105 protein-coding genes, 2 tRNA genes and 1 riboswitch (2 of these 108 cut by a window edge) are annotated in these 112,223 nt (G+C 64.8%); of the genes, 30 read left to right on the top strand and 77 right to left on the bottom strand.

What is annotated here, in order from left to right; all coding sequences use genetic code 11:
* From RDV64_RS18925 to RDV64_RS18910, 4 genes are all read right to left on the bottom strand, one after another.
* Positions 1-1,536 carry the 5' portion of a VWA domain-containing protein gene (locus tag RDV64_RS18925; RefSeq protein WP_309196519.1) on the bottom strand. The gene continues 153 nt to the left of window position 1, outside the view, so 1,536 of the gene's 1,689 nt are visible here — the first part of the coding sequence; it begins with the start codon at positions 1,534-1,536; the stop codon falls past the left edge of the window.
* Positions 1,523-2,548: a magnesium chelatase ATPase subunit I gene (bchI, locus tag RDV64_RS18920; protein ID WP_309196518.1), complete on the bottom strand. Its 1,026-nt coding sequence runs from the start codon at positions 2,546-2,548 to the stop codon at positions 1,523-1,525. The genes RDV64_RS18925 and bchI overlap by 14 nt, the downstream gene beginning before the upstream one ends.
* A gap of 42 nt (positions 2,549-2,590) precedes the next feature.
* Positions 2,591-4,399 carry an iron ABC transporter permease gene (locus RDV64_RS18915; RefSeq protein ID WP_309196517.1) on the bottom strand — a complete coding sequence of 603 codons (1,809 nt, stop codon included), beginning with the start codon at positions 4,397-4,399 and terminating at the stop codon, positions 2,591-2,593.
* A 63-nt stretch (positions 4,400-4,462) separates the two neighbouring features.
* The gene (locus RDV64_RS18910; protein ID WP_309196516.1) at positions 4,463-5,269 is read right to left on the bottom strand and encodes a sulfite exporter TauE/SafE family protein; all 807 of its coding nucleotides are present in this window, start codon (positions 5,267-5,269) and stop codon (positions 4,463-4,465) included.
* An 89-nt stretch (positions 5,270-5,358) separates the two neighbouring features.
* On the opposite strand from RDV64_RS18910, the gene RDV64_RS18905 reads away from it, so the two are divergent.
* The gene (locus RDV64_RS18905; protein WP_309196515.1) at positions 5,359-6,084 is read left to right on the top strand and encodes a metallophosphoesterase family protein; all 726 of its coding nucleotides are present in this window, start codon (positions 5,359-5,361) and stop codon (positions 6,082-6,084) included.
* A gap of 7 nt (positions 6,085-6,091) precedes the next feature.
* Here RDV64_RS18905 and RDV64_RS18900 read toward each other — a convergent pair whose 3' ends face one another.
* Positions 6,092-10,279, bottom strand: a complete 4,188-nt coding sequence (locus tag RDV64_RS18900) for a hypothetical protein (protein WP_309196514.1) — start codon at positions 10,277-10,279, stop codon at positions 6,092-6,094.
* A gap of 439 nt (positions 10,280-10,718) precedes the next feature.
* On the opposite strand from RDV64_RS18900, the gene RDV64_RS18895 reads away from it, so the two are divergent.
* A complete protein-coding gene (locus RDV64_RS18895) occupies positions 10,719-12,032 on the top strand; it encodes a hypothetical protein (protein ID WP_309196513.1) in 1,314 nt (437 codons plus the stop codon).
* A gap of 56 nt (positions 12,033-12,088) precedes the next feature.
* On the opposite strand, the gene purQ is transcribed toward RDV64_RS18895, so the two are convergent.
* The 3 genes from purQ to purC are packed head-to-tail and all read right to left on the bottom strand — an operon-like array spanning position 12,089 to position 13,755.
* Positions 12,089-12,745, bottom strand: a complete 657-nt coding sequence (gene purQ / locus RDV64_RS18890; RefSeq protein WP_309196512.1) for a phosphoribosylformylglycinamidine synthase subunit PurQ — start codon at positions 12,743-12,745, stop codon at positions 12,089-12,091.
* Positions 12,745-12,987, bottom strand: coding sequence for a phosphoribosylformylglycinamidine synthase subunit PurS (purS, locus tag RDV64_RS18885; protein ID WP_309196511.1), 243 nt, complete (start codon positions 12,985-12,987; stop codon positions 12,745-12,747). Before purS ends, purQ begins: the two co-directional genes overlap by 1 nt.
* 3 nt (positions 12,988-12,990) lie before the next feature.
* Positions 12,991-13,755 (bottom strand): phosphoribosylaminoimidazolesuccinocarboxamide synthase, encoded by a 765-nt coding sequence (gene purC / locus RDV64_RS18880; protein WP_309196510.1) that lies wholly within the window; start codon positions 13,753-13,755, stop codon positions 12,991-12,993.
* 235 nt (positions 13,756-13,990) lie between these two features.
* Between purC and RDV64_RS18875 the strand changes: the two genes are divergently transcribed.
* Positions 13,991-14,305, top strand: coding sequence for a DUF1476 domain-containing protein (locus RDV64_RS18875; RefSeq protein WP_309196509.1), 315 nt, complete (start codon positions 13,991-13,993; stop codon positions 14,303-14,305).
* A gap of 53 nt (positions 14,306-14,358) precedes the next feature.
* Here RDV64_RS18875 and RDV64_RS18870 read toward each other — a convergent pair whose 3' ends face one another.
* On the bottom strand, positions 14,359-14,574 hold the full coding sequence (locus tag RDV64_RS18870) for a hypothetical protein (RefSeq protein WP_309196508.1): 216 nt from the start codon (positions 14,572-14,574) through the stop codon (positions 14,359-14,361).
* A 243-nt stretch (positions 14,575-14,817) separates the two neighbouring features.
* Between RDV64_RS18870 and RDV64_RS18865 the strand changes: the two genes are divergently transcribed.
* On the top strand, positions 14,818-15,612 hold the full coding sequence (locus tag RDV64_RS18865) for a MipA/OmpV family protein (protein ID WP_309196507.1): 795 nt from the start codon (positions 14,818-14,820) through the stop codon (positions 15,610-15,612).
* A 458-nt stretch (positions 15,613-16,070) separates the two neighbouring features.
* Here RDV64_RS18865 and RDV64_RS18860 read toward each other — a convergent pair whose 3' ends face one another.
* Positions 16,071-17,231 (bottom strand): NAD-dependent epimerase/dehydratase family protein, encoded by a 1,161-nt coding sequence (locus RDV64_RS18860; protein WP_309196506.1) that lies wholly within the window; start codon positions 17,229-17,231, stop codon positions 16,071-16,073.
* A gap of 214 nt (positions 17,232-17,445) precedes the next feature.
* On the opposite strand from RDV64_RS18860, the gene RDV64_RS18855 reads away from it, so the two are divergent.
* A complete protein-coding gene (locus tag RDV64_RS18855) occupies positions 17,446-18,855 on the top strand; it encodes a mannose-1-phosphate guanylyltransferase/mannose-6-phosphate isomerase (protein ID WP_309196505.1) in 1,410 nt (469 codons plus the stop codon).
* Positions 18,856-18,900: 45 nt separating this feature from the next.
* Here RDV64_RS18855 and RDV64_RS18850 read toward each other — a convergent pair whose 3' ends face one another.
* Complete coding sequence (locus tag RDV64_RS18850; RefSeq protein ID WP_309196504.1) at positions 18,901-19,818, bottom strand: SMP-30/gluconolactonase/LRE family protein; 918 nt, start codon at positions 19,816-19,818, stop codon at positions 18,901-18,903.
* A 170-nt stretch (positions 19,819-19,988) separates the two neighbouring features.
* Between RDV64_RS18850 and RDV64_RS18845 the strand changes: the two genes are divergently transcribed.
* Positions 19,989-20,222 carry a hypothetical protein gene (locus tag RDV64_RS18845; RefSeq protein ID WP_309196503.1) on the top strand — a complete coding sequence of 78 codons (234 nt, stop codon included), beginning with the start codon at positions 19,989-19,991 and terminating at the stop codon, positions 20,220-20,222.
* A gap of 118 nt (positions 20,223-20,340) precedes the next feature.
* Here RDV64_RS18845 and RDV64_RS18840 read toward each other — a convergent pair whose 3' ends face one another.
* From RDV64_RS18840 to RDV64_RS18820, 5 genes are read right to left on the bottom strand one after another with little or no spacing between them, the layout of a single operon-like run.
* Positions 20,341-21,003, bottom strand: a complete 663-nt coding sequence (locus tag RDV64_RS18840) for an isochorismatase family cysteine hydrolase (RefSeq protein ID WP_309196502.1) — start codon at positions 21,001-21,003, stop codon at positions 20,341-20,343.
* Between the two features lie 21 nt (positions 21,004-21,024).
* A complete protein-coding gene (locus RDV64_RS18835) occupies positions 21,025-21,912 on the bottom strand; it encodes a branched-chain amino acid ABC transporter permease (protein ID WP_309196501.1) in 888 nt (295 codons plus the stop codon).
* 3 nt (positions 21,913-21,915) lie between these two features.
* Positions 21,916-22,620, bottom strand: coding sequence for an ABC transporter ATP-binding protein (locus tag RDV64_RS18830; protein ID WP_309196500.1), 705 nt, complete (start codon positions 22,618-22,620; stop codon positions 21,916-21,918).
* A 6-nt stretch (positions 22,621-22,626) separates the two neighbouring features.
* Positions 22,627-23,781 (bottom strand): ABC transporter substrate-binding protein, encoded by a 1,155-nt coding sequence (locus tag RDV64_RS18825; RefSeq protein ID WP_309196499.1) that lies wholly within the window; start codon positions 23,779-23,781, stop codon positions 22,627-22,629.
* Positions 23,778-25,628 (bottom strand): branched-chain amino acid ABC transporter ATP-binding protein/permease, encoded by a 1,851-nt coding sequence (locus RDV64_RS18820; RefSeq protein ID WP_309196498.1) that lies wholly within the window; start codon positions 25,626-25,628, stop codon positions 23,778-23,780. Before RDV64_RS18820 ends, RDV64_RS18825 begins: the two co-directional genes overlap by 4 nt.
* 104 nt (positions 25,629-25,732) lie before the next feature.
* On the opposite strand from RDV64_RS18820, the gene RDV64_RS18815 reads away from it, so the two are divergent.
* The 3 genes from RDV64_RS18815 to RDV64_RS18805 all read left to right on the top strand — a co-directional run bounded on the left by RDV64_RS18815 (position 25,733) and on the right by RDV64_RS18805 (position 29,325).
* Positions 25,733-26,533, top strand: coding sequence for an N-formylglutamate amidohydrolase (locus tag RDV64_RS18815; protein ID WP_309196497.1), 801 nt, complete (start codon positions 25,733-25,735; stop codon positions 26,531-26,533).
* On the top strand, positions 26,530-27,834 hold the full coding sequence (locus tag RDV64_RS18810) for a glutamine synthetase family protein (protein ID WP_309196496.1): 1,305 nt from the start codon (positions 26,530-26,532) through the stop codon (positions 27,832-27,834). Before RDV64_RS18815 ends, RDV64_RS18810 begins: the two co-directional genes overlap by 4 nt.
* Positions 27,835-27,951: 117 nt before the next feature.
* Positions 27,952-29,325 (top strand): aminotransferase class III-fold pyridoxal phosphate-dependent enzyme, encoded by a 1,374-nt coding sequence (locus RDV64_RS18805; protein WP_309196495.1) that lies wholly within the window; start codon positions 27,952-27,954, stop codon positions 29,323-29,325.
* A gap of 97 nt (positions 29,326-29,422) precedes the next feature.
* On the opposite strand, the gene RDV64_RS18800 is transcribed toward RDV64_RS18805, so the two are convergent.
* From RDV64_RS18800 to RDV64_RS18770, 7 genes are all read right to left on the bottom strand, one after another.
* A complete protein-coding gene (locus RDV64_RS18800; RefSeq protein WP_309196494.1) occupies positions 29,423-29,659 on the bottom strand; it encodes a hypothetical protein in 237 nt (78 codons plus the stop codon).
* A gap of 489 nt (positions 29,660-30,148) precedes the next feature.
* Complete coding sequence (locus RDV64_RS18795; protein WP_309196493.1) at positions 30,149-31,627, bottom strand: hypothetical protein; 1,479 nt, start codon at positions 31,625-31,627, stop codon at positions 30,149-30,151.
* A 397-nt stretch (positions 31,628-32,024) separates the two neighbouring features.
* Positions 32,025-33,095 carry a BMP family ABC transporter substrate-binding protein gene (locus RDV64_RS18790; RefSeq protein WP_309196492.1) on the bottom strand — a complete coding sequence of 357 codons (1,071 nt, stop codon included), beginning with the start codon at positions 33,093-33,095 and terminating at the stop codon, positions 32,025-32,027.
* A gap of 71 nt (positions 33,096-33,166) precedes the next feature.
* Positions 33,167-34,084: an ABC transporter permease gene (locus RDV64_RS18785; protein ID WP_309196491.1), complete on the bottom strand. Its 918-nt coding sequence runs from the start codon at positions 34,082-34,084 to the stop codon at positions 33,167-33,169.
* The gene (locus RDV64_RS18780) at positions 34,081-35,193 is read right to left on the bottom strand and encodes an ABC transporter permease (RefSeq protein ID WP_375143767.1); all 1,113 of its coding nucleotides are present in this window, start codon (positions 35,191-35,193) and stop codon (positions 34,081-34,083) included. Before RDV64_RS18780 ends, RDV64_RS18785 begins: the two co-directional genes overlap by 4 nt.
* Complete coding sequence (locus RDV64_RS18775) at positions 35,183-36,712, bottom strand: ABC transporter ATP-binding protein (protein WP_309196490.1); 1,530 nt, start codon at positions 36,710-36,712, stop codon at positions 35,183-35,185. The genes RDV64_RS18780 and RDV64_RS18775 overlap by 11 nt, the downstream gene beginning before the upstream one ends.
* A 169-nt stretch (positions 36,713-36,881) precedes the next feature.
* Positions 36,882-37,403 (bottom strand): hypothetical protein, encoded by a 522-nt coding sequence (locus tag RDV64_RS18770; RefSeq protein WP_309196489.1) that lies wholly within the window; start codon positions 37,401-37,403, stop codon positions 36,882-36,884.
* Between the two features lie 265 nt (positions 37,404-37,668).
* Between RDV64_RS18770 and RDV64_RS18765 the strand changes: the two genes are divergently transcribed.
* The gene (locus tag RDV64_RS18765) at positions 37,669-39,030 is read left to right on the top strand and encodes a deoxyribodipyrimidine photo-lyase (protein WP_309196488.1); all 1,362 of its coding nucleotides are present in this window, start codon (positions 37,669-37,671) and stop codon (positions 39,028-39,030) included.
* 388 nt (positions 39,031-39,418) lie between these two features.
* Here RDV64_RS18765 and RDV64_RS18760 read toward each other — a convergent pair whose 3' ends face one another.
* Positions 39,419-40,195, bottom strand: coding sequence for a response regulator (locus RDV64_RS18760; protein WP_309196487.1), 777 nt, complete (start codon positions 40,193-40,195; stop codon positions 39,419-39,421).
* Positions 40,196-40,428: 233 nt separating this feature from the next.
* Between RDV64_RS18760 and RDV64_RS18755 the strand changes: the two genes are divergently transcribed.
* A complete protein-coding gene (locus RDV64_RS18755) occupies positions 40,429-40,626 on the top strand; it encodes a NepR family anti-sigma factor (protein WP_309196486.1) in 198 nt (65 codons plus the stop codon).
* Positions 40,623-41,159: a sigma-70 family RNA polymerase sigma factor gene (locus RDV64_RS18750; protein ID WP_309196485.1), complete on the top strand. Its 537-nt coding sequence runs from the start codon at positions 40,623-40,625 to the stop codon at positions 41,157-41,159. The genes RDV64_RS18755 and RDV64_RS18750 overlap by 4 nt, the downstream gene beginning before the upstream one ends.
* A gap of 102 nt (positions 41,160-41,261) precedes the next feature.
* On the opposite strand, the gene RDV64_RS18745 is transcribed toward RDV64_RS18750, so the two are convergent.
* The 3 genes from RDV64_RS18745 to RDV64_RS18735 all read right to left on the bottom strand — a co-directional run bounded on the left by RDV64_RS18745 (position 41,262) and on the right by RDV64_RS18735 (position 45,063).
* Positions 41,262-41,729, bottom strand: a complete 468-nt coding sequence (locus RDV64_RS18745; RefSeq protein ID WP_309196484.1) for a hypothetical protein — start codon at positions 41,727-41,729, stop codon at positions 41,262-41,264.
* Positions 41,730-41,878: 149 nt separating this feature from the next.
* On the bottom strand, positions 41,879-43,666 hold the full coding sequence (locus RDV64_RS18740; protein ID WP_309196483.1) for an HWE histidine kinase domain-containing protein: 1,788 nt from the start codon (positions 43,664-43,666) through the stop codon (positions 41,879-41,881).
* 362 nt (positions 43,667-44,028) lie between these two features.
* Complete coding sequence (locus tag RDV64_RS18735; RefSeq protein WP_309196482.1) at positions 44,029-45,063, bottom strand: YihY/virulence factor BrkB family protein; 1,035 nt, start codon at positions 45,061-45,063, stop codon at positions 44,029-44,031.
* Between the two features lie 105 nt (positions 45,064-45,168).
* On the opposite strand from RDV64_RS18735, the gene RDV64_RS18730 reads away from it, so the two are divergent.
* Positions 45,169-46,374 (top strand): AI-2E family transporter, encoded by a 1,206-nt coding sequence (locus RDV64_RS18730; protein ID WP_309196481.1) that lies wholly within the window; start codon positions 45,169-45,171, stop codon positions 46,372-46,374.
* 123 nt (positions 46,375-46,497) lie between these two features.
* Here the strand turns inward: RDV64_RS18730 and RDV64_RS18725 are convergent, their stop codons facing one another.
* The 5 genes from RDV64_RS18725 to tig all read right to left on the bottom strand — a co-directional run bounded on the left by RDV64_RS18725 (position 46,498) and on the right by tig (position 53,670).
* Complete coding sequence (locus RDV64_RS18725) at positions 46,498-46,773, bottom strand: HU family DNA-binding protein (protein ID WP_375143839.1); 276 nt, start codon at positions 46,771-46,773, stop codon at positions 46,498-46,500.
* A 370-nt stretch (positions 46,774-47,143) separates the two neighbouring features.
* Positions 47,144-49,588, bottom strand: a complete 2,445-nt coding sequence (gene lon, locus RDV64_RS18720; RefSeq protein WP_309196479.1) for an endopeptidase La — start codon at positions 49,586-49,588, stop codon at positions 47,144-47,146.
* Between the two features lie 467 nt (positions 49,589-50,055).
* Positions 50,056-51,336 carry an ATP-dependent Clp protease ATP-binding subunit ClpX gene (clpX, locus tag RDV64_RS18715; protein ID WP_309196478.1) on the bottom strand — a complete coding sequence of 427 codons (1,281 nt, stop codon included), beginning with the start codon at positions 51,334-51,336 and terminating at the stop codon, positions 50,056-50,058.
* Positions 51,337-51,621: 285 nt separating this feature from the next.
* A complete protein-coding gene (locus tag RDV64_RS18710; protein WP_309196477.1) occupies positions 51,622-52,254 on the bottom strand; it encodes an ATP-dependent Clp protease proteolytic subunit in 633 nt (210 codons plus the stop codon).
* A 9-nt stretch (positions 52,255-52,263) separates the two neighbouring features.
* The gene (gene tig / locus RDV64_RS18705; protein WP_309196476.1) at positions 52,264-53,670 is read right to left on the bottom strand and encodes a trigger factor; all 1,407 of its coding nucleotides are present in this window, start codon (positions 53,668-53,670) and stop codon (positions 52,264-52,266) included.
* Between the two features lie 402 nt (positions 53,671-54,072).
* On the opposite strand from tig, the gene RDV64_RS18700 reads away from it, so the two are divergent.
* The gene (locus RDV64_RS18700) at positions 54,073-54,687 is read left to right on the top strand and encodes a response regulator transcription factor (RefSeq protein ID WP_309196475.1); all 615 of its coding nucleotides are present in this window, start codon (positions 54,073-54,075) and stop codon (positions 54,685-54,687) included.
* 114 nt (positions 54,688-54,801) lie between these two features.
* Positions 54,802-55,317: a molybdopterin-dependent oxidoreductase gene (locus RDV64_RS18695; protein ID WP_309196474.1), complete on the top strand. Its 516-nt coding sequence runs from the start codon at positions 54,802-54,804 to the stop codon at positions 55,315-55,317.
* A 59-nt stretch (positions 55,318-55,376) separates the two neighbouring features.
* Here the strand turns inward: RDV64_RS18695 and RDV64_RS18690 are convergent.
* Positions 55,377-55,461 (bottom strand) — tRNA-Leu (locus RDV64_RS18690).
* 21 nt (positions 55,462-55,482) lie between these two features.
* Positions 55,483-57,024, bottom strand: a complete 1,542-nt coding sequence (locus RDV64_RS18685; RefSeq protein ID WP_309196473.1) for an NAD(P)H-hydrate dehydratase — start codon at positions 57,022-57,024, stop codon at positions 55,483-55,485.
* Between the two features lie 144 nt (positions 57,025-57,168).
* Between RDV64_RS18685 and RDV64_RS18680 the strand changes: the two genes are divergently transcribed.
* From RDV64_RS18680 to RDV64_RS18670, 3 genes are all read left to right on the top strand, one after another.
* Positions 57,169-57,507: a P-II family nitrogen regulator gene (locus RDV64_RS18680; protein WP_309196472.1), complete on the top strand. Its 339-nt coding sequence runs from the start codon at positions 57,169-57,171 to the stop codon at positions 57,505-57,507.
* A gap of 218 nt (positions 57,508-57,725) precedes the next feature.
* Positions 57,726-59,135, top strand: a complete 1,410-nt coding sequence (gene glnA / locus RDV64_RS18675; protein WP_309196471.1) for a type I glutamate--ammonia ligase — start codon at positions 57,726-57,728, stop codon at positions 59,133-59,135.
* Between the two features lie 321 nt (positions 59,136-59,456).
* Positions 59,457-59,723, top strand: coding sequence for a hypothetical protein (locus tag RDV64_RS18670; RefSeq protein ID WP_309196470.1), 267 nt, complete (start codon positions 59,457-59,459; stop codon positions 59,721-59,723).
* A gap of 24 nt (positions 59,724-59,747) precedes the next feature.
* On the opposite strand, the gene cobO is transcribed toward RDV64_RS18670, so the two are convergent.
* On the bottom strand, positions 59,748-60,356 hold the full coding sequence (gene cobO, locus RDV64_RS18665; protein ID WP_309196469.1) for a cob(I)yrinic acid a,c-diamide adenosyltransferase: 609 nt from the start codon (positions 60,354-60,356) through the stop codon (positions 59,748-59,750).
* 154 nt (positions 60,357-60,510) lie between these two features.
* Between cobO and RDV64_RS18660 the strand changes: the two genes are divergently transcribed.
* Positions 60,511-60,585: transfer RNA gene (locus tag RDV64_RS18660), tRNA-Asn, on the top strand.
* Positions 60,586-60,768: 183 nt separating this feature from the next.
* Here the strand turns inward: RDV64_RS18660 and RDV64_RS18655 are convergent.
* The 7 genes from RDV64_RS18655 to RDV64_RS18625 form a co-directional block, all read right to left on the bottom strand.
* Entirely contained in the window at positions 60,769-62,514 is a 1,746-nt protein-coding gene (locus RDV64_RS18655) for a mechanosensitive ion channel domain-containing protein (RefSeq protein WP_309196468.1), read from the bottom strand.
* A 210-nt stretch (positions 62,515-62,724) separates the two neighbouring features.
* The gene (locus RDV64_RS18650) at positions 62,725-63,912 is read right to left on the bottom strand and encodes a DUF3618 domain-containing protein (RefSeq protein ID WP_309196467.1); all 1,188 of its coding nucleotides are present in this window, start codon (positions 63,910-63,912) and stop codon (positions 62,725-62,727) included.
* Positions 63,909-64,358 (bottom strand): phage holin family protein, encoded by a 450-nt coding sequence (locus RDV64_RS18645; protein ID WP_309196466.1) that lies wholly within the window; start codon positions 64,356-64,358, stop codon positions 63,909-63,911. The genes RDV64_RS18650 and RDV64_RS18645 overlap by 4 nt, the downstream gene beginning before the upstream one ends.
* Before the next feature lie 14 nt (positions 64,359-64,372).
* Complete coding sequence (locus RDV64_RS18640) at positions 64,373-64,945, bottom strand: hypothetical protein (RefSeq protein WP_309196465.1); 573 nt, start codon at positions 64,943-64,945, stop codon at positions 64,373-64,375.
* 234 nt (positions 64,946-65,179) lie between these two features.
* Entirely contained in the window at positions 65,180-65,971 is a 792-nt protein-coding gene (gene thiD / locus RDV64_RS18635; RefSeq protein ID WP_309196464.1) for a bifunctional hydroxymethylpyrimidine kinase/phosphomethylpyrimidine kinase, read from the bottom strand.
* Entirely contained in the window at positions 65,968-66,591 is a 624-nt protein-coding gene (gene thiE / locus RDV64_RS18630; protein ID WP_309196463.1) for a thiamine phosphate synthase, read from the bottom strand. Before thiE ends, thiD begins: the two co-directional genes overlap by 4 nt.
* A complete protein-coding gene (locus RDV64_RS18625; protein ID WP_309196462.1) occupies positions 66,591-67,337 on the bottom strand; it encodes a hydroxyethylthiazole kinase in 747 nt (248 codons plus the stop codon). Before RDV64_RS18625 ends, thiE begins: the two co-directional genes overlap by 1 nt.
* Positions 67,338-67,373: 36 nt before the next feature.
* Positions 67,374-67,471, bottom strand: a riboswitch (TPP riboswitch).
* Positions 67,472-67,605: 134 nt separating this feature from the next.
* On the opposite strand from RDV64_RS18625, the gene RDV64_RS18620 reads away from it, so the two are divergent.
* The gene (locus RDV64_RS18620; protein ID WP_309196461.1) at positions 67,606-67,842 is read left to right on the top strand and encodes an Lrp/AsnC ligand binding domain-containing protein; all 237 of its coding nucleotides are present in this window, start codon (positions 67,606-67,608) and stop codon (positions 67,840-67,842) included.
* 43 nt (positions 67,843-67,885) lie between these two features.
* On the opposite strand, the gene RDV64_RS18615 is transcribed toward RDV64_RS18620, so the two are convergent.
* The 18 genes from RDV64_RS18615 to RDV64_RS18530 form a co-directional block, all read right to left on the bottom strand.
* The gene (locus RDV64_RS18615; protein WP_309196460.1) at positions 67,886-68,515 is read right to left on the bottom strand and encodes a hypothetical protein; all 630 of its coding nucleotides are present in this window, start codon (positions 68,513-68,515) and stop codon (positions 67,886-67,888) included.
* 104 nt (positions 68,516-68,619) lie between these two features.
* Entirely contained in the window at positions 68,620-69,276 is a 657-nt protein-coding gene (locus tag RDV64_RS18610) for a uracil-DNA glycosylase family protein (protein WP_309196459.1), read from the bottom strand.
* On the bottom strand, positions 69,273-70,298 hold the full coding sequence (cobT, locus tag RDV64_RS18605) for a nicotinate-nucleotide--dimethylbenzimidazole phosphoribosyltransferase (protein WP_309196458.1): 1,026 nt from the start codon (positions 70,296-70,298) through the stop codon (positions 69,273-69,275). Before cobT ends, RDV64_RS18610 begins: the two co-directional genes overlap by 4 nt.
* Entirely contained in the window at positions 70,295-71,005 is a 711-nt protein-coding gene (locus tag RDV64_RS18600; RefSeq protein ID WP_309196457.1) for a TIGR02281 family clan AA aspartic protease, read from the bottom strand. The genes cobT and RDV64_RS18600 overlap by 4 nt, the downstream gene beginning before the upstream one ends.
* Positions 71,002-71,766 carry an adenosylcobinamide-GDP ribazoletransferase gene (locus RDV64_RS18595; RefSeq protein ID WP_309196456.1) on the bottom strand — a complete coding sequence of 255 codons (765 nt, stop codon included), beginning with the start codon at positions 71,764-71,766 and terminating at the stop codon, positions 71,002-71,004. The genes RDV64_RS18600 and RDV64_RS18595 overlap by 4 nt, the downstream gene beginning before the upstream one ends.
* Positions 71,763-72,827, bottom strand: a complete 1,065-nt coding sequence (dusA, locus tag RDV64_RS18590; protein WP_309196455.1) for a tRNA dihydrouridine(20/20a) synthase DusA — start codon at positions 72,825-72,827, stop codon at positions 71,763-71,765. The genes RDV64_RS18595 and dusA overlap by 4 nt, the downstream gene beginning before the upstream one ends.
* Positions 72,828-72,882: 55 nt before the next feature.
* The gene (locus RDV64_RS18585) at positions 72,883-73,761 is read right to left on the bottom strand and encodes an SMP-30/gluconolactonase/LRE family protein (RefSeq protein WP_309196454.1); all 879 of its coding nucleotides are present in this window, start codon (positions 73,759-73,761) and stop codon (positions 72,883-72,885) included.
* A 6-nt stretch (positions 73,762-73,767) separates the two neighbouring features.
* Positions 73,768-75,666, bottom strand: coding sequence for a 1-deoxy-D-xylulose-5-phosphate synthase (gene dxs / locus RDV64_RS18580; protein WP_309196453.1), 1,899 nt, complete (start codon positions 75,664-75,666; stop codon positions 73,768-73,770).
* Between the two features lie 178 nt (positions 75,667-75,844).
* Positions 75,845-76,339, bottom strand: coding sequence for a host attachment protein (locus RDV64_RS18575; RefSeq protein ID WP_375143766.1), 495 nt, complete (start codon positions 76,337-76,339; stop codon positions 75,845-75,847).
* A gap of 27 nt (positions 76,340-76,366) precedes the next feature.
* Positions 76,367-77,437 (bottom strand): dipeptidase, encoded by a 1,071-nt coding sequence (locus tag RDV64_RS18570; protein WP_309196452.1) that lies wholly within the window; start codon positions 77,435-77,437, stop codon positions 76,367-76,369.
* 69 nt (positions 77,438-77,506) lie between these two features.
* Positions 77,507-78,481, bottom strand: coding sequence for a TRAP transporter substrate-binding protein (locus tag RDV64_RS18565; RefSeq protein WP_309196451.1), 975 nt, complete (start codon positions 78,479-78,481; stop codon positions 77,507-77,509).
* A 19-nt stretch (positions 78,482-78,500) separates the two neighbouring features.
* Positions 78,501-80,225, bottom strand: coding sequence for a TRAP transporter large permease subunit (locus RDV64_RS18560; RefSeq protein WP_309196450.1), 1,725 nt, complete (start codon positions 80,223-80,225; stop codon positions 78,501-78,503).
* On the bottom strand, positions 80,222-80,920 hold the full coding sequence (gene rpiA, locus RDV64_RS18555) for a ribose-5-phosphate isomerase RpiA (protein WP_309196449.1): 699 nt from the start codon (positions 80,918-80,920) through the stop codon (positions 80,222-80,224). Before rpiA ends, RDV64_RS18560 begins: the two co-directional genes overlap by 4 nt.
* A 1,026-nt stretch (positions 80,921-81,946) precedes the next feature.
* Positions 81,947-84,541 (bottom strand): glycosyltransferase, encoded by a 2,595-nt coding sequence (locus RDV64_RS18550; RefSeq protein ID WP_309196448.1) that lies wholly within the window; start codon positions 84,539-84,541, stop codon positions 81,947-81,949.
* A 277-nt stretch (positions 84,542-84,818) separates the two neighbouring features.
* Complete coding sequence (locus RDV64_RS18545; RefSeq protein WP_309196447.1) at positions 84,819-85,802, bottom strand: LysR family transcriptional regulator; 984 nt, start codon at positions 85,800-85,802, stop codon at positions 84,819-84,821.
* A 290-nt stretch (positions 85,803-86,092) separates the two neighbouring features.
* Positions 86,093-87,100 carry an NADPH:quinone oxidoreductase family protein gene (locus RDV64_RS18540; RefSeq protein ID WP_309196446.1) on the bottom strand — a complete coding sequence of 336 codons (1,008 nt, stop codon included), beginning with the start codon at positions 87,098-87,100 and terminating at the stop codon, positions 86,093-86,095.
* Entirely contained in the window at positions 87,081-87,893 is an 813-nt protein-coding gene (locus RDV64_RS18535) for a S49 family peptidase (protein WP_309196445.1), read from the bottom strand. Before RDV64_RS18535 ends, RDV64_RS18540 begins: the two co-directional genes overlap by 20 nt.
* A 36-nt stretch (positions 87,894-87,929) precedes the next feature.
* Positions 87,930-88,772, bottom strand: a complete 843-nt coding sequence (locus RDV64_RS18530) for a uracil-DNA glycosylase (protein WP_309196444.1) — start codon at positions 88,770-88,772, stop codon at positions 87,930-87,932.
* A gap of 73 nt (positions 88,773-88,845) precedes the next feature.
* Here RDV64_RS18530 and RDV64_RS18525 point away from each other — a divergent pair, with 73 nt between their 5' ends.
* The 3 genes from RDV64_RS18525 to RDV64_RS18515 are packed head-to-tail and all read left to right on the top strand — an operon-like array spanning position 88,846 to position 91,913.
* Positions 88,846-90,504: an electron transfer flavoprotein-ubiquinone oxidoreductase gene (locus RDV64_RS18525; RefSeq protein ID WP_309196443.1), complete on the top strand. Its 1,659-nt coding sequence runs from the start codon at positions 88,846-88,848 to the stop codon at positions 90,502-90,504.
* A 26-nt stretch (positions 90,505-90,530) separates the two neighbouring features.
* The gene (locus tag RDV64_RS18520) at positions 90,531-90,791 is read left to right on the top strand and encodes a zinc-finger domain-containing protein (RefSeq protein ID WP_309196442.1); all 261 of its coding nucleotides are present in this window, start codon (positions 90,531-90,533) and stop codon (positions 90,789-90,791) included.
* Between the two features lie 42 nt (positions 90,792-90,833).
* The gene (locus RDV64_RS18515) at positions 90,834-91,913 is read left to right on the top strand and encodes an FAD-dependent monooxygenase (protein ID WP_309196441.1); all 1,080 of its coding nucleotides are present in this window, start codon (positions 90,834-90,836) and stop codon (positions 91,911-91,913) included.
* Between the two features lie 22 nt (positions 91,914-91,935).
* Here the strand turns inward: RDV64_RS18515 and RDV64_RS18510 are convergent, their stop codons facing one another.
* From RDV64_RS18510 to RDV64_RS18500, 3 genes are all read right to left on the bottom strand, one after another.
* Positions 91,936-92,346, bottom strand: a complete 411-nt coding sequence (locus RDV64_RS18510; RefSeq protein WP_309196440.1) for a SufE family protein — start codon at positions 92,344-92,346, stop codon at positions 91,936-91,938.
* 96 nt (positions 92,347-92,442) lie between these two features.
* Positions 92,443-93,231, bottom strand: a complete 789-nt coding sequence (locus RDV64_RS18505) for a DUF6456 domain-containing protein (protein ID WP_309196439.1) — start codon at positions 93,229-93,231, stop codon at positions 92,443-92,445.
* The gene (locus RDV64_RS18500) at positions 93,228-93,548 is read right to left on the bottom strand and encodes a helix-turn-helix domain-containing protein (protein ID WP_309196438.1); all 321 of its coding nucleotides are present in this window, start codon (positions 93,546-93,548) and stop codon (positions 93,228-93,230) included. Before RDV64_RS18500 ends, RDV64_RS18505 begins: the two co-directional genes overlap by 4 nt.
* A gap of 173 nt (positions 93,549-93,721) precedes the next feature.
* On the opposite strand from RDV64_RS18500, the gene RDV64_RS18495 reads away from it, so the two are divergent.
* Positions 93,722-94,204 carry a hypothetical protein gene (locus RDV64_RS18495; RefSeq protein WP_309196437.1) on the top strand — a complete coding sequence of 161 codons (483 nt, stop codon included), beginning with the start codon at positions 93,722-93,724 and terminating at the stop codon, positions 94,202-94,204.
* A gap of 101 nt (positions 94,205-94,305) precedes the next feature.
* Here RDV64_RS18495 and RDV64_RS18490 read toward each other — a convergent pair whose 3' ends face one another.
* The 8 genes from RDV64_RS18490 to RDV64_RS18455 form a co-directional block, all read right to left on the bottom strand.
* Positions 94,306-94,746 (bottom strand): MucR family transcriptional regulator, encoded by a 441-nt coding sequence (locus RDV64_RS18490; protein ID WP_309196436.1) that lies wholly within the window; start codon positions 94,744-94,746, stop codon positions 94,306-94,308.
* 329 nt (positions 94,747-95,075) lie between these two features.
* Complete coding sequence (mnhG, locus tag RDV64_RS18485; protein WP_309196435.1) at positions 95,076-95,447, bottom strand: monovalent cation/H(+) antiporter subunit G; 372 nt, start codon at positions 95,445-95,447, stop codon at positions 95,076-95,078.
* On the bottom strand, positions 95,434-95,757 hold the full coding sequence (locus RDV64_RS18480) for a cation:proton antiporter (protein WP_309196434.1): 324 nt from the start codon (positions 95,755-95,757) through the stop codon (positions 95,434-95,436). Before RDV64_RS18480 ends, mnhG begins: the two co-directional genes overlap by 14 nt.
* Positions 95,754-96,230, bottom strand: a complete 477-nt coding sequence (locus RDV64_RS18475; RefSeq protein WP_309196433.1) for a Na+/H+ antiporter subunit E — start codon at positions 96,228-96,230, stop codon at positions 95,754-95,756. The genes RDV64_RS18480 and RDV64_RS18475 overlap by 4 nt, the downstream gene beginning before the upstream one ends.
* Before the next feature lies 1 nt (position 96,231).
* A complete protein-coding gene (locus RDV64_RS18470; protein WP_309196432.1) occupies positions 96,232-97,842 on the bottom strand; it encodes a proton-conducting transporter membrane subunit in 1,611 nt (536 codons plus the stop codon).
* Positions 97,842-98,207, bottom strand: a complete 366-nt coding sequence (locus tag RDV64_RS18465) for a Na+/H+ antiporter subunit C (protein ID WP_309196431.1) — start codon at positions 98,205-98,207, stop codon at positions 97,842-97,844. The genes RDV64_RS18470 and RDV64_RS18465 overlap by 1 nt, the downstream gene beginning before the upstream one ends.
* Entirely contained in the window at positions 98,207-98,620 is a 414-nt protein-coding gene (locus RDV64_RS18460) for a Na+/H+ antiporter subunit B (protein ID WP_309196430.1), read from the bottom strand. The genes RDV64_RS18465 and RDV64_RS18460 overlap by 1 nt, the downstream gene beginning before the upstream one ends.
* Before the next feature lie 10 nt (positions 98,621-98,630).
* Positions 98,631-100,952, bottom strand: coding sequence for a putative monovalent cation/H+ antiporter subunit A (locus RDV64_RS18455; protein WP_309196429.1), 2,322 nt, complete (start codon positions 100,950-100,952; stop codon positions 98,631-98,633).
* A 125-nt stretch (positions 100,953-101,077) separates the two neighbouring features.
* On the opposite strand from RDV64_RS18455, the gene msrB reads away from it, so the two are divergent.
* The 3 genes from msrB (at position 101,078) to RDV64_RS18440 (ending at position 104,077) form a co-directional block, all read left to right on the top strand.
* Complete coding sequence (gene msrB, locus RDV64_RS18450) at positions 101,078-101,491, top strand: peptide-methionine (R)-S-oxide reductase MsrB (RefSeq protein WP_309196428.1); 414 nt, start codon at positions 101,078-101,080, stop codon at positions 101,489-101,491.
* Positions 101,488-103,593 carry a S9 family peptidase gene (locus RDV64_RS18445; protein WP_309196427.1) on the top strand — a complete coding sequence of 702 codons (2,106 nt, stop codon included), beginning with the start codon at positions 101,488-101,490 and terminating at the stop codon, positions 103,591-103,593. Before msrB ends, RDV64_RS18445 begins: the two co-directional genes overlap by 4 nt.
* Before the next feature lie 163 nt (positions 103,594-103,756).
* Positions 103,757-104,077, top strand: coding sequence for a hypothetical protein (locus RDV64_RS18440; protein WP_309196426.1), 321 nt, complete (start codon positions 103,757-103,759; stop codon positions 104,075-104,077).
* 139 nt (positions 104,078-104,216) lie between these two features.
* Here RDV64_RS18440 and RDV64_RS18435 read toward each other — a convergent pair whose 3' ends face one another.
* Together RDV64_RS18435 and RDV64_RS18430 are read right to left on the bottom strand one after the other, a co-directional pair.
* Positions 104,217-104,813, bottom strand: a complete 597-nt coding sequence (locus tag RDV64_RS18435) for a superoxide dismutase (RefSeq protein WP_309196425.1) — start codon at positions 104,811-104,813, stop codon at positions 104,217-104,219.
* Between the two features lie 150 nt (positions 104,814-104,963).
* Entirely contained in the window at positions 104,964-105,827 is an 864-nt protein-coding gene (locus tag RDV64_RS18430; RefSeq protein ID WP_309196424.1) for a branched-chain amino acid aminotransferase, read from the bottom strand.
* Between the two features lie 62 nt (positions 105,828-105,889).
* Between RDV64_RS18430 and RDV64_RS18425 the strand changes: the two genes are divergently transcribed.
* On the top strand, positions 105,890-106,561 hold the full coding sequence (locus RDV64_RS18425) for a haloacid dehalogenase type II (RefSeq protein WP_309196423.1): 672 nt from the start codon (positions 105,890-105,892) through the stop codon (positions 106,559-106,561).
* 76 nt (positions 106,562-106,637) lie between these two features.
* On the opposite strand, the gene RDV64_RS18420 is transcribed toward RDV64_RS18425, so the two are convergent.
* On the bottom strand, positions 106,638-107,297 hold the full coding sequence (locus RDV64_RS18420; RefSeq protein WP_309196422.1) for a DUF308 domain-containing protein: 660 nt from the start codon (positions 107,295-107,297) through the stop codon (positions 106,638-106,640).
* A gap of 229 nt (positions 107,298-107,526) precedes the next feature.
* Between RDV64_RS18420 and RDV64_RS18415 the strand changes: the two genes are divergently transcribed.
* Both RDV64_RS18415 and RDV64_RS18410 read left to right on the top strand, forming a co-directional pair.
* Positions 107,527-108,231, top strand: coding sequence for an SDR family oxidoreductase (locus RDV64_RS18415; RefSeq protein WP_309196421.1), 705 nt, complete (start codon positions 107,527-107,529; stop codon positions 108,229-108,231).
* A gap of 195 nt (positions 108,232-108,426) precedes the next feature.
* A complete protein-coding gene (locus tag RDV64_RS18410; protein ID WP_309196420.1) occupies positions 108,427-110,397 on the top strand; it encodes a PAS domain S-box protein in 1,971 nt (656 codons plus the stop codon).
* A 27-nt stretch (positions 110,398-110,424) separates the two neighbouring features.
* On the opposite strand, the gene RDV64_RS18405 is transcribed toward RDV64_RS18410, so the two are convergent.
* The 3 genes from RDV64_RS18405 to RDV64_RS18395 all read right to left on the bottom strand — a co-directional run.
* Positions 110,425-110,826, bottom strand: a complete 402-nt coding sequence (locus RDV64_RS18405; protein ID WP_309196419.1) for a cupin domain-containing protein — start codon at positions 110,824-110,826, stop codon at positions 110,425-110,427.
* Between the two features lie 208 nt (positions 110,827-111,034).
* Complete coding sequence (locus RDV64_RS18400; RefSeq protein ID WP_309196418.1) at positions 111,035-111,451, bottom strand: NADH:ubiquinone oxidoreductase subunit NDUFA12; 417 nt, start codon at positions 111,449-111,451, stop codon at positions 111,035-111,037.
* A gap of 55 nt (positions 111,452-111,506) precedes the next feature.
* Positions 111,507-112,223, bottom strand: the 3' portion of a protein-coding gene (locus RDV64_RS18395) for a cation diffusion facilitator family transporter (protein WP_309196417.1). The gene runs 231 nt beyond the window's last position; only the last 717 of its 948 coding nucleotides appear in the window; its start codon lies beyond the right edge, outside the window; its stop codon occupies positions 111,507-111,509.

Here is a 112,223-nt window from a genome sequence, read left to right as displayed (position 1 = left end):
CGCTGCCCGGATGGCACGGGCCAGCGTCCGGGCATCTTCGCCCGCCTGCGCGCGTCCGCCTTCGCCGGAGAGGGTGACGTTGGCGCGCGCGTCGGTGAGGCAGACGAGCGTCGGCTCGCGGCCGTCGCGCTGGGCGCTGGCGGCAATGCGGTAGGCGGCCTCCAGCCCGGCCGCAAGCGGGGTGCCGCCGCCCCCCGGCAGCGCCGCCAGCGCCCGCTTGGTGCGCGTCAGCGAAGATGTGGGCGGCAGGAGAACGTCCGCCCCCGTGCCGCGAAAGGCAATGAGGGCAACCGTGTCACGCCGCACATAGGCCCGTGCCAGCAGCGTCTCCACCGCACCCTTGGCCTCGGCCATCCGGGCAAAGGCCTGGCTGCCGGACGCATCGACGCAAAAGATGGTCAACGTACCCGCCTTGGCGATGGTGCGGCGGATCCTGAGATCCTCCATCCGCACCGAAAGGCGTCCTTCGTTGGCGCCGCGAACGCGCTGCCAGGGCGCAGCCGCCGTCAAGGTCTCCACCAGGGCAAGGCGACCGTTGCGGCCGGGCGCGCCCTGACGCACGCTGCTGGGCCGGCCGCGCATGCCCGCCGTCTTCTGGCCCATGCGGCCCTGCAACCCGCCGCGGCGCGCAGTGGTCCGCAGCCCAGCCAACGCGGCAGCGTCGATCACGGTCGCAACCGCATCCACCACCTTGTCTTCGGTGGAGCCGCCGGTCTTGTCCTCGTCGCCATCGGGTTTGTCGCCGGGTTCTGGCGGCGCGTCTGTGTCGTCGCCGGTATCCGGCGTTTCGGCATCGTCCGGCGGGTCGGCGGGGGTTTGCTCGTCGGGTTCGGGCGGCGGTGGCGGCGGGGCCAGCTGGCCGATCACCAGCGCAATTGCGGTGCCGGCGTCCACGTCGTCGATGGCGTCTCGCCCGTGCAGCGCGGCGATGGCCTTGGCCGCCGCCACCAGATGGACCGCTGCGCGCATGGAGGTCCGGCCAGCGGCCAGCGCAAGGGAGGACAGCGCGCCGACAAGTTCGTCGCTGGCGTCGACATCGCGCCAGCCAGCCGGCAACGGATGCGGTGGCGCGAGGTCGATGTCTGACGGGAGGGTGAAGGCGAGACGTTCCGAAAGGCGCGGGTCGAGCAGCGGGTCGTCGCCCTCCCCTTCGTCCAGCGCCAGGATGGGCTGCGGCGCTGCCGGGCCGTCCCCGTCCAGAAATTGCGCAAGGATGCTGGCGGTGCCCGGCTCCATCCGCTCGGCAGACGGGACGATCAGCGGCCCGCCGAGCCGCTCCAGCAGACCGCTGGCGTGGGTGGGCGTACCGGCCCGCAGCGTTGCGGCAAGGTCGATGCCGCCCAGAAGAGCCGTCCGGTCCGCGCCGAAGGGCATGCGCACCGCGCCCTGAAGCTCGGCAAGCCCGGCATCGCGGACGGGCGAGAACGGCCCGCGCAGCACAATGCCGCCGAAGGTGCCCGGCGCGCCGAACGCCAGCGCGGTTGCCAGCCCCACAAGGTCCAGCCCGGCGGTGGCCGCCGGATCAGGCCGCAGCATCGGCCTCGAAGACCGACTGAAGCGCCCGCGCGACGCGCACCCCCGAGCCGGTTTCGTCCAGGGGGTCACGGCGCAGGCGGTGGGTGAGCGCCAGCGGTGCGGCGCTCTGCACATCGGCCTGGGTGACGCACTGCCGGCCCTCCAGCGCCGCGAACGCCCGTGCCGTCCGCATGAGGGTCAGCTCACCGCGCGCGCCGTCCGTCCCGAGTGTCATGCCGATGTGGGCCACGAGAGACAGGATGTCCTCCGGCACGTCCACGTCCGGCAGGAGCTTGCGGGCCGCGACAATCCGGCGGCGGTTGCGCTCGCCGTCTTTCTTCCACGCGTCCACAAAGCCGTCCCGGTCGCGCTCATAGGCGTCGCGCCGTTTCAGGATTTCCACGCGGTCGGCAAGGTTGTCCGGCGTCTTCACGTCGACGGCGAGGCCGAAGCGGTCCAGGAGCTGGGGCCGCAGCTCCCCCTCTTCCGGATTGCCGCTGCCGACGATGACGAAGCGCGCCGGGTGCCGCACCGAAAGGCCCTCGCGCTCCACCACGTTCACGCCGGAAGCGGCCACATCGAGCAGGATGTCGACGATGTGGTCTTCGAGGAGGTTCACCTCGTCGATGTAGAGAAAGCCGCGATGGGCCTTGGCCAGAAGGCCCGGCTCGAACACCTTTTCGCCGGTGGCAAGGGCGCGCTCCAGATCGAGCGCGCCGACCACACGGTCCTCGGTGACGCCAAGCGGCAGGTCGACCACGGGCACGGTCTGCCGGCTCTTCTTGCCGGCGCGGCCGCGGTCCGCGCACGCGCCCGCCTCGGCGGGATCGGCAGGGTTGCAGTTGTACCGGCAGCCCTCATACGCGTCGATGGGTGGAAGGCTTGCCGCCAGGGCACGCACAGCGGTGGATTTGCCGGTGCCACGATCGCCGAAGATCAGGACGCCGCCGATGGTGGGATCGATGGCCACCGCCGTCAGCGCGCGCTTCATGTCATCTTGGCCGACGATCGCCGAAAAAGGGAAAACTGCCATGCACCAAGAAGTGGCAGAGCTTTGCGGTGCCGGCAACCGCGATTAATGCGGCGTGAGCGGACTTTGCTCCGTCGGTGCCGCCTGGTGTTCGGGCGGAGGCGACCATGCGTCCGGATCGGGTGCGATCGCGGGCGCGATTTCGGTCTCGGTGCGGTGCTCGGTGCTGTCGCGCCGTTCGCTCCGCGTGATCTGGCGGGAAAGGACGATCACCGGCACCAGACCCACCGCGACAATCATCAGGGACGGGACGGAGGCGAGCGCCAGACGTTCGTCCGAGGCGAGGCGGAAGGCGCGGATCGCAAGCGTATCGAAGTTGAATGGCCGCAGGATCAAGGTTGCCGGCAATTCCTTCATGATGTCGACGAATGTCATCAGGAAGGCGGTCAGGAGCCCGCCGGACAGAAGCGGCGCGTGGACGCGGAAGAAGGTGCGCAGCGGACCGGACCCCAGCGTCCGCGAGGCGCCGTCCAGCGATGGCGAGATCCGCGCAAGGCCTGCCTCGACGCCATTCAGCGATACCGCCAGAAACCGCACAAGATAGGCAAACACCACCGCAGCGAAGGTGCCGGTGAGGAGGAGCCCTGTGCGAATATCGAACGCGGCGACCATCACGCCGTTCAGCCATCGGTCGAACGCGCCGAAGGGAATGAGGAGCCCCACCGCAATGACGGCACCCGGCACGGCGTAGCCGAAGCTGGCGAGCTGGCCGAACACCCTGGTGGTCCGCCGGGTCGACAGGCGCCGCGCATAGGCGATGATCACCGACACGCACACGGTGATGGCAGCGCCAATGGCGGCCAGCGTGAGGGTGTTGGTGATCAGCGTTGCGGTTCGCGCATCGAACCAGTCGGCATGCTGGGAGATGCCGAGGAGCAGGAGCGTGAGCGCCGGGATGACGAACCCGCAGGCCACCGGCAGGACGCAGGCGAAGATGGCAGCGGCTGCCCGCCAGCCTGAGAGCTTCATGCGGGACATCGGCCGCCCGGCCCGGCTTTCCGAGTAGCGTTTCTCGCGCCGGCCGATCCGCTCCAGCGCAATCACGATGAGAACGAACGACACGAGGATGAGCGAGAATTGCACTGCGGCCACCCGGTCGCCCATGGAAAACCATGTGCGGTAGATGGCGGTGGTGAAGGTGGAGACGCCGAAGTGGAAGACCGTGCCGTAGTCGGCCAGCGTTTCCATCACGGCGAGCGCGACGCCGGCGACAATGGCCGGGCGCGCCAGCGGCACCGCCACCTCCAGAAATGCCTGCAACGCGCTGCGGCCCAGGGTGCGCGCCGCTTCGAATCCGGCGGCGGACTGCTGGATAAACGCTGCCCGCGCCAGAAGATAGACGTAGGGATAAAGCACCATGGTGAGGACGAAGATCGCCCCGCCGGTGCTGCGAATGTTGGGGAACCAGTAGTCGTGCGGGCCAAGGGCGAAGGTGTCGCGCAGCGCCGTCTGGACCGGACCCGGGTGTTGCAGAAGATACGTGTAGGCGTAGGCGCTCACATAGCCCGGCATCGCGATGGGCAGGACGAGAAGCCACGAGAACACAGCCCGCCCCGGAAAGCGGCACATGGTGACAAGCCAGGCCGCGCTCACCCCAGTGACCGCAACGCCGATCCCCACGGCAACAGCGAGGATGACCGTCGTGCCGATGTAGCCCGGCAGCACCGTCTGCGCGTAGTGGGCAAATGCGTCGCCGGTGGACTGGAAGGCGGTGACGATGAGCGAAATCAGCGGCAGCAGCGTGGCAAGGGTCAGCACGCCCGCCAGAAGGACGAGCCACCGCGCCCCGCCGCGGGTGCCGTTCCGGCGGGGGCGCCGCCGGTTCGAGCCGGAATTGAGCGTGTCAGCCGTCATGGCGCAGCCATATTGAGACGAACCCGCGTTTGGAAGAGCGCGATTGCGCGCATCTTCGGCCTGCTAAAGCGACGTAAGCATCTTGATGCTGGTGGCAACAAGAAACAGAGCGAACACGCGCGACAGCCACACCTGCGGAATGGTGTGGGCAAGCTTTGCGCCCAGCGGGGCAAAGAGCATGGAGAGCGGGGCAATCAGCGCAAAGCCGATGAGGCTCACATAGCCGACACTGCCCTGCGGCAAGCCGGGTTCGCCCCAGCCGGTGATGGCAAACCCGATGGTGCCCGGCAGCGCGATCAACAGGCCGATGGCAGCGGCCGTGCCCACGGCCCGGCGCATTTCCATGCCGCTGAGGCTGAAGATCGGGACCGACAGCGTTCCCCCGCCAATGCCCATGACAACGGAGATGCCGCCGATGATCAGCCCGATCAACGAGCGAACGGGCTGCCCGGGCACGCCGCCCGTGCCGATCTGGCGCCCCTTGAAAAACGCCATGTGGACGGACACGATCAGTGCGATGACAGCAAAGATGAGCGTGAGCGTTGATCCGCTTGCCTTCCCGCCCAAGATGACACCTATGACCGCACCAAGGACGATCGCCGGCGCCAGCCCCTTCAGCAGCGCCACATCCACGCCGCCGCGCTTATAATGGGACCTTGCCGAAATGATCGACGTGGTGACGATGGTGGCAAGCGACGTGGCCACAGCCATGTGCATGCAAAGATCCTCGGGAACACCTGCAGCAGGCAGCAGATAAAACAGCACCGGCACGATGACGATTCCGCCGCCGACCCCCAGAAGGCCGGCTATGAGCCCGGCAAGCGCGCCCGCAACCGCGAGCACGGCAGCAAAAAGAACAAGATCTGGCATTGGAGGGCTCCTTCGATGGCCGCGTTTTCCGCCAAGGCGCCCGCGCTTGCAAGTGTCGCCGTGTTATCCACCGCCGATAAGGACCGCCCATGAGACCGAACCTGCCACCCGGACAGCGGGTTTACGCCATCGGGGATATCCACGGCATGAAGTCGATGCTGGATTCGATGCTCGACATGATCGACGCGCATCTTGCCGAAAACCCGTGTCCGGGTCCCGTCACCGAAATTTTCCTGGGCGACTATATCGACCGCGGGCCGGACAGTTATGGCGTGATCGAGCGGCTGATGGAGCCTGCATGCGATGGGCGCACGCGTCACTGCCTCCTGGGCAACCATGAGGACGCCATGCTGTCGGCCCTCAGCGACGGGAGCATGCTGCCGCGCTGGCTGAGCTTCGGCGGCGAGGCCACGTGCCGGTCCTATGGCGTTGACCCGGCCGAGCACCCGCAAAATCCCCACGCGGTGCAAACCCTGTTGCAGGCTGCCTTGCCGCCGACACACAGGGCGTTCCTGTCCAACCTGTCGCGCTCGGAGACCATCGGGGACACGCTCTTCGTCCACGCGGGCATCCGGCCGGACGTGCCGCTCGACCGGCAGGACATTCAGGACCTCATCTGGATCCGCGACGACTTTCTCGAATATACCGGCCCGCTGCCGGCCCATGTGGTCCATGGCCACACACCGGTGCGCGAAGCGGACCTGCGCGAATATCGCACCAACGTCGACACTGCGGCCGTTTATGGCGGTGCGCTGTCTGCCGCAGTCATCGAAGGCAACAGCGTTTCGGTGCTGCGCCTGCCGACTCCGAAGTAGGCGCGGCCTATTCGCCGAGGCGTTCGGCCCGCACGCGCACCGGCGCATCGAACTGGGCGGTCAGAACTTCCTGTTTCTCACGAATCTCGTGGTTCTGGGCGATGATGGTGGTCAGCGCGTCGCGCAGCGCGTCCACCTCAGACCGGACCGTGGAGGGTGCGGTGCCGGCAGACGGCGCCGGCATCCCCTCGCCAATTGCCTCGACCTTTTTCAGGATCTTCTGAAACTCGCCCTCCATCTGCGCAATCTGCCGGGAGAGGCCGGACAGATCCGCGCGGACGGTATCGACCCCGCTGACGGCCTCGCTGATTCGCGCCTCGACGCGCGCCTCCACCTTGCCGATGGCCTCATCCATGGCGCCATGCGGGTCAGACGCTGACCCTGCTGCTGCCTGCGCGCGCTTCATGTCGTCGACCGCCGTATTCAGCGTTGCCCAGTCGCGCTGCAGCGCCTCGACGGCCCTGTGCAGGGTGGCGCTTCCCTCGGAGCTTTCGGCGGTGATCCGGTTGGCAAGCTTGGCCGCAGATTCGGCCGTGTCCCGGACCTCTCCGACGGCGGCCTCAAGGGACTGCCGCATTCCTTCCATTTCGCCGCGCAGTGTGCCTTCGGCAGCCGACAATGCTGCTGTCTGCTCCGGTCCCGCAGCACCGGCCTGCGCGGCGGGTGTGGGTGTGCCGCCAAGGGCTCCGACCTTCTCGCGCAATGCACCGGGCTCAAACGCTTCGGCGATCTTGTTGTCGATCAGCGCTGTGATCCGGCCCAGCACCTTCTGGTTCATCACATCGTTGAACGCATTGATGGTCAGGAACTGGCTCAGCCGCTCGTTGAGCGCGTCCGTGCTCTCCGTGCCCTGGGGCGCGCTTTCTGCGCCGGGCGTCTCGGCATCGGCGCCACGGAGCCGCGCTTCGATCTGGGCCAGCTGGGCGCCGCGTTCGGCCTTTTCGCGGTTGATGAGCGCTTCAAGGCTCTTCAACTGTGTGGAGAGCGTGGCGATGTCGGGCGCATGCGCCGCATCCGGCACCGGCGCGCGCTCCCGCGCCTCGGCCGCGGGCGGCGCTGCGTCGACCATGGGAGGATCGCTCGCGGGTGCCTCGGCGGGTTCCGGCCTCTCCGGCGCGGCGGCCGTCGATGCTGGCGCCGCGACGGACGCCTCCTGGCGCCGCATCCGCGCGTTGCGGGGCATCAGGTCGGCTGTCTCTTTTGCGGGGGCGTCCGCTGGTTCGGTGGTTTCGTCGGGGATGGCGGAGCGGCGTTTGGCCGGCGCGGTCTCTTCGGCCGTCTCGCCCGGCGCTTCGGTGACCCGTTCGCGCGACCTGACGCCGAACAGGGACAGGGCCAGCAACAGGACGCCAAGTCCCACGAATGCTGTCTTGAGGTCGGGCTCGGTCGCCATCCAGGCCATGTAGAACAGCCAGACGGCGGTCAGCAAAAACAGTGCGGTCCCCGGCCAGGGCCAGAACGCGCGGAAGGGATTTTGCCGTTTTTTCTTGTCCGCCATGGCGTTGCCTTCGATCTCCGTCATTGGGCTGTCGATCCAGCGGGCCGTTACGGCCTGCAACGGACCGGACCGCTGATCAGCTGCCGGCTCGGGCCGACTGGTTTCGTCCAACACCGGAACGGGGCTGGCCGACGCAACCACGGCGCTGGCCTCTTTATCCGCCGGTTTGCGCCTTGTCGGAAATGATTTCTCCGGCGCGGTGTCTTCGGCAAGCTGCGGAACCTGCGCAACCGTCATCGTCGAGGCCGCCTCTATGGCTGCAACCAGTGACAGGCGCATGCCATCGAGCGCCGCGGACGAGGGAAGCGTCGCATCAGCACGCGGCAGCTCCGGCAAATCGAGACTGGCGCGGCCGGTCCATGCCCCCTCACCCAGCGCAATCATCGGCACATGCACGTTGATCGGCGGGGGCACCCGGCCCTCGCACAGCATCACCGCCGGGTTGTGGCGGGCGATGGCATCCGCGATGGCCGGATCGCCGGGCACGAAGGCCGGCCGTGGCAGCCCCGGCCCTTTCAGGAAATAATCGCCGTCGGCGGCAATGATCCGGCCGTCCCGCGGCACCAGCGTCAGGAGCCGGTCGCCAAGGCCGGTGAACAGCGGCACCAGCGCATCCTCCGAGGTGCCTTCGGCCAGCACCAGAAGTACGCGCGGCGCGTCGTCCCAGTCCGCCCGGCGCACGAAACTGTGGAAAGCCTCGGCCTGCCCCGCAGGATCGTCCACCGCGCCGAGCGCAGTCACATCCCCCCCGACGGGCACCGCCTGCGACGACACGAGAATCAGCGGCCGCGCGCGAAGCCCCTGCAACAGCCCCACCGCGATGGCGGTGGCTGACAATGTTCCGTCCGCGCCGCGCGCTGCAAAGGCATGGCCGTCGAAGATCACGTCGTCGGCTTCGGCGCGGTGGGCGGCGGTGAGCACCGTCGCCATCACGGTGTTGCCTTCGGTGGCAATGTCCTTGTTGGCGGTCCGCGCCGTGGGTGTGGTCGACAGGTGGATCAGAACATCCGCCTTTTCGCGCAGAACCTCCGGCAAATCCTGGTGCGGCGTGTCGATCACCAGAACGATATCGTCGGTAAGGCGCCCGGCGTTGTAGGCGGACCAGTCGGTTTCGGGGCCGAACACGAAAACACGGTCCTGCAGCCGCCACGACAGGGTGTTCATTCGGGGCGCATGCACCCGGTCGAGGTCGCGCGTTGCGAGGCGGTGGACGAGACGGATTGCCTCCATCTCTTCGTTTTCGTCCGCAAACGGGCCCTGGGGCCGGCTCGTGTCGTTCAGGAGCTTGCGCAGCTCTGCCACCGAAAGGCCGGGCCGCTCCGGCTGGTCGCTCCTGCCCGGCGAGCGTGTGAGAACAAGGTCGCTGTCCCTGTCCAGCGCGGTCAGCAGAAGCTGGATCTGTGCACCCGGCTCGTCTGGCCAGAGCGCCAGCCCTTCGTCCTTCGCCACCCCGCCTTCGCCGAACCTTGCAATCTCGTGTGCGGTATCCACCTCGCCCTTTTCGTAGATCCGCGACAGGGTGAGGATGGTTCCGCGGCCGCCAAGGTCAGCAGACAGTTCGGCCCGGCTGATGCCGTCGGCCGGAAAGTGGTAAGCCCTCAGTTTCTCGTCGAGACGAACGCCATCGAGGTCGAGCCTTGTCGGCGCGCGGCCGCGATCGCGCGCGGCAAGACCCGGATGGAGGGTCCTGCCAAGGCCGCTCACGCGGACGCCCGCAATGTCGGCCTTTGCCAGAATGTCGGAAACATCTGCCGGCATTTTGTCCGATCCGGCATAGGCCGGGTGCTGGGCGATCTGGTCATCCGGCAGCGGCCTTGCAATGCCGGAGAAGCCGATGACATCGACCGTGTCGCAAACGGTGATGGCGGCTGCCATGAGCGTGGCAGGGCCGGGATCCATCCGCGCAGCGCAGTCGGCGGCGACAAGGCGGTTGTGCAGCGTTCCGGAGATCCGCGAGCGCATCAGCCCCAGCGCCTCGCGCGGGACGCAGATGTAGGCGTTGCGCAGCCGCTCCACCCGTTCGATCACCACATCGCGCAGCGATGCAGCGGAGCGGGACGGGCCGAGATGACGCACCGGATCGTCCAGCGCCACCACGATGACGGCATCATCGTCCACATCCTGCAGCCGCGTGAACAGCTCCGGCGCGACAAAGCGGCACTCGGGCGCGATCTGCGCCGAATCATCCCGCGCGATATCGGCCCCGGCGACCACCGCGCGCTTGGTGTCCCGCGTGGCGCGGCGCAGCCCGGCCCACCCTTCGCCCGGCGATTCGGCGGGGGACAACGCATCGGCAGCAACCAGAAAGGAAAGCGACGCACCGGGATGGAGGCGTTCGTCGCACAGGAAGACGCGGTCCGGCCCGAACGCATCCTCAGCCCCCGTGGGCGTGCGACCACGCAGACTGACGATGTGGGAATCCGGCTTGTCGGCACCGTCGATGACAAGGCGGGCAAACGCTTCGGAAGACGCTGCGCTTTCAAGCCTGAGGTTCATCTTGGCAAGGCGAAGGCCGATGCGCTCGTCCATCCCGTCCGGCAGCGGCGCGCGCACCAGCGACAGGTCCGGCCGGGTTCGCGACAGGGTCACGGCGGGGCCGAGGGCATCCCGGTTGGCACCGAACCACCAGGCGCACAGCGCGGCTGCCTCGCCAAGGTCGCTCGCAGTGCCAAACGGTGGCCAGACAAAGTGGGTCATAGGGGGAAACCGTTGCGCCAGACGTAGGGGTTGCGGTCAGCGTGCTGCATGGAACGTCAGTCTATCAGAGTCGTTAAGGATGCAAGAAATTGTCTGTGCGGTTGCATAAACGCGTTTGGGCTGCGGACGAGCGATCGCAACAGCCGAACGAAAACCTGTTATTGTTCTGACGCCACGCCTGCCACCTACTGCATTGTGACATAGCACAGTTTAAAATTTGGGCTGCCACCACTGTGCGGCATCGGGGAACACTTGGGCCGATTGATCCACTCGTCTTGCCGTGTCAAAAATTGTTTGGTCAAGGCGCACACAGCCTGATATGATTGAACCATCTGCTCACCGAACGAGCACACAACCGATAGGCTCGCCCGAGTTGCAAAGCCCACATGCCTCTGCTCTCAAGTCGCTCACGACCGACCAGGTCAAGGGCCGTCTTGTCATGGGTTCGAAGAACCTGTGGCACGACGCGACATGGTCGCGTCCGGCCGTCCAGGACATTGAGATGGCCTTGCTGCGCGCCGCGACCTTCCCGGATTTCAGCAAGCAGAGCGGCCTCAGTCACGAATTTGTCGTGCTCGATCCCTGTACCAGTGAGCTTTCGCCTGCCCACGAGGACGTCATCGAGCGGATCGCCTATACCGCCGAGCGGATGAAGATCTCCACGACGCTCATCGGAAATCAGACCAGCGCACGGTTCGGCGGCGGCGGGTTTCCCGAGTCGAGCTACGCGCTGGCAGATATGGCGCCGCAAGCCTTCTCGGCCGCCCTTGCCAACTTGCGCGAGCGAATCGGCTGGGTCATCTCCGGGTCGCGCTTCACCCAGAACCGCCACATCTTCCTCCCCCAGTTCGACTTTGCGACCCTCGCCATCATCATCGATCTGATGTCCGGGCTCGACGCGGACGCACGGCCCTTCGTCCACCTGGCTTCCCGCTTTGACGGAACCCAGCTTGCCCATGCCGGCAAGTTCGGCTCGCTGGAGCGGCTCGGGCAGGCCATCTACCATCTCAACGGTGAGAAGCCGCGCATCTTCATGTACGGGTGGTCGTCGCGGGTGGCCCAGCGCCTCACGCTGCAAAGCGGCATCGGCGTGCAGCCGCTCGACCTGCCGGCCGAGCCCATGCTCTCCAACGATGCGCCGGAGCAGACCGACAAGCTGACCGTCGGTTTCTTCTCCGCCTCGAACCGTGAGAGCGGCTTCGATTGTGTGGATGCAATCATTCGCGCGGCCAACGGCTCCGGCAACGTCGCGCGGCGGTTGCGCTTTGTGGTGCAGGTCAAGCCGGGTCTCGGCACAGAGGACGAGCGCACCGTCGCGACAGCGCAGAAGGCGCGGCTCCTTTCGGTCCCCGAGCGCAACGTGACGGTGATTGACGAATACTTGCCCCGCCAGCAGTACATGAACGCCATCAGCCACTGCGATGCAATCATGGTGCTCCATCCGGCCAATGAGGGCCCGAAGGAGCGCGTTTCGCTCACCGCGCAGAACGCGATGGCCGCGGGCAAGCTGGTGCTTTCGTTCGAGGATGTGGACCTGGCCGGGACCATCAAGTCCCGTGTCGTCAAGGCGCGCAACACCCAGATGATGGGTGAGATCATCGCAGACCTCGCCTCCGACCTTTCGTCGGTGCGCACGGCATCGCACGTATCGCGTGCTGCGTTCGCTGCAATGCAGCGGCCTTCCCGGCTGTTCGCACAGCTCCTCTACGGACCGCTGATCCTCTCCAACGCCGCCGGGCACGACAGCATCTAGCGCCTGCTTCCCGCCAACTGGCGGAACGCTCGGCTGACGCCCGGCAGGGCCATTTCTCAGAGCGAGTCGACGAGGCTCCTGAACAGCATCAGCCCGTCCTGGCTGGTGTGGATGTCCTCCACCGCGTTTTCCGGGTGCGGCATCAGCCCCAGAACATTGCCTTTTGCGTTGGCAACGCCGGCAATATCGGACACGGACCCGTTAGGGTTCGTCTCGTAGCGGAACACCACGCGCCCCTCGCCTTCAAGGCGTTTCAGCGTCTCGGGATCCGCGCGGTAGTTCCCGTCGTGGTGGGCGGCGGGGAATGTGGCATGGGCGCCGCGCTTGTAATTGTCGGTGAAAAGACCGGGCCGCTCCACCTTCACAATGACCGGCTTGCACAGGAATTTGAGCGCAGCGTTGCGCATGAGAGCACCCGGCAGCAAACGCGCCTCGGTCAGCACCTGAAAGCCGTTGCACACGCCCAGCACCGCACGGCCGCGGGCCGCGTGGTCCGCCACGGCACGCATGATCGGCGACCGGGCCGCAATGGCACCGGCACGCAGATAATCGCCATGGGCAAAGCCGCCGGGCAGCATGACGAGGTCGACGTCCGGAAGGTCGGTGTCACCGTGCCAGACGAAGGCGGGCGTCTTGCCGCCGGCAAGGGTGATTGCCCGCGCTGCATCGCGCTCGCGATTGGAGCCGGGAAAGACGACGATGGCCGAGCGCATCAGCCTTCGATCGCGATATCGTAGCGCTCCACCACCGTATTGGCGAGCAGCGCTTCACACATCTTCGCAACCTCGGCCTCGGCAGCGACGGGGTCGCTTGCGCTAAGCTCGAGGTCGATCACCTTGCCCTGACGGGCGCTTTCGACCCCGGCAAAGCCGAGGCCGGAGAGCGCGCCTTCAATGGCCTTGCCCTGGGGGTCGAGCACGCCGGATTTCAGCGTAATGGTCACTCTTGCGCGCATGGCCTACTGTACCAGCGTCGGGCCAGTGACGGCCGGACGTTCCTGCTCGGGCATGATTCCGAGCCGCTTCGCCACTTCCTGGTAGGCCTCCAGCAGGCCGCCCATGTCGTTGCGGAAGCGGTCCTTGTCCATCTTGTTGTTGGTCTTGGTGTCCCACAGGCGGGCGCTGTCCGGGCTGATCTCGTCAGCCACCACAACGCGCATCATGTCGTTTTCCCAAAGCCGGCCGCACTCGATCTTGAAGTCGACCAGACGGATCCCGACACCGAGGAAGAGCCCGGCGAGAAAATCGTTCACCCGCACCGCGAGCGCCATGATGTCGTCCAGCTCCTGGGGCGTTGCCCAGCCGAACGCGGTGATGTGCTCTTCGGTGACCAGCGGATCCGCCAGCTCATCGTTCTTGTAATAGAATTCGATGATGGAGCGCGGGAGCTGCGTGCCTTCTTCCAGCCCGAGCCGTTTGGCAAGGGAGCCGGCGGCAACGTTGCGGACCACCACTTCGAGCGGGATGATCTCCACCTCGCGGATCAACTGCTCGCGCATGTTGAGCCGGCGAATGAAATGGGTCGGAATGCCCATGTCGTTCAGGTGGTTGAAGATATGCTCGGAGATGCGGTTGTTCAGCACGCCCTTCCCGTCGATCACCTGATGCATCCGCGCATTGTGCGCGGTGGTGTCGTCCTTGAAGTGCTGGACCAGCGTTCCTGGCTCAGGCCCCTCGTAGAGGATCTTGGCTTTGCCTTCGTAGATGCGGCGGCGGCGGCTCATGGGGATGATCCGAATCGGGTCTTTGTGTTTCATGGCCTGCGGTTGAAAGTCTCAAGTGAGGTGCGCTCCGGTCTGACCATAAGAGACAGGCCTTGCGCCGACGATTGGGCCGCAGACACCCGCACGCAAGCGACAGCTACCCCATCCGGCGCTTTTGAACAATCCTCCCTGCCGAACGCGTTGCTTTCACAGCCTGCACCGATAGATTGGCGCCAACGACCAAGAGGATGCTGAAATGGCTACATTCGACGAACGCGAAAATGCCTTCGAATCGCGGTTCGCCCACGACGAAGAGCTCCGCTTCAAGGCAACGGCGCGGCGCAACAAGCTGCTGGGCGCCTGGGCTGCGGAACGTCTGGGCCACACCGGCGAGGCGGCGGACGCCTATGCCCGCTCCGTCGTCCGTGCAGATTTCGAGGAGCCCGGTGAGGAGGATGTCTACCGGAAGATTCGCGCCGATTTCGATGCGGCCGATGTTCCTGTGGACGACCAGGCGCTGCGGCTGAAGATGCGTGAACTTCTGATCCAGGCCGCCGAGCAGCTGTCCTGAATCCAACATAAAAAAGCCGGCTGAAATTCAGCCGGCTTTTTTCGTGGTGTCGGTCAGTTGGCCGTGCCGCTTGTCGTTGCGGGTGTCTGTTCCACCGTGCCGGCTGAGGGCGCCGGGCCGTCCAGCATCTCGTCTTCGGTGTTGAAGACGTAGAGATATGCGCCGACCGCAAGGGCCGCTGCCACAATGGTGCTGATCAGGAGCACGCGGAGCATCGACTTGCCCCGTTCCCCTTGCCTGGCATCGGTTGGTGTGGGTTCAGGCGACATGGTTCACTCCTCGATGGTGGCGCTTGGGCGCCAAGATTGTCCTTGGCGCCCACAAAGGCACGCCGTTGTCTCTCGCAATGCTACATATCCACATCGGGCCGTCTCTCAAGGGGAGTGGCGTTGTGGCCGCCATGTCACGAGCCAGCCAAGAACAAGCTCAGGGGGCCGTCAAGCGGCTGCAATTGCTTCCGGAACGCCCGTTTTGAGCGCATGGTCGTCGGCGTTGAACCGGAGTGTCCGCCTGTGCGTATTATTCTTGCAGCCGCCCTGTCGCTGTGCCTCGCTGCCCCCGCAATTGCGGCGGATATCGGCACGGTCGAGGAGTATGAAGTGCCGGCCGCGGTCGAAATGCGGGACATCGTGTTCGACCTTGGTGGCGGCGTGCTGCTGCAGCCGGCGTTTCCGTCGTCCAAGGAATACCGCTTTGCCCCGCTGCCGTTCTTCGGGTTGAAATTCCTGCGGCTTCCGGTCATCGGCGAAGTGGTGAGCGGCCGTGTGACGCAGTTCACGCTCTACCCCGCATTCAACACCGTGGGTGAGCGCAACAGCTCCGACGCGTCGTACCTCGCCGGCATTCCCGACAGGGACTTCTCCGTCGAAGTCGGCCCCGGCGCCGCGTTCCGCCATGGCCCGTTCCGCGCCTTTGCCGAACTGCGTTATGGCATTATCGGCCACAACGGCTTCGTCGGTCAGGTGGGCGCGGACTTTATCGCCAAGCCGGTCGCACCGCTGGAAGTCTCGTTCGGCCCGCGGATGGGCTTTGCCGACGGCGAATACATGGACACCTATTTCGGCGTCCCCGCCTCCGCCACACGGCTCCCCACCTACGACGCGGACGGCGGCATCAAGGATATCGGCCTTGGGCTCGAAGCGACCTGGTCCTTCAACGAAAAGATCCGCCTCACCGGCGGCGTCGAGTACCGCAAATACGTGTTCGATGCGGCCGACAGCCCCATCGTGAAGGCTGGCAACGACCAGGAACTCACCTTCGGGATCGGCCTCACCTACCGCTTCGGCTTCGATCTCTTCAAGAACTGAGCGGCTGCGCTCCAGGCGCAGCCTTCAAGCCAGATTTCGCAATGGTCGTTCGGTGCGCATTCGCCCCGGACGCGGCGCATGAGCCAGCGCAGGCGCTCGGCGCGACCATCGCCCTCTTCCGCCAGCGTGAGTCGTCACGGCGCGATCGTCACCGACAGGAAATTGGCGGCCGAGAGGTCTGGCACAGGGCGACCACAGGCTGTGTGGTAGAAGCCAGCCCTCTGGCCCCCCGCCCCATCTCGACGGTCGCCAGCCAGATCACCGCTCTGACAACGCGCATTTCCAGCCCGCCCGGTCCGACGACTGCCGCAATCGGCCAGTCCGCATCGGCTGCCAACCGCTTGGTCTCGCGCAAGACTTGGACGGTGCCGAGCGCGCCAAGAGCCAGCGCCGACACCGCCACAAGCTGCATGAGTGCAATCAGCGCACCGAAAACAACCCGCAGGATCGGCGCTCGGTCAGCGCCACTTGGAAACGCACGGGATCTTCGAACGGTCGCAGCGGTCGGCGAAACGCTTGGCGATTTCGGTGACCTCCTCCATCAGCCCGTCGGCCAGCGTGATCGGCTGGAGGCCGAGGTTGAGAAAGCGGTCGTGCGACACGTGCAGCTCGTTTTCCGGCGCCTCGTGCCGCGGATTGTCGAGGTAGGCGATCTCGGCGCCGGTGCGGTCGGAAATCATCTGCGCGAGGTCGCGCACGCGGTGGGTCTCGGTCATCTGGTTGAGGATGTTGACGCGCTCGCCGGCCTGGGGCGGGTTCGCGATGGCAAGCTCGACGCAGCGGCAGGTGTCGCGGATGTTGATGAAGGCGCGGGTCTGGCCGCCGGTGCCATGCACGGTGAGCGGATAGTCGATCGCAGCCTGCATCAGGAAGCGATTCAACACCGTTCCGTAGTCACCGTCATAGTCGAACCGGTTGATGAGGCGCTCGTCCTTCATGGTCTGGTCGGTCTGCGTGCCCCAGACGATGCCCTGGTGCAGGTCGGTGATTTTTACGCCGTCATTCTTGTTGTAGTAGAAGAAGAACAGCTGATCCTGGGTCTTGGTCATGTGGTAGATCGACCCCGGATTGGCAGGATAAAGGATCTCCTGATCTTCAAGCCCATGATCGGTCGGCACCTTGATGTGCAGGTAGCCTTCCGGAATCTTCATCCCCGCTGTGCCGTAGCCGTAAACGCCCATGGTGCCGAGGTGGACCAGATGAACGTCGATTCCCGAATCGACGATGGCGCACAGGACGTCGTGCGTTGCCGTCAGGTTGTTGCGCACGGTGTACCGCTTGCGGTCCGGCGACTTCATCGAATAGGGGGCGGCGCGCTGCTCGGCGAAATGAACGATGGAGTCCGGCTTCTCCTCGACAATCAGCGAAAGAAGGCGGTGGTAGTGTTCGCCGACGGAGAAATTCACATGGCGGATCGTATTGCCCGACACTTCCTTCCAGGCTTGCAGCCGTTCGCCCAGCGGCCTGATCGGGGTGAGCGATTCGACTTCGAGCTCGATGTCGATCTTCCGGCGGGACAAATTATCCACGATAATGACATCGTGACCCTTGTCGGACAGATGCAGGGCCGTTGGCCACCCGCAAAATCCGTCACCGCCGAGAACGATAATTTTCGCCATGAAGTCCGCTCCAATAGGTCGCCCGCGCGTGGGGCCTTCGTGTACACCAGCCCCATCCCGGTCGCGGTTGCAGCCGGGAAGCCGGAATTACACGCAATTCCTCCGCTGATGGAAGGGTCTGTCACATTCTCCCTTCGGTTTGCTGCAATGCACGTGGATCTGGCTCAGCGGAAGTGGCGATGATAACAGGCGCAGCTGCATTGGAGAGCGTTAGATGAGCATCTACCCCGTCATTCTTGCCGGAGGTCGCGGAACGCGTCTGTGGCCGCTGTCTCGGGCGGACAAGCCCAAGCAGTTCCTGCCGATGCATGGCGAGCGCAGCCTGTTTCAGCGCACCGTCCTGCGCCACGCCTCGCTCGACGTTGCGCCGGCGTGGATCGTGTGCGGCGAGCAGGACCGTTTTCAGGTGGATGACGGGCTGATGGCGATAGGTGTGGACGACGCCACCGTGGTGCTGGAGCCGGTGGCCCGCAACACTGCACCGGCCATTGCAACCGTCGCCGCGCTGCTGGTGCGCTCGGACCCGGACGCGCTGATGCTGGTGCTCCCGTCAGACCACCTCATCACCACCGATTCTGCCTATTTCGACACGCTGGCCGCAGCATTCGACGCAGCGCGGGCGGGCGAAATGGTCACCTTCGGCATTGCGCCGACGTACCCGGAGAGCGGCTACGGCTACATCAAGGCGGCCAACGGCGACGCGCTGGTGCGCAAGGTCGAGCGTTTTGTGGAAAAGCCCCCGGTGGAAGAAGCCGGCCGCATGGTGGCTGACGGCAACTATTATTGGAATGCCGGGTTCTTCGCCTTCTCCGCCCGCGCCCTGCTCGACGAGCTCGGCCGCCTTGCGCCGGACGTTGCGGCCGCCGCCGAAGCTGCCGCAGACGAGGCGGTGCGCACCGGCAACCTCCTCCGCCTGCCGGAAGCGCAGTTCAGCACCGCGCCGGATATTTCCATCGATTACGCCCTCTTCGAGCGCACCGAGAAGGCATCCGTCGCGCCGATCTCGTGCCGCTGGTCGGACGTCGGTTCGTGGCGCGCCTACTGGGACACGCTCGACAAGGACGACGCAGGCAATGCCGTGCGCGGCAAGGGTGTCGCGGTCGAATCGCACAATTCGCTGATCGTGTCCGAACAGACAGACGTGATTGCGCTCGGCGTCAACGATCTGGCCATTGTCGCGGCCACCGATGCGATCCTGATCTGTCCGCTCGACCGCGCGCAGGACGTGAAGACGGTCGTCGCCCACCTGAAGAAGGCCGGCCGCAACGACCTTCTCGACGTATCGCCGACGGTGAACCGCCCGTGGGGCGGCTACACGTCAATCATGAACGGGGAGCGTTTTCAGGTGAAGCACCTGTTCGTTTCGCCGGGCAAGCGGTTGTCGCTGCAAAAGCACCACCACCGCTCCGAGCACTGGGTGGTTGTGCGCGGCACCGCCGAAGTCACCATCGACGGCGAGGTGAAGACGTTGTCGGAGAACCAGTCCACCTACATTCCGCTGGGGGCCGTCCACCGGCTCGCCAACCCGGGCCGCATCCGCCTGGAAGTGATCGAGGTGCAGACCGGCAGCTATCTGGGCGAGGACGACATCGAGCGCCTGCAGGACGAATGGGGCCGCGCCTGAGCGCGGCCTGACAAGGGCGGCCGTCCGGGCCGCCCTCACCTGCACCTAGCGGGCGTAGGGCATCCCGGTGGTGCGCACGAAGGTCGCATAGAGGCTGGACGTGCCGCAGATGTAGAGGCGGTGGCGCTTCCAGTCGCCCCAGCACACGTTGGCCACCACCTCCGGAATGCGGATCTTGCCGATCAGCTCGCCCGTTGGCGTGAGACAGTGGACGCCATCGGCGGCGCTGGTCCAGATGTAGCCGTCCTCGTCGAAGCGGAAACCGTCGAACAGACCTTCGGTGCAGGTGGCGAGAAGCTCGCCGCCGGTGAGCCGCTTGCCGTCCACCACGTTGAAGGTGCGCATGTGGCGCGGGCCGTCCTCCACGTGCGTGGCGCCGGTGTCGACCACCACCAGCTTTGAATAGTCCGGCGTGAAGGCGAGGCCGTTGGGCTTCACGAAGTCGGTGGCGACGGCGTGGGTTTCTCCCGTCTGCGGGTCGATCCGGTAGACGTGGGAGGCGCCGATCTCGCTGTCGGCCTTGATGCCCTCGTAGTTCTGGTCGATCCCGTAGGTGGGGTCGGTGAACCAGATGCCGCCGTCGGGGTGGACGATCACGTCGTTGGGCGAGTTGAAGCGCTTGCCCTCGTGGGTGTCGGCCAGCACCGTGAGGGTGCCGTCATGCTCGGTGCGGGTGACGCGGCGGCCGAGGTGCTCGCAGGTGACGAGCCGGCCCTCGCGGTCCACCGTGTTGCCGTTGGAGTTGTTGGACGGCGCACGAAACACCGAGGTGGAATCGTCCGTCTCGTCGTAGCGGATCATCCGGTTGTTCGGAATATCGGAGAACACCAGATAGCGGCCGCCGCCGAAATAGGCCGGCCCTTCGGCCCACCGCCCCCCGGTCCACAGCGTGTCCAGGTAGGCCGTGCCCAGCACGAACTTTTGGAATTCCTTGTCCAGAACCTCGAAATGAGATGTCGGCATGGGCGCGTCTCCTGCTGCTTATTGTTCTTTCCGCGGCACTCAGCCGCAATCTTTCAGTGGCTTAACTCAGCCGTGGCTGCAAGCACGGGAAATTGCCATCGGTCTCGATCGTGCCCCGTCACCGCATGAAAGGGCTGGAACATATCAGGAACATCGACTAATCTCGGGACATGAGCAAACGCCCCCTTCCCCCAATCAACGTTCCCGCGGTCATGGACCGCCTTGGCGCCTGCCGGATTGCCATGATCGAACTTGCCGCAGGTTCGCCGCCGCGCTCGCTGAGCCGCGCTGCGGCGGACCAGATGATCCGCAACATCGACGAACTGGCGTGGGTACTGGCCGGTGATCGCGATCATTTCGTTCTCAAGGGCCACGGCAGAGAATTGTATGGGGGGCCGAAATGATCTTTCCCCGCCATCCTGCCGTCACCGTGGCCGAAGCGGTGGCAGCGGCGCTGCTCACCGCCCTTCTCAGTGTGCCGACGCTGGCCGGGCCGTCCGCGGCACCGCCAGCGCCGGGCGATCAGGCTTCGAGTTCTGCGATCAGCTCATCGGTGGTGCGCGTGCGGGCGTAATGACCGTCGAGCGCATCCATGGCGCGGTCGTGGCGGCCCTTGTCGTGGGTGGCGCAGCAGTCCGGCAGGAGCGTCACCAGGAAGCCGCGGTCGCAGGCATCGCGGACCGATGTTTCGACGCACTGGTCCGAACACACGCCATAGATGACGAGCTGCTCGACGCCGAGATTGCGCAGCACATATTCCACGTTGGTGGAGTTGAAGATGCCGGACGCGGTCTTCGGGATGACGATTTCGTCGCCCTCCGGCCCCACCTCCTCGATCACCTTTGCCTCATAGGATCCCTTGGGCACGAAGATGCCGGAGATCTTGTGGTCGAGGCTGATGTCGCGGCCATCGGCGGTCAGCGCCTCGATCACGGTGAACATCACCTCCACGCCGGCGGCGCGGGCGGCGGCCTGCAGGCGCTGCTGGTTGGGAATGACCACATCGCTGAGGCGGTTGAGGTAGGCGTGCTTCGAGGTGTCGCCGGTGCCGGCCTTGGCGGCGGCTGCCGTCTCGGGCGTCCACTCGGTGTACTGCATGTCGATGGACAAAAGCGCCGTCTTGCCTTTGACGATGGGCTTCTCGCGGTCTGCAACGGACGCGTTCTCGACGCTGGGGTGGGCCAAGGGTCTCTCCTGAAAACTGGGTTAGCTGCGGTCGACCTTGGCGGCGGGGATCAGCCCGTCCGGCCGCACAAGAAGAACCGCGATGACTGCCGATAGCACAATCGCATCGCGGTAAGGCGACAGGCTGGCGGGCAAAAACGCCTGGCTGAACACCTCGAAGATGCCCACCAGAAAACCGCCGAGCACCGCGCCTGAAAGGCTGCCGAGACCGCCCAGCACCGTTGCGATGAATGCCTTCAGCACGGGGTAGAAGCCCATCAGCGGGTCGACCGAGCCGCGCTGCGCCGTCCACACCACCGCCGCGATGCCGGCGAGCAGCCCCGACAGCGCAAACGCTGCCGCCACAACGCGGTTGGCGCGCACGCCAAGGAGGCGCAGCATCTCGAAGTCTTCGGCTGCAGCGCGCATCGCCATCCCGGTCTCGGTGCGGCGCAGGAACAGCGTGAGGCCGGTCAGCGCACAAAGGGTCGTGAGGATCGAGATTGTGGGGATGACGCCGATGGTGAGGCCGGCAAGCTCGTAGCTGCCGGACAGGCTGGCGGGGAGCTGGATGGGTTTGGGGCGCGCAGAAATGCCGTTCTGGAACAGCACCTTCAAAATCTCGCTGATGGCAAAGCTGGTAATCAGCAGCGAAACGACGCTGGCGCCGCGCATGGCGCGGAAGGCAACGCGCTCCATCAGCATCGCCGTGGCGACGGAGGCGACAATGCCGACGATGATCGCAACCGGGATCGGCAGGCCGAACAGGAGGCAGACGAAGACGCCGTAGCCCCCCACGGTCATGATCTCGCCATGGGCAAAGTTGATGAGGCGGACGATGGAGAACACGATGGCAAGGCCGAGCGCCAGAAGCGCGTAGATCCCGCCCAGCGACAGCGCGTTGACGAATTGCTGGATGACGACGTCCATCGCTCAGGCTGCCATATAGGCGGAGCGGACAAGGTCGCTATCCGCAAGCTCGGCAGCGGTGCCGGCGATGGAGACGCGGCCGTTGGCAAGCACCACGGCCTCGTCGGCAATTTCGAGCGAAAGCGGCACGTTCTGCTCCACAAGAAGGATCGCAAGCCCCTCCGCCTTGAGGCCTTCGATAAGGTCGAACACATGGTCCACCATCTGCGGCGCGAGGCCGAGCGACGGCTCGTCCAGAAGCAACAGCCGCGGCGCTGACATCAGGGCGCGGGCGACCGCCAGCATCTGCTGTTCGCCGCCGGACAGAAGCCCGGCCTTCTGGTGGCGGCGTTCGGCGAGAATGGGAAAGCGGCTCATCATCTCGTCGCGCCTTGTGCGGGAAAGCGCGGCGTCCCCGGCGATGGAGCCGGAGACGACGAGGTTTTCCAGAACGCTGAGGGAGGCAAACACCCGCCGCCCCTCCGGCACCACCGCGACGCCGGCGCGGATGATGTCCTCCGGCGCCGTGCCGACGATGGACGTGCCGTCCAGGTTAATGTCACCGCCGGACACCTTGCGGGCACCGGCGACGGCCATCAGCGTTGTGGTCTTGCCGGCGCCGTTGGCGCCCAGCAGCGCCGTCACGGAGCCCGCGCGTACGGTGAGGTCCACGCCGCGAACGGCGTGGACGGGGCCGTAATGGACGGAAAGATCCGTGACGGTCAGCATGTCAGCTCAGGGCTTCGGCAGCTTGTCGGGATCGGCGGTGCCGCGAGACACGAAGTCCTTGGAACCGTCGGCATTGATCTTGGCGATCACCACGGGGCGGAGCGGCATCCGGTCCGTGCCCTTGAAGGTGAAGTTGGACATGATGCCCTCGCCGTCCTCGATGTTGGCAAGCGCGTCGCGCACGGCCACGGGGTCGGTGGTGCCGGCCGCTTCCACGGCCTGCTCGATCATGTGGGCAATGTCGCAGCCGTTCACATAGTAGTTGTTGTCGGGCTCGGTGCCGGTGGCCGCTTCATATTCCTTCATGAAGTCGCCATAGGCGCTGCCCTCTTCGGGGAAGCCGCCGGAGGTGTGGTAGGTGCCGGCCACAACGTCGCCAAGGCCGCGCACGGTGGGGGTGTCGAGCACGTCGCCGCCCATCACCTGGGTGTCCACGCCCGCGCCGCGCAGCGCCTTGATGAAGGCCGGGAAGTCAGGCTCCCATGCCCACGTGACAATCACGTCCGGCGCCGGCTCGGTGTTCTTGATGGTGGTGACGATGGCCGAAAAGTCCGGTTGGTTGAGCGAATAAAGGCTCTCGCCGACCACTTCGCCGCCGTTGGCCTCGAACACTTCGGCAAAATACTCGGGGCCGCCCATGGTGTAGGCCGCATCCGGCGACTTCAGGATATAGACCTTGGAAAGGCCCTGCTCGGAGGCAAAGTCGGCGAGCACGGTGCCCTGCTGGTTATCCGCCGGGTAAGAGCCGAAGATGTATTCGCCCACCTGCGTCATCACCGGCGCGGTGCCGGCAAACGTCATGGTCGGGATCTGTGCGGGCTCGGAGATCTGGCCGGCGGCGATGGTGGGGTCGGCATCGGCGGACGACACGATGAACTGCGCGCCGTTGTCGATCATCTCCTGCGTGACCTTCACGCTTTCGGCCATGTCGGAGCGGGTGTCGCGCACGTCGAGGACGACATTGTATTTGCCGGCCATGCCGCCAGCTTCGTTCATCTTGTCGATGCAGTACTTGAAGCCGGCGTAGGACGGCTGGTCATACGGCGTCAGGTAGCCGGACTGCGCGCTCATCACGCCGATCTTGTAGTCCTCGGCGAACGCGGGGCCTGCGAGGCCGACAGTGGCCAGCAGGGTCAGCGCCGTTGCAGTGCGAAGGGTCATGCCATTGCTCCTTTGGTTTCCGTTTTGCGGCCGCGGCCGATGTAGGCTTCGATCACCGCATCATCGTGCCGGATTTCCTCCGGCGTGCCGCGTGCAATCACCGCGCCGCGGTTGATGACGACGATGGAGGACGAAAGTCGGTTCACGAACTCGAGGTCGTGGTCGATGAGGAGAAGCCCGATGCCGCGCGCTTCGGTGAGTGCCACCAGCCGGTCGGCCAGATCGGACGTTTCCTCGGGGTTCATGCCGGCGGCGGGCTCGTCGAGCAGGATCATCGCCGGCTCCATGGCAAGGCAGCGGGCAATTTCGAGCCGCTTGCGGGCGCCATAGGGTAGCGCATCGGCAAAGGTGCCGGCTTCGGCCCCAAGGTTGAGCGCTTCGATCTCGCGCAGCGCGCGCGCTCTGGCGGCCGCCCGGTTCGGCGCGTGCGGGAGGGCGGCCACCAGCACGTTCTCGAACACGGTGAGATTGGCGAACAGGCGCAGGTTCTGGAATGTGCGCGACAGGCCAAGCTTGGCGATCGCGTGCGGCGACAGCGCGGTGATGTCGGTCTCGCCGAAGCGCGCGCGGCCCTCGTCGGCCCGGAACTGGCCGGTGAGAAGGTTGACCAAAGTGGACTTGCCGGCACCGTTCGGCCCGATGAGGCCGGTCACGGTTGCAGGCGGCACGTCGAACGTTGCGCTGTCCACCGCTTTCAGCCCGGCAAAGCTGCGCGAGATGCCTGCAACGTCGAGCGGGACGGCTTCGCGCACCGCAACCGGCGGCGCAGGTGCCGCCTTCGGGCCGAACGCGGCAAACAGGCCCCCAAGCCCCGGCACGCGAAGTTCGCGCCGGCCGAGCAACCCCTCGGGCCGCAGCCAGATGACGAGCAGGATCGCAACGCTGAGCGCCACCGTGGTGAGGCCGAACACAGCCGGCATCTGGAACCCGCCAACGGCGAACCCGCCCTCGAACTGGCGCACCGTGTCCTGCAGGATGGTGACGACCACCACGCCGACCACAGCGCCCGAAACGGTCGCCATGCCGCCGACGATCAGCATCGCCACCATCGCGAACATCAGCCCGAAATAAAATGTGTGCGGCGAGAATGCGCCCAGCATGTGCCCGTACAGAGCGCCCGCAACGGCGGCCAGTGCGCCCGACACGGTCCATCCCACAAGCCGCGCCCGCTGCGCGTTGATGCCCAGTGCCTCGGCGGCGGACTCGTTGTCGCGCACCGCGCGCAGCTCAAGCCCCCAGCGGCTTTCGCGAAAGAGCCGCGCCAGAATCGCAAATACGATCGCCGCCGCCAGCGCCACCCAGAAACCGGTCACGCGTGGCACGCCGTAAAATGTCTGGCTCCCGCGGGTTATTTCACGCGCGCCGATGAGAACGCTGTGGACGATGATCAGAAGCCCCAGCGTCGCGATGGTGGCGGAGGCGCCATTCAGCCGCGCAATCGGCAGGCCGCTGGCGAAGGCAACCGCCAGCCCGACAATCACCACCCCCACGAGCGCCAGCGCAAAGGAAAGCTCATGGCCCGCCATGAAGGCCGGCAACAGGGGCACGGCCATTTTCTGAAGGGTCGCCGGCATGGTCAGAAGCCCGGCCGTATAGGCGCCGATGGCCATGAAGGCCGAATGGCCGAACGAAACGATCCCCGAATTGCCGGTGAACACGGAAAGCGCCACCACCGCTGCAATGTTGACGCACATCTGCGTGGCGATCCGCTCGCCGGTGCGGCCGAGAATCAGCCACATCCCGAGCGAGACCGCGGCAATCAGCGCGACAAGAAGCACCGTCTCGCCGATCTGGGCACCGGCGCGGTGTTTGGACAGTTTGGTGAGGTCGACCGACGATCCCGACATGGGGCTCCGGGAGTTTGAGAAGCGAGCAACAAAAAGAAGCAGTGCCCAATTGTCAATCAACCCAAAGCGTTGAACAGCGGCCGCGTTGGCCCTATTGGGAGCCGATGCGCCAACTCCCTCTGCCCACTTTTCCCTTCGGCCTCCTGGGGCCTGACGATCCCGCCCCGGTTGAGCGGACCGGCCCGCCGCTGAGCCCGTGGTTTCTCACCTGCGACCATGGGGGCAACCATGTCCCGGCAGCGCTGGACCTTGGCGTCGGCGACGCGGACCTTGCCCGTCACATCGGCTACGATATCGGCGCTGCGGCCGTGGCGCGGATCATGGCCACGCGCCTTGCTGCCGAACTTGTGATCCAGATTTATTCGCGCCTGGTGATCGACTGCAACCGCCCGCCCAGCGAGCCGAGCGCCTTTCCGGAGCGTTCCGACGGCACCGAAATCTTGGGCAATATCGATCTCACGGGCCGCGACGGCGCGTCGCGCACTGCCGAGATCTTTCACCCCTATCACGCCGCGATCGAGGCGGCGCTCGACCGGCGGGCGGATGCGGGCGTCGCGACCCATCTGGTGGCAGTCCACTCCTACACCCCTGCCCACGGCGAACATCCGGAGCCGCGCCCCTGGCCGGTGTGCGTGCTGTTCGACAAGGATCCGTCACTGTCGCTGGCGCTGTCCAGGGTTCTGGCGGAGGACGGTGTTCTGGTGGGCGAGAACGTGCCCTACCAGGTCGGCGCGCTGGGCGACTATACCGTCCCCGTGCACGGGGAGCGGCGCAAAATTCCCCACACTCTCATCGAGGTCCGGCAGGATCTCATCGGCGACGAGGCCGGACAGCGCGAATGGGCCGAGCGGCTCAGCCTGGCGCTGCCGAGGGCCATGGCTGCGTGCGAAAGGAAACTCCCATGACCATCCGTTTCGAGGACCCCCGCGCGGCAATGGTGGGCAACGTGGAGCTTTCGGCGGTGCTGCGCGGCCGCTCCTTCCCCATCGAGCGGCTGGACGACATCCTGTCCGCCGGCCTCCCGTGGGTGCCGACCAACAGCTGCATCTCCGCATCCAACAGCATTCCGCCGGACAACCCGTTCGGCCCCATCGGCGAAACCAAACTCGTCGCCATCCCCGAAACGCGGATGCTCCTGCCGTCCCGCGACGACCGCCCCACCATGGCGCTGTACCTGTCCGAAATCACGCACCACGACGGTGCATTCTGGGAGGTCTGCGCCCGCTCGCAGCTCCGCCGTGCGCTGGATGAGCTGAAGACCAGGCACGGCCTCACCATGAAGATCGGCTTCGAGCAGGAGCTCTACATCTCCGGGCTGGAAAACGTTCACACCCCCGCCTACTCCCTGGCAGGCTCCCGCCGCGTTTCGGGCTTTGCGGCAGAGGTGCAGCAGATCCTCGGCACCGCCAACACGCGGGTGGACCAGTTTGCCGCCGAATATGGCGAGCACCAGTTCGAGATCTCGCACCCCGTGCGCGATGCACTGCGCGGCTGCGACGACGTGGTGCTGGCGCGCGAGGCCATCCGCGACACCGCCAGAGGCCACGGCGCCCACGCCACCTTTGCGCCCAAGCCCGACATGGCGCAGGCCGGCAGCGGCATCCACATCCACTTCAGCCTGTGGGATGAAGATGGCCCGCGCACCGCGCACAGCGGCGCGCTGACCGCAACCTCAGGCGCGTTTGCGGCCGGCATCCTCAAAAACATCGAGGCGGTGATGGCGTTTGCGACGCCCTCCCCCAACTCCTTCCAGCGCATTTCCGAATCAAGCTGGGTCGGCGTGTTCGCCTGCCTGGGCGTGCGCAACCGCGAGGCTGCCATCCGCCTATGCCCGCGCAGCCCGAAGGCGGACGGCTCCCACCCCGGCGCATCGCTTGAATACCGGCTTTGCGATGGCGCCGCGAACCCCTACCTGGCGCTGGCCGCCATCGTCCGCGCCGGCATGATGGGCCTCGACGAAGCGCTGGACCCGCCCGTCAGCGCTGATATGGACCCGGCCAAGATGACGCCCGAGGCGCGGGCGGAACGGGGCTATCGGCGGGTGCCGCACGAGCTGCAGCCTTGCCTCACCGCTGCCGCGCCAATTGCCACCGCATGGTTTGGCGAAACCTTCTGGCAGGCGTACGATTCCGTTCGCCGTAACGAAGTCAACGATGCCGAGAAAGCGGGCGCGCACTATCCGGCGCAGCTCGCCCGTGCCATCTAGGAGCAACTCTGGCGCACTCGTCCCGCGCCTGTACAACCATTGAAGACAGGCTCCGACGGCCGCACCGTGAGGACGGCGTGCGCCGCTGTCCGGGCCGTGCGACCAAAGGAGGCCGTGATGCTGACCAACGACCAGCTCGCCGCGTGGGACCGCGACAATTTCTTCCATCCAAGCACCGCCCTTGGCGAATTCGCCCGCGGCGACGCCACCAGCCGGATCATCGAAGGCGGTGAAGGCTGTGTGATCCGCGACCGCGACGGCCGCGAGATGCTCGACGGATTTGCCGGCCTCTACTGCGTCAATGTCGGCTACGGCCGGCAGGAGATTGCAGACGCCATCGCCGCGCAGGCCAAGACCCTCGCCTACTACCACGCTTACGCAGGGCACGGCACGGAAGCGTCCATCACCCTGTCGAAAATGGTGATGGACCGTGCGCCCGAGCACATGTCGAAGGTGTATTTCGGCCTGTCAGGTTCGGACGCCAACGAGACCAACATCAAGCTGCTGTGGTCCTACCACAACCTCATCGGCAAGCCCGAGAAGAAGAAGATCATCTCGCGCTGGCGCGGCTATCACGGCTCCGGCCTGATGACCGGATCGCTGACCGGCCTGCCGCTGTTCCACAAGACCTACGACCTGCCGCTCGACCGCGTGCACCACACGGTGGCCCCGTCCTACCTGCACCGCCCGGACGCGGATATGAGCGAGGCGGACTTCGTCGCCTACTGCGCCCGTGAGCTGGAAGCGATGATCGAGCGCGAGGGTGCGGACACCATCGCCGGCTTCATCGGCGAGCCGATGCTGGGCACCGGCGGCATCGTCCCCCCGCCCGCCGGTTACTGGGAGGCAATCCAGCCTATCCTCAAAAAGCATGACATCCTGTTGATTGCGGACGAAGTCGTCTGCGGCTTCGGGCGCCTCGGCTCGATGTTCGGCTCGATCCACTACGGCATGGAACCGGACTTCATGACCATCGCGAAGGGGCTCACCTCGGCCTACGCACCAATGTCGGGCACGATCGTGTCGGACAAGGTGTTCAAGGTGCTGGCCAAGGGAACGGACGATTCCGGCGGTGCGATCGGCCACGGCTGGACCTACTCGGCGCACCCGCTCGGCGCTGCCGCAGGTGTGGCCAACCTCAAGCTGGTCGACGAGATGGGCCTTCTGGAAAATACCCGCAAGGTCGGCCCCGAGCTCCTCGGTGCGCTGTCTGATGCTGTCGGCGCCCACAACCACGTTGCCGAAGTGCGCGGCGAGGGCCTCCTGGCCGCTGTCGAGTTCCACGAGGACGTGGCCGCGCGCAAGGCATTCGATCCGGCCAGAAAGATCGGCCCCAAGCTTGCTGCTGCGATGGCGGCACGCGGCGTCATCGCCCGCGCGATGCCGGGCGGGGACATCCTCGGGTTTGCACCGCCGCTCTGCCTCACCACGGCCGAAGCGCACCAGATCGCAGACGCCGTGAAGGGCGCGGTGGCTGACGTTCTCGACTGAACGCGATAACCTCTTGCCCCGGTCGCCGATCAAGCTGCTGGGGTGCCATCATCATGGGGCGCGCCGGCTATGGGCCTGTGCGCCTTTTCCTGATGGGTCAGGCGTCTTCGCCGGCCACGGCAAGCCTTGGATCAGACGCCCGGATGCCGGGGGCTTCGGCTCTCTCGGCCTTCTGGATTGCGCAATCGCCTTCACCGCCGATGGCGTTGCCGCAGGCCGGACAGGTGTTCAGATCGTCAAGAAGCTCCAGCCCGCAGGCGTTTGCCGCGGACGGGAGGAAAATGAGGTTGCCGAAATCGTCGTAACCCGTCAGCAATTCCAGACGCACGTTCATCGTTTTTCTCCGACCTCACACCATGTGGCGTGGTTCTCGATCCAGCCGCAGCGCATTTGTGCTGGCGGACGGATGCCACAAAGTCTTCACACCTTCGCACCGGACAGAGCGACCCGAGATACGCCTGTCAGCCGATGCTTGAACAGGCGAGGCGCTGGACCGCGACCGGTGGTGGTTAAACGAAACGTTTAGCTATCGAACGACAGTTATTCGCGCTTTTTGTTCAATCCACATGAAAACAATAGCGCATCGACAATCACGTTGATGCAACACCACCGTAACGCGACCGTGAAATGTGCGTGAAACACGAACCACCTCAATGGATTCAGTGACTTTACCGAAAAAGTAGTCGCAAACGGTGTGAATTCACGCTGTCACGGATGGTTCACCTCACGCTCTCGCACGCCCCCATGACCAGGGATCTCGACAAGCAAAAAAGGCCCGCACCGCGAAGGTGCGAGCCTTTCAAAGTTGCTGCCGGCTTCGGCCTCAGGCGTTGAGCGGAACGCCTGCACCGTGAAGCACTTCGCCCCACTGACGGCCGGTGTCGTAGGTGGCAGCGGGGTGGCTTGCCCGATATTTCGCAATGGAGAAGCCGGGGTCGGCGCGCATCAGATCGGCAGCGCATGCCTCCGCCTCCCGCTCGCGGCCCAGCATCGCCAGGGAGTAGGTGCGCACGCGCAAGGTTGAGGGATAGCGCCGGTTTGCCTGCAGCGAGAGATCCGCAAGCTCCAGCGCATTCTCGAAGTCGCCGTTGACCGCGGCCGCACCAGCGGCCATCGAATCGTAGAAGTATTGGTACGGGTCCATCGGCGACAGCTTGCGCGCCCGCTGGGTGTGCAGCACGGCCTGTTCGCCTTCACCGATGAAGGTGTGCAGGACACCGGTGAGAAGCCACGCCAGCGAGTTGTTGGGATCGTGGGCCAGCGCTTCCTCGTGGAAGGCGAATGCCCTGTCGAAACTTGCGGTGTGGTGGCGCACGAAACCGTTCACGGCCAGCGAGAACGGGCACGACGGGTTGCAGTCCAGCGCGCGGGCCGCGGTGTCCTTGGCCACGGCGATGTCTGCCGTCTCGTTGGTGCTCCACCCCTGCTTGATGTGCTGCACATACCATTTGGCGAGCCAGGCGCGCGGCAGGCTGTGCCGCGGTGCCCGGCCGACAACCTCTTCCAGACACTCCCGTGCCTGTTTGAAGCTGGAGGGCGCCTGCCGGTGCATCAGCGTGATGCCGGCGCTGAGGAGGCGATGCGTCTCGATGTCGGGCAGGCGCATGGTGGTGAGCGGCCCGATGGCCTCGCTCAGCACCGCGCGGGTGATGGCGTCGGCGACGGTGTGGACCACCTCGTCGCTGCCCTCGAAGAAGTGTTTCACCTTGCCCGTGAAATCCTCGGTCCAGCACAGGCGGCCGGTGGCGGCGTCGACAAAATCCACGTCGAGACGGAAACGGTCGTCGCCGAGGCGCACCTGACCGTAGATCACGTAATCGGCGTTGAGGAGGTCTTTCAGCTCACTGAGCTGCGCGCTGCGCAGGCGCTCGTTGCGGCTGGACAGGTGCGAGATGACGGCAATGAAGGGCGAGCGCGACAGGCTGCGCGTGATGTCCTGGGCGACGGCATCGCCGAAATGGGAGCCAAGCCCCTGCCCGTCCACGCCCGCGAAGGGGATGACAGCCACGACAGGCAGCAGCCGCTCACGAAGGACCTCGGCCTTGACCGCGCCATTGCGCCACGCACCGGCCGTCTCGTCCGCCCCGATGGGGGATGCCGGAAGGCGTGCCGTATCGGGCGTTGCAGCGCGCTGCTCGCCGACCCATTCGTTGAATTCCTTCGACGTCACGTCGAGACCTTCGAGGAAAACACCGTCCTTCGGCCCGCCAACCATCACGAAACACTCCGGCCGAAGGCGGATCGTATCGTTGGAGACGAGGAAGATCGTGCTGAAGGCGTCTGTGCCCAGCAGGCGTTTCATTGAGCTCAGCGCCTGCCGCAGACTGGCGCGCCGATGATCCGGCCCCGAAAGTTGCCAGAGAATATCCTGAATGAAGGTACGGGTCCGCTTTCCTTCAGGCGCAGTTGCAAGCAACGCCAGGATCGCCTTCGCCTTGTTGCTGCGAAGGTCGATTTCTTCGCCGTCGTCCCAGCACAGGGTAAACGGTCCGTACAAACGGATCCGCAGTCGGTTCGTTCTTGCCATTATCGCCCTCGAAGTCGCTCTCGAACGGCCGCATGAAAGCGTAGCGCACGCAATTACTGTGGCGCAAAATTGTTTCCAATGAAAGGAAATTAGATCCAATTACGAACAATTTTGACGAATAACACATGGTTGAAGCAGAACGGACCGTTTCGATCCGCTCTGCTGCGTCTTATTAGTTCGGAATGGAACCGTCTACGCCTTCAACATAGAAATTGAGGCCGAGCAGTTCTCCGATGTCGGCGGTGGCTCCGTCGGCCAGCCACTCGCTGCCGTCCTGCTTGTTTATCGGTCCGGTGAAAGGCTCGAGGGCGCCGGACTTGATGGCCTCCTCGGTTTCCTTGGCCTTTGCCGCAACTTCATCGCTCATGTTGGTGTAGGGCGCCATGGCGACGTTGCCCTCGGCGAGGCCGTGCCAGGTGTCGGACTGCTCCCACGTTCCGTCCATAACCGCCTGAATACGCTCGATATAATAAGGACCCCAGTCGTCGATGATGGAGGTCAGCTGCGTTTCCGGGCCGAACTTGATCTGGTCGGACGCCTGACCGAAGGCGTGGACGCCCTCCTCCGCCGCCACCTGCATGGGGGCTGTGGAATCGGTGTGCTGGGTCAGAATATCGGCGCCCTGGCTGATCAGCGCTTTGGCAGCGTCGGCCTCGCGGCCCGGGTCGAACCAGGAGTTCACCCACACGATCTTGAGCGCGAAGTCCGGATCGACCGATTGTGCGCCGAGCAGGAAGGCGTCAATGCCGCGAATGACTTCCGGGATCGGAAAGGACGCGATGTAGCCTGCAGTGCCGGTTTCCGAAACCGATGCGGCAATTTGTCCGATAATATAGCGACCCTGGTAGAACTTGGAATTGTAGGTCGAGACGTTGGGGTGCTCGCGCTTGTAGCCGGTGGCGTGCTCGAACTTGATGCCGGGGAAACGGCCGGCAACCTTGTTGGTCGCGTCCATGTAACCGAACGATGTCGTGAAGATGATGTCGCAGCCGGAACGGGCGAAACGCTCGATGGCGCGTTCCGCATCGGCGCCCTCGGGCACTGATTCGAGGTAGGCGGTCTCCAGCTTGTCGCCGAACTTCTCTTCGGCATCGAGCCGGGCCTGATCGTGCTGGTAGGACCAGCCAAAGTCGCCGATGGGGCCGACATAGACGAAGCAGGCCTTGGTCGGATCGTCCTGGGCGCTCGCAAGGCCGGGCGCGGCAACGGCAAGCGTCGCGGCAAGTATGAGGGCGCGTCTCATCAAATTGAACCTCTTGTTCGTGGGTCGAATAGGAACGGATGCAAATTCCGGACCGGATCGGTGCAGCAATTCTAGCGATCCGGAACGAAAGGCTGGCCGAGGGCGGCCGGTGTATTGATCATCGTGAAGCGCCTGTTGGAGGCGATCACGACCAGTACCACGATGGTGGCCACATAAGGCAGCGCCGACAGGAACTGCGATGCGACCGGAATGCCAAGCCCCTGCGCCTGGAACTGAAGGTTGGTCACAGCCCCGAAAAGGTACGCCCCCACCACAAGCCGGGCCGGCCGCCAGCTGGCGAACACCACCAGCGCCAAGGCGATCCAGCCCCGCTCGGCGCTGATGTTCTCGATCCACTGGGGCGTGTACACAAGGGTCAGCTGCGCTCCGGCCAGACCGGCGCAGGCGCCACCGAACACCACCGCCAGCGTTCGCGTCAGAAGAACATTGATGCCGATGGCATGGGCCGCCACCGGCGCGTCGCCCACGGCACGCAGCCGCAGCCCCGCGCGCGTGCGAAACAGGAACCACGAAACGCCGATGGTGAGCGCGATTGATGCGTAAAACAGGATGTCCTGTCCGAACAGCGCTTCTCCGATGAAGGGAATGTCCGACAGGAGCGGGATCTCGATTGGCGCGAGGCGCAGACCGGGCAGACCCACGAACGATTCGCCCACCAGCCCCGAAACGCCAAGCCCGAACAGCGTAAGTGCCAGCCCCGTCGCGACCTGGTTGGTGGCCATCCACACCGCAAGGATGGCGAACAAGAGCGCCATGGCCGAGCCCGCCAGCACCGCTGCCAGAATGCCCACATAGGTGGAGCCGGTGGACTGGGAGGCCGCAAACGCGGCAACCGCGCCCACCACCATCATGCCCTCCACACCAAGGTTGAGAACGCCGGAGCGCTCGGCCACAAGCTCGCCGATGGCGGCAAGCAAAAGCGGCGTTGCGGCGGTGATGACGGTGAGGAGCAGAGCTTCGACCATCATCGCGCAGCCTCCGGCAGGGCGGCGTCCGCCGGACGGTTCCGCACGATGCGGATCTGGTAACGCACGAGGGTTTCGCTCGCCAGGACGCTGAAAAGGAGAACACCCTGAAAGACCCGCGTCGTCCGGTCCGACAGGCCGAGCGACATCTGCGCCGCCTCCCCGCCCAGATAGGTGAGCGCCAGAAGAAGCCCCGCCAGAATGACCGCCAGCGGATTGAGCCGGCCCAGAAACGCCACGATGATGGCGGCAAACCCGTATCCGGGGCTGATGGAAGGCCGCAGCTGGCCGATGGCGCCCGACACCTCGATCATCCCCGCCAGCCCTGCCAGGGCGCCGGAGAACAGGAACACGAAGAGCGCGGTGGCGCGGGCGTCGAAGCCGGCGAAGCGGGCGGCCCGCGGGCTGGCGCCACTCACCGAAATCTCGAACCCCTTGAGGGTGCGCGACAGGAGCAGCCAGGTCAGCACCGCAATGGCGATCGCAATCACGATGCCCCAGTTGGCGCGGCCGCCCCAGTCCCCGGCGGAAAACAGCTCGCCGATCCGCGCCGACGGCGGAAACTGCCGCGTTTCGGGAAAGTTGTAGCCCTCGGGATTGCGCCAGGGGCCACGCACCAGATAGTCGAGCAGAAGTTCGGCAACGTAGACCAGCATGAGCGAGACGAGGATTTCACTGGCGCCGAAACGGTTTTTCAGCACCGCGGGAATGCTGGCCCATGCCGCCCCCCCGGCCATCGCCATCACGATCATCGCCGGCATCAGCCACGGCCCTGTGGCTGCCGGAAAGAGAACCGGAATGGCGCTGCCGGCAATGGCGCCTGCCACAAGCTGGCCTTCCGCGCCGATGTTCCACACATTGGCGCGGTAGCAGGCGCTGAGGCCGACTGCGATGAGGATGAGCGGCGCCGCCTTCACCGCAAGCTCGTGAAGCGACCAGATGTCCGACAATGGCTCGATGAAATAGGCGTGGAGTGCGCTGAGCGGCGGCTTGCCCAGAAGTGCGAAGAGCCCTGCCCCCACCAGCGCGGTGAAGGCCACCGCAATGACGGGCGATGCCACCTCGCGCAGCAGGCTGGCACCGCCGGTGCGCCGCCTCAGTTCAATGCGCAACGCTTGCCTCCTCATTGTGCCCGGCGCCCATCAGAATGCCGACCTCCACGCGCGTCAGCTCGCCGGCCGGCCGCGCTTCGCTAAGCCGCCCCTGTGAGATGACGGCAATGCGCCCCGCAATCTCGAACAGCTCGTCCAGATCCTGGCTAATTACCAGCACCGCGGCGCCGGCCGCTGCAAGGTCGATGATGGCCTGGCGGATGTTGGCGGCGGCCCCGGCGTCCACGCCCCATGTGGGCTGGTCGACCACCAGCAGGCGCGGTGCGCGGTCCAGCTCCCGGCCCATGACGAATTTTTGCAGGTTGCCGCCGGACAGCGCGCGGGCGGGCGCCTTTGCCCCCGGACCGCGCACATCCATGTGGCTGACAACCCGGTCCAGCGCGCGCCGCGCCGCACCGCGGCGGACAAGCCCCCCCGGCCCCACCGTCCCGTCACCAGGCAGGTGGCGGGACAGGATGATGTTCTCGACAAGGTCGAACCCCGGCACCGCGCCATGGCCGAGCCTCTCCTCCGGCACGAAGGCAGCGCCCAGCGACCGGCGGGCATCGACGCCGCCTGCGCCCACGCTGGTGCCGAAGAGGCTGATGGCATCGCGCTGCGACGGGTTTTCGCCGGAGAGACAGGCAAAGAGCTCCGCCTGCCCGTTGCCGGCCATCCCCGCAATGCCGAACACCTCGCCCTCGTGGACGGTGAACGTCACGTCCCGAAGCTCGGTGCCGAAGGGGCGGTTGCTGGCCTGTGTCAGCGCGTTCACCACCAGCGCGGGGGTTTGCATTTGCGCCGGGGCAGCCCGCTCCACCGTGTTGATGGCAGCGCCCACCATCGCTTCGGCAAGGGCTGCGGAGGTTGTGGCGGCAAGGTCGGCTTCGGCAACCACGCGGCCGGCGCGGATCACCACGGCGCGGGAGCAAAGGTCGCGCACCTCGTCCAGCTTGTGGGAGATGTAGAGGACGGCGCAGCCTTCGCTGGCCAGCCGGCGCAGCACCGCAAACAGGCGCTCCACCTCCTGCGGCGTCAGCACCGACGTCGGCTCATCCATGATGATGAGCTTCGGGTTCTGGAGGAGGCAGCGGACGATTTCGATGCGCTGCCGCTCCCCCACCGAAAGGTCCGCGACCAGCGCATCGGGGTCCAGCGCCAGGCCGTAGGCGCGGCTGACCGTGCGGGTGCGCTCGGCAATTTCCGCCATCGGCAGGTCAGGCAGGGCAAGGGCAATGTTCTGCGCTGCGGTGAACGCCTCGAACAGCGAGAAATGCTGGTGCACCATGGCAATGCCGAGGGCACGGGCATCGGCGGGCTCGCCAAGCCTGGCCGCCTTGCCGCGCCAGTAGAAGGCGCCATCGTCTGGCTGGAGGGTGCCGAACATCATCTTGACGAGGGTCGACTTGCCCGCGCCGTTCTCGCCCAGAAGAGCGACGATCTCGCCCTCGCTCACCGAAAGCGACACGTCATCGGACGCGCGCACGGGACCGAACGATTTGGTGATATGGCGCGCCTCTAGCAGCGCAGGCTGTGTCATGACTGCGCCCCACCCCGTGTTCGCCGACCGCTTCAGTAAAGCGGAACGTTACAACGGGGTCACGCCCAGAAAACAAGCAAAAACGCCGTCCATGCAAAGCAATATGCCCAACGCAGACGGCGTTTGTCGGAAATCCGGTCCCAGCGCGGCGCTGAACGCCGCGGCGGGATCAGAGGTCTTCGCGGTAGAACAGCTCGGGCTGCTCGGTCACGCCAGCCACCAGCTGCTCGCGCAGCGCCGCGGGCGCCTCGATCTTCGGCGCGGCCGTCACCAGTCGAAGCTCAGCCATTGCATCGGGCGCATCGCGGAAGGTGATGGACGGGATCATCACGTCCTTGGCAACGATGGTGGTGTTGTTTTCGGGGTCGTGGGTGAAGACTTCCTGGCCTTGCGGGTTCAGTAGGACGATCCGCTGGCGGCCCGTGCCGCCCACCACTTCCACGTGGGTCACGACGGACGATGCCGAAATGCGGTCATCGTACATCTTGTCCCCGGATTCTTCGTAGGCGGGGTATTCGAGATGGCGATCGCCCGAAAGCATGCCCCCCGCAATGACGAAATTGCCGGCAACGTCGCCAACGGACGTTGTCACGGTCTCATAAAAACGTTCGTTGTTGGCTGCGAAAGCCGCCGCTGCGACCGAGCCCGTAAATACAGCTGCGGCGAGGGTGATCCGACTGAAATATGACATCGACCTCTCCTTCCTGCGAACCTGTGGCCCGCTGGGCAGCCGTTGTCCGGTGCCCGATTATACTGCGCGAGGAATGCCGCGCCGGGATGTCACATGGCGATGTTGCACAACCGCCACAAGACTGTGGAACGAGGCAGTTTTGAGAAATTTTTAACGGCCTCGTCATTCATTCGTTCACTAGAACAGAGTAACAAGTGATCTGGTTCCAGCTCTCTATGGTTAATAAATTTAACTATTGTGCGCCCATCTTTCAAGGTGGCGTTCAATGACGCGCGCTCACGCTCGGGTGAAGGCGCTCAACGCGCTGACGCCTTCGAACGACGGCAACTACGTGCTGTACTGGATGCAGCACAGCCAGCGCGCCACTGACAATCCGGCTTTGGAGCACGCGGCAGCACGCGCCAACGAATGCGGTAAGCCGTTGAAAGTGCTGTTTGTCGTCGACCCAACCTACCCCGAGGCCAACGCGCGCCACTACACCTTCATGCTGGAGGGAATCGCGGAAACCAAACAGGCGGTGGAGCGGCGCGGGATCCACTTTGCATTGCGGCTGGGGTCACCACCCGAAATTGCCGCCGCGGAAGCACGAAACGCCAGCGTTGCAGTGACCGATCGCGGATATCTGCGCCATCTTGCCGCGTGGCGCGATCAACTGGCCGAAGACGCGCCCTGCCTCGCCGAAATGGTGGAGGGCGACGTGATCGTGCCCGTGGAGGCCGCATCCGATAAGCTTGAAAGCGCAGCGCGCACCATCCGCCGCAAGCTGCACGACCGGACCGACGAGTTTGCCACCCTGCCCGACACCGTCACGCTGGAGCACAAGGCCAAGGGCCTGGACCATGCCGACGATCGCGCGATCGACGACGTGGCGGCCTTTATCGAGGCGCTGGAGATCGACGCCAGCGTCGGCCCGGTGGATGGCTTCAAGGGGGGCACGCGGATGGCCATGGCCCGCCTCAAGGCCTTTGCGGACGATGCGCTGGACGCCTACGGCGAAGGACGGTCGGATATCGTCAACCGCAACGTCTCCCACCTCAGCCCCTATCTGCACTTCGGCCAGATCTCGCCGGTGACCATCTACCGTGCGGTCAAGGCTTCCGGCGCGGGCGACGATGACAAGGCGGGATACGTGGACGAAATGCTGGTGCGCCGCGAACTGGCGGTGAACTTCGTCCACTACAACAAGGACTATGACAGCGTGAGCGGCCTGCCCGGGTGGGCCCGTGACACGCTGGAGGCCCATGCCAGCGACGAACGGCCCGCCGTCTTCACGGCAAGCGAGATGGAGCACTCCAAGACCGACGACCCCTACTGGAACGCTGCAATGCGCGAGATGCGGCTCACCGGCTACCTGCACAACCACCTGCGCATGTACTGGGGCAAGCGGATCATCACCTACACCAACACGCCGGGTCACGCGTACCGGACCGCCCTGGCGCTGAACAACAAATATTTGCTCGACGGGCGGGACTGTAATTCCTACGCCAATGTCGGCTGGCTCTTCGGCGTTCACGATCGCGGCTGGCCCGAGCGCGAGATCTTCGGCAAGGTCCGCTCCATGACACCCGGCGGCCTCAAGCGAAAATTCGACGTGGATGGTTACGTCAAATGGGCCAACGCGCTCTAGAGCGTTTCTCGCTCATATTGGCCCACTCGACGTCGTCAGGGCGTTTGCCGGCAAGGCGCAGCGTGCCGGACGTGCCGGCCGCACGGCCAAACGCTGCAACGCAGTCCGGCAAGCGCCCTGGCGGCGCCCTCCGGGTGGCCCGCTGAGGCAGAGTGGACAGCGTCACACCGCTTGCCGGTAGCACCGCTACCGGCTGCGCGACGCTCCTTGCCACTCTGCGTCAGCGGGCCATCGTGTGGGTCAAGATGAGCGAGAAACGCTCTAGCCGCGTCGCGCCGCCCCATCCGCGGATGGCGGCGGTTGCCGGGCTGCGAGACAGCAAAAAAGCCGCGCTGTGAGGCGCGGCTTTTTGTTTGCGTCACGCCCGTTGCCGGGCTTCACGGCAATGTCAGCCGGCAGCACCCGTGCTGAAGAACAGCGCCTGACTGATGACGGCCTTCACCGTGTCGGTTTCGAACGGCTTGGTGATGAGGAATGCAGGCTCCGGCCGGTCGCCGGTGAGGAGACGTTCCGGATAGGCGGTGATGAAGATCACCGGCACATTCATGGTGGAAAGAATCTCGTTGACCGCATCGAGGCCTGAGCTGCCGTCGGCCAGCTGAATGTCGGCCAGGACGAGGCCGGGCTGGCGAGAATTGACCGCGTCAATCGCCTCGGTGTGGGTCCGGGCAATGCCGGCAACCTCGTGACCGAGGCTCTCCACCAGGGATTCAAGGTCGAGCGCGATCATCGGCTCATCCTCGATGATGAGGACGCTGGTGGCCACCTGATCGGCAATGGAGCGGCCGGCATCGTCGATCAGCCCGCGGACGCCTGCAACATCGGTGTTGAGGATGGCCGCCGCTTCCTGAACGGAAAACCCTTCGACCGTGGTGAGGAGAAACGCCTGGCGCGCACGCGGCACCATGGAATCAAGCCGCTTCTCGAACAGCTCGGTCCGCTCTTCCACATCGTTGTTGACGGCCACCGAGTCCCACACCTTGATGAGGATCCGGTAGAGGGCGACGCGCGGCGGCAGCTTGGTCTCGTAAAGGGCCGAGTCGGCGACAAGAGCCTGCAGCACAGCTTCGACATAGGCGTCACCGCTCGGCTGGCTCCCGGTCAGGGATCGCGCAAACCGGCGCAGATAGGGGATATGGGGAGCAATAGTCTGAGCCAGCGACATGGCAGCCTTTCAGGTTTCGACGCGCCGTGGCCTGACATGACCACCGATAGCTTGCTTAAAGCTGGAAAATTGAACTCGGTGGGAACCGACAGTCCACTAGGGTCTGGGAACAATTCTCCTGCCACTATCGTTCCATGTGCGAACGCAAAAAAAACCGTTTGGTGGCAATGTGCATCAGCGTGCACTTTCTGCACCTCCGTCCAGCCTGCTTGAGAACGACATAAAGGACCCCAATGTCAGACGATCCCAGAGGGAAAGAAGAGGATGATCCTCTGCAGGACGTGATCGGCACCCAGCTCAAGGTCATGTACGAATCCGTTCTGACCGAACCCATTCCCGACCGCATCGTCGAGCTTCTGACCCAGCTTGACGCGATCGACCTGCCGCAAAACCCAGAAAGCGACGATTCCGGGACGGCCGACAAACAATGACTGTCCGCGAAGAACTCATCCGGCAGATCCCCAATCTGCGCGCATTCGCTGTCAGCCTCAGCGGCAATGCCGAGCGGGCGGACGATCTGGTGCAGGAAGCCCTGATGAAGGCATGGGCAAGCATCGACATGTTCGAACCCGGCACCAACATGCGCGCATGGCTCTTCACCATCCTGCGCAACGTCTACTATTCCGATTTTCGGAAAAAGCGGCGCGAGGTGGAGGATGCCGACGGCAAGATGGCCGCCAACCTTGCCACGCATCCCGAGCAGCTGGGCCACCTCGACATGGTGGATTTCCGCGAAGCGCTCGGGAAGCTGGCGTCTGACCAGCGCGAGGCGCTGGTTCTGGTCGGCGCGTCCGGCTTCTCGTACGACGAAGCCGCCGAAATCTGTGGCTGCGCCGTCGGCACGGTGAAAAGCCGGGTGAACCGGGCGCGCACCAAGCTGGCAGAGCTTCTGTCCGTCCAGTCGGGTGGCGAGTATGGGCCGGACCATCACAGCCGTTCGGTGGTCGATTCGCGCAAGTTCTGATGCGCTGCCGCGAGGACGCCTGACCAGCAACAAGAAAGGGCCTGCCGCACGGCAGGCCCTTTCTTATTACGCGATCATTTCGGGGTTGGCAGCGCTCTCCGCTCAGAACCTGATTGTCCGCGGTGCCGACAGGGTGTGCGAGTCGTTCGTGCCCTGGGTGAGAATATCAAGCGCATCCATGAAGCCGCGGCCCGGCGGCTCCCAGAACTCGGCCGTCAAAGGGCGGACCGCAATCATGACACCGCTGCCAACGCTGCACGGCGTGCTCTTTTTCCGGTCAGCAGCCGGCCGGGCGTTTCCTGAGCAATCAACTCCGGAGATGCTCGCCTGAAGCGAAACGAACACGCATTCGATGGCGTCGGCAAAATTGATGCAGACCGTCATCCCCTGCTGGAGTTCCAGGCCCTCGGCTGCGTCCAGGGAGGCGTAAAGCTCAATGACACTGGAGCGACGGCAGCAAAAGCCGTTCACAGGAAGCGCCCGTCGGTCAGCGGCTGGCTGATGGACGAGAACCCCAGTGGAGATTCGGTCGATCTCCTGCCAGCATCGTTCCTTCGCTTCGAACTCCATCAAAGACCTCGGACGATGAGGCGGATTTGCACCGCGCTCACTCGATTACTGCAATCACACACTCTCGACCAACGAGCCCGGCTCGCACCAAGTTCCTTGTCATATATTCAAATTTGCGGGAGCCGGCATGCCTCGAAGCCGCGCCGTCCTCAATTGACTTGCGCGAGCTTTTCCTGGTCTCCGCGCGTTTGCGGCAGCAGCCCCGCCGTGGGCATGCGGATCTCGGCGCATAGCCCGTCCGGCGCAAAGTCCAGCGTCACCTTGGCCTTGAGGGCACGGGCAAGGCTGCGTTCGATGACCATCATCCCGAAGCCGCGCCGGTCAGGCTCCTTGGCCGCTGGCCCCTTCTCTTCGCTCCAGTGCAGCGAAATTTCTTCCTCCCCGTTCTCGTCCGGCCGCACGGTCCAGGAGACGGAAAGAAGGCCCGTCGGTGACGACAGGGAGCCATAATTGACGGCGTTGGTGATCAACTCGTGGATCGCCAGACCGAAATTCTGCGCCGCCTCCGGCGAGATGATCAGCCGCGGCCCGTCGACCTTCACGCGGGCGTTGCCGCTGGCAACGCTCTGGCGCAGCAGAACATTGACGAGGTCGTCCACCGCAACGCCGGCCCAGTCGTCGGCCACGATGAGGTCCTGCGCGGCCGACAGCGCACGCAGCCGGCCGATCAACGCCGTCACGAACGCTTCGGTATCGGTCGCGTTGGCGGATGTCTGGCGTGCAATGGCAATGACCACAGCCAGCAGATTCTTGGTCCGGTGCGTCAGCTCGCGCATGACGAGCCGCATATGCTCCTCGTTGCGCTTGCGATCCGTAATGTCGATCGACGCGCAGGTGATCCCCGTCACCTGCCCGTCCGTGCGGATGTTCGGCTCCACATGCAGATCGTACCAGCGGCGGTCGCCACCCTCCCCGACGCCGATCTCACCGGACTGCGGCCGCTTGCTCTCGATGGCACCGCGCTTCAGCTTGGCGATGGGGCCGAGATCCGACGGCAGCAGCACGTCTTCATCCGTGCGCCCGATCAGCGAGCCCACAAGCGTTTCGTCGGCATTGGCCCACGTGTAGCGCATGGTCAGATCCTGGCTGAACACGCTGATCTTCTCGCTGCGCAGCGCCAGGTTGAACCGCTGGAGCGTTTCGGCCAGACGGCGCGACAGGTCGGTTCGCATCATGTCGAGACGTTTGGCACGGGTGATATCGATTGCTGCGCAGACAATCCCGGTGACATCCTCCCCGTCCTCGCGGATCGGCACGACGTCGACACGGAACCACGCTGAATCAGCGCCATCCGGCAGCTCGAGCTCGAATGTCTGTTTTGTGCCGGTCTTGATCGCACGCATCTTGTGGCCGATCACAAGCGGCTGCATGTCCGGCGGAATGAGGTCCTCATCGGTCAGCCCGAGGACGTTGCCCGAACCAAGGTTCATGCGCGGGTTGACGATCCAGAGATATTGAAGCCGGGTGTTTTGCAGGTAGATGGTGATCTGCGAATTGGCCGTGGCCATCTCAAGGTAGCGGTGCATCTCGTTCGCGGTGACCGCCTTGTCGTGCTCGCCCCGCAACAGGCGGCGCAATCGCGCGGTCCGCGTGTCTTCCGAGCGCTCCACAAGATCGACAGACGGGATCAGGGCGAGGGAGTCGCGCCGGCGGAACCGGGCTCTGAGGCTGACAAGCGCGCTGATGAACGCCGCCAGCATGAGCACTGCGATACCGAGCGAGAAGATTGTGGACTGCACGGCGAACTGGAACCAGCCGCCGGCAAGCAACGGGTCGAGCGCCGCAATCCGAACCAGAACAAGGCCGAAGACGCCTGTGGCCGCGGCCGACAAAGCCACCCGCGTGGACACGGCCCGGACGCACAGTGCCGAAACGAGCAAAGTCATCGCAAGCAGCACGAACACCGTGGCAGGAAGGACGACGCCGGCAGCCGTCATCGCGCGCGACCGCCGCCACACCACCAAGCAGGCAGCAGCGCTGCGCCCCCGTCAGTGGATGAACCCGAGGCTTTCAATTTAAACTCTTTCCCGTCCGGCCATAGTCCAGGCTTCGGCGTCTTGGTCTGCAGTTCGAACAGCATCTGCCGCCAGCCTGACTGATTCGGCCCGAGCCCCGAAAAACGCCCCAGCGCCGTCTCGGGTAGATCAGCGGACCTGACCCGTCCAGCAGCGGCATGGCACATAGTCGCAAAATATAGTGCGGACCGGGTCAGCTGAATTGTGCTCGGGGCGGCAGGACGCTGCTCCGTATTCAAGATACCTCGATCCTTTGGCTTGGAAGGGGATCGAGATGCGATCATTCAACGCGATGCCTTTTTCCCTACCGTATCAGCAACATACGCACCGCGTCTTCCCATCGGGCGAGGAGGCCCGATTGTGGTGTCAACCATGGTCTGGTGCTCCACTTCCGAGTTCAGCCACGCCCCTGTCATCAAAATGTAGACAGAGATATAGAGCCAAAACATGAGCGCGATTATCGTTCCAAGCGAACCATACATCGCGGCGTAATTTGCAATATTGGACAGATACCAAGACAGAAGTGTCGACGCTGAGATCCAGCCGACCGCCGAAAAGATCGCGCCAACGGCAAGCCAGCGCGCCTTAGCCGGCCGCCGGCTCGGGCCGATCCGGTAAATGGCCGCAGCGCCCACCGCCACAACCACGAAAAGCGCCGGTGCAGACACCCGCCGCCCGCCATAATCGAACCCGCCCGGCGTGGACGCGTGCATGAGAAGCGGCAGCAGGACGATGAAGCCGATCATCATCATCCCGATGATCAGCGAGACCAGCGTGAAGGCGAAACAGCGCAGATAAAGACCGACGGTGCTGCGCTTCTCCACCTCGCCGTAGGCGACGTTCATCGCGCTGAACCAGGCCACCACGGCGTTGTTCATCGACCACAGCGAAAGCCCGAGACTGAGCGCAAAGGCAACGGTCAGCCCCTGGCTCTGGAACTTGCCGATGCGCCCGATCTCGCCGCCGATCCACTCCAGCGCCTGATCCGGCACGTAGCCGTGCAGGAAGCTGACATGGTTCGCGAGCGTCACCGCGTCGGTCATGATGCCGTAGAAGGAGACCACCGCAATCACAGCCGGAATGAGCGCAAGGAAGATGTAGAAGGTGACCCCTGCCGTCACGAGGCCGAGATTGTCGATGGCAATGCGCTGGAAGACACGGCGCAGGATGTCCCACCAGCCGCGCCACCCGATATCGAGTGGGCTGTGCGCTGCGCGGCCATGCTGGCGTTCGTGATAGGGCAGACGCTCAGGCGCCAGGCCGTCGTGCGCACCGCCATTGGCGTTCAGCTTCGCGCTTTTGCGCGGCGCGTCATCCACTTTGTGACCCTAACCCTGATTCATCGCAACTTGCACAGAACGTACAGGCGACTCGCTGCGTTACCATATGGATCGCCATTCGGCGCCGCCATAGGAGCGTGACCATTGACTGCCGTTTCGCCAACCTCCGCGCCTGGAGAAGATACCAATAACGGGCAGGCCTCACCTCCACCCAAACCTGAAAGGGTGAATGTGGGAAGCGGCGTTAAAGTCCCGCTCATCATCCTAGCGACAATCGCCTCTTTTGCCGCGCTCGATTATGCCCAGAGCCTCCTTTTGCCGGTGGTTCTGGCCTTCGTGATCTCGCTGACACTCACCCCGATCAACCTGTGGCTTCAAAAGCGGATCTGGGCCGGCCTCTCGGCACTCCTTCTGGTGGGCGTCCTGACGATTGGCGTCGGCCTTGCTGTCGCAACGCTGTCCACGCCCATCTCCTCCTGGATCGATGACGCGCCGCGCATCGGGGCGCAGCTGCGCGAGCGGTTGAAGGATTTCCGTGGGCCGGTTGATTCGATCACGCGCGCCAGCCGCGAAGTCGACGAGATCACCCAGTCTACAACCGACACCAATGTCGGCGAGGTGGTGGTCCGCCAGCCGGGTCTCCTCAACCGCGCCGCGACCAACCTCAGCAGCATTGCATCAACCGTGGTGGTGGCAATCGCCCTCACCTACTTCCTGCTCGTGACCAATCGGCTGATCTACGAAAAGATCGTCCATTCATCACCCAAATTATCGGACAAGAAAAGATCGCTGACGGTCGTCAACAATATCGTCACGATCGTATCGAAATACTTGCTGACCATTACGCTGATCAATGCCGGTTTCGGCGTGTGTATCTTCTTCGCATTCTGGATTGCCGGGATGCCGAGCCCTGCCGTCTGGGGGTTGGCCGCCTTCCTGCTGAACTTCCTGCCGTTCGTCGGTTCGCTGGTGGGCACCGTATCGTCAGCATTGGTCGCGCTGATCGCGTTCGATTCCATCGAGTGGGCGCTTGTTCCACCGATCGCCTATTTCACCATCACCACCATTGAGGGCCACTTCATCACACCGGCGGTGCTGGGCCACCGGCTGGAAATCAACCCGGTTGCGATCCTTCTGTCCATCGCGCTGTGGGGTTTTCTGTGGGGTGTCCCCGGCGTGATCATCGCCGTGCCTATTCTCATCATCACCAAGGTGGTGGCCGATAATGTGCCGCCGCTTGCGGGCCTCGGCGTCTTCCTGTCCGGGGCGACCGCTGCTGAGGAGAAAGCGGAGGAAAGGGCCGAGAAGGATTCCGAGGCCGGAGAGATATCCAGCAAGACTGCCGCCTGATCACAGCGCCCCTGCCGCACGAGCGGCAGGCCAGAACGACAAAGGGCCTGCGCCATGAATGGCGCAGGCCCTTCTGCTTGCCGGGGCGCGGGGCGCGCCACGGCACTTCTCATTATTGAAGGCTTACGCGTTCAGCGCGTCCTTCAGGGGCTTGCCCGGACGGAATTTGGGGACCTTGGCGGCCTTGATGGTGATCGCCTCGCCCGAGCGCGGGTCGCGCCCCTGGGACTCGGGGCGTTGCTGCACGGCAAAAACACCGAAGTTCGAGATACGAACCTCGTCGCCGCTCTTCAGCGCCTCGATGATTGCGGTGAAGGTGGCGTCAACCGCCTTCGTCGCGTCTTTCTGGTTGAGCTCGGTGGACGTCGCCACCTCTGCTACGAGTTCTGACTTCTTCATCATGATTCTCCATTCCACAATGCCAGATTTACTTTGGCATTCAAATGCTGCGGCGCAAGCGCACCGATACCGATTTGCCGCAGTTTTCCTAGAGAATCTGCACCTCAAACATTACGAAAGAGAAAAATTCCCATTTTGACGAGATAATTTGTTCAGGAACCGGGGAAGTAAGGCGCAATAAAAGTGAAGAATTCGCGTTTCACGGGTTCACATCTGCGTGCGAATCACACTCCCACCACGTTTTGGCGGTGGAGCCAGGGAAACTGCGCCTTCTGCGCCAACCGGACGCAAAAGACCCGCGCCTGAGGCACGGGTCTGATGGCCGTCTTGCGGCGCGGCCTCCTCTGGCCGCGCCGGTTTGCGTGTCCGCCTAGTGGGCGCGGAACATCGTATCGTCGTCCTCGATCGAACGGCTGGCGTCCTTCGGGTTCGGCGCCGGCTCGGTCCATTCGATCGCCTCCGGCATCCGCACCAGCGCACGCTGCAGGACGTCATCCATCCGGCTCACCGGAACGATCTCCAGAACGTTTTTCACGTTGTCCGGAATGTCCGCAAGGTCCTTGGCGTTCTCCTCGGGGATCAGGACTGTCGTGATCCCGCCGCGCAATGCAGCAAGCAGCTTTTCCTTCAAGCCGCCGATCGGGAGGACGCGGCCACGCAGGGTGATCTCACCCGTCATCGCCAGGTCACGCCGGATCGGAATGCCGGTGATCACCGAGACGACGGCCGTCGCCATGGCGATGCCCGCGGACGGCCCGTCCTTGGGCGTGGCCCCCTCCGGCACGTGCACGTGGATGTCACGCCGCTCGAACATCGGCGGTTCGACACCAAGGTCGAGCGCACGCGAGCGAACGTAGGATGCCGCTGCGGAGATGGACTCCTTCATCACATCGCGCAGGTTGCCGGTGACCGTCATCTTGCCCTTGCCGGGCATCATCAGGCCTTCGATGGTGAGAAGTTCGCCGCCGACCTCGGTCCAGGCAAGGCCGGTTGCGACACCCACCTGGTCTTCCAGCTCCGCCTGACCGTAGCGGTAGCGCGGCACACCGAGATATTCTTCCAGCTTCTCGGTGTTCACGAGGATGGTCGTCACCTCGCCCTTGGAGGACAGGATCTCCTTGACCGCCTTGCGGGCCAGCGTGGAGATTTCGCGCTCAAGGTTACGCACGCCCGATTCGCGGGTGTAGCGGCGGATCATCATGCGCAGCGCATCGTCGTCGATGGCGAACTCGCCGCCCTTCAGACCATGGTCGGCCACGGACTTGTCGATGAGATGGCGGCGCGCGATCTCGATCTTCTCGTCCTCGGTGTAACCGGCGATGCGGATCACTTCCATCCGGTCCAGCAGCGGTCCGGGGATGTTCAGCGTGTTGGACGTGGTGATGAACATCACGTTCGAAAGGTCGTACTCGACCTCGAGATAGTGGTCCATGAACGAGGAGTTCTGCTCCGGGTCCAGCACTTCGAGAAGCGCGGACGACGGATCACCGCGGAAATCCATGCCCATCTTGTCGATCTCGTCGAGCAGGAAGAGCGGGTTGGACTTCTTCGCCTTCTTCATCGACTGGATGACCTTGCCGGGCATCGAGCCGATATAGGTGCGCCGGTGACCGCGGATTTCCGCCTCGTCCCGCACCCCGCCGAGCGACATGCGCACGAACTCACGCCCCGTCGCCTTGGCGATGGACTTGCCGAGCGAGGTCTTGCCGACGCCGGGCGGGCCGACGAGGCACAGGATCGGCCCCTTCAGCTTGTTGGCGCGGGCCTGCACGGCGAGATATTCGAGGATGCGCTCCTTCACCTTCTCGAGGCCGAAATGATCGGTTTCGAGGACGTGCTCGGCGTGCTCCAGGTCGTTCTTGATGCGGCTCGGCTTCTTCCACGGGATGGAGAGCATCCAGTCGAGGTAGTTGCGCACCACGGTCGCCTCGGCCGACATCGGGCTCATGGAGCGCAGCTTCTTCAGCTCCGCCTCGGCCTTTTCGCGGGCTTCCTTGGAGAATTTGGTGGTCTTGATCCGCTCTTCGAGTTCGGCGAGTTCGTCCTTGCCGTCCTCGCCGTCGCCCAGCTCCTTCTGGATCGCGCGCATCTGCTCGTTGAGGTAATACTCGCGCTGGGTCTTCTCCATCTGCCGCTTCACACGGCTGCGGATGCGCTTTTCCACCTGCAGAACGGAAATCTCGCCGTTCATGATTCCGAGCACCTTCTCGAAGCGCTCGATCACGGACGGGGTTGCGAGAATCTCCTGCTTCACCGGGATTTTCACGACAAGGTGAGAGGCCACGGTGTCGGCAAGCTTGGCGTAATCCTCGATCTGGCTGACCGCGGAAATCACCTCAGGCGAAATCTTCTTGTTGAGTTTGACGTAGCTTTCGAATTCCGAAACCACGGAGCGGGACAGCGCCAGCGCCTCCGTGTTGTCGAAGGTGGCATCGGCCACGGGCTCGACGTCGGCCTCGAAATATTCCGAGCGCTCGGTGAATGCGGTGATGGCCGCGCGCTGCGTGCCTTCGACCAGCACCTTGACGGTGCCGTCGGGCAGTTTGAGGAGCTGGAGAACGGTCGCCAGAGTGCCGATGTCGAACAGGCCCTTGGGGGCCGGATCGTCGTCGGTCGCTTCGCGCTGGGTGACGAGCAGGATCTGCTTGTCGGCGCGCATCACTTCTTCGAGAGCGCGAATCGACTTCTCGCGGCCAACGAACAGCGGCACGACCATGTGGGGAAACACCACGATGTCGCGCAACGGAAGAACAGGAAACGCCCCCGCTTCGCGCTCGTGGCCCGAGCTCGCCTTGGTCTCGTCGGACTTTGTCATGGACACTTCCTTTTCAGCTTGGCTCGGCCTCGCCAATCATGCACGAGTCGAACCACCGGTCACCGCGCGCCAGCGCATCATTGCGATGCCACCCACCGAAGTCGAGTGAGGCGGCGGTGTGGGGATGGGATTTTTACCCCGCAAAGCTGAAGTGGCGCTGGACATACGTCAATTCAAGAGACGCAACAGACGCAGGCTTTACGCGGAGTTTTACACATGAGGCCGGTTGACGCAGGCACGATGAAAGCCTGGTGCAAGCGCCCTGCCCGGCACGCCTCTCGCCAGAACGAGCGCCCCGGCAAATTCGATCTCGCGCTTCGTGCGTGATCTCTGTGGCGCTGGCAGCGGCATCCAGCTGAAGCAGAAGCTGGGAATGCAGACCTAGGAACGCTGGCAAAACCGGCCCTGAAAGAGCCGGTTTTGCCGAAATGCCGGGCTGCCATGCGAGCCCGGCTTGACCGCAAGCGTTACGCGGACGTGCGCGACTGCTCGGACGCGCGATCCTCGTAGATGTAGAGCGGCCGTGCGGTACCGCTGATCACCTCTTCGGAAATCACGACTTCACGCACACCGTCGAGACCGGGCAGCTCGTACATGGTGTCGAGCAGGATCGATTCGAGGATCGAGCGCAGGCCGCGGGCGCCCGTCTTGCGCTCGATTGCTCGCCGCGCGATGGCGCTCATCGCATCGGCATGGAATGTCAGCTCGACGCCTTCCATCTCGAAAAGGCGCTGATACTGCTTCACCAGCGCGTTCTTCGGTTCGGACAGGATCTGCACCAGCGCCGGCTCGTCGAGGTCTTCGAGCGTTGCCAGAACGGGCAGACGGCCGACGAATTCGGGAATGAGGCCGAACTTGAGGAGATCCTCCGGCTCGACTTCGCCGAACAGTTCGCCGGTTTTCCGGTCCTCCGGCGCAAACACCTGCGCCTTGAACCCGATGGACGTGCCACGGCCACGGTCGGAAATGATCTTCTCGAGGCCCGAGAAGGCACCGCCGCAGATGAACAGGATGTTGGTCGTGTCCACCTGCAGGAATTCCTGCTGGGGATGCTTACGCCCACCCTGCGGCGGCACGGAAGCGACCGTGCCTTCCATGATCTTCAGAAGGGCCTGCTGCACGCCCTCACCCGACACGTCGCGCGTGATGGACGGGTTGTCGGACTTGCGGGAGATCTTGTCGACCTCGTCGATGTAGACGATGCCGCGCTGAGCCCGCTCAACATTGTAGTCCGCCGACTGCAGCAGCTTCAGGATGATGTTCTCAACATCCTCGCCCACATAGCCGGCTTCGGTCAGCGTGGTGGCGTCGGCCATGGTGAACGGAACGTCGAGGATCCGCGCCAGGGTCTGCGCCAGCAGCGTCTTGCCGCAACCGGTCGGGCCGATAAGGAGAATGTTGGACTTCGCCAGCTCCACGTCGTTGGACTTGGAGGCATGGTTCAGCCGCTTGTAGTGGTTGTGGACCGCCACCGACAGGACCTTCTTGGCCCCGTGCTGGCCGATGACGTAATCGTCCAGCACCTTGCGGATCTCAAGCGGGGTCGGAATCCCGTCGCGCGCCTTCACCAGCGAGGATTTATTCTCCTCGCGGATGATGTCCATGCACAGCTCGACGCACTCGTCGCAGATGAAAACGGTCGGGCCGGCGATCAGCTTGCGAACTTCATGCTGGCTCTTGCCGCAGAATGAGCAATACAAGGTGTTATTACGCCCTTCGCCACTGCCGCCGCTGGTCGCTTTGCTCATCAACACACCCTTTGCATCGCTTTCGTCTCGCCGCACATGCGGCAACGAGACGAACCACCTTGCCCGTAATGGGCCTTTTTTCCGGCGGCGGCCACATCATGAAACGGGGGATCCCCCGATGCAAACGCCGTCCGCACTACTCAACGCTTCTTCTCGTTACAAAATCGAAAATTGCGCGCATCATTTTAATCGCGCCGCTTCGCGCTGAGGTGAAGCGACGTTCGCGTCATAGCAGTCACAGACCATTAAACATCAAGGCCAGTGACCGCAAGACCGCCACTACCTTTAGTTGTCCGCCAGATCCATGGCTGCCCGGCTCTCGATCACCTGATCGATGATGCCGAACTCCTGCGCCTTGTCCGGCGCCATGAAGTGGTCCCGCTCGAGCGTCTTTTCAATCACGTCCAGCGCCTGGCCGGTGTGCTTGCGGTAGATCTCGTTCAGCCGGCGCTTCAGCGACAGGATTTCGTTGGCCTGAAGCTGGATGTCGGCCGCCGTGCCGCGGAAGCCGCCGGAGGGCTGGTGCACCATGATGCGCGCGTTGGGGAGCGAGAACCGCATCCCCTTCTCGCCCGCAGCAAGGAGCATGGCGCCCATGGATGCCGACTGGCCGATGCACAGGGTGGCAATCTTCGGACGGACGAACTGCATCGTGTCGTAGATCGCAAGGCCCGAGGTCACCACACCGCCCGGAGAGTTGATGTAGAGCGAGATCTCCTTGTTGGGGTTGTCGGCCTCCAGATAAAGGAGCTGGGCGCAGACCACCGTCGCCACCGTGTCCTCGATGGGACCGGTGATGAAGATGATCCGCTCCGACAACAGCCGGGAGAAGATGTCGTAGGCACGCTCGCCGCGGTTCGTCTGTTCGACGACCATCGGCACGAGCGCGTTCATGTAAAATTCAACCGGATCTTTCATCGCGCCTGCCTAGTGGTCGTGATCATGGTTGTGGTCATGATCGTGATGATGGTCGTGGTCATGATCGTGTCCGGGCAGGTCGTCCTCGTCCGGCTTCAGAAGCTCTTCCTTGGACACCGGCTTGTCAGTAACGGTCACCAGTTCGAGCATGTAGTCGATCACCTTGTCCTCGAAGATCGGCGCACGAAGCCCGGCAATCGCCTGGGGGTTCTTGCGGTAGATCTCGAAAACCTCGCGTTCGCGGCCGGGGTACTGGCGCAGACGCTCCTGCAGGGCGCCCTGGACCTCCTCGTCCGTCACCTCGACGTTGGCATTCTGGCCAACCTCGGACAACAGGAGACCGAGTCGCACCCGGCGCTCGGCAATCTTGGTGTAGTCGGCGCGAACCGATTCCTCGGACTTCTCGCCCTCAGCCTCGAAGGTCTCGTTCTCCTTCGCCATGTCCTGCTGGACCTGGTTCCAGATGTTGTTGAACTCGGTTTCCACCAGCTTCTGGGGCAGTTCGAACGTGAACTTCTCGTCCAGCGCATCAAGCAGCGCGCGCTTGGTCTTCTGGCGGCTGGCCTGACCGTAGGCGCTTTCGATCTGCTGACGCATCGCGTCCTTCAGCTTGTCCAGCGATTCAAGGCCAAGGCGCTCGGCAAGCGCGTCGTCGGCAACGGCGTCCTGTGCAGCGCTGACAGACTTCACCGTCACGTCGAACTTGGCTTCCTTGCCGGCGAGCTGCTCGGCCGGATAATCCTCCGGGAACGTCACGGTGATGACGGCCGGTTCGCCAGCCTTGGCGCCGATCAGCTGCTCTTCGAAGCCGGGAATGAACCGGTTGGCGCCGATCTCCACGTCGACGTCCTCGGCGGTGCCGCCGTCGAACGCCACATCATCGACCTTGCCGACGAAATCAATCGTGACGCGGTCGCCGGATTCGGCGGGGCGCTCGGCAGTCTCGAACGAGCGGTTGCGCTCGGCAAGCGTCGTGATCTCGGCATCGACTTCCTCGTCGGAAACCACGACCACGGGCCGCTCGACGCTGATCTGGTCAAGGCCGGTGACCTCGATGGCGGGCAGCACTTCGTACTTGATATCGAAGGCGAGATCGCTCTTGCCGTCGATGACCTCGGGCATCGCCGCCTCGTCAAGATCGATGTCAGGCTGCAGCGCAGGGGTCTCGGAACGGCCTTCGACCGCCTGCTGCACGCTTTCGGTCAGGACCGTGTTGATGACCTCGGCCATCGCGGACTTGCCGTACATCTTGTGGAGATGCGCCATCGGGACCTTGCCGGGGCGGAATCCCTTGAGACGCACCTTACCGCGCATATCATCGAGGTAGGCGGTCAGACGCTCGTTCAGCGTCGTGGCGGGGACCACTACCTTCAACTCCCGCGCAAGGCCTTCAGAGCGGGTTTCCGTCACTTCCATGGGGCTACTTTCGACAAAGCTCGGTTTTCGGGGAACGGCGCACCATGTCGCGTCCGCAAGCCGAAGTGTCAATGGGCCGCTTGCGCCCGCCGCACAGCCTGCGGTGGTCAATCGGTCCGTTTTGCCGCAAAAGCCGGCGGCGCATTCCAGCTCGAAAATTGTGCAAGGCATTGAATAGAGGCGAACATTCAGCCAGCACCCCGCTTGCCCCGGCCGTTGCGCGAGGCAAATGCGCCGTTCCGCCCAGCCGAAACATTGCCGCCCCGGTTTCGCGCCCCCGGCCCCCAAGTGCAGCGCGCAATGGCAGGGACGGGCTCGCGCCATCCTGGCGCGCTATGGGTTCGTCAGCTGCACGCCCTGCGTGTACCCTCTGGTTGCAACCAAAGCCGACGGGGCGGGTCCATGAAGGTTCTCTTCGCCGACGATCATGGCCTCGTTCGCGATACTGTCTGCGCATTTCTGGAACGGGAGCCCGGCATTGCGGTCACGGTTGCGTGCGACTATCCGCAGGCGGCCGAACTGATCACCCGCGACGGCCCGTTCGACCTCGTGGTGCTCGACTTTGCGATGCCCGGCATGAACGGCCTCGATGGTCTACGCGACGCGATGCTGCTGAATTTCAACAACCCCGTCGCCATCATTTCCGGCACCATACCGCGCGCTGCCGCCGAGGAGGCGCTTGCCATCGGTGCCGCCGGCTTCCTGCCCAAGACCATGCCGGCGCGATCGCTCGTCAATGCCCTGCGCTTCATGGCATCTGGCGAACAATACGCGCCGGTGCGCTACCTGACCGAGACTGCGGACGTCCCCGCTCACCCGCTCGTCAGCAAGCTCAGCCGCCGCGAGATGCAGGTGCTGGAGGGCCTCTCAAAAGGGAAAACCAACAAGGAAATCGCCCGCGATCTCGGATTGCAGGAGGTTACCATCAAACTCCACGTCAAAACCCTTTGCCGCAAGCTGGATGCCCGCAACCGCACGCAGGCTGCGATGGCGGCAAGCGCAGCCGGCCTGTTCTGATCGCCCGGCCGCCACCGGTCGAACTATCCATAAGGATAGGCAAACTGTGCGATCAGAACCGCCAGATCGTGTGGCGGTCCTGTACAAACGCATCATCCCACACCGGAGCCTGCCATGTTTTTTCTCAATCGCCTCGCTTCGTTCGCCCTTGCCATCACGCTGTGCCTTGGCGCACCGCTTGCGCTCGCGGACCAACTCGCCGCGCCCACAGGCGAACCGCTCCTGACGGTGCGCGGCGATATCGGCAACACGAACGAAGATGGTACTGCCGTCTTCGATCGGGCGATGCTCGAAGCCATGCCGGCGACCACAATCACCACCAAGACGATCTGGACCGAGGGTGAGCAGACCTTTGTCGGCGTCTCCCTGAAGGCGTTGATGGACGCCGTCGCCGCAGACGGGTCCACCCTGCGCGCCATCGCACTCAATGATTATGCGGTGGAAATCCCCATGGCCGAGGCCATGAGCGGCGCGCCCGTCCTCGCCTATCGCCTCAACGGTGAAACGATGTCCGTGCGCAACAAGGGTCCGTTGTGGATCATCTACCCTTACGACAGCGATCCCGAATATCGTTCGGAGGTGGTCTATTCACGGAGCATCTGGCAGCTGAGCGCGCTGGAAGTCGAATAAAGGCAACGCCGCGCCGCAGGCCCTTTCGAACCGGTCGCTGCGATCGGGAATGGTGGCCTTGGTGCGGGTGGAGGGACTCGAACCCCCAAACCTCTCGGCGCTTGGACCTAAACCAAGTGCGTCTACCAGTTCCGCCACACCCGCGATGACCCGCGCTGGCGCCGGTCAGCGCCAGATGTACGGGCGGGGACGTGCCGCGGTCAATCGCTCTTCCAAAGCGGACCGTACCGGCGCAATCGCTGTCAGGAGATCTTCAGAGATCAGGCCCGGCCCGAGCCGGCGTGCCATCTCCCCTTGCATCTCCACTCCAAGGCAGGCGGCATCCTCGGCCGTGAAGCCCTGCGCATGGAGCCCGGCGATCAACCCGGCGAGCACGTCGCCGGTGCCTGCGGTGGCGAGCCACGGCGGCCCGCCAATATCCACAATCTCTCCGTTGATCACCGTATCGGCGCCCTTCTCCACCACCACGGCCCGCGATTCGGCGGCAGCAGCCCGGCCGCGGCTGAGCTTGTAGCTGCCGCTTGCAAAAAGGCGGGAAAATTCGCCGCCGTGCGGGGTCAAAATGGCCGGCTGTCCCGTCTTGCCCTTGGCACGAAGCGCTGCTTTCAGCGTCTCCGGTTCGTCTGCGAAGGCGGTGAGCGCCCCTGCGTCCAGCACGACCCTTGCCGTGCTGGACAGCGCAGCCAGCACCATGTCCCGTGTTCTGGCATCGGGCGGCAGCCCGGGGCCAAGGAGAACCACGGGCGGCCGCGACGCGCCGTCGATCCGGGCCCGCAGCGCATCCGCCCCCTCCACCGCCTTCACCATCACGGCAGTGAGGTGCATGGCATTCACCATCAGCGCGGAAGGCGGCGTCAGCACCGTCACAAGGCCCGCCCCGCAGCGCAGGGCCGCCGTGGCCGCCAGCCGCGCCGCCCCGGTCGCGTCGATGGGGCCGGACAAAACATACACGGACCCGCGATCATATTTGTGGCCGGCTTCGGCCAGGAGCGGGCACGCCGCGAGCCGGTCCCGTCCGGGCTTGTTGAGAAACGCTGCCGGTGTGATCGCGCGCGCAATGCGGGGCGGAATGCCGATATCCTCCACCACCACCCTGCCCGCATGGCGCGCACCCGGCGAAAGTGCATGGCCGGGCTTCATCGCATGCAGCGCCACCGTCCAGTCGGCACGGATGGCAGGCCCGTCCACCGCCCCGTTTCCTCCATTGATGCCACTGGCAATATCCACCGCATAAATGGTCGCCGCCAGTGTATTGGCTGCCTCCACCAGCGCGGCCATCTCCCCGTCGAGCGGCCGGGAGAGCCCGACGCCGAACAACCCGTCGACCACCACCGCGCCGCGCCGCAGGGACGCCGGCTCTGCCGCCAATCGGGGCCCACGGTACGCAGCGAGCGCATCACGCGCGACCGTTGCCCCCTTCCCCTCCGACGCATCGAGCAGCACGACGTCGAAACCGCGCCTGCGCAGGACTTCGGCCGCCACGGCGCCGTCCCCGCCATTGTTGCCAGGGCCAACCAGCACATCGACCCGCGTTCCGGCGGGATGCCGCGCTGCCACCGCATTGGCCACGGCGTGACCGGCACGGTCCATCAATGTCGCAACGGGAATTCCGCTTTCGGCACAAAGCCGATCGAGTTTTGCAATGTCACCGGGGGAAACCAGCGCAGCCCCCCACAAACCATTGCCGTCTTTTTCATCTGTCAGCATATATATTAGGCATCGCCCATGCTCATTGCCGCGTCACATGCATTGAGACCGAACAAACAGCCATTTTTTTCAACTGGCACGGGCCATGCATTTTTGCCCGAGCCGTTTTCGATTTCTGCGGCGGGCATCTTCCAATAGGACCTCATGAAGAAGATCGAAGCCATCATTAAGCCATTCAAGCTCGACGAAGTGAAGGAGGCGCTCCAGGATGTGGGCCTTCAGGGCGTGACCGTCCTGGAAGCACGCGGATTTGGCCGCCAGAAGGGGCATACGGAGCTGTATCGCGGCGCCGAGTATGTCGTCGACTTTCTTCCCAAGGTTAAGATCGAGCTTGTCGTTCCGGACAGTCTCGCCCCTGCGGCGATCGAAGCCATACGCAATGCAGCCCAGACCGGCCGCATCGGCGACGGCAAGATTTTCGTGCTTCCCGTTGAAGATGCCGTGCGCATCCGAACCGGCGAAGCTGGCGAAGACGCGATCTGAGACAAACAGCCTGGCGTGGCGGCCCGAGCGGTCGCCGCCCTGTCAATTTGCGTGTGCCGGTTTATCGTGCACACGCCGGCTGCCGCGTTGCGCAGGCGTAGTGCGCTGGCGTCGGCCGCTCCCGCCTATCGCGTTGGCACGCGCGGTGCATAAGAAGGCAGACCGCGGGATCTGCGGACGCCCCACTTTTTAAGAAACGCTACGGAAAGCGGAACCGAATGAGCACAGCCCAGAACATCCTCAAGGACCTCAGCGACAAGGACGTCAAATTCGTCGACCTGCGCTTCACCGACACGCGCGGGAAGATGCAGCACGTCACGATGGACGTCAGCATGGTCGACGAAGACATCTTCGCCGACGGCACGATGTTCGACGGCTCGTCCATCGCCGGCTGGAAGGCGATCAACGAGTCCGACATGCTTCTGATGCCGGACCCCGAAACCGCCCACATCGACCCGTTCTTCGCGCAGACCACGATGGCGCTCTTCTGCGACATCCTGGAGCCGTCGACCGGCGAGGCCTACAACCGCGACCCGCGCACCACCGCCAAGAAGGCCGAAGCCTACGTGAAGTCGTCCGGCATCGGCGACACCATCACCATGGGCCCGGAAGCCGAGTTCTTCGTGTTCGACGACGTGCGCTTTGCGGTGAACCCGTACGACACCGGCTTCCAGCTGGACTCGACCGAGCTGCCCACCAACATGGGCACCGAGTACGAGACCGGTAACCTTGGCCACCGTCCGCGCACCAAGGGCGGCTACTTCCCCGTGCCGCCGATCGATTCGGCGCAGGACATGCGCTCCGAGATGCTCTCGGTGATGACCGAAATGGGCGTGTCGGTCGAAAAGCACCACCACGAAGTGGCCGCGGCCCAGCACGAACTTGGCCTCAAGTTCGACACGCTGACCCGCATCGGCGACCACATGCAGGTCTACAAGTACGTGGTTCACCAGGTCGCCAACGCCTACGGCAAGACGGCAACCTTCATGCCCAAGCCCGTCTTCGGCGACAACGGCACCGGAATGCACGTTCACCAGTCGATCTGGAACGAGGGCAAGCCACTCTTCGCTGGCGACGGCTACGCCGACCTCTCCGAGATGTGCCTCTTCTACATCGGCGGCATCCTGAAGCACGCCAAGTCGCTGAACGCCTTCACCAACCCGTCGACCAACTCCTACAAGCGTCTGGTCCCGGGCTATGAAGCCCCCGTGCTGCTCGCCTACTCGGCGCGCAACCGTTCGGCCTCCTGCCGTATCCCGATCGCGTCTTCGCCCAAGGGCAAGCGCCTCGAAGTCCGCTTCCCCGATCCTTCGGCCAACCCGTACCTCGCCTACGCGGCAATGTGCATGGCCGGCCTAGACGGCATCAAGAACCGCATCCATCCGGGCGAGCCGATGGACAAGGATCTCTACGACCTGCCGCCGGAAGAGCTGAAGAACATCCCGACCGTTGCCGGTTCGCTGCGCGAAGCCCTCGCCTCGCTCGACGCCGACCGCACCTACCTGACGGCTGGCGGCGTGTTCGACGACGATCAGATCGATGCCTACATCGAGCTGAAGATGGAAGAGAACATGCGTTACGAGATGACCCCGCACCCCGTGGAATTCGACCTCTACTACTCGGTCTGATCCGCGGCGCCACGGCGCATCTTCGACGAAACGAAAGCCAGGGGTTTGCCCCTGGCTTTTTTTGTTCCTGCGCGGGGGAATCCCGGTGGATCAGTGCTCTCCCGGTCCGCTGCAGACAGGCCACAAATCCTCGCCACAATTGCGCGTCTTGGTGTAGGGGTGAGCCACGATCGATGCTTTTTTGCACCACTCGTGACACCATGGAAAACGGAAAGCATCGTGACCGGCCGGGGGGCGGAACCCTTCACCTGTCATTAATGTTCCGCCGTCGAATGACACCACATGCGCTCGCGCTCCGCGGCGCTCGTAAGGAGGGCTCCAATGAAGAAAACGCTACTCGCAATCGCCATGATCGCCGGTCTGGCTGGCTGCAACTCCAACAACGAGGGTGACCGCGCTCTGGTCGGCGCCGGTCTCGGCGCAGCGACCGGTGCCGTGGTTGCCACGGCTGCCGGCGCCAACGCTGGCGGCGCACTCGTCGGTGCCGGCATCGGTGCTGCTGGTGGTGCCATCGTCGGCGCCGCGACCACGCCGCGCGGCCGCCGCTGCGTCAACCAGTACGGCGACCCGGTCAACTGCCCCTACTAAGGCACTGACGAAGCCTCAGGCCGCTCAGAACTCGATGCCGGCCTGAGGCTTCACCCCGTCGCGGAACGGATGCTTGACCATCGTCATCTCGGTGACGAGATCCGCCGCCTCGATCAGCGGTTCCTTCGCATTGCGCCCGGTGACCACCACATGGACACCAGCAGGCCGCGCCTTCAGGAACGCCACCACCTCGTCGATATCCACATAGTCGTAGCGCAGCGCGATGTTCAGCTCGTCCAGGATGACCATGTCGTAGTCTCCTGACGCGATCATCGACTTTGCCTCCGCCCAGGCGGCGCCCGCGGCGGCAATGTCGCGCGTCTTGTCCTGGGTTTCCCAGGTGAACCCCTCCCCCATCCGCTTCATCGTCACCTGCTCCGGGAACGCATTCAGCACCGCGCTTTCGCCGGTTTCGATGGCACCCTTGATGAATTGCACGATACCGATGCGCATCTGGTGGCCGATCCCCCGCATCGCCATGCCGAATGCTGCGGTGGATTTGCCCTTCCCCTTGCCGGTGTGAACAATGAGCAGGCCTTTCTCGATGGTCTTGGCCGCCATCATCTTGTCTCGGGCATCCTTGATCTTGCGCATTTTCTCGGCATGACGCGCATCATCGTCGCTGGTGTTCATGTCACTCCTTCGGCTGCGTCCGCTATGGCGCGCCGGCGACCTTAGTGCCGCGCAAGCCTCGCCGCGACCCCGGGTGAATAAGGCGAAATTCATCGGCTTTGCGTGTTGCGTCGCGGAGAACCCATTGCTATACGGCCTCCAGCGCGTGCGCCTTTCCCCGGTAGCTCAGCGGTAGAGCAACCGGCTGTTAACCGGTTGGTCGATGGTTCGAATCCGTCCCGGGGAGCCACGCCGCCATTCCACATCACAGCTGGTTTATGGCGCAGCCGTCAAAGGCCTGCGGTAAGCGCGAACGCGCGCACACCCAACAATCCGCCCCTCCCCTCGATCGCGCAATTCCCTGCCGGATGCCGCAACGCAAAACGCCGGCAACCCGAAGGCTGCCGGCGCTGTCATCGGCCGAGAACGCGGTTCACTGCGCCGCTTGTTCCACCGTCTTTTCGCCGGGCTCGCCGGTGTCGGGATTGGGCTTGCCGGTGTCGGTGCGCGGCCCGGCGGCATCGCTGTCCACCGTGTTCGACACGTAGGCAATCCGGGTGCGGGGCAGGCCGGAGGGCTCGTCCAGCGTGCGCACAACGGCCATCAGCCGCTCGCGGATGCGGCAGTGCAGGTCCCAGGCAGTGCTCGGGTCGGCGGCGGTGCAGTAGAAGCGCAGCATGATGCCGTCCTCGTCCTGACTGATCACCTGCACCTTCGGGTCGGCGTGATCGACGAAATCCTCGTCCTCCTCCGCCATCTTGCGGAACTCCCGGCGCAGAAACTCCACGTCGACCCGGTGGTCGAGCTTCAGCTCCACCGGCTTGATCATCTCCGGCTCTTCCATCGTCCAGTTCTCGAAAGCGTTGGAAATGAAATTCTTGACCGGGACGATGAAGCGCTTCTGGTCCCACGTGCGAAGCTGGACGAAGGTGTAGTTGATCTTCTCCACATGCGCCCACTGCCCGTCATACAAAACCGAATCGCCGATCCGGATGGGCTGGGCGATCGCGAGCTGCAGCGAGGCGAAGATGTTGCCGAGCACCGTCTGTGCGGCAAGGCCCAACACGGCCGTGGCGACACCAGCCGACACCAGCAGGCTGAGTCCGAAGCTGGAGAACAGACGCAACGACGAGAATGCGATCGCAACGCCGACCACCAGGACGATAATGATGCCGATGCGCTTGGCCGCCGAAAGATTGGTGTACCACATGCGCGCGCGGGTGTTCTCGGGCTTGTCGATGCGCTCGAGGTACCTGTCCGACGTGTTGTCGATGATGGCGTCCATCACCCGCGATACGCCCACCACGAGCGCCACAAGGATCAGAAGCCAGAAGACCGTGCTCACCGACGTGTCGGCCCCTGCGGAGAACACGAACGTCTTCATCACCACCACCTGCACAAAGGCGGCAAGGATGATGAGGATGATGGGCAGCTTCAGCAGGCGCACCACATCCTCCACAGGCCCGAACGGCACGCGCCGCTCCACAATCCCGAAGAGGCGGTAGAAGATGTAGCCGATCAGCACCGTGGCGGCGAAAATCAGCGGGATGGCGATCACCTCCCACCACATCAGCCCCCAGAAGGCATCGGTCCGCAGGGCGCCGGGCATTGCCTTTTCAAGCGGTGTCGGGCCGTAGCGCTTGAACAGCGCGTCGATGTGCTCGACGCTCTGGCGGGAGAACACCCACACCGGGGACGCGTCATCCCCCGCCTGGACACGGTTGATGCGCACGGAGACCGGCCAGCGCTCCAGATCGAGCTGTCCGAGGCTGATGCTCTTGCGCGGCTCGCCGACCATCGGCTCGCGGCTGGTGCCCATCGTTTCCATCCCGTCCGGCCGGTCCGGGATCGCAGCCAGGTCGAGCGGGATCTTGCGTTCAATGACGAGGCCGAGCTTGCGGGCGAGTTCCGGGCCGCGCGCGGCCTGCTCGGCGTCCGGTATGTCGGCGAGATCAAGAAGATAGGCGGCGGTGCGATAGTCGGTCCGGCCATTGGCCCGGAGGAAGGCCTCAAGGGTGGACTGCGGCGTCGTGCGGTCCAGCCCCTGCGGCGGCGCCGGCAGGCCTGCATTGAGCGCGTCCACCTTGAAGACGTCCGGTCCGCTCCCCTGCGCCAGCGCACCGCCGCCCCAAAGGCAGACTGATGCGACCAACGCCGCCAAAATTCTGGTCCATCTCATCGTCACGATTTCTCCCGCCTTTGGCAGCAACGGTGTTGAAGCTGCCGCGTCGCCGGCTACGCCAACGAAAGAATCGTTCAACGCAGCGTCATGTGAAACCGACGCACAACTCGCGGTGAAGTTCCGTCGGTTGGCGTCCAAAATATGAGCTGGCACAAAAAAAGGGCGCCACAAGGGCGCCCTTCTTCGTCTTGCCTTGAAGCGTTGGCTTCAGGATTTGGCTTCTTCGCGGGCCTTCGTCTTGGCCGCCTTGACGACATCCTCGGCCTTTTCGGCAACCGTCTTGTCGCCCTCTTCCGGGATCAGGCCTTCTTCGTGGGCCTTGGCCTCGGCAGCCTTGAAGGACTCCTCGGCAACGTGGCTCGCCTTGTCGGCCTGCGCGGAGGCGTAGTCGATCGCCTCATCGCGGGCACGGTCGCGGTACGGGCCGATCAACTCGTCTTCCTGACGGGTGGCCGGCATGATCGCGCCGAGTGCGGCGCCAAGCGCAAGACCGACGGCACCAGCGATCAGCGGCTCTTCCTTGACGAAATCGACCACAGTGCGCTGTGCGCGGCGGCCGTAGACACCGGCGGTGTCCGCGGCGTCATACGCAGTGTCGCGGGCGCTTTCGTATGCGCTGTGCGCTGCGTCGGACACGGCATAGGCGCCGCTCTTCAGCTGATCGCTCACATACGCAGCGCCGTGGGACACTTCGTCGGCCGCAATGCGCGCCCGGTCGTACATCGCATCGGCTGCGGAAGACGCAGAATCCTTCACGGCGTAAGCGCCGGCCTTCATCTGGTCGCCCACGTACTTGGCGCCGTGCTTGGTCTCGTCGGCAGCAAGCCGCGCCTTGTCGTAGACCCGGCCGGCGGCATTGGATGCGCCGTCCTGCACCGCGTAAGCGCCTGCCTTCATCTGGCCGACGGCATATTCTGCGCCGTGCTTGGCCTCGTCCGCAGCGTAGCGGGCGTGGTCATAAGCGGCATGGGCAGAATTGCGGGCTTCCGCCTTCACGTCATAATAGCCGCCGCGAAGCCGGTTCACGGCATACTCGGCACCGTGGCTGGTCTCGTCGGCCGCATAGCGCGCACGGTCGTAGGCCGTGAACTGCGGCGGATACGTGCGGCGAGGCGCCGGAAGCGCAGGCGGGGTCTGCTTCTGGTTCTGGCCCATCAGGAGCCACGCCAGGCCGATGCCGGTGATGGCGATCGGCAGCGGGTTTTCCTTCACCTGACGGCCAAGATTGTTGAAGAACTCGCCGCCCTGCCCGCCTGCGGTCGTGAACGAGCGGGAAAGGGTGTCGAGCATCTGGCCAGCCGAGAGCTTGTTGCGCAGTGCGTCGAGGGTTTCCTCGACCTCGTAGCGCTGGGCCTCGACCTCGCGTTCGATCTGGGTCGTGGACCGTTCAGTCATCGGATCTGCTCCTTGGCAAGTTCGCCGTCGCGGCGCACCTGCATTGCAGTGCGGTCCGGCGTCAGGTTTTCAGGCGTCAGGTCACTGGATCCGCTGCGGATCAAGAATGCGCCGACTGCGGCAAAGATGCCGCCAACAATGAGGGCCGCCCAGCCGGTGTTGTCGGTGCTGGGCTCGACAGTGCCGATCAGTTCGGCAACCGCGACCACAAGCGCGTCCGAAAGGACGATGAGCGACACCAGAAGCACAACGGCACCAGCCGCGAGCTTGCCGACGCCGACCTGCAGCTGGCTGACCTTGTCGTTCATTTCCGAGCGGATCAGCTCGCCTTCCTTGCGGAAGAGATCTGTCACATCACGGAAGAGCTTCTGCGCGAGTTCCGGCAGCGAGAGGCCAGCGGCCATCCGCGCAGCAGGATCATGCGGAGGGTTAGGAATATTGGTCATGCAAGCGGGGCCCCTTAGCTGGTGGTTTTGACGTTGGGACGCGTCGGCGTGCCAACCGTGCTGCCCGCCGGTGCGGACGATGCCGGACGGACTGGCGATGCGGCCGGTGCAGTGCCGGTGGGGCGGTAGGGCGTGCCCGCAGGGCCGGCGTGGCTCGGCGCATCATGGGAGCGCTCCGACGACGCCTTCACGAACCGGCCGAGCGCGACGCCAGCCAGAACGGTGCCGACAAGGAACGGACCGGGATTGCGGCGGGCGAAATCGGTGACGGAACCCGCCATCTCTTCCACTGACGTTCCGGAAACGGAATTTGCAACGCGCTCCAGCCCGTCAGCCGCTTCGGTCACGAAACGTGCTGCCATGCCCTGGTCGCGGCTGGACAGTTCGTCAGACGCGCTGCGCACAGCCTTGGCAAAGTCGGTGAGGCTTCCAGCGGCAACGTTCTTGCCGTCTTCGGCATAATTGGTCGCAGCGCGCTGCGCTTCATCGACCGCGGACCGAGCCTGATTCTTTATTTCGTCGGAAGCCTCATTAAGCTTATCCTTGGCGGATGCTGCTTCGCGATCGATCTGTTGTTTGGTGGACATTGATCTAACCCCTCCTCGAGGATTTTAGATTCGCCGTAATACGGTTACGCGAGGCCTAGAATGCTGAGAATGAAAAGAACAACAACCACAAGGCCCACAAGATAAATCAAGCTATTCAACGTCGTCTCCTATCGCGATAGATGCGTATTCTGGTGGCTGAACGTCGCCCAGAAGGTGGAGGTTCCGGTTCGGGTACCCGAATGAGCAGGTAATTTTACGCCCCGGCAACGATCCCTAACGCGGCCAGACGGCATGAAAATGATGGACAGGCCCGTGTCCGCTGCCGATCTGGAGCTGGTCGGACGCTGCAATGGCGGCAGAAATATATTCCTTCGCCGCGTGCACTGCGGCACGCAGCGCCATGCCGCGGGCAAGGAATGCGGTCACGGCGCTCGACAGCGTACACCCCGTCCCGTGGGTGTTGGGCGATGCGATCCGCGCCGCACTCAAGAGTTCCGGGCGCCCTTCGTGGAAGAATACATCGGTGGCATCGCCGGTCGTCAGGTGTCCGCCCTTGAGCAGAATGGCCGGACCGAGGGCCGCCAGCTCACGGGCCTGCTCACGCATCTGCGGGACGTCTACCGCGCTCTTGGCATTGAGAAGAACGCCGGCCTCCGGCACGTTGGGCGTCACCAGCGTCGCGAGCGGCAAAAGTTCGCTGAAGAGCGCCTTCTCCGCCCCTTCCCCGATCAGCCGGTCGCCGGAGGTGGCGATCATCACCGGGTCGAGCACGATGGGGATCCGGCTGCCTGCAAGGGCGCGGGCGATGGCGCTGATCACCGCGCGGTCGCCCACCATGCCGATCTTGATCGCCTTCACGTCGAGGTCCGACAGCACGGCATCCAGCTGCGCGGTGACAATGTCGGCCGGAATGCCGTGCACTGCCGTCACGCCGCGGGTGTTCTGCGCCGTTATTGCCGTGATCACGCTGGCGCCGTAAACGCCAAGCGCGCTCATGGTCTTCAGGTCCGCCTGAATGCCGGCGCCACCGCCCGAATCAGATCCGGCGATCGTCAGCGCAATCACGCCGCCTTCTCCGCAAATACCGTGGCGAGGGTGCGGGCCGCCTGCGCCGGGTCCGCCGCCCTGGTGATCGCACTCATGACCGCCACACCGTCTGCCCCGGCGGCGCGGAGCAGCGCGGCACGCTCGGCATCGATGCCGGCGATGGCGACCACCTTCATGGCACGTTCGGCCTTGAGATAGGCCGCAATGGCGGCAAACCCGTCGATGCCGATGGGCGGGTTGGGGTTCACCTTGCTGTGCGTTTCGAAGACGCCGCCGACCGAGCCATAGTCGATGGGCTGACGGAGCGCCGCCTCAGCCTCCGCCATGGTGTGGATGGTGAGGCCGACGATGGCCTCGTCGCCCACAATGCGGCGGGCCTCCCCCGGCGTGAGATCGCCGTGACCGACGTGAACGCCCGCTGCCCCGGCAATCAGCGCCACGTCGGCCCGGTCGTTCACCAGCACAGGCACGGGGACAGCCGCCACCAGCGCGCGCACCAGCGCCACCTGTTCGGCCGTGCTGCCGGTCTTGTCGCGCCACTGGATCAGGCTGACGCCTCCGGCCACCGCCTTGCGGGCAAGCGCCACGGGGTCGGCCACATCCGGGCCCATGACGAGGTACACACTGGGATCAAGCATCAGTCTATCCGGAGGCCTTTGGTGAGCGCCGCACCGTCCAGCGCGGCAAGGTGGTCGATCAGCGAGACGGCAAAACTGCCGGGGCCGTGCGAGCCGTCGGCGGCAAGCTCGCCGGCGAAGGCCATCAGCCCGGCGCCCGCCGTTGCCGCCACGAAGGGGTCGGTCTCCACCGCAACCATGGCCGCCACCAGCAGGCCGGCAGCGCAGCCGGTGGCGATGACGCGGTCCAGCATCGGCGTGCCGTTGTGGAGCGTCGCGCACCGGCGCCCGTCCCTGACGAGGTCCTGCGCGCCGGTGGTGACGGTGACAAAATCGTCGGCGATGGCGCCAAGGGCCGCCATTTCCGCGCGGTTGCCCTTGATCACAGAGGGGCCAGCCTGAATGAGCTTCTGCGCAAAGGCGAAACGCTCGCTGGCGCGGTCGATCTTCACCGGATCAAGCACGAACGGTGTTCCGGTGAGGACAGCTTTTGCGGCACCTTCGCGGCGGACCGGATCGAGCATGCCAAGGTTGATCAATGCGCTGTGCGACCGGGCGACCATCTGCGGTGCATCCACGGGGTCGTGGGACATGGACACGTCGATCCCCAGCGCCGCGGCAATGTTGGCGGCCAGGGGCTGCGCCACGGGCGACAGCATGGCGTGAACGCGCGGGCGGCGGGAAAGCATCCGGTCCAGCGCGGCGCCGGCCGCCTCACGCAGGGCGTGGGCATCGGCTGGCACGCTGACGGTAGCGGGCGCGCTCATTGGCGCGGTTCGGCTGGGGTGGCGCGCGAGCGCAGCAGGCGTTGCAAATCCAATTCCTCCGCCGGCATGACCCGGATCAGGTGCGAGGGGTCGGCACGATGCCTCTCAGCCCGAAGGCGCCCCCTTGGATGGTGGGTAATTAGGGATCGCGCGCTCGTGGCGCAAGACAGATCCGCAAACCGGTCCATACCGCGCACGCCAACCCTTGTGCTATCGGCGCCGGTGGCACAAAAGAGGCCGAAGCCCGCAGCGGCGTATGGAGGATGTGATGACGCCGTTTTTCGTGCTGATCAAAGCGCAGCTTGGCCGCGCCTACGATGTGGCCAACGCCCTGGCCGACGCGGAGATCGCCTCGGAGATCTACTCCACCGCAGGCGACTACGACCTGCTGGTCAAATTCTATGTCGAGCGTGACAACGACATCGGCCACTTCGTGCAGGAAAAGGTGCAGACGCTGCCCGGTATCCTCGACACCAAGACCATCATCACCTTCAAGGCCTTCTGACCGCACACCGGCCATTTGCTGCCGGGCGCGCAGCGCTGCCCGATCAGGGCAGCGGAACGCCGCGTGCGCGCTGTTGCGCGGACTGGCCGGCAGTGTTGGTGCCCGTGGGCGCGGCAAGGCTCGGCACATTGCGCTGCCGGTTCGCGAACGCTTCCAGCGAATCGGCCCGCACCGGCATGACCTGCGCCACCCGCTCGCCCGGGAGTGACAGGAACTGGACGGCGTTGATGCTCTGCAGACCCTCGATGCAGGAGAAGGAAACGCGCACTGTCGCGCCCTCCTCCATGGCGACCATAAGCCGCCCGGTCTGGTACAGCCACTTGGGCCGCGCCCGCTCATAGATATAATCGTTGGAGGGGCACGGGCTCAGCTCCGACCGGTTCATGGTCACCTGCGTCAGAAGGTCGTTGACCCGGACGTCGGACACACCCGTGTCGATGAAGATGCGGCGCGCGTCATTGGACGCAGGGTCGGAAGGCGCCACATCCACCGCACGGATCCCCGGCTCCGTCACCACCACGGCGGCAGAGGCCGGCTGGCCGGGCGCCACCTGCACCACCTCGGCGCGCACCGGCGCCTGTTGGCCGCCGCCTGCCGTCTGCGCCAGCGCGTTGCCGCCCAGCATCAATCCGGCGCTCAGCACCGCCCCGAACAGCCCGATTTCATTACGCATAACCAAGACTCCGCATTCCACCGGTCGCAATTCCGCACGAACAGATTAATCTGTTGATAAAGAATTGCCACACTGGCGCCGCGCAAGCGGCCAGCGCCGTGCAATCATGTCGAATCTGTCGCACTCAACGCGTCCGCGACGCGGCGGCGCAACTCGGGCAGCACCTCGGCCTCGAACCACGGATTTCGCTTCAGCCAGACGTTGTTGCGCCAGGACGGGTGCGGCAGTGCCATCACGGTGCGCGGCGCAGTCTGCGTCACAATGTCGCGCCATGCGCCGACCGTGTCGGTGAGAGATGCGCGGCGTGTGTGCGGCAGATGGTAGGACAGCGAATATTTGCCGATGCACAGGAACAGCGAAAGCTGCGGCAGGCGCTGGAACAGGCGGTCATGCCAGGTGGCGCCGCACTCGCGCCGCGGCGGCAGGTCCCCGCCGTGGCGATCATACCCTGGAAAACAGAACCCCATGGGAATGATCGCAATCTTCGACCAGTCGTAGAACTGCGTCTCGTCGAGGCCCATCCAGTCGCGCAGGCGAACGCCGGACGGGTCGTAGAACGGCAACCCCGCGACGTGCGCCTTGTTGCCGGGCGCCTGGCTGCAAATGGCAATCCGGGCGGTGGACGAGATCTGGAAGATCGGCCGGGGTTCGTGAGGAAGCGGCTCGCCGGTCGGCGTGTCGCGGCAGATCCGGCAGCGTGACATGGCGCCTAGAAACGCCTCGAGCGGCGCTCCGTCCGCCGGAACCCCGTCCCGTGTCACGCCGGTCCGTCGACGCCAGCCTCCGCAAACGTCGCCATGCCGGAATGGCAGGCCGCCGCTGCCTTGAGGATGCCGATGGCAAGGGCTGCCCCGGTGCCTTCGCCAAGGCGCATGCCAAGGTCGAGCAGCGGCTTGCCGCCCATCGCCTCCAGCGCCCGCCCGTGGGCGCTCTCGGCAGAGCAGTGGGCAAAGAGGCAATGCGCGGTGGCGTCCGGCCCCATGGCATGAACGATCGCGGCTGCGGCGCTGGCCACAAAGCCGTCCACCACAACCGGCACGCCTTCCGTGCGGGCGGCCAGAATGGCGCCGGCCATCGCGGCAATGTCGCGGCCGCCGATCCGCTGGAGAATGGTCAACGGGTCGCGCTCCGGTCCGATCCGGGCGAGCGCGGCGTCCACCGCGTCGATCTTGCGGCGCAGCCCCTCCCCGGTCACGCCCGTGCCGGCGCCGCACCAGTCCGCCGCCGAACCGCCGTAAAGGGCGGCATAGATGGCTGCGGCCACGGTGGTGTTGCCGATGCCCATCTCGCCGATGCCAAGGCAGTCGATCCCGCCGGCAATCGCTTCAAGGCCGAAGGCGAGCGTTGCGGCAAGGTCCTTCTCGCTGGCGAATGCGTCTTCGCTGACGATGTTTCCGGACGGAATGTCCACCGCAAGATCGAACACCGAAAGGCCGATATTGCCGGTGGAGCAGATCTGGTTGATGGCCGCCTTGCCGGCCTGGAAGGCCGCCAGCATCTGCTGGTTCACGCTGGAGGGGAACGCCGACACGCCAGCATCGGCCACCCCGTGCGCAGCGGCAAAGATGACCACGCGCGGCTTGGCAACGGTGGGCGGCGCCTTTCCGCTCACCTCGGTCAGCCAGAGGGAGATTTCTTCCAGCCGGCCCAGAGAGCCTGCCGGCTTGGTGAGTGCCGCTTCGCGCGCAAGCGTTGCAGCGCGGGCAGCGGAGCGATCGGGCAGCGGAGCGAGCGCCAGCTGGCGGAAATCCTCAAGGGGGGATTGGGTGGTGATGTCTGTCATGGGTTCAGAACAAGGCGGTCGCGCCGCACCTCATAGCCGGAAAGTCTGTTGAGAAAGGTCATGCCGAGGAGACTTGTGCCGAGATCCCCCGGCTTGGCAATGGCCGCCCGCACGCGCGAAAGCCTGATCGAGCCGACGGAAATTTCATCGAGGATCACGGGCGCGACTTCGGTCATCCCCGCGGCCGTCATCACCGGAACGCGGTAATCGAGCCCCTCGGGGTGAAAGCCGGCCCTGCTGGCATCCTCGGCGGCAAGAACCACGAGGCTGGCGCCCGTGTCGAAAATGAAATTCACCGGCGCGCCATCCACCGCGCCGCCAATCACGAAATGGCCCTGAAAGCCGCGCCGCACCATCACCTTGTTGCCGTCGTTCACCGCCATGCCGGGGACCAGCACGGAGGCAATCTCGCGCCCCGCCGTCTCCAGCGGCACGCGGTAAGCGTAGACGCCGAGGAGGACAGCAAGCGCGCCCAGCCAGATGGCGGCTGCACGCACGACCTCCGGCAGCCGCACCTGCCGCATCCCGAACAGGATGGCGCCCAGCACCACAAGAAGAATGATCAGCTTTGCCGCATGGGGCCCGGACGTATCGAGCGAGACGGGCTCGACCGCCTGCGCCGCCGCCGGGGCGCGGCCGGCAACAGAAGCGGCGCACAGGACGGCGCAAGACGCGAGCGTGCGGCGGAGGGGGAAAGCTGCGGTCACACTGTCCAGATAGTGAGAACGAGGAGGTAGGAAAGGTCTGCGACGATGATGCCTGCACCGATCACGTCCCCGGTGTGGCCGCCGATCTTGGCATCGGCAAGGCTGGCGCAGCCCTTTGCCGCAGCGGCGGCCGCCATTGCCGCCAGCACAAAGCCCAGCGGCGCCCACCACACGGTGAGAACCGCGGTGACCGCAATCGCGACCAGAAGCGCGTTGCGGAAGGTGCTGATTGTGGGCCGCCCCACCGCCACCGCCAGCCCGTCCGCCCTTGCCGGGCCAAGGCCGGTCCACGCATAAAGCGCAACGGCGCGCGCCGCAGCCGCGGAGGCGATGAGCGACAGGGCCGCAAACAGCACCCCGCCGGAAAGCGCGGTTTGCAGGATCGCGACCTTGAGGAGCACGCCCGCCACCAGCGCCAGAACGCCGTAGGTGCCGACGCGGCTGTCGTGCATGATTTCGAGCCGCCGCTCGCGGGTTGCCCCGCCCCAGAAGCCGTCGGCACAATCGGCAAGCCCGTCTTCGTGCAGCGCGCCGGTGGCGATGACCATGGCAACGGTGGCAAGGGCTGCCGAAAGGAGCGGCTGTGCGCCCATCCAGTGCGCCACCACCATCAGCGCAGCAGCGGGCAGCGCAATCAGCACCCCGGCAAGCGGTGCCATCGGCAGGGACTGGAGCAGCGGTTCGCCGCAAAACCGCGCCGGAACCGGAAAGCGGGAGAAGAATGCAAGCGCGGTGGTGACGCGGTTGAGGCGCGCCGTCATGCGGGCTCCCGGACGGCGCCGGCTTCGTCACCAGTCGCGCGCGGTTCGTCGGGGCGGGCGGCAAACGCCGCGGCGCGGGCGGTGGCGGCGGCAATGCCGGCGGCCTCCACAGCGTCGATCGCATCTGCCAGAAGGCCGGCGTCAGCACCCGGCGCCTGGCCGGCCACCGTCAGCGTGCGGCGGTAGGCACGCGCGCCGGGCTCGCCGTGGAAGAGGCCCAGCATGTGCCGCACCACGTTGGAAAGGCGCCCGCCCTGCGCAATCCATTCCGCAGCGTAGGGCACCATGGCGCGCGCCGCATTCAGCCGGTGCGCCTTGTCCGCAGCGCCCTCGTAACCTGCAAGGACGGAGAGAATTGCCGGCCGCTGGTAGGCGGCCCGGCCGATCATCACCCCATCCACCTCCGCCAGATGCGCCATCGCCTCCGCCGCCGTGCCAATGCCGCCATTCAGACCCACAAACACCGGCAGCCGCGCCTTGAGGCGGAAGACGCGGGCGTAGTCGAGCGGCGGAATATCGCGGTTCTGGGCAGGCGAAAGGCCCTCCAGCCACGCCTTGCGGGCATGGACCCAGATGGCTTCGACACCGGCGCCAACGGCTGCATCGGCCACACGGTCCAGCGCTTCCTCGGGGTCTTGGTCATCAACGCCAATGCGGCACTTGAGGGTGACGGCAATGCCCGCCTCGCCCATCGCTGCCAGGCATTCGCCGACCAGCAACGGTTCGCGCATGAGGCAGGCGCCGAAGCTGCCCCCCTGCACCCTGTCCGACGGGCAGCCGACATTGAGGTTCACTTCGCCGTAGCCCCACTCGGCGGCAATGCGGGCGGCCTTTGCAAGTTCGCCGGGCTCCGCGCCGCCAAGCTGCAGCGCCAGCGGCTCTTCCTGCGGCGAGAACCCCAGAAGACGCGCGCGGTCACCGAACAGGATCGCCTTGGCCGTCACCATCTCGGTGAACAGCTGGGTGGACGGGTGGAGCTGCCGGTGGAACACGCGGCAGTGCCGGTCCGTCCAGTCCATCATGGGCGCAACGGCAAGGCGCCGGACGCTGTCGGGGATCATGCGCGATTTCATCGCCCCCACATGGGTCAAACACCGCCCCGATGGCAAGATGGCGTCAGCCCGCGAAACGGACCGAAGGCAGTCCGCCGCAGGGGAGCCCAGTGATGGCGAAGAGGCCGCCGGCCAGTGGCTGCTCGCGCCCCGGCGTCGGCATGATGCCGATGGAGGTGACGAACAGGATGTCGTTGTCGGGCCCGCCAAATGCCGGTTTGGAGGGCTTTTCGACCGGCATGTCGACGATCATGTCGATCTCGCCAGCCGGGGTGAGCCGCAGCATCTGCCAGCCGGACACGCCGGCCATCCAGTAGCACCCGTCATTGTCGACGGTGCCGCCATCGGGCCGGCCGGGCACGCCGTTGGTGTCGAAGAACAGGCGCGGCTCGCCGGGGGTGCCTGTCTGCGGGTCGTAGTCGCAGACCCAGATCTTGCGCACCATCGGGTTCGAGTCGGAAAAATACATGGTCCGCCCGTCGGGGGAGAAGGCGAGACCGTTGGTGGTGTAGAACTCTTCGCGCCAGCGGGTGACCGAATGGTCCGCATCAAGCCGGTAGAACGCCGATTCGTTGCGTGGCGGCTGCATCATCCCGCACGACCCCAGCCACCAGCGGCCCTGCCGGTCGGTGCAACTGTCGTTGAAGCGGTTTTCCGGGCGGTGCGCCTCGGGGTCCGCAATCCGCGTCTTTGTGCGGGACTCGAAATCGTAGGTGTAGATCCCGCTTTCGGTGCCGACCACGGCGCCGCCACCCTGGCGGATCGCCATGCAGCCGGTCCGCTCCCCCATGTCGAAGGTGACGTTGGCGCCGATGGCGGGATCAAAGCGGTGGATGTGGCCGCCCTCGATGTCCGTCCAGAACAGGGCCTTCTCGGCATCGTCCCAGATGGCGCTTTCGCCCACGCGCGCTTTGGCTTCGAGGACGCATTCGACAGTCGGCATATTGGATCAGGCCCGGTTTGCGAGCGCCTCCACCCCAAGGGCAATCAGCGCGGTCTCCACCATTCCTGCCGCATCGAGGCCGGCATCTGCAACCATCCGCTCGGGCTTGTCCTGATCGACGTAGCGGTCTGGCATCGTCAGCGGACGCACCTTGAGGCCGCTGTCCAGCAAACCTTCGCGTGCAAGGAGTGTCAGGACATGGGCGCCGAAGCCGCCGTCGGACCCCTCCTCCACCGTGATCAGCACGTCGTGGGAGCGGGCAAGGTCGATGATCATCTCGCGGTCGAGCGGCTTGGCGAACCGCGCGTCGGCAACGGTGGTCGACAGGCCTCTGGCGCCAAGCTCCTCGGCCGCCTCGATGGCGGCGGCAAGGCGGCTGCCCAGCGACAGGATCGCGATGGTCGACCCTTCCCGGACAATGCGGCCGCGGCCGATTTCCAGCGGGACGCCTTCGGCCGGCATTTCGGTTCCGACCCCCTCGCCGCGCGGATAGCGAAACGCGATGGGGCCATCGTCGTAGGCGGTAGCGGTGGCCACCATGTGAACCAGCTCGGCCTCGTCGGCAGCCGCCATCACAACCATGCCCGGCAGGCAGGAGAGATACGCCACATCGAACGAACCGGCATGGGTGGACCCGTCGGCGCCCACATAGCCGGCGCGGTCGATGGCGAAGCGCACGGGCAGCTTCTGGATCGAAACGTCGTGGACGATCTGGTCGTACGCGCGCTGCAGGAAGGTGGAGTAGATGGCGCAGAACGGCTTCATGCCGGCGGCGGCAAGGCCGGCGGCAAACGTGACGGCATGCTGCTCGGCGATGCCGACGTCGAACGTGCGTTCCGGAAACACCTTCTCGAACACGTCGATGCCGGTGCCGTTGGGCATGGCGGCGGTGATGCCGACAATCCGGTCGTCCTTGCGTGCCTCGGCCACAAGGCTCTCGCCGAACACCTTGGTGTAGCTGGGCGCGTTGGACTTGCCCTTGGCCTGCTTGCCGGTGATCACGTCGAACTTGGAGACGCCGTGATACTTGTCGGCTGAATTCTCGGCCGGCGCGTAGCCCTTGCCCTTCTGGGTGACGACGTGGACCAGCACCGGCTTGTTGTTGGTGTCGCGCACGTTGCGCAGGACCGGGAGAAGATGGTCGAGATTATGGCCGTCGATGGGACCGACGTAGTAGAAGCCAAGCTCCTCGAACAGGGTGCCGCCCATGGCGATGCCCTTGGCGAACTCCTCGGCCCGCGCAGCGCCCCGCTCCACAAAGCGCGGCAGATGGCGCACGAGGCCCTTCATCGCGTCGCGCAGGGTCACGTAAGGCTCGCCCGAGGCAAGCCGGGCGAGATAGGCGGACATGGCGCCCACCGGCGGGGCAATCGACATGTCGTTGTCGTTGAGGATGACGATGAGCCGCGCATCGCGTGCGCCGGCGTTGTTCATCGCCTCGTAGGCCATGCCGGCGGACATGGCGCCGTCACCGATCACCGCAACAACCTCGTTGTCCCCGCCCATCAGATCGCGTGCGGTCGCAAAGCCGAGGCCTGCGGAAATGGAGGTGGACGAATGCGCCGCGCCGAACGGGTCGTAATCGCTTTCGGCGCGCTTGGTAAAGCCTGACAGGCCGTCTGCCTGGCGCAGAGTCTTCATCCGGTCGCGGCGGCCGGTGAGGATCTTGTGCGGGTAGCACTGATGGCCAACGTCCCAGATCAGAACGTCGCGCGGCGTGTCGAAGATATAGTGGAGCGCCGCGGTCAGCTCGACCACACCGAGGGCTGACCCAAGATGCCCGCCAGTGACCGACACCACGTCGATGAGTTCGGTGCGCAGCTCGTCGGCAAGGACGCGCAACTCCTTCTCGGAGAGGTGGCGCAGGTCTTTGGGGCTGTTCACCCGGTCAAGCAGATCGCCCACTCTGGCGCCCTCCTAATCAACGAGTGTAAACTAGAATAGACACTCAAGAATGTAAATCGAGAATTACACCAACTTCAGATACAGGTGCGGGGCATAGCGATTGTCGGGGCCGCCGTCCACCAGAGCGGCGATGGAACCGCTCCAGTGCGCGTTCATGTCACCCGGCGCTCTGCGCGGCTCAGGCTTTGGCAAGCGCCTTTTCGATGTCGCCGACCGGGTGGTTGGTCAGCTCCTTGTCGAGGTCGAAGACAATGCGCTGCTCGACCTCCTTGTGAAACTCTTTTCGAAGTTCGCCCAAAACCACGGGCGGCGCCACAACAATCAGGTCGTGATAGGCGCCGCGGTGCGCGGCGGTGTAGAGCCGCTCGGCAATCTCCTTGGCAAAGCGCTCTTTTTCAAGCCGGTGCCAGTCGGTCTCTTCGAAGGCACTCTTGTGACCGCTGGGGCCGTCGCTGCCGCGTCCGGGCGCGTCGGTGCCCTGCTCGTGCGTTGGCGGGTTGTCCTGCGTCATCTCGCGCACCACCACGAGGCTCGGAAATTTCTCGTCGCCCTCGTTCTTGAGGAACAGCGCCTTTTCACCGTCCCCCACCATGACCCACGCGTTGGCTGGGATCTTGCCCATGATCGCTCCATTCGGTGTTGGTTGCCCGAACCAATGGTCGGCGCCGGTCATGCGTTCCGTGGCAATCGTCTTGCCGGATCAGAGGGTTGCACAACTCTGGGTGCGGGCAAGAACGCTCAGCCAGTTGCGGTAGCAGATGGCGTCGATCAGCGCGTCGTCGTAGCCGGATACACGCATGGCCGCGACGAGGTTGGGTAGGCCCGCCGCATCGCCGATCCCCACCGGCACAAGCGCGCCGTCGAAGTCGGAGCCGAGCGCCACGCCCTTGGGGCCGAGCTTGTTCAGCATGTGGTCGAGGTGCCGGGTCATGGTTTCCAGCGGGGTTGCGGCAATGCGCTTGCCGTCCTCGCGCAGGAAGAAGGTCGCAAAGTTGAGGCCGACCACACCTTCGCTGTCGCGGATGGCGTCCATCTGCGCATCGGTCAGGTTGCGCGACACCGGGCAGATGGTGTGGGCGTTGGAGTGGGTGGCCACGACCGGCGCCTGCGAATGGCGCGTCACGTCCCAGAAGCCTTTTTCGTTGAGATGGCTGCAATCCACCATGATGCCGAGCTGGTTGCAGCTTTTCACCAGCGCAAGGCCGCGCTCGGTCAGCCCTTCACCAATGTCCGGCGTCGCCGGAAAGCGGAACGGCACGCCGTGGCCGAAGATGGTCGGCCGGCTCCACACGAGGCCGAGCGAACGCATCCCGCACGAATAAAGGACTTCCAGCTCGTCGAGGTCGGGGCCGATGGCTTCGGCGCCCTCCATGTGCAGCATCATGGCGAAGGCATCATCCGCGTTGGCGGCCTCGACCTCCGCAGGCGTGCGGCAGATCCGGACCGCGCCGGCGGACTTGCGCTCGATGCGCAGCGCAATCGCAAGCTGGGCAAGGGTCACCGCAAGGGCACGCTGCTGGCCCTCACGCTGGATGTCCGGCACGCCGGTGCTGCCGTCCGGCATGGTCTGGCGCATGTCGGCACTGGCGCGGTCGGTGCTTTCGGGCGGAACGAAGGTTGCGAAAATGCCGCCGGTCATGCCGCCGCGGGCGGCACGGCCAAGGTCGATGTGGCCATCATTGCCTTCGCCCAGGAAAATGGCGCCGGTGCGGTCCTTGCGCGAGAGGCGCAGGAGCGCGTCGTTGTGCCCGTCGAAGATACGCTGTGTCACCGGCCGGTCCTTCCCATGCGCCGCGGTGCGCTTCCGCGTCCACCCCGGCGCCCCATACTGATCCGCGCCTCAGCGCGCATTTTCGATCGCCGCAAGCGCTTCCACAGCCAGCGGATCGTCCAGTGCCGCCGCGTACTCGGCGGCAAAGTCGCCCAGCGCGGCTCGCCACGGTGCCTGATCGACTGTAACCAGCCTAGCCCCCTTTTCGGCGGTGCGCATCATCGCAGCATCCTGCTCTTTCGCCGCAATGTCATTGAAATAATCGGCCGCCTCCAGCGCCGCCTCCCTCACAGCGGCGCGGTCCTCGTCGGCAAGTCCATCCCACCAGCGCGCGTCGAAATAGACAACGCCGATCGCCCAGATGTGCGCCGTCTGGCTGAGCACGGGGGCAACTTCGTAGAGTTTCAGCGCCTCGTAGCCGGACTTCGTCATGTCCATCGCGCCGACCACCCCGTTGGAGAGCGCGCCATAGGCCTCGGTGATGGGGAGCGCGGTGGGGGCTGCGCCGAGAGAACGCCAGAGCGCCACGTGCAGATCGCTCTCGAGAACGCGCATGGTGACGCCCTTGATATCTGCGGGAACGGAAACCTCATTTTTCCCCAGAAGATGGCGCGCGCCGAAAATGATGAAAGCCGGCACCTCGAACCCCTGCGCCCGGTATTGCTCCTTCAGGACCGCGCCGAGCGGGCCGGCAAGGGTCCGCTTGATGTGGTCCGCGTCCTCGAATTCGAACGGAAGGTCCAGCACTGCGCCCAGCGGGACCCAGGTGGTGAGATTGGCGACGGTGGACAGTGCGCCCGTGATGGAGCCGAGGCGCACGCCCTCCGCCTCTTCCTTTTCGCCGCCCAGCGCACCGCCGATCACAATGCGCGGTGCGAATCGGCCGGGCCGCTCCTCTTCCAGCCGCGCCGCAAAATGCTCCCAGAACAGCGTCTGCGGCTTGCCAGGGCCATATTGCGAGGTGAGCGTGATGGGGTCCTGCGCCCGAGCGGGCAGTGCCGGCAGCAGGCAGAGCGCACACAGGACGGCGGCAAGGCGGATCATTGGAAACTCCGGTGGGCAGCTAGATGGCGAGTGGAACGAAGGCGATGAGCGCAAGACCCAGCACCAGCGCAAGGATGTACGGGATGGCCGCGCGGTAGACGCCGTCCGCCCCGGTCACGTCCTTGACCACAAGGATCAGGATGCCGACCGGCGGCGTCAACCCGCCAATGATGAGCGCAATCGTCATCGCAAGGGCAGCGTGGGCGGGGTCGACGCCCGCGGCCGCTGCGGCTGGCACCAGCACCGGCAGCATGAGGAGGATGGCGGCGCCCGCATCAAGGGCAGTGCCCACCAGGAGGCATAGCGCCAGAGCCGCCGCCAACACCGCGGCGGCGCCCGCCAGCGGGACGAAATCGGCGAACGAAACCCCGCTGACCGCCAGCAGAAAGCCGACCGGCGCCGCAGCCCCGATGAGGAGCGCAACGCGCCCCGCCTCCCCGGCCGCATTGACAAAAGCGTCGCGCAGGCCCGCCATTCCGCCTGTCCGCAGCGCGAACGGAAGCGCCACCAGCACGGCCACCACGCCCGCCTCTACTGCCGTCACCACACCAAGGCGCAAGGCGCCGAGGATGAGCGCCACCAGGCCCGCAATCGGCAGCAGCGCGCCGACCGCCTCGCGCCGTCCCACCGGCTCTCCCGCAACATCTGCGCGATCCGGCGGCGTGAGGCGCACGGCAACCAGCATGGCGGCAGCAAGCACCAGTGCAGCAAATGCCCCGTAGAACCAGAGCGTGCCGACCGACTGATCCGTGGCGGCAGCTGCCAGAAGAAGCGCGATGGACGGCGGCATCACGTTGGGAAGGATTGCCGCAGAGGCGCTGACGGCCGCGGCGCGCGCCGGAGAATAACCGGCCGCCACCATCGGCGGCGCGAGGAGACGGGCCGCAAGCGCCGCGTCGGCAACGCTGGAGGCCGAAACCCCGCCGAACAGCAGGCTTGCCCACACGTTCGCCTCGCCCGGTGCGGACGGCCGCAGGCCCGCCAGAGAACGGGCCCCCACCGCTAGCCGCGCCCCGACACCGCCCGCCAGCATCAGTGCTGCCGACAGGATGAACAGCGGCACCGCCAGCAGCACGCTGGGGCTGAGGCCGCGCATGACATTCTGGGCCAGTGCCGCATCGGTCAGAAGGCCCGGTGACACGCCAACCGCTGCAATGAGCGCAAGAGCCACAGGCGCCCGCACGAAGAGGCCGACGCAGAATATAAAAAGGCCGGCTGCGGCGGGAAGCGCGGGGACAGGCGCAAGGACGAGGCCGATCCCGGCAGAGGCCGCCAGCGCCCCGCGCCAGCCACCAAGGGCCAGCAGTGCAAGCGCCAGCGCAGCGCCAGCGGCCGCCACGCCGAACCGCGCTCCAACCGGAATGCCGAGCACAGGCTCGACCCCGCCAACCCGAAATGCGGCCCCGGTCATGCCAGAGACCAGAACGCCAAGCGCGAACGCCCCAATCAGCGTTGCTGCAAACCCTCTGGCACGGCCGGCATCCAGCCCCAGCATCAGCTGCGGCAGACCGGCGAAAGCCAGCGCAGGCATCAGCCAGGCCGACAAAAGGTTGGCGCCCACCAGCGGCCACCCCATGAGCCGCCCCGCCACATTGAGCGCAAGACCACCCACCAGGACCAGAAGCACACTGGCAGAAAGCCAGCGCGAGCATTCGGCGAGTGCTGCCGCAACGCAACGCGGCGCCCCCCCGACGTTCGCCCGCAGGCGGCCGGCAGGCGCGTGCCGCGCCGCCCGGCCGCTCATTTCGCGCGCGTCAACGTCTCGACCCGGCCGGCAGTGCCGATCAGCGCAACATCCGCTTCGGTGATGAAAAGGCCATGCTCCACCACACCGGGCAGCGCCAGGGCCGCAGCAGTTGCGGCCGGATCGTCGATCCGCCCCAACGGACAGTCCAGAACGTAGTTGCCATTGTCGGTGATGAGGACGCCCTCGGCCGTGCGGCGCAGGACAGGCGCAACACCAAGCGCTGCCTCGATCTGCCCCGCGGTGGCCGTCCACCCGAACGGCACCACCTCCACAGGCAGCGGGAACGCGCCCAGCGTGTCCACCCGCTTGGCCGCATCCGCAAGCACGACGAAGCGGGCCGCCATGTGCGCCACGATCTTCTCGCGCAGGAGCGACGCGCCGCCGCCCTTGATGAGGCAGAGGTTGCCGTCCACCTCGTCGGCACCGTCGATCGCAAGATCCACGTGTGTGGGCGCGCCGTCGGCCATCATGTCGCAAATGGCAAGGCCGGCGGCCTTGGCCGCGTCCTCGGTCCGCCGGCTGGTGGCAACGGCAGCGGGCAGTGACAGCCCGCCTGCAACGCGTTCGCCGAGGGCCGCCACAAACGCCAGCGCCGTGCGGCCGGTGCCAAGCCCGATCCGCATTCCAGGCTCGACCATGGCCGCGGCCGCAGCCGCAGCCGCCTCGCGTTCGGCGGTCACGTGGTCAGTCATGGGTCGTCGTCCTTCGCTGGCGGGTTCCGCCCTTTCACAAACAAGCGCGCGCTGCTTTCGCAAGAGGCAAAGATGGTCTAGACGATTTCGGTCTCAACGGGCGCCGAAAGACACGGAGTCCGCCCTTCTATCCGCGCGGCAAGCTTACGATTGATCATGTTGAACGCTTTCGATCAAACGACGTCCACGAATCTCTGCGCACGGGGCTTTGCATGAGCCTGCCCCGCATCGTCCTGCACATCGGCTCCACCAAGACCGGCAGCTCCGCCTTGCAGTCGACGCTTTACGACCGGCGCGAGGCGCTGGCCGAGGCCGGGGTGCTCTACAGCATGGCAGGGGTTGCGGCGAGCGCGCACCATCTCCTCGCCGCATCGATCCACCCCGGTGCGTGGCGGATGCACGTCAACGACCTGCCCGAAGACCGCGACGCCTATTTTGCACAGCAGTGCGCGGCTATCACCGCCGAAGCTGCTGCCATGGACGCACACACCATTGTCCTCTCCACCGAATATTTCTGGGGGACGTTCGACCCTAGTCTCTACCGCCGCCTGGCGTCTGGCTTCGAGGGCTACCCGTTCGAGGTGGCAGCGTTCGTGCGCGAGCCCACCGAATGGGTGATGTCATCCTATCTGCAGGCCGTGAAGAGCGGCGAGAGCCGTGAATTCGAAGACTGGTTCAGCGTTGCGATCGACCGCTGGAACAGCGGCGTCCACTGTTTCCGCGTGATCCACCGCTGGGACGTGATGTTGAAAGCGCAGAAGACCCACGTGGTTCGATACGCAGACGCGCGGCGCAACGTGTTCCAGGCATTCTGCGAGCAAGTGGGGATCGACGTCGACACCACTCTCCAGCCGAAGGTGGTGAACCCCTCCCCGTCCCCGGAAGGCTACCGGCTCCTTCTGGAGCTGAACCAGTCCGATAAAAGCGACGAGGAAAAGGCGGCCGAACGGCGGCTCATCATGGCCGCGCACCGGGCCAGCACGCCCTCCGAGCCGATGCTGGGCGAGGCAACCCGCGCCCAGATCGTCAACTTAACGCAGCAATCTGATCGTCTCCTGTCGAAGACATATCTTCACGGTCAGCCGATGTGGCCCCCGACCGCGTCGTCCCCGCCGCAGCAAGAGAAGGCGCAGGACGCTGTTTCAGAAAATGGTCACTGAGCGCGGCGTGCTGCGCAAACGCCACGTCGGCCGGGCGCGCCCATAGCGCGTCGAGGTCGATTTCCAACAGCGCGTCGTTGAGGCCCACCGGGTCTTCCATCAGGTTGCGGCCCAGAATTGCGGCGCGGCCGTATACCTCGGCGCGTTCGGCCTGGGCACCGATGTCGAAGGTGGCGATGGGCAGATGCAGCGCCATGGCCACGGAAATCGTGAACACATAGGTTTCCGGCCAGATCGACGAGCACAGGCAGATGTCGGGCTGGATCGCGGCGATCCGGCGGGCTGCATCCATGTCGCCATTATAGCGGCCGTGCAAGGTCACGTTGGGCCCGGTCCGGATCTCCTTGCTGGCGGTGTAACCCAACACGTCAAGGTGGATCGGCAGATCGCGGCGGCGCATGTCGCGCACCATTGCCGAGAGCAGGAATGCACCCTTGTGCGGGCCGATTGCCCCCAGAATAAGAACGCGGCGTGGCTTTTTGTTGTCGCGCGCAGGCGCGCGTTTCAGCGGGACGACGCTGTTCAGATGCAACTCGGGGTGCGGGTGAACCTGCACCTTCGACACGTCGGCAAGGCGGCGGGCGCGCAGTGCTGCCGATTCGGTCGGCGCGCTGACCACGGCGGCATGGTCGAGATAGTGCTTGAACATCCCGCGCCATTCCTCGATACGCACCCATTCGAACGACGCGGTGGTGGACGCAAGGCACGCGACGCACCGGCTGGCGTCCTGCTCGCCGCAATAGCGTTCCTCGGCATCGAGGAAGGTGAGGCGCGGACACAGCGGCTGATGGTCGTGCCACACATGCCAGTATGGCCGCTTCGACGAGATCAGCGCTTCCATCAACCGTGAGATCGACGGGACGGTGAGCCCGGCGAACGAGTTCATGTGCACCAGCTCGGGGTCGAGCAGCTCGATGATCGCTCCCAGCGTGTCCTTGTGCCGCTCGATGTTCAGCGATTCGAGGTTGGGCAGGTAGGGCAGCCGCTGTTTGCGGCCGAAGCCGGACACCTGCACGGAGCCGAGCTGCTGGGTCTGGATCACCACGGCCCGGTCCACCACGTCGCGCAGCCCGTCCGAAATCAGGGCCTTGCGCAGGTAGTTGAGGTAGGTCTCGATGCCGCCGCCGCGGGTGTGCGTGAAGAAGACGATCGAGCAGCTGCCGATGCTCTCCTTCAGCCGCGCAATGTCGAGCATGATGCGCGAGGACAACGCCGGGTCGGCGTTAAGGTGGCGCGACACGCGGTTGGGATAGTCCGGATGCTTGGCGGCCAGCTTGGCCTGTGCCCGCTCGGAGCGTTCCGATGCGCCAGGGCCGAACGACGTGGAGCCATAGTGCTTCACGAAGACGCCGGTGGCGAGGACGTTGCGCATGCCCGCCTTCAGCGCCCGCATGCAGAAATCGCCCTCCTCGCCGTAGCCGAGGCCGAAGGTCACCGCATCGAAATCGCCGACTTCTTCGAGCACGGAGCGACGGATCGCCATGCAGAAGCCGATCCCTGTCGGAACGTCCACCACTTTGTTGCCATTGGCTTCGAACGCCAGCCGGTCGATTACAGCCGACGACACCTCAAGCTCGAAATTGTTGTCGACGGCAAAGTTCGGGTAGCTGGCAATGGTGGCGTTGTTGGACAGCGGGGTGACGGTCGCGATTTTCGGATCGTCCTTCAGCGGGGCGACCACACGGTCCAGCCAGCCGGGATGGACCAGAACGTCTGCATTCAGAAGCACAACGTCGCGGTGCGTGTTCTGCGCCATGCCGATGTTGACGGAGGTGACGAAGCCCTGGTTGGACGAATTGACCAGAAGCCGGATGTGCCCGCTGTCGGCGAGGCGGCGCAGCAGCGCGCTGACCTCGGGCTCCGGCGAGCAATCGTCGATCACGAGGCATTCGAACGGCGTTTCGCACGGCGAGGTGAGCACGCTCTCCAGCGTCGCCGCCACGTGGGGCAGGCTGCGGTAGACCGGGATCACCACGTTGACGCCCGGCGCGCTGTCGGGCTCGATCACCCGGCGCGGCATCGCATCCCATGCGTCGTCCGCCGGCATCGGCGGCAGGACGAGTGATTCCTCGGGCAGCTCCAGCGTCCGCCGCCGCGCCAGGGAAACGACGCCGACCCGTCCCTCTTCACGCCCGTGCTGGATATAATGCTGGAACGGATTGATGCCGCGGTCGGCAACGTCGGTGTACGTTTCCAGATATGTCTTGGTGGAGAAGAGCTCGTTCGGATCCTTGCCCTCTTTCCAGCCGACCATGATGTAATGGCGGACTGGTCCGATTTTCAGCCGACGCACTTCCGGGTAAGTCCCTAGATAAAAGGCGTCGTCGAATTCCTTGATGATGTCGCGGCGGATGCGGCGGTAGCGCTTCTCGTTGCGGATCCATTTGAGGTGGAGGTAAGCTGATCGCGGACGCAGCAACAGCGGCAGCGCCTGTCGGATTGCATGAAGAGAGACGTTCACGCGGCGTCGGCCTGATGCGGAAATGGCGCTATCCGGCGGGACCTGGCTGCAACCGCCCGGCGGCCGGCGCGCTCTCTCGGCGAAAATGCCAAGGTCACGGCATCGCGAAAGCCTTCAAGCCTCGTACGTTTCCGCACGATCCCTTTCGATCTCGACACCGAAACACCCCGTTTGATCATCACGCCAAAGGGATATGGGGGCGCCATGCCCCAATCAACCCTCAGAACGTGTTCTACGTCACACAAACGCGGACTTGAGTCACGTAGCTGCCTTTTTCCTACGCAGCGTTCTCAACGCCGAAATTGTCGCTGGAGGCCTTCCCGACCAGCTCCTTGCCGGCAATCGAATTATAATCCGCGACGCGGATGGTCCCCGGCCAGTTTGCCGTGCCGACCATTTCGCGGGCCTGGCGCTTCAGCTCGTTGATGACAACGCGGGTTGCCTGCGAGACAGAGCGCTGCGAGGACGTCGCCAGCAGAAGTTGCCGGTATTGCTGAGGGTCGGTGATCTGTCGAACCACAAAATCTGGGTTTGCTTGCACCGCGCTTTTCGGCAAAATTGCAACGCCTGCGCTCTCTGATACCAGCCTTTGTGCGGTATCCAGCGAATCGAGCTCATAACGCACGTTCAGCTCTACGCGAAGCTGCGCAGCCGCGCGCTCCACCTGCAGGCGGAGCCCGTGGCTCTTGCGCGGCAAGATGAGAGGTTCGCCCGCCAGCGCCTTGAACGCCACCGGCGCCTTGTCGCCGCCATAGCTGACCGCCACCAGCTCCTCGGCAATCAGCGGTTCGGTGAGGAAGTGCTGGGTGCGGGTGGCATCATGCAGGATGGCAACGTCGAGAAGCCCATTGGAGAGCCATTCGTTGACGTAGCCCGACATGCCGGTGGTGAATTCGAGAAAGACCGAGGGGTGATTCTTGCCCATGCTCTTCAGGAGTGTCGGTGCCAGGATGCGCACCACGCTTGGCATGGAGCCGAGCAGGATGGTGCCGCGGACCGCGCCGGTGCTGTCGCGCACGTCCTGCTCTGCGTGCCGGATGGATTCCAGAATGCGCGCGGTGTGCCCGTAAAGCTGCTGGCCGGCATCGGTCAGGGTCACACCGCGACCGTTTCGGAAGAACAGCGCTGTCCCGAGCGTCTCTTCCAGGTTGGCGATTTGCCGGCTGACGGCTGGCTGTGCCACCGAGAGCGCGGCGGCGGCGCGCGAAACGCTCCCCGTGTCCGCGACCCGCTGGAAATAACGCAGCTGCTTGATCTCCATACTCAACACTCCACAAAACGATTGGCGCCCAGCCGCAAGACGCGGCGCGGCTGTCGGACCTGTTGTGCGGGCGGACGGGCGCAAGGCACCTGTCCGTCAACACGGGCTCGGAACGGATTGGTCGCGGATGATTGCAAATGCGGCCGGCAGGTCATGACGGGCGCCCACGGCTTTCGCCGGCAATCGGGCAAGGCGCAGGAACGATGCGCGCCGGTTCGGCCACAGGGGCCGGGTAGTCCTCGACGCGTCCGTTCTAAGCCATCAAGGTTGTGCGAAGGTTGTGCCGCGGATCAGCGGGGCGGAAGCGAAAGAACGATCCGGCCGACCACATCCCGCGCGCCGAGCCGCGCCATGGCAGCCGCCGCATCCTTCAGTGGCAGGACGGTGTCCACCCGCGGCTTCAGGGTGCCGGCGGCAACGTCCGCCACAATGGCCCTCAGAGCCTGTTGCGATGCCAGCGGCTCGGCATCCGCCCACGCCCCCATGAAGACGCCGACGACGCTGTAGGCCTTCACCAGCGGCAGGTTCATCGGCAGCGCCGGAATGGTGCCGGTGGCAAAGCCGATGGGCATCAGCCGCCCGCCAGGTGCCATCAGCCGCGCACAGGCGAGAAACGGGTCGCCCCCCAGCGTTTCGAAACACACGTCGACGCCGCGGCCATCGGTCAACGCCTTGACTGCCGTGCGCAGGTCCTCGTCAGCCAGAACCACGACCGCTTCCGCGCCATATTCCTTTGCGATGGCGGCCTTTTCGCGCCGGCCGACCACGGCGATGGTGCGTGCGCCCATGGCCCGTGCCGTGTCCAGCGCAGCAAGCCCTGCCCCGCCGGTGGCGCCGGTCACCAGACATATCTCGCCGGGCCGCAACGCTGCGCGGTCGGCAAACGCGTGGCGGGCGGTGAGATAGGCGTAGGGCAAGGTGGCCGCCGCCTCGAACGACACGTTGTCCGGAAGCACTGCGCAGCGCGAACCCTTGAAGGCGACCGTCTCGGCATAGGCGCCCACCCAGGTGCTGCCGACAACGCGGTCCCCTTCGCGCAGCGTCGTCACGCCCGCCCCCACCTTGCGGACAACCCCGGCAGCATCCGTGCCCGGTGCAAACGGGAAGGCCGGCTTCATCTGGTAGCCACCCGAAACCATCAGCCGATCCATGAAGCTGACGGCCGCCGCACGGACCGACACCAGCACCTCATCGTCGCCGCACACCGGTTCCGGCAGCGAACCCATCACCAGCGCATCGGGGCCATCGAAGGCGTTGCAGACAATGGCTTCCATGCCCTCAGAGCCCGTAGCGGTCATAAAGGCGGTCGGCCCGCACGGCGCCGATCATCGCATCGGCGCCAAGCCCGGTGCCGAGACCGAATCGGCGCAGGAAGGACGGCTTGCCGATGCTGATCTTCTTGATCCGCACCTTCTCGCCGTACCGGTCGCGCAGAATGTCACGCATGGCGCCGATCCCGTCGATCAGGCCCAGCTCCAGCGCGCTGGTGCCGGCCCAGAAACGGCCGGTGAAGAGGTCCGGATGGTCCGACAGCCGGGTGCCGCGCCGGGCCTTAACCTCCGCCACGAAGGCCTCGTAGATGTCGCCCTGCACGTCGGAGAGAATTTCGAGGTCGCGCGGCTGTTCGGGCCTGAACGGGTCGAGGATCGACTTGTTTTCGCCGGTTGTATAGACGCGGCGCTCCACGCCGATCTTGCTGATCAGCTCGGTGAAGCCGAACGAGGCGCTGATGACGCCGATGGAGCCGACGATGGATGTGGCGTCGGCGTGGATCTCGTCGGCGGCGCAGGCGAGCCAGTAGCCGCCGGACGCGGCCACATCCTCCACAAACGCCAGTACGGCCTTGTCCTTTTCGGCGGCGAGGCGGCGGATGCGGTTGGCAATCAGCGACGATTGCGCCGGCGAGCCTCCGGGCGAATTGATGACGAGGGCAACGCACGGCCCCTTCTGCGCGAACGCCTTGGCGAGTGCCCCCTCGACCGCATCCAGCGAAAGCCCCGGCCTGAGGCCGGACCCCATTCCGATGGTGCCGGACAACCGCACGAGCGGAATCGTTGTCCGCCCTCTACCCGGCCAGAAACGCATGAGCATTGATCCTCTTTGGTGGCGAAATCGTTGTGCGCCAGTCTACGCCTGATCGAGCCGGGCTTTCAGTGCCAGAAGGTCCACCCAGGCGCGGCGCTTTTCCGCAGGCGTTCGCAGGAGATAGGCCGGATGGAACATGGCCATGGCATCCAGCACCAGCCCGTCCTCGTCTTCGTAGCGCGTCCAGCGGCCCCGCTGGCGGGTGATGCCCACATCGTTGCGCAGCAGCGTCTTGGCCGACGGACCGCCGAGCGGCACCAGAATTCTCGGCCGGACCAGCGCGATCTCGCGCCGCACGAACGCCTCGCAGGTGGCCGTTTCCACAGGGCTTGGCGTGCGGTTGCCGGGCGGACGCCAGGCAATGACGTTGGTGATGTAGACATCACTCCGGTCAAGCCCGATGGCGGCGAGCATTCTTTCCAGAAGCTTGCCGGATCGGCCCACGAACGGCCGCCCGCTCTCGTCCTCCTCTGCGCCGGGAGCTTCGCCCACGAACATCAGCGCAGCACCGAGCGGCCCTTCGCCCTTCACCGTGCGCCTGGCCGTTGCCTTCAGCGCACAACCCTCGAAGCTGGCAACCGCCTTGTGCAGCGCGTCCAGCGTGGTTGCGGCGCGCGCCATGGAGCGTGCGTCGTTGACCGGGCCGCCATCTTCGGGAAAATCGTCGTCAACATCCTCGAAGAACGCAGGCACCGTGTCGGCCGGCGGCGCATCGTCGAACACATCGGCGGCGACGGCGTTGATCGGCGCCTGCAGCTCCCGCGTTTCCGGGGGCGCTTCGGCCAGCGCAAACCGGTCGATCGGGGCTTCCGAAAGGTGGGTTGTGACGCCACACGCTTCGTAGAAGCTGAGGATCGCCTCGCGCGCGCTTTCGTGAACGGGCATAACCCTCTACCTATTCTAAGGAGGCCGGCGCGATCCTAGCCGGCCGCAGCTCAGGAACAAGTCGGGGAGACACATGGCCGAGCGCGAACGAATGGACTTCGACGTGGTGATCGTCGGCGCTGGACCTGCGGGCCTCTCCACCGCCATCGCGCTCAAGCAGCGCGCGGCGGCCAGAGGCGCCGAGGTCTCCGTGGTGGTGGTGGAAAAGGCCTCCGAGGTGGGCGCTCATACCATGTCCGGCGCTGTGATCGACCCCATCGGCCTCGACAAGCTGGTTCCGGACTGGCGCACCCGCGACGATTTTCCCCTGAAAACCACGGTCACGAAGGACAAGTTCACCTTCCTCGGCCCCGCTGGGTCGATGCCGTTGCCGACCTTCCTGATGCCGCCGCTGATGAACAACCATGGCAACATCGTCGGCTCATTGTCCGACCTTTGCAAATGGCTGGCAGCGGAGGCCGAAGCGCTGGAGGTGGAAATCTACCCCGGCTTCCCCGCCGCAGACTTCACGCGCGATGAAAACGGCGTCGTCAACGGCATCGTCACCGGCGATTTCGGCATCGGCAAGGACGGCGAGCCCCACGACGGTTTTACCGCCGGAATGGAGCTTGGCGGAAAATACGTGGTGCTGGCGGAGGGCGTGCGCGGCTCTCTGTCCAAGAGGGCGATTGCCGAATTCAAGCTTGACGAAGGCCGGGAGCCGCAAAAGTACGGGATCGGCCTCAAGGAGCTGTGGCGTGTCCCCGATGACGTGTTTGAACCCGGCATGGTGCAGCACACCATGGGCTGGCCGCTCGACGGCAAGACCGGCGGCGGCTCGTTCCTCTACCACTATGGGGACAACCTCATGGCGGTCGGCTTCGTGGTCCACCTCAACTACAAGAACCCGCATCTGGACCCCTTCAAGGAATTCCAGCGGTTCAAGACCCACCCGGCCATCGCCCCGCTGTTCGAGGGCGCCAAGCGCGAGGGCTATGGCGCGCGCGCCATCACGGAGGGCGGCTACCAGTCGGTGCCGAAGCTGGTGTTCCCGGGCGGGTGCCTCGTCGGCTGCGCGGCCGGTTTCGTCAACCTGCCGCGCATCAAAGGCAATCACAACGCAATGCTGACGGGGATGCTCGCCGCCGATGCCATCGACGCTGCGCTCGCCGACGACCGGTCCGGCGATACGCTGACCGCCTACGACCTTGCATGGCGCTCATCCGAGGTCGGCCGCGACCTTCACCCCGTTCGCAACGTCAAGCCGCTCTGGTCGAAGCTCGGCCTTCTCGGCGGGCTGGCCGTGGGCGGGTTCGACATGTGGATGAATTCGGCTCTCGGCTTCTCGCTCTTCGGCACCATGCGCCACGGCAAGCCCGACTTCGCGGCGCTCAAGCCCGCGGCCAAGGCGAAGAAGATCGACTACCCGAAGCCGGACGGCGTCCTCACGTTCGACCGGCCCACCTCGGTCTATCTCTCCAACACCAACCACGAGGAGAACCAGCCGGCGCATCTCAAGGTGAAGGACATGGACCTGCAGCGCCGGTCCGAATACGAGGTCTATGGCGGACCTTCGGCGTGCTATTGCCCCGCCGGTGTCTACGAGTGGGACACGACGGGCGAGGCACCGAAGTTCGTGATCAACGCGCAGAACTGCGTCCACTGCAAGACGTGCGACATCAAGGATCCGAACCAGAACATCGTCTGGACGCCGCCAGAGGGTGGCGGCGGACCCAACTACCAAGGTATGTGAGGCCGTGAAGGCCCCGGGAGAACATCATGGCTGAAGGCTCCACCCCGCTGTTCCACAACGACATCGGCGCCCGCCGCGTGCGAATCGGCGCCAAGGAATTCATGTGCATGGGGGCATCCCCCCCGTTCGACCACCCGCACGAATTCCTCGACATGGGCGGCGATACCGAGGCGATCTGCCCCTACTGCTCCACCGTCTATGTCTACGATCCCGCGCTGGGGGCGCACGAGGCGGACCCGGCGTCCTGCGTCGCAAAACCCGAAGCGGTGCACGGCAAGGCGGCCTGATGCTGCCCGCCATGGCGGCTTGCGCACAATGTTGAGCCGCCCGTGACCATCCTCGTGATTGGCGCCGGCATTGCAGGCTTGTCTGCAGCGCTGGCGCTGGCGCCGTTTGGCGATGTGCTGGTGGTGGAGCGCCGCTCGGCCGTGGCCGCCAACAGGGGCGCCGGCATCCAGCTCTCGCCCAACGCCGTTGCTGCCCTGGAGGCGGTTGGCGCGCGCGAGGCTGTGAGCGCCATTGCAGCAACGCCGGAAGGGCTCGAAATTCGCACCGCCGGCCGTCATGCGCCGGTGGCCGCGCTCGACTATGCGCCGCTTGCCGGGCGCTACGGCTTTCCCTACCTCACCGCATCGCGCGATGCGCTCCACGGCGCGCTTCTTGCCGCAACCGCCCTCAAGCCGGGGATCGAGGTGCGTTACGACACCCCGGTCGAGCGGCTGGAGGGCGGCCGCGGCTGGCGCGTTCCGGGCTTGCCGGAGGCCGCGTTCGCCGTGGCAGCCGACGGGGTCAACTCCGCAGTCCGCCGCGCGCTGGAGGGCGACAGCGCGCGCGAGACCCGCACCATCGCTTGGCGCGGCACCGCGGACGGCGACAATGGCGCCCGCACCCGCCTCACCCTTGGCAAGGGTGCCCATCTGGTGCGCTACGCGTTGAAGGGCCAGGCCGACAATATGGTTCTGGTAACGGGCATGGCGCTGCGCCATCCGGACGCGCTTCGCAGCCACCCCCTTGGGGCCGAGATCGCCGGCGTGAACGACTGGGTGCCCTGGCCCATCAAGATCCGCCCCCGCCACCGCTACGGTGCGGGAACGCTGGCGCTGGTTGGCGATGCGGCCCACGCCATGCCGCCATTTCTGGCGCAGGGCGGCGCGATGGCGCTTGAAGACGCCGCCGTGCTTGGCCGCGCCGTTGCCCGCCACGGGCTGACCGAAGCCGCCCGCGCGGCCTATGCCGCAGCGCGCGAGCCCCGCACCCGCCGCCTTGCCGCCCAGACCGACCGGCAGCGCATGCTCTACCACCTGCCCGTCCCGCTCACATTTGCGCGGGATATCGGGATGCGTCGCGCCGGACAGGCCGGCATCCTCAAACGGGTGGACTGGATCTACAGCTGGCAGCCGCCGGACTGAGCCGGCCCGCCGAAACGGGCGTTCAGGCCGCCAGATGCGTTGCGTCGGCCCGAATCCGGCGGACCATCGAGGCAAGGCCGTTGGAGCGCTGCGGGGTGAGGTGATCGTCAAGCTGAAGGCGCTTGAGGTAGCCGTTCACGTCCAGCGCTGCGACATCCTCCACCGCACGCCCCTCATAAAAGGCGATGAGGATGGCAACGAGCCCGCGCACGATCATTGCGTCGCTGTCGCCCGACAGGAACAGGTGCCCGTCGCGAATCCGCGACATCAGCCAGACCTGGCTGACGCAACCTTCCACCTTGGTGCCGTCGGTTTTCAGCTCGGGTGCAAGCGGGGGCAGTTCCTTGCCCAGCTCAATCACGTAGCGGTAGCGCTCTTCCCAATCCTCAATCAGCTCGAACGTTTCTGCAATTTCCTGGGGACTGGCCATCATAAACCTCTTCGATATCCCACACATAATCCGCGCCCGGCCGAACCACAAACAGGTGTGACGTGAGGACCATGGCGCCGGTCGCCGGCGGGCAGGCGCTCAGCCCTTGGGCCGGTAGTCCGCCGCGCCCCAGTGAACGGTGCGCGCGCCATTGCCCACGGCCCCCTCCGACAGCCCGTAGTGAGCGCCCAGCCTGTCGAGCGCAAGCTTCAGCACCACCTTGCCGCTGCGCTGGGGCCAACCGAGGCGTTTTTCCGCAGCCTCCAGACCGATCTCTTCGCAACAGACGGCGACAAGCACGTCGGCGAGGCCGTCACCAACGGCGCCAAGCGCCGCCTCCACCCTGCGGCGTGACTGCAGCGCCCCTTCGCTGGCGGACATCCCGTCCCGCCGCGCAGACCCCCGGACGCAGGACGCATCCCAGGACTGTGTCACACGGTCGCTGTGGTGGCCGCGGGCGTAGTCGCGTGCCAGCCGTTCCCCGGCCCGGCGCTGGGTGTCCGTCAGGAGTGGTGCGCCATTGCGGCCCTTCCGGGTGGCAAGCCAGGCGAGCGGACTTTCGGCCGCGTTGGCGGCGACCCTCACGCTTTCATCTCCCGGCCTGTCGCCAGGCAGGTGGCGGATTTCAATTTCGCGGTGCTGCGCCAGAAACGGCTCATCGGCAGCGCTTGCGAGGGCCCTGCGGAGGTAGGACCGCCCTGCCCCGGTTCGCTGCACCTGGCCGCGCACCCGCGCCAGCAACCCTTCGCTGACCATGGTGGCCACGTCGGCGGCAGCCACCACCACCTCGCCCTCGCGCGGCGAAGTCAGATGCAGCGCACCGCCGCGGGTCGTCTCGGCATGACGCTCACCGATCAGCTTGAGCGCGCGGGCAAATTCGCGCCTCATCGCTGGTCTCCCGGCTCGACCGCGCGGCAGCCCTCGATGGCGAAGAGCCAATGGTTGAGGGCCCCCTCCACGCTTGCCACAACCTTGTCGACCCTTGCATCGTCGCGCCGGTCCTCCACCACGCGGCAGGCGTGGGCCGCGGTGGTCCGGTCCCTGTCGAACACCGCGCCGGCTTCGGTCAGCGACCAGCCGAACGTCACATGGGCGCAATACATCGAAATCTGACGTGCAAATGCTATTGGTGCTGCCCTGCGTGTTTTCGCGCTCAGTTCTTCCACCGGAAGATCGAAGGCGGCGGCAACTGTCACCTCGATCATCTGCCGGACTGTCCGTCGATCCACCAGTTTACGCGGAAGACGCATTGGTGCCGCGTCGACCGTTGCCAACTCACTGATATGCATCACTCGGCCTTTCCCCCCTCGAAGGCGGACAATTGCTCCACCGACACACTACAATTTAAAGTTGGGACGAAAGACCGGGGATAAGTTTGATGCAACCGTTGATAAAATCTATCGCCAAATATGGTGACCCGGAGCAGATCTTCTCGTTGGCACTGCATAAGTTGTCCCCGCAGGTGCAGGGTTTTCTATCCTCGGTTGATCACAACACCCGAGGAAGAAGCATGCGTCACGACGGCAAAAACTCAACCGAAGGTCTCGCCCTCGCCAATGGCGCCAGGGCTGAGGCTTATCGTATTGCGTCGAGAATAGAGCGGGATTTTCAGGACGCTCGCGGCGCTGGCACGAATGCCGCTGTCCGGCAGTCTGCGGCATCGCGGCATCTGGCCCAGCTCCGCCAGCGACTGCGACGCGAGCGGGCCCTCGGCCGCGGCGGCTATGACGGATACGATCTGTCGCGCCACCTGGCGCTCGCGCAGATGGTCAAGGATGCGGCTCGGGCAGCGCGCGGTGCCGCACCGGCGCCCGGGCGTGCTGCGTCGTCCGCCCCACAGCAAAACGCCCCCGCAGCATGAGCTGCGAAGGCGATTGAATCCGGTGCCTGCGGCTTGCAGCAGGCGCCGCCTGGTCTGACGGGGTGGACGGCGCGTTTGCGCCAGCCCGCCCGCAACGCTCCTCAGTTGGAGCGGCTGCCGCGACCGGAGGTCGGCTTCTTGCGCTGCTGGCCAAGACCCATGCGCTTGGCAAGCTCGGAACGGGCCGCTGCGTAGCTGGGGGCGACCATCGGGTAGTCGGCCGGCAGGTTCCAGCGGTCGCGATATTCTTCCGGCGACAGGTTGTAATGGGTGCGCAGGTGGCGCTTGAGCGACTTGAACTTCTTGCCGTCTTCAAGACAGATCAAATATTCGGGGGTGATCGATTTCTTGATCGACACTGCCGGCTTCAAAGGCTCGGGCTCGGGCTCGGGCTCGACACCATTGGTCTTTTGCAATGCGGCGAACACGTCCGAAATCAGGTCGGGAAGATCGTGCGACGATACCGAATTGTTGCTCACATAGGCCGACACGATGTCAGCGGCCAAATCAATAAGATTCGAATCGTGCGTCTGTTCAGACATTTGTCACTCGTGCGTGTATTTGGACAGGTTCAATTGAGGCAGCACGTTTTAACTGTACGGTCTCGGTGTTGAACGCGTATCTATTCCCTCCGACACTTCGTGACAAGATCCCATCATGATTTTTCACGCTCCCTCATAGTCGCAGGAGCGTGAGTCCCAAGTGAACCCAACAACTAAAGAGCGCCGGCTTTTGCTCTTTGGTTGCAATTCCAGTCGATTTTTGCAGAGCAAATTCGAGCAATTGTGGGATTTAAAAGAACGGAAAAACTCAGCCCAGCTGGGGGTTTTGCCGATAAGTCCCAGCACGAACAAATTGTTAGATGATCGCGCTAATGACTATCAGTCTTTGCCGAACTCAAAGACTTCCCGGCTTCAGACAGAGCATCACTTGTTGTCAAACTGCATGGCTGATACCCGACAGTGTAGGCCGCACGCGCAAGCAGATGCGCTGAGATTGGTGCAGTTAGCAAAAAGAAAATGACGCCAGCGAGCGCACGCAGGACAATTTCGCTTTCCCCAGAGAAGATCGCGATAGCAATCAGAATCACGCAGGAGCCCAGTGTTCCAGCTTTCGACGCCGCGTGCATCCGCATGTAAAGATCATTCAGACGCAGAACGCCAATCGCTGCGATAAGCGTGAAGACGGCGCCGATGATGCACAGCGTTCCTGTGACGTAGAGGATGATTTCACTTCCCGGCACGCATGGTCTCCTCCATATCGCGGGCCAGGGCCATGTCGCCCCGCCGCAGAACGAATCGCGCCAGCGCAATGGTCGACAGGAAGCCGACCAGGCCAAGCGCAATGGCAATGTCCACGTAGATGCTGAAGCCGGTGACGATGCCGAACGCCGCGATATAGCCGATGGCCACGGCAACCAGCAGATCCAGCGCAAGGATCCGGTCCGGCAGGCTCGGACCGCGGACGATGCGCACCACAATCAGTGCAAAGGACAGCGACAGCACGAAGAATGTGATCGTGAGCGCAATGTCGAGGAACTCTTGACCGCTCATGGGTGGAATACCTTTTCAATCCGTCGCTCGAAGGTGCTCTTGATGTCGGCGATGATCGTCGCCGGGTCCTCGGCGTCGATGCAGTGGACGAAGAGCGTCTTGCCATCGTCCGAGATGTCCATGGACAGCGTGCCCGGCGTCAGCGTGATGAGATTGGCAAGAAGCGTTTTTTCCGCGTCCGTCTCCACCTCGATCGGGAAGGCGATGATGGCGGGCCGCAGGCTCTGCGACGGCTTCAGCACGATCCACGCAACGTTGACGGAGCTTTTCACCAGCTCCCAGATGAAGATGAGTGACAGCTCCACGGCGCGAATCAGTTGGCGGAAATAGCCGACCGAGCCGACCTGCTCGCGAATGAGGCTCAGCGAGATGCCGCCGAGCACAAAGCCGAACAGAAGATTGAGCAGGGCAAAGGACCCGGTGACGGCGCACCAGGCGAGCGCCAGCACCAGATTGACCAGTATGGTCGCCATCTCAGCCCTCCTGCCCAAGAACAGTTTCGATATAGGACGACGGATCGATCAGCCCGCGCGCGCCCTCCTCCGCCGGCGCGATCACCAGCATCGGCACGATCCCGAGGCCGATGATGATCGCCGCCAGCAGCACCAGCGGGGCGCTGAGGCCCGCAGCATCCCCTGCCGGCCGCTCTGGCCCCTCTGCGGGCTTGAGGAAGGTCAGCGCCCAGGCCCGGCCGATGACGATGGTGGTGAGGAAACCGCTGAGGATCACGCCGACCGCGCCCGCAATCGCCATGGTTCCGCCGGTCGCCAGCGATGCCTGGATCAGCATCAGCTTGGGCCAGAAGCCCGAGAATGGCGGCAGGCCGGCGGCGGCAAAGCCGAAGATCAGGAACAGCGCCGCGGCCAGCCCGTTGACGGTGTAGATGCCGCCCGGCATGGCAAGGCTGAGCGAGCCGGTCAGCCGCTCGCAAAGGCCAATCACCAGGAACAGCGCGGTCATCGCAAAGATGGAGTGCACCATGTAGACGATGGCGCCCGCGTAGCCCGCCTCCGAGCCGAGCCCGATGCCGATCAGCGCGACACCGATGCCGGACACCACCAGAAACGCCGCCATGCGCCGAAGGTCCGTCTGCGCCAATGCGCCGAGCGCGCCAAGCACTGCGGTCAGAACGCCCAGAACCCCGATCAGCGGCAGGAAGACCGAGCCTGCCGTGCCGAACAGCATCACGACAATGCGCAGGAGCGCATAGACGCCGACCTTGGTGAGCAGGCCCGCAAACAGCGCCGCCACCACGATGCGCGGCGTGTGATAGGACGCCGGCAGCCAGAAATGCAGCGGAAACGCCGCCGCCTTCATGACGAAGCCGAGCACGAACAGCGCACCGATTGCCATGGGCGGCGCCACGTCTGCAGACGCCAGCACGGTGCGGATATCGGCCATGTTGAGCGTGCCGGTCACCCCGTAAAGGGCAGCAACTGCAATGAGGAAGATGGTCGTGGCGATGAGGTTGAGGACGCCGTACTTCACCGCGCCGTCCATCTGGATCCGGCGTCCGCCCATGATCAGAAGGCCGAACGACGCGATCAGGAACACCTCGAACCAGACATAGAGGTTGAAGATATCCCCGGTGGAGAACGACCCGTTCACCCCCGTGATCAGCAACAGATAAAAGCTGTAGAAGCCGAACTGGACGCTGTCTTCGTCGGTGTCAAAGCGGGCATAACCCAGCCCGATGAGGCCGACGAGCGACGTCACCAGAACCAGAAGCGCCCCCAGCTGATCGATGGTGACGACGATGCCGAACGGCGGCAGCCAGTTGCCCATGGCCATCATGATCGGCCCGTTGATCGCAACGGCGGCGTTGAGACCGATGGCGCCCAGCGTTGTCAGCGCCAGGATGAACAACGTGGCGCCGGCCTGGATCTGCGGCTTGCTGCGCAGCGCCAGAAGCACGCCTGCGCCAAGAAGCGGCAGAACGATGGGCACCACCACAAGCCATGCAAACAGCGGGGTCGCCCCGGTCAGCATGGCGTCGGCCTTGTCCACCGCATCGCTGGCGGCCAGGGCGGCGGATGGGCTGAGCGCGAAAAGCCCGGCGAGAAGAAACGCGAAACGTGGCACCATCAATATCCGAGCGGCGGTCGTACGGGCTTGGGTTCGGCAAGGCGCATCTCGTCCACATCGTCCGTGTCGAGCGATTCGTAGGCGCGGTAGGCGAGCACAAGCAGGAAGGCGAAGAACGAGAACGCAATCACGATGGCGGTGAGGATCAGCGCCTGCGGCAGCGGGTTGGCCGCCCGCCATGCTGCGGCCGAGCCCAGCACCGGGGGCGCAGCCTCGGTCAGCCGCCCGGTGGTGAAGATGAGAAGGTTCACCGCATTGCCGAAGATGGAGATGCCGAGGAGAATCCGCACGAAGCGCGGCGACAGCATCAGGTAGATGCCGGCGGCAAAGAAGATCCCGACCAGAACGCAGAAGATGGTTTCCATCAGTCGTTCTCCTCCAGCGCGAGCGCAATGGAGGCGACGGACCCGACGACCACCAGATAGACGCCCACATCGAACACCAGGACGCTGGACAGTGGCACCTCCATGCCCCCGAATTCCGTGATGAACCAAAGGCCTGTCAGCAGCGGCTTGCCCGCAAACACGGCAGCAATGCCCGCCAGCGCAGACATGGCAAGCCCCACACCCGCCAGCGCATTGGGGTGGATGTAGAGAGCACGGCGGACCGCCTCCACGCCGTAGGCGATGCCGTAGATGGCAATCGCCGACGCGGCAATCAGCCCGCCAATGAACCCTCCACCGGGCTCGTTGTGACCCCGCAAGAGGACGAAGATGGAGAACAGAACCATCAGCGCCGTGATGTACGGCGCGGTGGTGCGGAAAATCAGCGTACTCATGTCAGCGCACTCATCGAGCGGTTTTCGGACGCACGCGGATGAGCGCGAGGATCGCGAGCCCCGCCCCCATCACGACCGCAACTTCACCCAGCGTATCCAGCGCACGGAAGTCGACCAGGATGACGTTCACGACGTTCGCGCCGTGGGCAATATCGTAGGCGTATTTGAGGAAGAAGTCCGACAGGCGCGTGTCGAACGGTCGCTGCACCACCTGGAACAGCATCAGCGCGAAGCCGATGCCGCACAGGCTGGCAATCACGCCATCCTTGGTGGCGCGCCACGGCGAACGGTGATCGCTCGCCTGAAGGTCGAGCTTGGTCATCACCAACGCGAGGATCACCACCGAAAGCGTTTCCACCATGAACTGCGTGAACGAGAGGTCAGGCGCGCCGTAAAGCATGAATATCAGCGCCACCATCACGCCCTGCACGCCGAGTGACACGATGGCCACCAGCCGCGTCTTGGCGCGAATGACGATCAGAAGACCCACAATCGCAATGGCGAAGACCGCAAAATGGTAGGTCTCGGGCATCGTCCCGATGAACTCCAGTGTCGGCAATCCGTCGAGGAACGGCGGCACCAGAAGCGTGATCGCCAGCACCGCGAACACGAACGATACGTAAAAACGCATCGTGCCCGGCTGGATGACGCGGGTGATTGCGAAGGCACCGCGCACCAGAGCGGACATCGCCTGGTCGAACCCGCGGTCCGGCCCCCAGCCGATTGCCGTCAGGCCGCGTGCGATGCCTGAACGCATCCGCCCGAACAGCGCGAACAGAACAATACCGGAGGCAATGGTGATCAGCGTCAGCACCACGGGCGGCTTCAACGATGAAGGAATGAGATGGACGTCCAGCGTCAGGGGCGTGCCGGCGACGGCGCTCGCCATGGGCAGAACGATCAGCTCCATGGTGTCATGCAGCAGCAGCGCGCCCAGAAGGCCGATGACCGCCAGCACCAGCGGCCCCAGCCACAGGGAGAGCGGCGCCTCGTGCGGCTTCTTCGGCATTTCGCCGGGGCGGCGGAAAAAGGGCAGGAGAACCGCGGCCGCAATGGCGAACATCAAAGCGTTGCCGACCAGCGCTGCAATGGTGACTGGCGAAATGCCGCCCGCCTTCCACACGCCGTCATAAAGCACTTCCTTGGCCACAAAGCCGATGAACGGCGGCAGACCGGCCATGGAAAGGCACGCCAGAACCGCGGCCACAAGCGTGATCGGCATTTTTGAAGCAAGGCCGCCCAGCACCGTGATGTCGCGCGTGCCTGTCTCGTGGTCGATGGCGCCGGCAACCATGAAAAGGCCACCCTTGAAGAGCGCGTGGGCGATGAGATAGAGCACCGCGCCCGCAATGGCATACGCGGTCCCCACCCCCACAAGCATCACCAGAAGACCCAGCGAGGCGACGGTGGTGTAGGCGAGGATCTGCTTCAGGTCGGTTTGCCGCACCCCCAGAATGACGCCGGTGAGGAAGGTAAGCCCGCCAAACAGCGTCAGCGTGCCTTCCCACAGGGCCGTGCCGCCGAGAACCGGCGTGAAGCGCATCAGAACGAAGACGCCGGCCTTCACCATGGTGGCCGAGTGGAGATAGGCCGAAACCGGCGTCGGCGCCTCCATGGCATTGGGAAGCCAAGAGTGGAACGGCACCTGCGCACTCTTGGTGAAGGCGCCGAGGATGACGAGAATTGCAATGGCGGTGTAGGCCGGCGCGTCGCGCAGCACGTCAGGCGCCGCAAAGAGGCCGGTGACGCTGGTTTCGCCCGACACGAGCCGCATCAGGACGAGCCCCGCCAGAAGTGCCAGCCCGCCCCCGCCCGTGATCACAAGTGCCTGAACCGCCGCGCGCCGCGCCGCCTCCCGCTTGTGGTCGAACCCGATGAGCAGAAACGACGTGATCGACGTCAGCTCGTAGAAAACGAACAGCGTGATGAGATCGTCCGCCACCACGAGCCCCAGCATGGAGCCCATGAACAGCAGCAGATACATCATGAAACGGCCCTGGTGGGCGTAGCCTTTGAGGTAGCCGCCGGCGTAAATGACGATGGCGGTGCCGATGCCGGTGATCAGCAGCGCGAAGGTCAGCGACAATCCGTCAATCACATGCGCGTAACGAACCCCGAGACTGGGCGCCCAGTCGACCCCATATGTAAAGCGTTCGCCGTGCGCGATGTCGGGCACCAGCCCGGCATAGAACACGAAGAGCAGTGCGGGCACGACGGCAAGCAGCCATCCCGCGGCAGCGCCGGTCATACGAACCAGCGTGGGCGCAACCAGGGCGGCAATGAAAGGCGCCAGCGACAGCCAGAGCAGAGATTGGGGGGCAAACGGCGTCAACAACGCACCTTTCGCATAAACCGGGATCAGCGCGTTATAGCTCGCACGGAACAAGGCCCGAGGCCAAGAGACAACCAATTCCCAACACGTCGCACATAACAGAGACGAAAAAGGAAAATTACCCCATGGCAGATCAGGATACCCACGACAAGATTCGTAAGAGCGACGCGCAATGGAAGGCCGAGCTGACGCCCGAACAATACCGCGTTGCCCGCAAACACGGCACGGAGCGTGCGTTTACGAGCCCGCTGAACGACGAGAAAAGGGACGGAACCTTCACATGTGTGTGTTGCGGCGAACCGCTGTTCCGCACCGACGCAAAGTTCGAATCGGGCACGGGATGGCCCAGCTTCACCGCCCCGGTCTCGGACGAGGCTGTGGAAGACCATGAAGACCGTTCGCTGTTCATGCGCCGGGTGGAGACGCGCTGCGCAAAGTGCGACGCGCATCTGGGCCACGTTTTCCCCGATGGTCCACAACCCACCGGATTGCGCTATTGCATGAACGGAGTTGCCCTCGATTTTAAGCCGGACGAATGAAACTCGACAAACATGCCGGCGAGATCCCTCTCGCCACCCCGCACCCATCCCATCAGGTCCGTCACGGTGTGACGTTCGAGGACCCCTACGCCTGGCTTCGCGCCGACAACTGGCGCGAGGTGATGGCCGACCCGGACGTTCTGCAGGACGATATCGCCGGCTATCTGGACGATGAGAACACCTATGCCGCCACGGTTCTGGAGCCGCTGAAAGATCTGCGCGAGACGCTGGTCGCCGAGCTGCGCGGCCGGATTGCGGAAGACGACTGGAGCGTTCCCATCGTGGACGGCCCGTTCGCCTACGGGGCGACATTCAGCCACGGGGCCGAGCAGCCGTGTCTCGTCCGCTTCCCGCGCGCCGTCGGTGAAGCTGCCACGGACGAGGCGCCGCCGCAGGATCCCGAAATCCTGCTCGACGCCAACCGCGAGGCGCTCGACGAGGGCTATTTCCGCCTCGGTTCCGCCATGCATGCGCCGGACCACGACACGCTGGCGTGGACCGCCGACCGCTCCGGCGGCGAGCTGTTCACGCTTGCCATGCGCAATCTGCGCACCGGGCGCGACGAAATCCTGATGGAGCGCGTCACCCCGTCCATCGCCTTTGCCGCAGACACCCGCACGGTGTTTGCCGTGGAGCTGGACGACAACCACAGGCCCGCGCGCGTCATCGCGCAGGCGCTCGGGGATACGCGGCGCACGGTCTTCGAGGAGAGCGATCCGGGCTTCTTCGTTTCGGTGCACCGCACCTTGTCGGGTGGCTGGCTGGTGATCGACAGCCACGATCACCAGACCTCGGAAGTCCGCCTCCTGGCTGCCCACGACCCCGGCGGCACGCCCATCGTGGTCGCCCCGCGCATCGAGGGCGAGGAATACGACGTCGCCCACAACGACGAAACGCTGTTCATCCGCACCAACCGCGATGCGGAGGATTTCCGCATCGTCCGCGCGCCGGTGGATGCGCCGGGCCGCGAGAACTGGGAGGACATCGTCCCCCACCGCCCTGGCATCCTCATCGTGTCGATGATCGTGTTCGAGGGCTACCTCGTCTGGCTGGAGCGTGAGAACGCGCTGCCGCGGATCGTCATCCGCCGCCTGCTGGATGGCGACGAGCACCGCATCGCATTCGACGAGGAGGCCTATTCGCTGGGCCTTTCTGAGGGGCACGAGTTCAAGACCGACACGCTGCGCTTCACCTATTCGTCGATGACGACACCGAGCGAAGTGTGGGACTACGACCTTTCCACGCGCGAGCGGCGGCTGCGCAAGCGTCAGACCCTGCCCTGCGGCCATGAACCCGGCAACTACGTCACGCGCCGTTTCATGGCGCCGGCGGCCGACGGTGCGCTGGTGCCGGTCAGCCTGTTTCACCGTGCCGATACGAAGATCGACGGCTCCGCACCGCTCCTTCTTTACGGCTACGGCGCCTACGGGATCACGATCCCGGCAAGCTTCAACGCCAATGCGCTGGGGCTGGTGGACCGCGGCTTCGTCTATGCCATCGCCCATGTCCGCGGCGGGATGGACAAGGGGTTCGCCTGGTACGCCAACGGCCGGCGCGAGCACAAGGAGAACACCTTTTCCGATTTTGTCGCCGTTGCGGACCATCTGATCGAGCGCGGCTATACCGCAAAGGGCCGGATTGCTGCGCAGGGCGGGTCGGCCGGCGGGCTCTTGATGGGCGCTGTTGCCAACCGCGCGCCGGACCGCTTCGGCGCCATCGTGGCAGAGGTCCCGTTTGTGGATGTCCTCACCACCATGCTGGACGACACGCTCCCCCTCACCCCGCCCGAATGGCCCGAATGGGGCGACCCGATCCGCGACGAAGCCGCATTTGCCCGCATCCGGTCCTATTCGCCGGTCGATAATGTGAGCGCCCAGCCCTACCCGGCCATGCTGGTGCTGGCGGGGGTGTCGGACCCCCGCGTCACCTACTGGGAGCCGGCAAAGTGGGTGGCCCGCCTCAGGGCCAGCGCCACCAACGACCCGCTCATCCTCCTCAAGACCAACATGGAAGCCGGCCATGGCGGAGCGTCCGGGCGCTTCCGCCGGCTGGAGGAAATTGCGCTGGTGCAGGCGTTCATCCTGTCGGCGCTGGACGCGTGACAAATTCATCTGCGAGGAAACTGGTTTGGCATTCGCCCGCTTTATGACGCCGATCACAGAGGCGGCGGTTCGCGAGACGGTCCGTCTTTCATCCAATTGGGGGCGGACCATATCCGGACCATCAAGCCGCATCGCCTTTGCGGCAACGAAAGGAAGCTTTGAAATGAAACGTATTTTTGGTGGTCTTCTGTCCGCAGCCGTGGTTGCAGCCGCTCTCGGCACCGGAGCGACCGCCGCACGCGCGGACACCGACAAGATGATGCTGATGATGCAGATCGGGCCCATCACGCCCAACTGCTCGCGCAATCCCAACGCCCCGGTGATCGGACGCGTTGCCGGGGTCGTCAACGGTTTCGTCGGCAACTCCCACGTCTCGTTCGTGGGCTGCTTCCCCTCCATCGCCGATTGCGAAGGCTGGCGCGCCTACGCAGCGGGCGAAGTCGGCCCGCCGCTGCGCCAGAACTCGTGCCAGCCGCGCTTCTAGCCGATGGCACGGGCCCCGGCGCACTGCGCGGGGCCTGAACGCCAGAACGTCAAAAGGGCGGGATGCCGGTGCATCCCGCCCTTTTTTCGTCTGGCTTCAAGGCTGCAAAGCGGCGGGACGAACCCGCCGCAAATGCGCCTTACGCCGCGCTGTGCAGCTCGGCCACGTATTCCCAGTTCACCAGGTTGTCGAACCAGGCTTCCAGGTATTTCGGGCGGGCGTTGCGGTAGTCGATGTAATAGGAGTGCTCCCACACATCGACGCCCAGCAGCGGCGTTGCGCCATGCACCAGCGGGTTCTCGCCGTTCGGCGTCTTCATGATTTCCAGCTTGCCGTCCTTGAGCGCAATCCAGGCCCAGCCGGACCCGAACTGACCGGCGCCAGCGGCCAGGAAATCCGCCTTCGCCTTGTCGTAGCCGCCGAGATCGGCCTCGATTTTCTTTTCCAGCTCGCCCGGCATGGTGGACTTGCCGCCATTGGGGGTCATCCACTTCCAGAAATGGATGTGGTTGTAGTGCTGGCCGGCATTGTTGAAGAGGCCGACATTGGTGCCGAAGCTCTTCTTCACGATCTCTTCGAGCGAATCGTTTTCGAGGCCGGAGCCCTCCAGCAGCTTGGAGCCGTTGGTCACGTAAGCCTGGTGGTGCTTGTCGTGATGGAACTCGAGGGTTTCGGCAGACATGTACGGCGCAAGTGCATCGTAAGCGTAGGGAAGGTCAGGCAGTTGAAACGCCACAGGGGGCCTCCAAGGTCTATGTCGCCGGAGCGACGGGGTCTTCTCGTCGCACATCTAGTCCCTGTGCGTCGCGGATCAACTAAGCCCTTGTGAAAGGACCCGGTTCAGACACGGCGCGGCACGGACAGGCGGCGGCGTCAGCGATCAGTCTCAGGCATGGGCATACTCCCAATAAAGGTCCCGTGCGAGCTGGAAGACGCGGCCCGGCGCTAGGGTACGGTCCTCGATCTTCGCAACCGGCATCACCTTGGCGTAATTCCCGGTCGAGAAAATTTCGTCCGCCCCCATGAAATCGGCCACCGAGAGCGTCCGCTCCTCCACCTGCATGCCCGTCGCGCGCAAAAGCTCGATCACCCGAAGCCGGGTGATTCCCGCCAGAAAGGTCCGGTTCGGCACCGGCGTTGCCACCACACCGTCCTTGACCAGGAAGATGTTGGATGTGGCAAGCTCGGCCACGTTGCCGGCCATGTCGAGCACCAGAGCGTTGTCGAAGCCCTTGTCGCGCGCCTGCTGAAGCGCCCGCGCGTTGTTGGGGTAAAGGCAGCCGGCCTTGGCGTTGGTCGGCATGGTTTCGATTGTCGGTCGCCGGAAGGGCGACACCGTGATCGACGCGCCGCTGCCGGGCTCCGGCGTCGGCATCGGCGTTTCGTAAAGGCACATCAGAAAGCGTGTGGACGAAACGTCCGGCGCAACGGCGGACGGGCCGCCATTTTCGGCAAAATACATCGGGCGGATGTAGAGCGGGGTGTTCTTGGCGAACCGCTCCCGCCCTTCGGCAACCAGCTCCACCATCTGGCCGACATCGACGAATGCGCGCAGCCCCAGCGCCCTGGCCGAGCTGTTGACCCGCTCCATGTGCAGCCCAAGGTCCGGTGTCACCCCCTCGAAGGCCCTTGCGCCGTCGAAGACCGAGGAACCCAGCCAGAACGCATGGCTGCGCGGGCCGAGGATCGGCTCATTGCCGGAAAACCACCTGCCGTCCATCCAGGTCCACGTCTCAGACCAATCCACCATGCCCAACGTCCTTACTTTCTGTCCGCTCTGGTGTAGGACGACGCCTTCAAGGGGGAAAGACCATGACGACTGTCGCGCGCTATCCCGTGTATGTTTTCGATGCCTACGGCACCCTGTTCGACGTTCATGCCGCGGTCCGCAAATACGCCGGCGAGATGGGTCCGGACGGGGCAGAGCTGTCCGCCATCTGGCGCGCCAAGCAACTCGAATATTCGTGGACCCGCGCGCTCTGCGGCCAGTACCGGGATTTCTGGGCGCTGACCGAGGATGCGCTGGACACCGCCTTTGCCAAGGTTCCGTCCGCGCCGCGCGACATGCGCGAGGCGTTGCTCGATGCCTACCGCACGCTCGACGCCTACCCGGAGGTGATCGACGTTCTGACCACCTTGCGCCAGAACGGCGCAAAAACCGCGATCCTGTCCAACGGCTCGCCGGCCATGCTGGAGATGGCGGTTCATGCCGCACGGATCGGCGAGCTTCTGGACGATGTCGTCTCCGTCGATCCGCTGGAGAGCTACAAGCCTCTGCCCGCGGTCTACGAGCTGGTGACGACGCGGTTCCGCGTGTTTGCCGACCGGGTCTCGTTCCAGTCGTCCAACCGGTGGGACATTGCCGGGGCCAGCGCCTTCGGCTTTCGCACAGTGTGGATCAACCGCGCTGGCGAACCGGACGAGTATTTCGACCTTTCGCCGTCTGTCACGCTGTCCACGCTCACGGGCCTGGAACGGGCCTGAACGCGAAACGGGCGGCGCCGCGTTCTCTGCGGCGCCGCCCCTCAAAATTGTTGCCGGTGTGCCGGCGGAAGAAGCGTCAGGCCGTTGCGGCCGTGCCGCCTGCCGGGGGCTCGCTGCTGTCCAGCCGCGCACGGGCCGCAAGGGCCAGCGCAACCAGCGCCGCACCGTGAACGATGAATTCCAACGCCACGAACATGCCGATCACCCAGCCCCACGCCTCGAACCATCCCCGAGCGCCGTCAAGGCTCGCCATCGCCTCGGTGGTGGGCAGATCCACGATGTAATAGATCATCACGCCAAGACCGATCGAGATGAGACCGGACAGGACCAGCCAGACCGTGGCCGAACCGTGCCCGCGCATCTGAAGCGCCATGACGATGCGCAGGACGCCCGTCACCACGAAGACAGCGCCGATCATCAGCGTCAGCCACCACGCGCTCTGCACCGGCATCGCAATCAGCACCACGCCTGCGGCAAGATACAGAAGGCCGACAAGAACGTGCGACGCGACCGACTTCCAGCCCGAGCACTTGAAGGCGTCGATCAGCTGCGCAATCCCGCCGATCAGGGCAAGGATGCCGAACCAGACGACAGACAGGATCGTCAGCCAGTAGGTCATGCCAAGCCCGATCACCCCGAGGACCGCCATGAGGACACCCAGCCCCAGCATCCATTTCCAGGTTGTGGTGAGGTCGCCATAAAGTGGATCGCGGACCGTAATTTCATTCGTGCTCATCTTGGGATCCTTGCCTGCCGGCACACGCTGCCCTGACCCGGGCTTCTCGCGCATGACCGACTGTTGTTCACAGACATGGGTCAACGGCGTCACCGTGTGTCGGTCAAGCGCAAACTGTCAAATCGTGCCGTTCGGTTTGCTATTGTCCGCGCTTTGCCGCAGCGATAAAATGAAACCGACCGAGGCAGAGTTTTTGCCTTGATGAAAACCCGGAGAGGGAAGCGGACGAATGGCCGAACCGAAGGTGGCCCTGATCACGGCAGGCGGCAGCGGGATGGGCGCTGATGCAGCCCGCCGGCTCAGCGCCGACGGCTTCAGGGTCGGCATCCTGTCGTCGTCCGGCAAGGGCGAAGCGCTCGGTGAAGAGCTTGGCGGTTTCGGCGTGACCGGCTCCAACCGCGAAAATTCTGACATTGCGCGGCTGGTCGATGGCGCGAAGGCGCGGTGGGGCCGGATCGACGTTCTGGTAAATTCCGCAGGCCATGGTCCGAAAGGCCCGGTGCTCGAGATTTCGGATGAAGACTGGCACACGGGAATGGAGGTCTATCTCCTCAACGTCATCCGCGCGACGCGCCTTGTTGCGCCTGTGATGGAAGCAGGCGGCGGCGGTGCCATCATCAACATCTCGACGTTCGCCGCCTTCGAGCCCGACCCGCTGTTCCCGACGTCCGGCGTGTTCCGCGCCGGACTTGCGGCATTTACCAAGCTTTTTTGCGACAATTTTGCGGCAAAGAACGTGCGGATGAACAACATTTTGCCCGGTTTTGTAGACAGCCTCCCCGAGAAGGAGGATCGCAAAGCCCGTATTCCGTTGGGCCGCTACGCCAGAACGTCCGAGGTTTCATCACTGATCGGCTGGCTGGCATCGCCGGACGGTGCCTACATGACCGGCCAGAATCTGCGCATTGACGGGGGTTTGACGCGGTCGGTCTGATCCTCTCCAATCGTTGATTTGACGCATTTGCCATATGGAAGGCAAAAATAATGCACAAATTTTGAAATAGTTGGATTAACTCCTTCTATCGGGCATTGTATCCAATATTAATGCTGCTCTGCAGCGGACTGAGCCGAGTTTGATTTATATTATTATTGTAAATGTGGCTACGCGGATCCGGGGGTTCCGTCTTTCATGCACCACGACCTAGGCAGCCGGTTGCACGATTTCAGCGGAGACGGGTCCGATCGCGGTCGCTCGTCCTCGTCTGATTTTCTGATCGCGTCGCTCGATGCTGTCTCCGATGCCGTCTTTCTGTTCCAGGGTTCGCTGCTGGACGACGCCGATTATCGCATCGTGTTTGCCAACCGCGCCTACACTGCACTGACCGGGTACAGCGCCGATGAGGTTCTCGGCTGCTCGCATCTGGCTTTTCAGGGTCCCGGCACCGCTCGGGAGACCCTTCGCCGCCTCGAAACCAATCTCGCCAGCGGCAAGCCCGGCCGATACGATGTGGAGTTTCTGAGGAACACCGGCGAGGCCTGGTGGGCTGAATTCGACATCACCCCCGTTGCCGATGCCGATGGGTCGACGAAGCATTTCGTTGCCATCTTGCGCGACGTGACGGACCGCCACGTCCGCAGCCACGACGAAGCCTTCTACCGCGGGCTGCTCGACAACACGCAAGAAGCGGTGATCGTCCACGACGTGGATGGCCGGATCGTCCTGTGGAACCGCAAGGCCGCAGAGCGTTACGGATACAGCGGCGAAGAAGCCGTCGGCCGTCCGCTCGGCGAACTCAATATTCTCGACGATAGCGACTGGCGGGAAGCGGCGCTGCGCACCTGCGTCGACGGGCGGTGGACCGGGCGGCTGCGTCACACCACGCGCAGCGGGCAGTTTCTCTCCGTCATGTCCACATGGTCCCTCCTCGGACAGCCGGAAGGCACTGCCGACCTCATCTTGCAGGTCAGCTACGACATTGCCGAACGGCTGATTTCCGACGCCGACTTTAACCGGGCCGTCCGCCTCGATGCTCTCGGCAAGATGACAGGCGGGATCGCGCACGACTTCAACAACATCCTGACCATCATCATCGGCAGTCTCGACCTGATCGACCGCAAGCTGCCTGACGCACCGCAGCTGCGCGAGCTTGTCCACATGTGCCGTGCCTCGGGTCAGCGCGGCCAGGAACTGGTGAGCCAGATGCTCACCTTCTCGCGCCGGCAGAAGCTGCGCGCCGAGCGGCTCGAGCTGGATGCATTCCTCAACAAAATGCTGCCGATGCTGCGCCACGCCGTCGCCGCAAACTGCGAGCTTCAGGTGACGTTCGGCGTGCGTGATGCCACCGTTTCACTGGATCCGGGCCTTCTGGAATCCACCATTCTCAATGTGTGCATCAATGCATCCGCCGCCATGCCGATCGGCACCGGCGGGCAGATCGACATTGTCACGACGCAGCAGATGATCGGCGACGAGCCTGCCATCGATCCGCCCGAGCTTGCCCCCGGGGCCTATGTGGTGCTCGACATCACGGACAATGGCAAAGGCATGAGCGAATCGGTCCGCAAGCGGATCTTCGAGCCCTTTTTCACCACCAAGGCGGAGGGCACCGGGCTCGGCCTCAGCATGGTCCACGGCTTCATCAAGCAGAGCGGCGGCCACATTTCGGTCTCGTCGGCGCCTGATGAGGGGACCACCGTGCGCCTCTACCTGCCTCGCGGAAACGCGCGCACCATCGCCCCTGCCCTGCCCGACGAGGTCATCGGCGACGGCATGGGCGAGGTTGTTCTGATTGTCGAGGACGAGCCGACGGTACGCGAAAACGTGGCGCGGATGCTGGAGGCGCTCTGCTACCGGGTGATCCGTGCGTCCAGCGGCGAAGAGGCGCTTGCGATCATCCGCAGCGACTGCAACATCGACCTTCTGTTCACCGATATTTCCATGCCCGGCGGCATCAGCGGCACCGTGCTTGCCCGCCAGTCAGCCAAACTGCGCCCGGCAATGCCCGTGCTCCTGACCACCGGCTACAATGAAGGTGTCCAGCTCCCGACGGACGTTGCGATCTCGCGCATCAACATCCTGCGCAAGCCCTACCGCCTGCACGAGCTTGGCGATGCCATCGGCATCGCCTTGCGCTCCGAGCCCTGGTCGGGCCGCCTCTAGCAAGGCGCCCCGCTCTGCTGACCGCGCTCAGGCGTTGGCGAGGTAGTCCTCGTCGGAGACCGGTTCAAGCCAGGTGACGTGGGATGTCCCGTCCCGCTCGTGCATCGCAAGGTGGGACATGGTGGTCGTGTCGGTCGCGCCATGCCAGTGCTTTTCGTGGGGCGGGATCCAGATCACGTCGCCGGCACGGATTTCCACGCGCGCCTCACCTTCGGTCTGAAACCAGCCTGTCCCCTGCGTGATGTAGAGCGTCTGCCCCAAGGGGTGATGATGCCAGAAGGTGCGCGCGCCGGGAAGAAACGTGACCAGAGCGGAGCCGACGCGGGCGGGGTCCGGCGCGGTGTTGATCGGGTTCTGCCACACAACGCCGGTGAACGCATCGGCCGGTGCCCGGACAGAGGGAGCCTCTCCGCAACGAGTGATCTTCAAAACGCATTCCTCCAGATTATCGGCGATCCGCCGCTTGTTCGCACGGGGCAGTTGCACGGCAAACTGCGGTGCCCGCTGCGGGCCGAGTTTGGGCGATGGCGCAGCAGTGCTCAAGAGTGGCCAGTCCGTCTCGTTTTTATTGAGAAGAGGAACACCCGCCTCGACAAAAAAATGCCGGCGGGAAGGCCGGCATTCTTTCAGGTCTGGGTCAGTTCGGGGTCCAGGCGTCGTACCCCTTGGAGATGCCGATCTCCGGGTCGGGCCGCAGGATCGAGCCTTTGGGCCGGTATGCATCCGGCGTTCCGGTGGGGTTCGGCCTGTGGGGCTGCTGCCACTCGCGCGGGGTGTAGTTGCCGTCTGGCGGGGTGGCGCTCAAGTGATGCATCCACCGGTACCAGCCACCCGGAATGGCGGTCGGATCGGTTGGGCCGTTATAGATCACCCAGCGGCGTTCGACGCCAAGCGCGGCGTCGACCTTGCCCTTCTTGGTGCGGAAATAGCGGTTGCCGAACTCATCGGTGCCGACGGATTCACCGCGCAGCCACGTGGTGAACGACGTGCCGTAGGTGGTGCTGTCCCACCATGCGAACACCTGAATCAATCGCTGAAGACGTGTCTGTGCCATGGGAAATCGCTAAGCAATCCGCGCCCGGAAGTAAAGCGCTAACGGCCGGTCATTCTCACGCATCGGCAGCCTGTGCAAGCCTCGCACGACGGTGGTCCGCCCGGTCCATCGCCTGCACGAACAGACGGCGCACATCCGGCGCAGCCGCCTTGATCTTGGTATCGAGCGCCGCGACAACGTCTTCCACCTCTTCGGCGGTGAGATCGTTGCGGAAGTCGGCCGAAACGGTCACCAGAATCTCGTGCGGGCCAAAGTGCATGGTGAGAAGCTCGTTGACGGTCTCGATGGCGGGCTCGGCCTGAACCAGCGCCCGCAGCTCGGCCACCAGCTTCGGATCCGCCGCCTCGCCGACCAGCAGCCCCTTGGTCTCGATGGCCAGGAACACTGCCGTCAGGGCCAGAACCGCGGCAATCGCGAGCGTGCCCAGAGCATCGTAGAGCGGATTGCCAGTGATGTTGGCCGCCAGAATGCCGATGAACGCGACAATGAGGCCCACCATCGCTGCCGTATCCTCGAACAGCACGGTGAAGAGCGTCGGATCCTTGGAGCGGCGAACGGTCTCAAGCACCCCGCGGTCACCGCGGACCTTGTTGAATTCCTTCAGCGCCAGCGACCATGCAAACAACTCGAACAGGAACGCGGCACCCAGCACCGCATAGTTGATCCACGAGACCTCAACCGCACCCGGATGGAGAAGCTTCTCGATCCCCTCGAACGCCGCGAAGCCGGCACCAGCGCCGAAAATGATGATCGCGACCATGAAGGAGTAGAA

Source organism: Acuticoccus sp. MNP-M23 (assembly GCF_031195445.1).
GTDB lineage: Bacteria > Pseudomonadota > Alphaproteobacteria > Rhizobiales > Amorphaceae > Acuticoccus.
The sequence above is the reverse complement of the archived record's forward strand: the minus strand, read 5'-3'. Positions and strand labels throughout refer to the sequence as shown.

Bases quoted from the DNA above. Each gene is read 5' to 3' on its own strand.
- bchI (WP_309196518.1), bottom strand. From the start codon at position 2,548: ATGGCAGTTTTCCCTTTTTCGGCGATCGTCGGCCAAGATGACATGAAG.
- RDV64_RS18915 (WP_309196517.1), bottom strand. From the start codon at position 4,399: ATGACGGCTGACACGCTCAATTCCGGCTCGAACCGGCGGCGCCCCCGC.
- RDV64_RS18910 (WP_309196516.1), bottom strand. From the start codon at position 5,269: ATGCCAGATCTTGTTCTTTTTGCTGCCGTGCTCGCGGTTGCGGGCGCG.
- RDV64_RS18905 (WP_309196515.1), top strand. From the start codon at position 5,359: ATGAGACCGAACCTGCCACCCGGACAGCGGGTTTACGCCATCGGGGAT.
- RDV64_RS18900 (WP_309196514.1), bottom strand. From the start codon at position 10,279: ATGACCCACTTTGTCTGGCCACCGTTTGGCACTGCGAGCGACCTTGGC.
- RDV64_RS18895 (WP_309196513.1), top strand. From the start codon at position 10,719: ATGGGTTCGAAGAACCTGTGGCACGACGCGACATGGTCGCGTCCGGCC.
- purQ (WP_309196512.1), bottom strand. From the start codon at position 12,745: ATGCGCTCGGCCATCGTCGTCTTTCCCGGCTCCAATCGCGAGCGCGAT.
- purS (WP_309196511.1), bottom strand. From the start codon at position 12,987: ATGCGCGCAAGAGTGACCATTACGCTGAAATCCGGCGTGCTCGACCCC.
- purC (WP_309196510.1), bottom strand. From the start codon at position 13,755: ATGAGCCGCCGCCGCCGCATCTACGAAGGCAAAGCCAAGATCCTCTAC.
- RDV64_RS18875 (WP_309196509.1), top strand. From the start codon at position 13,991: ATGGCTACATTCGACGAACGCGAAAATGCCTTCGAATCGCGGTTCGCC.
- RDV64_RS18870 (WP_309196508.1), bottom strand. From the start codon at position 14,574: ATGTCGCCTGAACCCACACCAACCGATGCCAGGCAAGGGGAACGGGGC.
- RDV64_RS18860 (WP_309196506.1), bottom strand. From the start codon at position 17,231: ATGGCGAAAATTATCGTTCTCGGCGGTGACGGATTTTGCGGGTGGCCA.
- RDV64_RS18855 (WP_309196505.1), top strand. From the start codon at position 17,446: ATGAGCATCTACCCCGTCATTCTTGCCGGAGGTCGCGGAACGCGTCTG.
- RDV64_RS18850 (WP_309196504.1), bottom strand. From the start codon at position 19,818: ATGCCGACATCTCATTTCGAGGTTCTGGACAAGGAATTCCAAAAGTTC.
- RDV64_RS18845 (WP_309196503.1), top strand. From the start codon at position 19,989: ATGAGCAAACGCCCCCTTCCCCCAATCAACGTTCCCGCGGTCATGGAC.
- RDV64_RS18835 (WP_309196501.1), bottom strand. From the start codon at position 21,912: ATGGACGTCGTCATCCAGCAATTCGTCAACGCGCTGTCGCTGGGCGGG.
- RDV64_RS18830 (WP_309196500.1), bottom strand. From the start codon at position 22,620: ATGCTGACCGTCACGGATCTTTCCGTCCATTACGGCCCCGTCCACGCC.
- RDV64_RS18825 (WP_309196499.1), bottom strand. From the start codon at position 23,781: ATGACCCTTCGCACTGCAACGGCGCTGACCCTGCTGGCCACTGTCGGC.
- RDV64_RS18820 (WP_309196498.1), bottom strand. From the start codon at position 25,628: ATGTCGGGATCGTCGGTCGACCTCACCAAACTGTCCAAACACCGCGCC.
- RDV64_RS18815 (WP_309196497.1), top strand. From the start codon at position 25,733: ATGCGCCAACTCCCTCTGCCCACTTTTCCCTTCGGCCTCCTGGGGCCT.
- RDV64_RS18810 (WP_309196496.1), top strand. From the start codon at position 26,530: ATGACCATCCGTTTCGAGGACCCCCGCGCGGCAATGGTGGGCAACGTG.
- RDV64_RS18805 (WP_309196495.1), top strand. From the start codon at position 27,952: ATGCTGACCAACGACCAGCTCGCCGCGTGGGACCGCGACAATTTCTTC.
- RDV64_RS18800 (WP_309196494.1), bottom strand. From the start codon at position 29,659: ATGAACGTGCGTCTGGAATTGCTGACGGGTTACGACGATTTCGGCAAC.
- RDV64_RS18795 (WP_309196493.1), bottom strand. From the start codon at position 31,627: ATGAAACGCCTGCTGGGCACAGACGCCTTCAGCACGATCTTCCTCGTC.
- RDV64_RS18790 (WP_309196492.1), bottom strand. From the start codon at position 33,095: ATGAGACGCGCCCTCATACTTGCCGCGACGCTTGCCGTTGCCGCGCCC.
- RDV64_RS18785 (WP_309196491.1), bottom strand. From the start codon at position 34,084: ATGATGGTCGAAGCTCTGCTCCTCACCGTCATCACCGCCGCAACGCCG.
- RDV64_RS18775 (WP_309196490.1), bottom strand. From the start codon at position 36,712: ATGACACAGCCTGCGCTGCTAGAGGCGCGCCATATCACCAAATCGTTC.
- RDV64_RS18770 (WP_309196489.1), bottom strand. From the start codon at position 37,403: ATGTCATATTTCAGTCGGATCACCCTCGCCGCAGCTGTATTTACGGGC.
- RDV64_RS18765 (WP_309196488.1), top strand. From the start codon at position 37,669: ATGACGCGCGCTCACGCTCGGGTGAAGGCGCTCAACGCGCTGACGCCT.
- RDV64_RS18760 (WP_309196487.1), bottom strand. From the start codon at position 40,195: ATGTCGCTGGCTCAGACTATTGCTCCCCATATCCCCTATCTGCGCCGG.
- RDV64_RS18755 (WP_309196486.1), top strand. From the start codon at position 40,429: ATGTCAGACGATCCCAGAGGGAAAGAAGAGGATGATCCTCTGCAGGAC.
- RDV64_RS18750 (WP_309196485.1), top strand. From the start codon at position 40,623: ATGACTGTCCGCGAAGAACTCATCCGGCAGATCCCCAATCTGCGCGCA.
- RDV64_RS18745 (WP_309196484.1), bottom strand. From the start codon at position 41,729: ATGGAGTTCGAAGCGAAGGAACGATGCTGGCAGGAGATCGACCGAATC.
- RDV64_RS18740 (WP_309196483.1), bottom strand. From the start codon at position 43,666: ATGACGGCTGCCGGCGTCGTCCTTCCTGCCACGGTGTTCGTGCTGCTT.
- RDV64_RS18725 (WP_375143839.1), bottom strand. From the start codon at position 46,773: ATGAAGAAGTCAGAACTCGTAGCAGAGGTGGCGACGTCCACCGAGCTC.
- lon (WP_309196479.1), bottom strand. From the start codon at position 49,588: ATGACAAAGTCCGACGAGACCAAGGCGAGCTCGGGCCACGAGCGCGAA.
- clpX (WP_309196478.1), bottom strand. From the start codon at position 51,336: ATGAGCAAAGCGACCAGCGGCGGCAGTGGCGAAGGGCGTAATAACACC.
- RDV64_RS18710 (WP_309196477.1), bottom strand. From the start codon at position 52,254: ATGAAAGATCCGGTTGAATTTTACATGAACGCGCTCGTGCCGATGGTC.
- tig (WP_309196476.1), bottom strand. From the start codon at position 53,670: ATGGAAGTGACGGAAACCCGCTCTGAAGGCCTTGCGCGGGAGTTGAAG.
- RDV64_RS18700 (WP_309196475.1), top strand. From the start codon at position 54,073: ATGAAGGTTCTCTTCGCCGACGATCATGGCCTCGTTCGCGATACTGTC.
- RDV64_RS18695 (WP_309196474.1), top strand. From the start codon at position 54,802: ATGTTTTTTCTCAATCGCCTCGCTTCGTTCGCCCTTGCCATCACGCTG.
- RDV64_RS18685 (WP_309196473.1), bottom strand. From the start codon at position 57,024: ATGCTGACAGATGAAAAAGACGGCAATGGTTTGTGGGGGGCTGCGCTG.
- RDV64_RS18680 (WP_309196472.1), top strand. From the start codon at position 57,169: ATGAAGAAGATCGAAGCCATCATTAAGCCATTCAAGCTCGACGAAGTG.
- glnA (WP_309196471.1), top strand. From the start codon at position 57,726: ATGAGCACAGCCCAGAACATCCTCAAGGACCTCAGCGACAAGGACGTC.
- RDV64_RS18670 (WP_309196470.1), top strand. From the start codon at position 59,457: ATGAAGAAAACGCTACTCGCAATCGCCATGATCGCCGGTCTGGCTGGC.
- cobO (WP_309196469.1), bottom strand. From the start codon at position 60,356: ATGAACACCAGCGACGATGATGCGCGTCATGCCGAGAAAATGCGCAAG.
- RDV64_RS18655 (WP_309196468.1), bottom strand. From the start codon at position 62,514: ATGAGATGGACCAGAATTTTGGCGGCGTTGGTCGCATCAGTCTGCCTT.
- RDV64_RS18650 (WP_309196467.1), bottom strand. From the start codon at position 63,912: ATGACTGAACGGTCCACGACCCAGATCGAACGCGAGGTCGAGGCCCAG.
- RDV64_RS18645 (WP_309196466.1), bottom strand. From the start codon at position 64,358: ATGACCAATATTCCTAACCCTCCGCATGATCCTGCTGCGCGGATGGCC.
- RDV64_RS18640 (WP_309196465.1), bottom strand. From the start codon at position 64,945: ATGTCCACCAAACAACAGATCGATCGCGAAGCAGCATCCGCCAAGGAT.
- thiE (WP_309196463.1), bottom strand. From the start codon at position 66,591: ATGCTTGATCCCAGTGTGTACCTCGTCATGGGCCCGGATGTGGCCGAC.
- RDV64_RS18625 (WP_309196462.1), bottom strand. From the start codon at position 67,337: ATGAGCGCGCCCGCTACCGTCAGCGTGCCAGCCGATGCCCACGCCCTG.
- RDV64_RS18620 (WP_309196461.1), top strand. From the start codon at position 67,606: ATGACGCCGTTTTTCGTGCTGATCAAAGCGCAGCTTGGCCGCGCCTAC.
- RDV64_RS18615 (WP_309196460.1), bottom strand. From the start codon at position 68,515: ATGCGTAATGAAATCGGGCTGTTCGGGGCGGTGCTGAGCGCCGGATTG.
- cobT (WP_309196458.1), bottom strand. From the start codon at position 70,298: ATGACAGACATCACCACCCAATCCCCCCTTGAGGATTTCCGCCAGCTG.
- RDV64_RS18595 (WP_309196456.1), bottom strand. From the start codon at position 71,766: ATGACGGCGCGCCTCAACCGCGTCACCACCGCGCTTGCATTCTTCTCC.
- dusA (WP_309196455.1), bottom strand. From the start codon at position 72,827: ATGATCCCCGACAGCGTCCGGCGCCTTGCCGTTGCGCCCATGATGGAC.
- RDV64_RS18585 (WP_309196454.1), bottom strand. From the start codon at position 73,761: ATGCCGACTGTCGAATGCGTCCTCGAAGCCAAAGCGCGCGTGGGCGAA.
- RDV64_RS18575 (WP_375143766.1), bottom strand. From the start codon at position 76,339: ATGACCGGCGCCGACCATTGGTTCGGGCAACCAACACCGAATGGAGCG.
- RDV64_RS18565 (WP_309196451.1), bottom strand. From the start codon at position 78,481: ATGATCCGCCTTGCCGCCGTCCTGTGTGCGCTCTGCCTGCTGCCGGCA.
- RDV64_RS18560 (WP_309196450.1), bottom strand. From the start codon at position 80,225: ATGAGCGGCCGGGCGGCGCGGCACGCGCCTGCCGGCCGCCTGCGGGCG.
- rpiA (WP_309196449.1), bottom strand. From the start codon at position 80,920: ATGACTGACCACGTGACCGCCGAACGCGAGGCGGCTGCGGCTGCGGCC.
- RDV64_RS18545 (WP_309196447.1), bottom strand. From the start codon at position 85,802: ATGGAGATCAAGCAGCTGCGTTATTTCCAGCGGGTCGCGGACACGGGG.
- RDV64_RS18540 (WP_309196446.1), bottom strand. From the start codon at position 87,100: ATGACCGCTACGGGCTCTGAGGGCATGGAAGCCATTGTCTGCAACGCC.
- RDV64_RS18535 (WP_309196445.1), bottom strand. From the start codon at position 87,893: ATGCTCATGCGTTTCTGGCCGGGTAGAGGGCGGACAACGATTCCGCTC.
- RDV64_RS18530 (WP_309196444.1), bottom strand. From the start codon at position 88,772: ATGCCCGTTCACGAAAGCGCGCGCGAGGCGATCCTCAGCTTCTACGAA.
- RDV64_RS18525 (WP_309196443.1), top strand. From the start codon at position 88,846: ATGGCCGAGCGCGAACGAATGGACTTCGACGTGGTGATCGTCGGCGCT.
- RDV64_RS18520 (WP_309196442.1), top strand. From the start codon at position 90,531: ATGGCTGAAGGCTCCACCCCGCTGTTCCACAACGACATCGGCGCCCGC.
- RDV64_RS18510 (WP_309196440.1), bottom strand. From the start codon at position 92,346: ATGATGGCCAGTCCCCAGGAAATTGCAGAAACGTTCGAGCTGATTGAG.
- RDV64_RS18505 (WP_309196439.1), bottom strand. From the start codon at position 93,231: ATGAGGCGCGAATTTGCCCGCGCGCTCAAGCTGATCGGTGAGCGTCAT.
- RDV64_RS18500 (WP_309196438.1), bottom strand. From the start codon at position 93,548: ATGATCGAGGTGACAGTTGCCGCCGCCTTCGATCTTCCGGTGGAAGAA.
- RDV64_RS18495 (WP_309196437.1), top strand. From the start codon at position 93,722: ATGCAACCGTTGATAAAATCTATCGCCAAATATGGTGACCCGGAGCAG.
- RDV64_RS18490 (WP_309196436.1), bottom strand. From the start codon at position 94,746: ATGTCTGAACAGACGCACGATTCGAATCTTATTGATTTGGCCGCTGAC.
- RDV64_RS18480 (WP_309196434.1), bottom strand. From the start codon at position 95,757: ATGAGCGGTCAAGAGTTCCTCGACATTGCGCTCACGATCACATTCTTC.
- RDV64_RS18475 (WP_309196433.1), bottom strand. From the start codon at position 96,230: ATGGCGACCATACTGGTCAATCTGGTGCTGGCGCTCGCCTGGTGCGCC.
- RDV64_RS18470 (WP_309196432.1), bottom strand. From the start codon at position 97,842: ATGGTGCCACGTTTCGCGTTTCTTCTCGCCGGGCTTTTCGCGCTCAGC.
- RDV64_RS18465 (WP_309196431.1), bottom strand. From the start codon at position 98,207: ATGGAAACCATCTTCTGCGTTCTGGTCGGGATCTTCTTTGCCGCCGGC.
- RDV64_RS18460 (WP_309196430.1), bottom strand. From the start codon at position 98,620: ATGAGTACGCTGATTTTCCGCACCACCGCGCCGTACATCACGGCGCTG.
- msrB (WP_309196428.1), top strand. From the start codon at position 101,078: ATGGCAGATCAGGATACCCACGACAAGATTCGTAAGAGCGACGCGCAA.
- RDV64_RS18445 (WP_309196427.1), top strand. From the start codon at position 101,488: ATGAAACTCGACAAACATGCCGGCGAGATCCCTCTCGCCACCCCGCAC.
- RDV64_RS18440 (WP_309196426.1), top strand. From the start codon at position 103,757: ATGAAACGTATTTTTGGTGGTCTTCTGTCCGCAGCCGTGGTTGCAGCC.
- RDV64_RS18430 (WP_309196424.1), bottom strand. From the start codon at position 105,827: ATGGTGGATTGGTCTGAGACGTGGACCTGGATGGACGGCAGGTGGTTT.
- RDV64_RS18425 (WP_309196423.1), top strand. From the start codon at position 105,890: ATGACGACTGTCGCGCGCTATCCCGTGTATGTTTTCGATGCCTACGGC.
- RDV64_RS18420 (WP_309196422.1), bottom strand. From the start codon at position 107,297: ATGAGCACGAATGAAATTACGGTCCGCGATCCACTTTATGGCGACCTC.
- RDV64_RS18415 (WP_309196421.1), top strand. From the start codon at position 107,527: ATGGCCGAACCGAAGGTGGCCCTGATCACGGCAGGCGGCAGCGGGATG.
- RDV64_RS18410 (WP_309196420.1), top strand. From the start codon at position 108,427: ATGCACCACGACCTAGGCAGCCGGTTGCACGATTTCAGCGGAGACGGG.
- RDV64_RS18400 (WP_309196418.1), bottom strand. From the start codon at position 111,451: ATGGCACAGACACGTCTTCAGCGATTGATTCAGGTGTTCGCATGGTGG.